General features: G+C 52.3%; 95 protein-coding genes, 3 tRNA genes and 1 riboswitch (2 of these 99 cut by a window edge). Of the genes, 47 read left to right on the top strand and 51 right to left on the bottom strand.

Features of this window, described 5'->3' with window-relative positions:
* On the top strand, positions 1-1,853 hold the 3' portion of the coding sequence (locus J2I46_RS02795) for an SGNH/GDSL hydrolase family protein (RefSeq protein WP_207327399.1). Its footprint begins 100 nt before the window's first position; only the last 1,853 of its 1,953 coding nucleotides appear in the window; its start codon lies off the left edge, out of view; its stop codon occupies positions 1,851-1,853.
* A gap of 4 nt (positions 1,854-1,857) precedes the next feature.
* Here J2I46_RS02795 and J2I46_RS02790 read toward each other — a convergent pair whose 3' ends face one another.
* Positions 1,858-2,745 carry an SGNH/GDSL hydrolase family protein gene (locus tag J2I46_RS02790; RefSeq protein ID WP_207327398.1) on the bottom strand — a complete coding sequence of 296 codons (888 nt, stop codon included), beginning with the start codon at positions 2,743-2,745 and terminating at the stop codon, positions 1,858-1,860.
* Between the two features lie 80 nt (positions 2,746-2,825).
* Between J2I46_RS02790 and J2I46_RS02785 the strand changes: the two genes are divergently transcribed.
* The 12 genes from J2I46_RS02785 to J2I46_RS02730 all read left to right on the top strand — a co-directional run bounded on the left by J2I46_RS02785 (position 2,826) and on the right by J2I46_RS02730 (position 16,367).
* A complete protein-coding gene (locus tag J2I46_RS02785) occupies positions 2,826-3,185 on the top strand; it encodes a hypothetical protein (protein WP_207327397.1) in 360 nt (119 codons plus the stop codon).
* Between the two features lie 439 nt (positions 3,186-3,624).
* Positions 3,625-6,000: a hypothetical protein gene (locus J2I46_RS02780; RefSeq protein WP_207327396.1), complete on the top strand. Its 2,376-nt coding sequence runs from the start codon at positions 3,625-3,627 to the stop codon at positions 5,998-6,000.
* Positions 6,000-8,738, top strand: coding sequence for a putative Ig domain-containing protein (locus J2I46_RS02775; RefSeq protein ID WP_207327395.1), 2,739 nt, complete (start codon positions 6,000-6,002; stop codon positions 8,736-8,738). The genes J2I46_RS02780 and J2I46_RS02775 overlap by 1 nt, the downstream gene beginning before the upstream one ends.
* A gap of 2 nt (positions 8,739-8,740) precedes the next feature.
* Positions 8,741-10,966 (top strand): hypothetical protein, encoded by a 2,226-nt coding sequence (locus J2I46_RS02770; RefSeq protein ID WP_207327394.1) that lies wholly within the window; start codon positions 8,741-8,743, stop codon positions 10,964-10,966.
* Positions 10,966-11,286 (top strand): hypothetical protein, encoded by a 321-nt coding sequence (locus J2I46_RS02765; protein ID WP_207327393.1) that lies wholly within the window; start codon positions 10,966-10,968, stop codon positions 11,284-11,286. Before J2I46_RS02770 ends, J2I46_RS02765 begins: the two co-directional genes overlap by 1 nt.
* A 10-nt stretch (positions 11,287-11,296) precedes the next feature.
* Complete coding sequence (locus J2I46_RS02760; RefSeq protein ID WP_207327392.1) at positions 11,297-13,189, top strand: hypothetical protein; 1,893 nt, start codon at positions 11,297-11,299, stop codon at positions 13,187-13,189.
* 4 nt (positions 13,190-13,193) lie between these two features.
* Entirely contained in the window at positions 13,194-13,781 is a 588-nt protein-coding gene (locus J2I46_RS02755; protein WP_207327391.1) for a hypothetical protein, read from the top strand.
* Between the two features lie 2 nt (positions 13,782-13,783).
* A complete protein-coding gene (locus tag J2I46_RS02750) occupies positions 13,784-14,029 on the top strand; it encodes a hypothetical protein (RefSeq protein WP_207327390.1) in 246 nt (81 codons plus the stop codon).
* A gap of 42 nt (positions 14,030-14,071) precedes the next feature.
* Positions 14,072-14,419 carry a hypothetical protein gene (locus J2I46_RS02745; RefSeq protein ID WP_207327389.1) on the top strand — a complete coding sequence of 116 codons (348 nt, stop codon included), beginning with the start codon at positions 14,072-14,074 and terminating at the stop codon, positions 14,417-14,419.
* Positions 14,416-15,135 (top strand): hypothetical protein, encoded by a 720-nt coding sequence (locus tag J2I46_RS02740; RefSeq protein WP_207327388.1) that lies wholly within the window; start codon positions 14,416-14,418, stop codon positions 15,133-15,135. The genes J2I46_RS02745 and J2I46_RS02740 overlap by 4 nt, the downstream gene beginning before the upstream one ends.
* Before the next feature lie 2 nt (positions 15,136-15,137).
* Entirely contained in the window at positions 15,138-15,443 is a 306-nt protein-coding gene (locus tag J2I46_RS02735) for a hypothetical protein (RefSeq protein WP_207327387.1), read from the top strand.
* Positions 15,444-15,695: 252 nt separating this feature from the next.
* Entirely contained in the window at positions 15,696-16,367 is a 672-nt protein-coding gene (locus tag J2I46_RS02730; protein WP_207327386.1) for a glycoside hydrolase family 19 protein, read from the top strand.
* Between the two features lie 496 nt (positions 16,368-16,863).
* Here J2I46_RS02730 and J2I46_RS02725 read toward each other — a convergent pair.
* The 12 genes from J2I46_RS02725 to J2I46_RS02670 all read right to left on the bottom strand — a co-directional run bounded on the left by J2I46_RS02725 (position 16,864) and on the right by J2I46_RS02670 (position 23,725).
* Positions 16,864-16,936: transfer RNA gene (locus J2I46_RS02725), tRNA-Asn, on the bottom strand.
* 199 nt (positions 16,937-17,135) lie between these two features.
* Positions 17,136-17,202 (bottom strand) — tRNA-Val (locus tag J2I46_RS02720).
* Positions 17,203-17,215: 13 nt separating this feature from the next.
* Positions 17,216-17,289 (bottom strand) — tRNA-Met (locus tag J2I46_RS02715).
* A 136-nt stretch (positions 17,290-17,425) separates the two neighbouring features.
* Positions 17,426-19,615: a DNA cytosine methyltransferase gene (locus J2I46_RS02710; RefSeq protein ID WP_207327385.1), complete on the bottom strand. Its 2,190-nt coding sequence runs from the start codon at positions 19,613-19,615 to the stop codon at positions 17,426-17,428.
* 5 nt (positions 19,616-19,620) lie between these two features.
* Positions 19,621-20,361 (bottom strand): PD-(D/E)XK nuclease-like domain-containing protein, encoded by a 741-nt coding sequence (locus J2I46_RS02705; protein WP_207327384.1) that lies wholly within the window; start codon positions 20,359-20,361, stop codon positions 19,621-19,623.
* On the bottom strand, positions 20,354-21,076 hold the full coding sequence (locus J2I46_RS02700; RefSeq protein ID WP_207327383.1) for a hypothetical protein: 723 nt from the start codon (positions 21,074-21,076) through the stop codon (positions 20,354-20,356). Before J2I46_RS02700 ends, J2I46_RS02705 begins: the two co-directional genes overlap by 8 nt.
* Positions 21,073-21,273, bottom strand: a complete 201-nt coding sequence (locus J2I46_RS02695; protein WP_207327382.1) for a hypothetical protein — start codon at positions 21,271-21,273, stop codon at positions 21,073-21,075. Before J2I46_RS02695 ends, J2I46_RS02700 begins: the two co-directional genes overlap by 4 nt.
* A 7-nt stretch (positions 21,274-21,280) precedes the next feature.
* Positions 21,281-21,589: a hypothetical protein gene (locus J2I46_RS02690; protein ID WP_207327381.1), complete on the bottom strand. Its 309-nt coding sequence runs from the start codon at positions 21,587-21,589 to the stop codon at positions 21,281-21,283.
* Between the two features lie 144 nt (positions 21,590-21,733).
* Positions 21,734-22,306, bottom strand: a complete 573-nt coding sequence (locus tag J2I46_RS02685; RefSeq protein ID WP_207327380.1) for a hypothetical protein — start codon at positions 22,304-22,306, stop codon at positions 21,734-21,736.
* 38 nt (positions 22,307-22,344) lie between these two features.
* Entirely contained in the window at positions 22,345-22,602 is a 258-nt protein-coding gene (locus J2I46_RS02680; RefSeq protein WP_207327379.1) for a hypothetical protein, read from the bottom strand.
* 69 nt (positions 22,603-22,671) lie between these two features.
* Positions 22,672-23,289, bottom strand: coding sequence for a hypothetical protein (locus tag J2I46_RS02675; protein ID WP_229379591.1), 618 nt, complete (start codon positions 23,287-23,289; stop codon positions 22,672-22,674).
* 115 nt (positions 23,290-23,404) lie between these two features.
* Complete coding sequence (locus tag J2I46_RS02670) at positions 23,405-23,725, bottom strand: SH3 beta-barrel fold-containing protein (RefSeq protein ID WP_207327378.1); 321 nt, start codon at positions 23,723-23,725, stop codon at positions 23,405-23,407.
* Positions 23,726-24,026: 301 nt separating this feature from the next.
* Here J2I46_RS02670 and J2I46_RS02665 point away from each other — a divergent pair, with 301 nt between their 5' ends.
* The 3 genes from J2I46_RS02665 to J2I46_RS02655 all read left to right on the top strand — a co-directional run bounded on the left by J2I46_RS02665 (position 24,027) and on the right by J2I46_RS02655 (position 27,536).
* A complete protein-coding gene (locus tag J2I46_RS02665) occupies positions 24,027-25,136 on the top strand; it encodes an ATP-grasp domain-containing protein (protein WP_207327377.1) in 1,110 nt (369 codons plus the stop codon).
* 159 nt (positions 25,137-25,295) lie between these two features.
* The gene (locus J2I46_RS02660; RefSeq protein ID WP_207327376.1) at positions 25,296-26,324 is read left to right on the top strand and encodes an LLM class flavin-dependent oxidoreductase; all 1,029 of its coding nucleotides are present in this window, start codon (positions 25,296-25,298) and stop codon (positions 26,322-26,324) included.
* Between the two features lie 93 nt (positions 26,325-26,417).
* Entirely contained in the window at positions 26,418-27,536 is a 1,119-nt protein-coding gene (locus tag J2I46_RS02655) for an alpha/beta hydrolase (RefSeq protein ID WP_207327375.1), read from the top strand.
* Between the two features lie 75 nt (positions 27,537-27,611).
* Here J2I46_RS02655 and J2I46_RS02650 read toward each other — a convergent pair whose 3' ends face one another.
* Positions 27,612-28,037 carry a hypothetical protein gene (locus J2I46_RS02650; protein WP_207327374.1) on the bottom strand — a complete coding sequence of 142 codons (426 nt, stop codon included), beginning with the start codon at positions 28,035-28,037 and terminating at the stop codon, positions 27,612-27,614.
* Between the two features lie 165 nt (positions 28,038-28,202).
* Between J2I46_RS02650 and J2I46_RS02645 the strand changes: the two genes are divergently transcribed.
* A complete protein-coding gene (locus tag J2I46_RS02645; RefSeq protein WP_207327373.1) occupies positions 28,203-29,120 on the top strand; it encodes a histone deacetylase family protein in 918 nt (305 codons plus the stop codon).
* 88 nt (positions 29,121-29,208) lie between these two features.
* On the opposite strand, the gene J2I46_RS02640 is transcribed toward J2I46_RS02645, so the two are convergent.
* Positions 29,209-32,190, bottom strand: a complete 2,982-nt coding sequence (locus tag J2I46_RS02640; RefSeq protein WP_207327372.1) for a PD-(D/E)XK nuclease family protein — start codon at positions 32,188-32,190, stop codon at positions 29,209-29,211.
* 528 nt (positions 32,191-32,718) lie between these two features.
* On the opposite strand from J2I46_RS02640, the gene J2I46_RS02635 reads away from it, so the two are divergent.
* The 3 genes from J2I46_RS02635 to J2I46_RS02625 are packed head-to-tail and all read left to right on the top strand — an operon-like array spanning position 32,719 to position 34,832.
* A complete protein-coding gene (locus tag J2I46_RS02635; RefSeq protein WP_207327371.1) occupies positions 32,719-33,114 on the top strand; it encodes a sugar 3,4-ketoisomerase in 396 nt (131 codons plus the stop codon).
* Between the two features lie 19 nt (positions 33,115-33,133).
* A complete protein-coding gene (locus J2I46_RS02630) occupies positions 33,134-34,072 on the top strand; it encodes a glycosyltransferase family 2 protein (protein WP_207327370.1) in 939 nt (312 codons plus the stop codon).
* Entirely contained in the window at positions 34,065-34,832 is a 768-nt protein-coding gene (locus J2I46_RS02625) for a class I SAM-dependent DNA methyltransferase (RefSeq protein WP_207327369.1), read from the top strand. The genes J2I46_RS02630 and J2I46_RS02625 overlap by 8 nt, the downstream gene beginning before the upstream one ends.
* Before the next feature lie 2 nt (positions 34,833-34,834).
* Here J2I46_RS02625 and J2I46_RS02620 read toward each other — a convergent pair whose 3' ends face one another.
* Positions 34,835-36,634, bottom strand: a complete 1,800-nt coding sequence (locus J2I46_RS02620; protein WP_229379458.1) for a hypothetical protein — start codon at positions 36,632-36,634, stop codon at positions 34,835-34,837.
* Between the two features lie 109 nt (positions 36,635-36,743).
* Between J2I46_RS02620 and leuS the strand changes: the two genes are divergently transcribed.
* Positions 36,744-39,590 carry a leucine--tRNA ligase gene (leuS, locus tag J2I46_RS02615; RefSeq protein WP_207327368.1) on the top strand — a complete coding sequence of 949 codons (2,847 nt, stop codon included), beginning with the start codon at positions 36,744-36,746 and terminating at the stop codon, positions 39,588-39,590.
* Between the two features lie 79 nt (positions 39,591-39,669).
* Here the strand turns inward: leuS and J2I46_RS02610 are convergent, their stop codons facing one another.
* The gene (locus tag J2I46_RS02610; protein WP_207327367.1) at positions 39,670-40,428 is read right to left on the bottom strand and encodes a 5'-methylthioadenosine/adenosylhomocysteine nucleosidase; all 759 of its coding nucleotides are present in this window, start codon (positions 40,426-40,428) and stop codon (positions 39,670-39,672) included.
* Positions 40,429-40,958: 530 nt separating this feature from the next.
* Between J2I46_RS02610 and J2I46_RS02605 the strand changes: the two genes are divergently transcribed.
* Positions 40,959-42,974, top strand: coding sequence for a DEAD/DEAH box helicase (locus tag J2I46_RS02605; protein ID WP_207327366.1), 2,016 nt, complete (start codon positions 40,959-40,961; stop codon positions 42,972-42,974).
* Positions 42,975-43,093: 119 nt separating this feature from the next.
* On the opposite strand, the gene J2I46_RS02600 is transcribed toward J2I46_RS02605, so the two are convergent.
* The 4 genes from J2I46_RS02600 to apaG form a co-directional block, all read right to left on the bottom strand.
* Positions 43,094-44,629: a serine hydrolase domain-containing protein gene (locus J2I46_RS02600; RefSeq protein ID WP_207327365.1), complete on the bottom strand. Its 1,536-nt coding sequence runs from the start codon at positions 44,627-44,629 to the stop codon at positions 43,094-43,096.
* 82 nt (positions 44,630-44,711) lie between these two features.
* Positions 44,712-46,073 carry a monooxygenase gene (locus J2I46_RS02595; protein WP_207327364.1) on the bottom strand — a complete coding sequence of 454 codons (1,362 nt, stop codon included), beginning with the start codon at positions 46,071-46,073 and terminating at the stop codon, positions 44,712-44,714.
* Between the two features lie 10 nt (positions 46,074-46,083).
* Positions 46,084-46,863 carry an O-methyltransferase gene (locus tag J2I46_RS02590; RefSeq protein WP_207327363.1) on the bottom strand — a complete coding sequence of 260 codons (780 nt, stop codon included), beginning with the start codon at positions 46,861-46,863 and terminating at the stop codon, positions 46,084-46,086.
* A 19-nt stretch (positions 46,864-46,882) separates the two neighbouring features.
* Positions 46,883-47,269, bottom strand: a complete 387-nt coding sequence (gene apaG / locus J2I46_RS02585) for a Co2+/Mg2+ efflux facilitator ApaG/CorD (protein WP_207327362.1) — start codon at positions 47,267-47,269, stop codon at positions 46,883-46,885.
* Positions 47,270-47,439: 170 nt separating this feature from the next.
* Between apaG and ung the strand changes: the two genes are divergently transcribed.
* Entirely contained in the window at positions 47,440-48,105 is a 666-nt protein-coding gene (gene ung, locus J2I46_RS02580; protein WP_207327361.1) for a uracil-DNA glycosylase, read from the top strand.
* Positions 48,106-48,183: 78 nt separating this feature from the next.
* On the opposite strand, the gene J2I46_RS02575 is transcribed toward ung, so the two are convergent.
* From J2I46_RS02575 to J2I46_RS02535, 9 genes are all read right to left on the bottom strand, one after another.
* Entirely contained in the window at positions 48,184-49,788 is a 1,605-nt protein-coding gene (locus J2I46_RS02575; RefSeq protein ID WP_207327360.1) for a RagB/SusD family nutrient uptake outer membrane protein, read from the bottom strand.
* A gap of 106 nt (positions 49,789-49,894) precedes the next feature.
* Complete coding sequence (locus J2I46_RS02570) at positions 49,895-53,026, bottom strand: SusC/RagA family TonB-linked outer membrane protein (protein WP_207327359.1); 3,132 nt, start codon at positions 53,024-53,026, stop codon at positions 49,895-49,897.
* Between the two features lie 581 nt (positions 53,027-53,607).
* Positions 53,608-55,089: a RagB/SusD family nutrient uptake outer membrane protein gene (locus tag J2I46_RS02565; protein WP_207327358.1), complete on the bottom strand. Its 1,482-nt coding sequence runs from the start codon at positions 55,087-55,089 to the stop codon at positions 53,608-53,610.
* A gap of 21 nt (positions 55,090-55,110) precedes the next feature.
* Positions 55,111-58,269, bottom strand: coding sequence for a SusC/RagA family TonB-linked outer membrane protein (locus J2I46_RS02560; RefSeq protein WP_207327357.1), 3,159 nt, complete (start codon positions 58,267-58,269; stop codon positions 55,111-55,113).
* Positions 58,270-58,857: 588 nt separating this feature from the next.
* Positions 58,858-60,336, bottom strand: a complete 1,479-nt coding sequence (locus J2I46_RS02555; protein WP_207327356.1) for a RagB/SusD family nutrient uptake outer membrane protein — start codon at positions 60,334-60,336, stop codon at positions 58,858-58,860.
* Between the two features lie 122 nt (positions 60,337-60,458).
* Complete coding sequence (locus J2I46_RS02550) at positions 60,459-63,605, bottom strand: SusC/RagA family TonB-linked outer membrane protein (RefSeq protein WP_207327355.1); 3,147 nt, start codon at positions 63,603-63,605, stop codon at positions 60,459-60,461.
* 371 nt (positions 63,606-63,976) lie between these two features.
* Positions 63,977-64,468, bottom strand: a complete 492-nt coding sequence (locus J2I46_RS02545) for a hypothetical protein (protein WP_207327354.1) — start codon at positions 64,466-64,468, stop codon at positions 63,977-63,979.
* A 63-nt stretch (positions 64,469-64,531) separates the two neighbouring features.
* The gene (locus J2I46_RS02540; protein WP_207327353.1) at positions 64,532-66,040 is read right to left on the bottom strand and encodes a RagB/SusD family nutrient uptake outer membrane protein; all 1,509 of its coding nucleotides are present in this window, start codon (positions 66,038-66,040) and stop codon (positions 64,532-64,534) included.
* Positions 66,041-66,064: 24 nt separating this feature from the next.
* Positions 66,065-69,166, bottom strand: coding sequence for a SusC/RagA family TonB-linked outer membrane protein (locus J2I46_RS02535; RefSeq protein WP_207327352.1), 3,102 nt, complete (start codon positions 69,164-69,166; stop codon positions 66,065-66,067).
* Positions 69,167-69,377: 211 nt separating this feature from the next.
* On the opposite strand from J2I46_RS02535, the gene J2I46_RS02530 reads away from it, so the two are divergent.
* Positions 69,378-70,637 (top strand): amidohydrolase, encoded by a 1,260-nt coding sequence (locus J2I46_RS02530; protein ID WP_374758072.1) that lies wholly within the window; start codon positions 69,378-69,380, stop codon positions 70,635-70,637.
* Positions 70,638-70,702: 65 nt separating this feature from the next.
* Here J2I46_RS02530 and J2I46_RS02525 read toward each other — a convergent pair whose 3' ends face one another.
* Positions 70,703-71,500: an SDR family oxidoreductase gene (locus tag J2I46_RS02525; RefSeq protein ID WP_207327350.1), complete on the bottom strand. Its 798-nt coding sequence runs from the start codon at positions 71,498-71,500 to the stop codon at positions 70,703-70,705.
* A 115-nt stretch (positions 71,501-71,615) separates the two neighbouring features.
* Positions 71,616-72,248, bottom strand: coding sequence for an orotate phosphoribosyltransferase (pyrE, locus tag J2I46_RS02520; protein WP_229379456.1), 633 nt, complete (start codon positions 72,246-72,248; stop codon positions 71,616-71,618).
* 135 nt (positions 72,249-72,383) lie between these two features.
* Between pyrE and J2I46_RS02515 the strand changes: the two genes are divergently transcribed.
* From J2I46_RS02515 to rodA, 3 genes are all read left to right on the top strand, one after another.
* On the top strand, positions 72,384-73,442 hold the full coding sequence (locus J2I46_RS02515; RefSeq protein ID WP_207327349.1) for an SMP-30/gluconolactonase/LRE family protein: 1,059 nt from the start codon (positions 72,384-72,386) through the stop codon (positions 73,440-73,442).
* A gap of 220 nt (positions 73,443-73,662) precedes the next feature.
* A complete protein-coding gene (locus tag J2I46_RS02510; protein ID WP_207327348.1) occupies positions 73,663-75,630 on the top strand; it encodes a peptidoglycan D,D-transpeptidase FtsI family protein in 1,968 nt (655 codons plus the stop codon).
* A gap of 103 nt (positions 75,631-75,733) precedes the next feature.
* Complete coding sequence (gene rodA / locus J2I46_RS02505; RefSeq protein ID WP_207327347.1) at positions 75,734-77,011, top strand: rod shape-determining protein RodA; 1,278 nt, start codon at positions 75,734-75,736, stop codon at positions 77,009-77,011.
* Here the strand turns inward: rodA and J2I46_RS02500 are convergent.
* The 11 genes from J2I46_RS02500 to lysA form a co-directional block, all read right to left on the bottom strand.
* On the bottom strand, positions 77,004-77,231 hold the full coding sequence (locus tag J2I46_RS02500; RefSeq protein ID WP_207327346.1) for a cysteine-rich CWC family protein: 228 nt from the start codon (positions 77,229-77,231) through the stop codon (positions 77,004-77,006). The two genes, rodA and J2I46_RS02500, sit on opposite strands and share 8 nt — an antisense overlap.
* Positions 77,228-77,929, bottom strand: coding sequence for a Dph6-related ATP pyrophosphatase (locus J2I46_RS02495; protein ID WP_207327345.1), 702 nt, complete (start codon positions 77,927-77,929; stop codon positions 77,228-77,230). Before J2I46_RS02495 ends, J2I46_RS02500 begins: the two co-directional genes overlap by 4 nt.
* Before the next feature lie 65 nt (positions 77,930-77,994).
* Entirely contained in the window at positions 77,995-79,101 is a 1,107-nt protein-coding gene (locus tag J2I46_RS02490; RefSeq protein WP_229379453.1) for a DUF5074 domain-containing protein, read from the bottom strand.
* Positions 79,102-79,103: 2 nt separating this feature from the next.
* Positions 79,104-81,068 carry a TonB-dependent receptor plug domain-containing protein gene (locus tag J2I46_RS02485; RefSeq protein WP_207327344.1) on the bottom strand — a complete coding sequence of 655 codons (1,965 nt, stop codon included), beginning with the start codon at positions 81,066-81,068 and terminating at the stop codon, positions 79,104-79,106.
* A gap of 80 nt (positions 81,069-81,148) precedes the next feature.
* Positions 81,149-81,372, bottom strand: a riboswitch (cobalamin riboswitch).
* Positions 81,373-81,429: 57 nt separating this feature from the next.
* Positions 81,430-81,834: a hypothetical protein gene (locus tag J2I46_RS02480; RefSeq protein ID WP_207327343.1), complete on the bottom strand. Its 405-nt coding sequence runs from the start codon at positions 81,832-81,834 to the stop codon at positions 81,430-81,432.
* Positions 81,835-81,838: 4 nt separating this feature from the next.
* Positions 81,839-83,050 (bottom strand): alanine dehydrogenase, encoded by a 1,212-nt coding sequence (locus J2I46_RS02475; RefSeq protein ID WP_207327342.1) that lies wholly within the window; start codon positions 83,048-83,050, stop codon positions 81,839-81,841.
* Between the two features lie 86 nt (positions 83,051-83,136).
* Positions 83,137-83,556 (bottom strand): tRNA (adenosine(37)-N6)-threonylcarbamoyltransferase complex ATPase subunit type 1 TsaE, encoded by a 420-nt coding sequence (gene tsaE / locus J2I46_RS02470; RefSeq protein WP_310588975.1) that lies wholly within the window; start codon positions 83,554-83,556, stop codon positions 83,137-83,139.
* 149 nt (positions 83,557-83,705) lie between these two features.
* Positions 83,706-84,104, bottom strand: a complete 399-nt coding sequence (locus J2I46_RS02465; RefSeq protein ID WP_229379452.1) for a DUF3291 domain-containing protein — start codon at positions 84,102-84,104, stop codon at positions 83,706-83,708.
* Between the two features lie 19 nt (positions 84,105-84,123).
* Entirely contained in the window at positions 84,124-84,816 is a 693-nt protein-coding gene (locus tag J2I46_RS02460; RefSeq protein WP_207327340.1) for a hypothetical protein, read from the bottom strand.
* 224 nt (positions 84,817-85,040) lie between these two features.
* Positions 85,041-85,754 (bottom strand): YebC/PmpR family DNA-binding transcriptional regulator, encoded by a 714-nt coding sequence (locus J2I46_RS02455; protein ID WP_207327339.1) that lies wholly within the window; start codon positions 85,752-85,754, stop codon positions 85,041-85,043.
* 127 nt (positions 85,755-85,881) lie between these two features.
* Complete coding sequence (gene lysA / locus J2I46_RS02450; protein ID WP_207327338.1) at positions 85,882-87,147, bottom strand: diaminopimelate decarboxylase; 1,266 nt, start codon at positions 87,145-87,147, stop codon at positions 85,882-85,884.
* A gap of 192 nt (positions 87,148-87,339) precedes the next feature.
* Here lysA and J2I46_RS02445 point away from each other — a divergent pair, with 192 nt between their 5' ends.
* The 5 genes from J2I46_RS02445 to J2I46_RS02425 all read left to right on the top strand — a co-directional run bounded on the left by J2I46_RS02445 (position 87,340) and on the right by J2I46_RS02425 (position 92,003).
* Positions 87,340-88,734, top strand: a complete 1,395-nt coding sequence (locus tag J2I46_RS02445; protein ID WP_207327337.1) for an alkaline phosphatase D family protein — start codon at positions 87,340-87,342, stop codon at positions 88,732-88,734.
* A 54-nt stretch (positions 88,735-88,788) separates the two neighbouring features.
* A complete protein-coding gene (locus J2I46_RS02440) occupies positions 88,789-89,274 on the top strand; it encodes an RNA polymerase sigma factor (RefSeq protein WP_207327336.1) in 486 nt (161 codons plus the stop codon).
* Positions 89,271-90,095, top strand: coding sequence for an anti-sigma factor (locus J2I46_RS02435; protein ID WP_207327335.1), 825 nt, complete (start codon positions 89,271-89,273; stop codon positions 90,093-90,095). Before J2I46_RS02440 ends, J2I46_RS02435 begins: the two co-directional genes overlap by 4 nt.
* Positions 90,096-90,216: 121 nt before the next feature.
* Positions 90,217-90,789, top strand: a complete 573-nt coding sequence (locus J2I46_RS02430) for a PD-(D/E)XK nuclease family protein (RefSeq protein WP_207327334.1) — start codon at positions 90,217-90,219, stop codon at positions 90,787-90,789.
* Complete coding sequence (locus tag J2I46_RS02425) at positions 90,786-92,003, top strand: MFS transporter (RefSeq protein ID WP_229379450.1); 1,218 nt, start codon at positions 90,786-90,788, stop codon at positions 92,001-92,003. Before J2I46_RS02430 ends, J2I46_RS02425 begins: the two co-directional genes overlap by 4 nt.
* On the opposite strand, the gene J2I46_RS02420 is transcribed toward J2I46_RS02425, so the two are convergent.
* On the bottom strand, positions 92,000-93,109 hold the full coding sequence (locus J2I46_RS02420) for a hypothetical protein (RefSeq protein ID WP_207327333.1): 1,110 nt from the start codon (positions 93,107-93,109) through the stop codon (positions 92,000-92,002). The two genes, J2I46_RS02425 and J2I46_RS02420, sit on opposite strands and share 4 nt — an antisense overlap.
* Before the next feature lie 93 nt (positions 93,110-93,202).
* Between J2I46_RS02420 and J2I46_RS02415 the strand changes: the two genes are divergently transcribed.
* On the top strand, positions 93,203-93,964 hold the full coding sequence (locus J2I46_RS02415) for a hypothetical protein (RefSeq protein ID WP_207327332.1): 762 nt from the start codon (positions 93,203-93,205) through the stop codon (positions 93,962-93,964).
* Positions 93,965-94,083: 119 nt separating this feature from the next.
* Here the strand turns inward: J2I46_RS02415 and J2I46_RS02410 are convergent, their stop codons facing one another.
* Positions 94,084-95,226: a spore photoproduct lyase family protein gene (locus J2I46_RS02410; RefSeq protein WP_229379448.1), complete on the bottom strand. Its 1,143-nt coding sequence runs from the start codon at positions 95,224-95,226 to the stop codon at positions 94,084-94,086.
* 354 nt (positions 95,227-95,580) lie between these two features.
* Between J2I46_RS02410 and J2I46_RS02405 the strand changes: the two genes are divergently transcribed.
* The 4 genes from J2I46_RS02405 (at position 95,581) to J2I46_RS02390 (ending at position 101,164) form a co-directional block, all read left to right on the top strand.
* Positions 95,581-97,692, top strand: a complete 2,112-nt coding sequence (locus J2I46_RS02405) for a TonB-dependent receptor (RefSeq protein ID WP_207327331.1) — start codon at positions 95,581-95,583, stop codon at positions 97,690-97,692.
* Between the two features lie 48 nt (positions 97,693-97,740).
* Entirely contained in the window at positions 97,741-98,745 is a 1,005-nt protein-coding gene (locus J2I46_RS02400) for a DUF8465 domain-containing protein (protein WP_207327330.1), read from the top strand.
* A 214-nt stretch (positions 98,746-98,959) separates the two neighbouring features.
* Positions 98,960-100,264: a DUF4403 family protein gene (locus J2I46_RS02395; protein WP_229379447.1), complete on the top strand. Its 1,305-nt coding sequence runs from the start codon at positions 98,960-98,962 to the stop codon at positions 100,262-100,264.
* A 96-nt stretch (positions 100,265-100,360) separates the two neighbouring features.
* Positions 100,361-101,164, top strand: a complete 804-nt coding sequence (locus J2I46_RS02390; RefSeq protein WP_207327328.1) for an alpha/beta fold hydrolase — start codon at positions 100,361-100,363, stop codon at positions 101,162-101,164.
* Between the two features lie 179 nt (positions 101,165-101,343).
* On the opposite strand, the gene J2I46_RS02385 is transcribed toward J2I46_RS02390, so the two are convergent.
* Positions 101,344-101,796 carry a GNAT family N-acetyltransferase gene (locus J2I46_RS02385; RefSeq protein ID WP_207327327.1) on the bottom strand — a complete coding sequence of 151 codons (453 nt, stop codon included), beginning with the start codon at positions 101,794-101,796 and terminating at the stop codon, positions 101,344-101,346.
* A complete protein-coding gene (locus J2I46_RS02380) occupies positions 101,793-102,818 on the bottom strand; it encodes an RluA family pseudouridine synthase (RefSeq protein WP_207327326.1) in 1,026 nt (341 codons plus the stop codon). Before J2I46_RS02380 ends, J2I46_RS02385 begins: the two co-directional genes overlap by 4 nt.
* A gap of 71 nt (positions 102,819-102,889) precedes the next feature.
* On the opposite strand from J2I46_RS02380, the gene J2I46_RS02375 reads away from it, so the two are divergent.
* Positions 102,890-103,804 carry a 1-aminocyclopropane-1-carboxylate deaminase/D-cysteine desulfhydrase gene (locus tag J2I46_RS02375; protein ID WP_207327325.1) on the top strand — a complete coding sequence of 305 codons (915 nt, stop codon included), beginning with the start codon at positions 102,890-102,892 and terminating at the stop codon, positions 103,802-103,804.
* Between the two features lie 10 nt (positions 103,805-103,814).
* Here J2I46_RS02375 and J2I46_RS02370 read toward each other — a convergent pair whose 3' ends face one another.
* Positions 103,815-104,309: a DUF421 domain-containing protein gene (locus J2I46_RS02370; RefSeq protein WP_207327324.1), complete on the bottom strand. Its 495-nt coding sequence runs from the start codon at positions 104,307-104,309 to the stop codon at positions 103,815-103,817.
* Between the two features lie 66 nt (positions 104,310-104,375).
* On the opposite strand from J2I46_RS02370, the gene cobT reads away from it, so the two are divergent.
* From cobT to J2I46_RS02340, 6 genes are all read left to right on the top strand, one after another.
* On the top strand, positions 104,376-105,422 hold the full coding sequence (gene cobT / locus J2I46_RS02365) for a nicotinate-nucleotide--dimethylbenzimidazole phosphoribosyltransferase (protein WP_207328094.1): 1,047 nt from the start codon (positions 104,376-104,378) through the stop codon (positions 105,420-105,422).
* Between the two features lie 85 nt (positions 105,423-105,507).
* Complete coding sequence (locus tag J2I46_RS02360) at positions 105,508-106,293, top strand: adenosylcobinamide-GDP ribazoletransferase (RefSeq protein WP_207327323.1); 786 nt, start codon at positions 105,508-105,510, stop codon at positions 106,291-106,293.
* Positions 106,294-106,416: 123 nt separating this feature from the next.
* Positions 106,417-107,202, top strand: coding sequence for a HipA family kinase (locus J2I46_RS02355; RefSeq protein ID WP_207327322.1), 786 nt, complete (start codon positions 106,417-106,419; stop codon positions 107,200-107,202).
* The gene (locus J2I46_RS02350) at positions 107,180-107,563 is read left to right on the top strand and encodes a DUF3037 domain-containing protein (RefSeq protein WP_207328093.1); all 384 of its coding nucleotides are present in this window, start codon (positions 107,180-107,182) and stop codon (positions 107,561-107,563) included. The genes J2I46_RS02355 and J2I46_RS02350 overlap by 23 nt, the downstream gene beginning before the upstream one ends.
* A gap of 2 nt (positions 107,564-107,565) precedes the next feature.
* Entirely contained in the window at positions 107,566-108,156 is a 591-nt protein-coding gene (gene cobC, locus J2I46_RS02345; RefSeq protein WP_207327321.1) for an alpha-ribazole phosphatase, read from the top strand.
* Between the two features lie 53 nt (positions 108,157-108,209).
* Entirely contained in the window at positions 108,210-108,752 is a 543-nt protein-coding gene (locus tag J2I46_RS02340; protein WP_207327320.1) for a DUF6580 family putative transport protein, read from the top strand.
* Positions 108,753-108,874: 122 nt separating this feature from the next.
* On the opposite strand, the gene J2I46_RS02335 is transcribed toward J2I46_RS02340, so the two are convergent.
* Both J2I46_RS02335 and J2I46_RS02330 read right to left on the bottom strand, forming a co-directional pair.
* Positions 108,875-109,429, bottom strand: coding sequence for a fasciclin domain-containing protein (locus J2I46_RS02335; protein ID WP_207327319.1), 555 nt, complete (start codon positions 109,427-109,429; stop codon positions 108,875-108,877).
* A gap of 323 nt (positions 109,430-109,752) precedes the next feature.
* Positions 109,753-111,963, bottom strand: a complete 2,211-nt coding sequence (locus tag J2I46_RS02330) for a S9 family peptidase (protein WP_207327318.1) — start codon at positions 111,961-111,963, stop codon at positions 109,753-109,755.
* A gap of 96 nt (positions 111,964-112,059) precedes the next feature.
* Between J2I46_RS02330 and J2I46_RS02325 the strand changes: the two genes are divergently transcribed.
* The 3 genes from J2I46_RS02325 (at position 112,060) to J2I46_RS02315 (ending at position 114,420) form a co-directional block, all read left to right on the top strand.
* Positions 112,060-112,764 carry an RsmE family RNA methyltransferase gene (locus J2I46_RS02325; protein ID WP_207327317.1) on the top strand — a complete coding sequence of 235 codons (705 nt, stop codon included), beginning with the start codon at positions 112,060-112,062 and terminating at the stop codon, positions 112,762-112,764.
* Positions 112,765-112,855: 91 nt separating this feature from the next.
* Positions 112,856-113,533 (top strand): DUF4159 domain-containing protein, encoded by a 678-nt coding sequence (locus J2I46_RS02320; RefSeq protein ID WP_207327316.1) that lies wholly within the window; start codon positions 112,856-112,858, stop codon positions 113,531-113,533.
* A gap of 92 nt (positions 113,534-113,625) precedes the next feature.
* The gene (locus J2I46_RS02315) at positions 113,626-114,420 is read left to right on the top strand and encodes an acyl-CoA desaturase (RefSeq protein ID WP_207327315.1); all 795 of its coding nucleotides are present in this window, start codon (positions 113,626-113,628) and stop codon (positions 114,418-114,420) included.
* 88 nt (positions 114,421-114,508) lie between these two features.
* On the opposite strand, the gene J2I46_RS02310 is transcribed toward J2I46_RS02315, so the two are convergent.
* A protein-coding gene (locus J2I46_RS02310) for an FG-GAP repeat domain-containing protein (protein WP_207327314.1) crosses the window boundary here: on the bottom strand, positions 114,509-115,343 show its 3' portion. 293 nt of this gene lie beyond the right edge of the window; only the last 835 of its 1,128 coding nucleotides appear in the window; the start codon falls outside the window, past its right edge; its stop codon occupies positions 114,509-114,511.

Genomic DNA, 115,343 nt, shown 5'->3' with positions numbered 1-115,343 from the left:
AGGGGTTATCCAAGAACGATTACACCAATGCTGATAAGCGCCTGGGTGGCTGGTCCATCATTGCGACCAATCCCAACACCCTGCACGGAACACCTAACAATCCGGTGACGGGTCGCACATATCGCTCCGAGCATATTGCGCTGACCGACGCCACCCAGGTCCGCGTTATCTATGCCAATTATAGAACTGTCAACTACGGGGAGTATCCCAACACCAACCCCATCACTATTGGTGCGGCTCTACAGAAAAAGGGCAGTTCCGCTTCAGACCAGAGCCAATCGACCGTTCCGCTGGGTTTTGGCGGTAAACGCTACGGCATCTGCGAAGGGTCAGCCCTGCTAATCTCTGACCCTGTATCGTTTAACGTAGCTGCCAATGAACGGTTCTATGTGCGCAGCTACGCTCAGGCAATGCTGGCCACGGCTCCAACCTCACCGGCCCTGAGCACAACGACCACGGGTGGTACACTGCCGGCCAGTTCCAGTTTCTTTGTGAGTATTACCTACGCGTTTCTGGATGGGTCCAATAGCGCTCCCAGCACAGGTACGTCCATTACGACGGGCAGTGGATCAACGAACTCTATTACAGTGTCAGCACCCGCCTCGATTGCGCCTGCGATAGGCTACCGGGTTTGGATGACTTCGGCCGGTTCAGCCGCAACAGCTATCTATTACAGCGTCAGCACAGTGTTGCCTTTCTCCTCGAATGCCACCATCACGACCGTGGTCAACACCTACGCTCCCTCCATTGCAACCACCCCGGTGGTGCCCGGTGGGGGGAGCTTCATCGGCTCGACCAACAACGACGGACGTGATACCGGAGAAGGCTACTCGGATGGTGAGCTGACCTATGATAACCAAAATATAACGATACGCACTGGGGCCAATATGTATTACCCGGTCGCTATTCTGGGGAAGACTAAAACACCCAAGAAAACGGTGGGTCTGATTGGCGACAGTATCATGTCAGGTACCGGTGATGCTGGCTATCCAAGCAACCGGGGCGGCTTTGGCGTGCGTGCCCTATGTAATCAGTACGAGATGGGGTACAACGCCAGCACTGATCCGCTGTATGCTTATACGTACGTCCCTCAGGGCAGTGAACAGGCCGTGCAGTTTGCCGATCGCCGCATGAACCGCCTCCGGCTGGGCCTGACCGAGCTATGCGGCAACGTGATCTGCAACTATGGTACCAACGACCTGTCGCTGGGAGTTTCCTCCATAAAAGGCAGCCTGCTTACCATCGCCAAACTATACACCGATCGGGGTATCAAGTTCTTTACCTGCACGATCCTGCCCCGCACCAACAGCACCGATGGTTGGGCAACCATCTCGAATCAGGCGACCCAGGGTACCACCGAAACCACGCGCTTGGCGGTGAATGCCTGGCTTCGCGATACAGGCGCAACGGGCTTTGTAGCGCAGGCGGCAGCTACCGGACTGGTGGACGTGATTGATGTCTGTAAGTATGTCGAAGTGAATAGCGCCAACGTGCTGACTCAGGACGGTGGCTTCTGGCGGATTCCTGCCGATGGCACCCTTGTGTCAGGCTCGGTCACTGGTGGTAATTCAAGCATCGGTATATCAGACAACACCAAGTCATTTACGCGGCTGCAATACGCGGGGTATAGCATCAAGTTCACATCTGGCGGGGCAAACAATCTGGTACGCTGCCTGAATAACTCAATCACGAACCAACTGCTCTGGAACGATTCGGTTAGTCCTACGCCCGCCGTGGGGGATAGCTATATCATTACCAACGTCGCTACTCAGGACGGGACGCACCCAACGAGCCAGGGGCATATCTGGATGGCGCAGGCGGTGCAGGAAAAACTACCGCAGTTACAATACTAACGACCTATTTATGCAACGCAGCAAACAGACGGTCGCTAAGCATTTTTTGGCCCCTGTCATTGAGGTGAATATAATCCTGATACAGATCAGGCGTTTCCTTGCCCATGATTATTGGAATCTGATGCCGTTGGCAATAAGCCTGTATTTCTGTGCCGCCTTGCTCAATCTGGCCCCGCTTCAACTCGGGCGTTGTCTGGTGCAGGTAGATCAGAAAGGGGATATGCAGGCTGTCGGTCAGTTGTCTGAGTGCCTCGAAGCCAGAATTGAAGGGCCCCGATTGGGTCAGACCAGATACATCAATCGTGGAAACGTTGCGACCCAGTTTGCTACTAATCATTGGCTCAACCTTCTCAATGATTTTGGACCAGGCGAGCAGACTGTTTTTGGCCGGGTGACTATCCTTAATGCCCACTATGGGTACGTGGGTCATGTTATCGTGGGCATCGTGACTCGACACAACCAATATGATACGGTCAGCCGAAAAAGTGCCGTGCTTGCGCAGGTAGGCAACAGCATTATCCGACCCCCACGACTTAGCGGAAATATTGAGTACCCGAACGGGGTTGCCCGTCTTGGACCGAAGCTGTTTTTCAAGGCGGGTGCTGGCTAGGCTATCATGGTCAATAGTTACGCCGCCCCAGACGACCGAATCGCCAATGAGCAGATACACTAACGTATCCGACGCGGTTACCGGGCTACTTCGCTGGGAAAACTGGTTGGTGACAAAATGTTTACCCAACACGCGGGTATCCTGATTGGGCGCTGAGATGTATTCGTAATCAGGGTCAGCAACAAAGAGGGGATAGTTAGTTAAGCCAAGCCAGCGTCCGGCCACTTCGACAACAAGGAATAACGCTACTGACGCTATCAGGAGATAGTATACTTTTTTCATGAATGGTGTGGATTTAACGCTCTAAATGTAACTGCTTGACTACTTACATCAGATGACTATTTATTAAACGTATTGAACAGATGAAACTCACTTTGCTGTGTATTATTCTTTTAGGCTTTGCCCTGCCTAATCTCGACGTCCGTATACGTGCAAGAGATGTAATCGGATCGGGCATTTCCACGGCGGGGCATACTGGCATTTACACCGACCTGACCCAGCTGCCGACGCTCTTTATTCCCCTGCCCGGCTCAACGGTCGATATCTACTCGACCGTAGGCCAGATCGACCGGAGCGGCTGGGTCAAGGCGGACGGACGGGCGCTGACCTCGCTGACCAGCACCCAGCGTACCGTGGCCAGTAGCCTTGGCTGGACCACGAACATGCCCAACGTGAATCTATTGGCCCTGGGCAAAACCACCTTTATCTACCTGGGGCCCTAACATGATCGACATCCGCAACCAGGCCGGGGATCGGCTCCTGCTCGATGAGGACGAACACCTGACACAGGAACAGGCAGGCCGATCTAGTAGTTAGTCTCGATGAACTGGGCGTTTGACGCTCTAAGTTCATCTTGATAGTAGTAAAGAAACCCTGTCGGCTACTGCTGGTGGGGTTTTTCTATGGTCTATGATTGAGTTCTGACCTGTTTCATAAGTGCGCTAACCGGGACATTCGGGGCATGAATCTTAAACAACCCCGCCCTAAGCGTCCCGATGCAAACGCCCTTCTCGATATAATCTGCAAATGTCTGACCGCGGTAGCTACGCTGCTGAGAATAGCCCATGAGTTAGGGCTGCTGAATTAGGCTAAAACTTAACGGCGTTTAGCCTCAGGCGGAATGGGGTAGCCCACTTTTGCGCGCAATTCCCCTGCGCGCTGATGCTGTTTCCGTTTCTCGAACTCACCTTCTGGTCGATACCGCCCCGTGGCTACATTAATTTGTTGCCAACGTCGGTTGAGCCGCCTGCGCGGCAGTATCGACTCCGGTTTCTACGTGAGGCGACCTCGGCTCCGGCTGTTGTATCGGTCGTTGGCACCGAATCGCCGGTATTGATCGAGGGGAAAGACACGCGCGATATCCGCTTCGGGGAAGTGCTGCCGCAAAGGCTATCGGTGACGCTGGTCACTCAGCCGCACTGGTCACCCGCGGCGGTCTACCCCAACAATGATCGCGAGGTACAGGTCTGGCTTGATGAGATTGTCTCCATTAGCCAGGTAGAGCCGCTTTTCCGGGGCTTGCTGGTGGCAGCCGCCGGAACGGAAGAGTACGATTCGATTTCGCACGAGGTGACCTTCACGGCCTCGTGTGGCCTATCGACGCTCAAGAACAGGCCCGTTGTGACGCTGGCCGGTACGTACCCCGTCGGCCCAATCTCGCGGCTTCGTTTAATAGAAGGCCTGCTGGCGCAAACCGGCCTCTCGTTACCGCTGTCGAGTATCTGCAACCTGACGCCCATCAACGACCGGATCAACCCCGACGGCAAAGACCCACTGGCTAGGCTCTTCAACAACGGCGAAGCGTTCCGGCCCGCAGGGGAAGATCCGCCCAGCGCGTTCGCTGTACTGGATGAGTTTTGCAAGGAAATGGATGCGGTCCTGCTCCAATGGGGCGGCCGCTGGTGGTTCGTGCGCGTCAACGAACTGGCGGGTGGCTGGATGCCGCCGGGTCAATTGCCCCTGCCAGGCGCTGAGGATGTTTACGTACGCGACTATCCACTGCCAGCCGACAATCCCGATGGTACGAACGGGCCAACGCGGCGTATTCTCTCGTTTACCGTACCAGCTGGTCCGGGCTACACGCTCCGCGTAGCGGGCGGTTCGAAGACCGAGCCTCAGCCACTTACGCCGGTTGTGAGCGTCGAGCAGACGTGGGGGAAACCCAAGTCGCTGCTCGATAACGGGGATTTTTCGGCGCTGGACGGCAATCTGCCAGCGGGCTGGGAGAAGTACGACCCGGCGCATACGCTGTTTTCTCGCCTGGGTGATGGCAAGCCCGACAATCCGTTCCGGCTGCACATCGACGGGGCCGGTACCAACGAACTGGGCCTGACCTACCAGCCCATCGGCCTGAAGAAACGGGTCGTTTTCCCGGCTGGCACGCGGTCGGTAGGTGCGCTGCGGCTACGGGGTAAGTTTCGGCTAAAAAATACACGGGCGGCCAAAATCGTCGTGTGGGCAGTGGTGGATAAGAAACTGTTTTCGGGCACCGGTCCCGATAAGTTTCTGCTTAACGAGGACGGTACCTGGCTCTACAATCCTCCCCGGTATGAGTTGTACGGTATCGAGATCGAAAACGTCAACCGGGTGGGTAACGTAGTGACGACCCGCACCGAGTGGGCCGACTTCGATGTGGCCCTGAACGCATTCTCGGTCGTGGGCATGCAGGCCTCGCAGATTCTGTACTACGAAATTGGTTTCTCTCAGGCTAACGCCCTGCCCGGCGCGCAGGCATCGGAACGCTGGATTGAATACGCCGAAACGGTGCTGATCGCGCAGGTTGAAAATGCTTACACCGGCCGACGCTACACGGTCACCAACCAAATTATTCCGGCCTCGAATCTGAAACGGGACGATGGCGACCCCATCACCCTTAAGTACGCCGATGCGACGTTCGCCCCCATCGGCGATACCGATACGGGGCTGTTGATGCGCGATCAGGCCGGAACCGGCTACACCGGCGCCTTCGGATTCGATAAGCCCGATCAGGCAAACGGGTTGGGTGGGCCGCTGGCCCTGTGGTGTGCCACCGAACGGGCCGCTCAGACCGCTGTTACCTGTCAGCGTTTCGATGGCGCGCTGGTTGGCGAACTACCGTTTGGGCCGCTCACGCTCGTTCGGTTCACCGACTGGGCGGGGTCGGCAAGGGTGCAACTCGTGCGCTGGAGCTATGCGGTAGCGGAGGGTCTCTGGGACACGTCGGCGCTGGAAATCCGGCGTACGGCGCTGGGCTTGCTGGCCGGCGCCTACCTGGTTGAGGGTGGCGAGATACCCTTTACGCCCGAAACGGTGGGCGGGGTCGATTACACGGATACCACGCCAAGCCCGCCCAAGACGAAGCCCCCGACTGACAACGGCGGCGGCTTTCTGCCTTTCAAACCCCTGCCCAAGTACACCGGCCCGATTCTGTGGCTCAACAGCGTCATACCCGTTGATACGCCCGCCGAAACCGTGCAGGCTCCGCGCCTGAGCGTAAAGCGCGGCACGGCCACCATTCTTGAACTCTCTCCACTTGTCCGTAAAGCCAACGAAGTCTGATGCGACACCTACTCACCGTTGAGGTTACTCAGCCCAAAGCGAACGACCGCTACCGGTACGACGGCCAGTCGACGTACCTGAGCGGCCCGGTTGCTACGGCTCCCGATGGGCAGGTCGGTTTTCCGGCGGCCACGTACCGGATTTTCTACGATGCCGAATCGGCGGGGGAGGAGTATGGCTTTGAGTTCGTGGTTAGTGATTCAGGTAATCTTCAGATTGGCGAGCCCTTCAAGCGTGACCCGACCGACGAAAATTACACACCAACACCTGATTTGCGCGCGGTAACGGCGCAGGGCAACGATACCAGCCTGCCTGTGCTGACGGGCGGGTATATGGCGTATGCTTTCCCGGATACCATCGATGCGTCACACGTACTGGTCAAAACGCGGGTCGAGTACAAGGGGCAGATGGTGGACGGGGTTTCCAGCCTGTCAATCGAGCGACTGAGCGAACTGCTGAGCGGTAACGCCGTGGCCGATTACGAGATCATTGCCCATTACGAGCCGGTTCCGGTCGATACGACGGCCGACTACGAGATTATTGCCCACTACGAACCTGACCCAACCCAAGCGGGCAATCTGGCACCGGGCAAACCAACGTCGGTATCCATTGCCAAAGTGGGCACCGGCACCGATGCGGTGATGATCTGGCGGCTGGCGGATGGGCGCGAAACGAGGGTGGAAGTGCAGGTAAAAAACGCCGACGGTACCTGGGGTGCGGAGGCCAGTTTGGCGGCACGCAGCCAATCAACCAATATTAGCCAGATTGGGTACGCGGTAACGAAAACCTACCGTGTACGGGCCACCAATAGTTACGGGGTTAGTCCGTGGTCGGATGAAGTATCCGTGCGTTTCAATACGTTCATCTACGACGTCTTTTTGGGCGGTGAAGGGCAACCGCCGGTTCGGCTGGGTGGGTTAACGAACAACTCACAGGCGCAGTTGCCCGCCACTAACGCCAATATCGGGGTGTTGATCCGCGACCATACTGTTAACGTACCGACGCGGGAAGACTACGACCGGATTGCGTTGTATGTTGAACTGGCCGACGGTTCATGGCACGGCTGGAAAATTCCCGACATCAACGCCGGGCCAAGCGTGTTACCCGCCTGGATTTTCCCGCGTCCCGGTGGGACCGACGTATTGACGGGCAAAATTACCGTCAAGGTTGAACTGTACCTGGGTACCGTTTTGGTCGATCAGCAGTCGGTCACCGTTACGCTGGTCGATGTGCCCACCAAACCACTGGCACCGTCGGCGCTACGCGCTTCCCGGACAAACGCTGTTGTCTCACTCAACTGGGTGGTCAACGCCACCAACGCCGACTATCAGCGCGTTGAGTTTAAGCCGCAGGGGGGCGAGTGGCAGAAACTCGTGGACCTGCTCGGTGGCGATACGGGCTTCTCAACGCCCGATCTAAAGGTCAATGGCGCGGGTGTAACGTACCTGTTCCGGGTGCTGGCGGGCAACAAACAGGGCGAATCGGACTACTCCAACGAGGCCACCTTAACGCCGGAAACCCCAGCTAACCGCCCGCCGGTTATGCCTGCGCTGGCTGATCAGTCGGCAACGGTAGGCCTTGCGTTTGCTTATTCCTTACCGGCCATTGGCGATCCGGACGGCGATGCGGTAACGATCGCGCTGACCGGCCTGGGGCAGGGGCTTGCCTACGATGCAGGTGCCAAAAAAATCAGTGGTACGCCGAGTGCCTCGGGCATATTGACCGTTACCGTGACCGCTACGGATTCGCACGGCGCTTCCTCGGTGGGGTCGCTGCGGATTACCATCGGTGTTCCCGCCAACCGTGCGCCGGTAGCCCCTGCGGTGATTGACCGGCTCAGCTACCGGGGTACGGCGATCACTATTGTCTTACCGGCTTTCACCGATCCCGACGGCGACGGGTTGACCTATGCCATGCCATCGGGTTTGCCTCCCGGCCTGGCGTTTACGGCGAGTACCCGCACGGTGTCGGGTACGCCAACCGGTTCGGGGTCGGCCGATGTGGCGTATACGATGCAGTACGCGGCCACCGATACGAAAGGGGCCACGACGATGGCTAGTTTCTACTGGACCATTCGCGCGCCGCAGGTGTTGCCGCCGGTGGCCCCGGCCTTGCCTACGCTCAATCTGGGGGCCGATGCCCCGTATTTCGAGACGGTCTTACCGGCCTTCACCGACCCGCAGAATCAGACCCTGACGTATTCTTTGACGGATATGCCCGAAGGTCTGAGTTTCGAGGCCGCCACGCGTAAAGTGTCGGGTTACGCCGAAACGTCGGGCCAGATCGGCGCTACCTATTCGGCGACTAATACGTCGGGGCTGACCACCAGCGCCACCCAGCTGTTCATGATCAGCTTGCCAACCATCACCCAGGTGCGCGGCCGGCTTCGCTCCCTGGGTGGCACCGACTGGGTGCTGGAGGCCGAAGTAACTATCTCGCAGCGGGGGCTGATCCGTCACCACACCGACCGCCTGCGTAACCGGAGTCCGTATTACGCCGATGCGCTGGCGCTGCTCAACAGCACGACGACAATCATTGAGATTTATTCCAATAAGAGTACTAATCCGGGAACGGGTACCTACGCCCAACCGCCGGGGGGAGTGAGCAACTACTACCTGCATCTGCAGGTAGCCCGCAACCCGGCCACTTACGCCGTCTACGGCTTCTGGCTGGAGAATTATTACGACTGGACCGTGGCCAGCAAAACCGAACCGCTTCCCCCCCTTGCCGAAAGCTAAGTATGAACCACATTCTAGTCCGAAACAAAAAAGTTGGCAACACCTACGCGCCGCAGGGAGTGGATCGCTTCTACCCCTACGCTGACAATCTGAGCGTCGAGGAAGGTAACGCCCTGTTTGCCGGTGATGCCGAGCGCGACCGCAAGCTGAAGGAGGCCATGCCGGGCGTCAACCGACTTCGTGGCTCGCAGCCTGCGCCCGGTGTCGTTCGGTTCTACATCGGCCGGAACGGTAATGGAAACGGCGGCGGCAGTCTCTCCACCTTCACCGACGGGCCGGGTAATGGGGCGGCGGACCAGACGCTCTACAGCCGGGTGGTGGCAACTGGTAATACGGCCGCCGTTGATGCGACGGCTAAAAAAATGGTGTATGCCGCCGACGGGTACGGCCGCGACGGGCTGATTCCCGTTACGGCCAAGCCGCACTATGCCGCCCTGCATGACCCCATTCCAGGCGGTACATACGCCGTCCAGATTCTGGACGCCAGCTTGGCGGTTCTTTATTCGGAAAGCATTGAGGTGACGGCCAACGGGCCTGAACTGGCCGTTGGTGATTCAGGGAATCAGATTCAGGTTTTCGCAGGCCCGTTCACGTTTACGGTGACGACGCCGGACGAACAGTCTACCTCACGTGCTCAGCGTATTGGTAGTGGCCCGCTGCTCTTTGATTGGGGCGGGAGCGCGCATACGGGATTTGCCTTATTCAATGCTCCTGATGGAACGCCGGAGCCAGCCCTAACGGCTAGTAACGTCTACTTTGTAGACCGGGTAGACAATGAGGCAATTGGGGCCGCTGTTGACCGAGTGCGGGCTGGCGGCGTTACGACCTATACCCGATTGGCCGTCAGTAACGTACGCCCCCTGGTGCCTACAATAAGCGGCTGGACCCAGTTTAGTCTCATTTACAACCTGATGAACGAGGATGGCCCAGGTCAGGCCGTCGGCGGTGTATACCCCAACGATCAATACGGAACGGTTGCCTACAGTAGAGGCAGTGAGTACAAAAACGCCTATATCCCCGAATGGCCGGGCAATAAATTCCTGATACTAATCCCGTGGAGCCACTATCAGGAAAACCGGACGACATGGCGGCGACACGTCATGTATCGCAATCAGCAGGCCGGTATTCGCGCAGCGGGTAAACGCTACGGCGTACGCTTCCATTTTGCGCGGGAAAACGTGGGCAATGGCGATACGATCGTTACGCCCGACAACGTGGTTCGCTTCAATACGGGGGCGATTGGTGGTTCCGGCTCGGCTTCGCCCCGACTGGATCTTCTGCGGCAGTACGTGGCCGGTGGCTCTACGGATACCAACAACCCTTGGTATTACGCTGAAATGTATGTCAAAAAGATTGCCAATGACTTCAAACAGGACATTGAGGATGGGGTGTGTTTTGGCATCAATTACACCTATACGGGCAGACAGGAGGATGGCTGGCCTGCTGAAATTGGCGATAATGGAGCTCTGCATCTGGGCGATTACAGCGATGGCGTGGTTGCGGATTTCAAAACCAGAATGGGTACGACCAGCAATCCACCGGCACCGGGGCATTACCTGGGCATGGATTCGTTTCAGGGAGCACTCGGCGTCAAATGGTACGTCTACCGGCAGGAAACCTATATGTTTTTCAAGCAATGGGTTTCGGACCTGATTCATGCCATTGTACCAAGCTGCCCCATTGGCGACGACTATGGTCTCATCACCGGCGCGGGGGCGGTGAATCCGGGCGTTGGTAACTGGAAACGGATGTCAGCAAAATCCCAGATCGTTAAGGTCAACCCAGACTATTACGCGTTTGCGGGGCTACAAGCTGATTTGATCCGTTCCAATAAGCCGGCAACCGCCAAAATGCTCATTGAGTCAGATACCAACTGGGTAGTCGATGGCGCTTACACTAGCAATGCAAGCGCTAAAAACGCCTCAGAGGTAGCTGACAAAATCAATGAATACCGGTTACGGGGAGCGGCTGGGCTGTGTTTTGGGCAGGCAAACAATGAGATGTCCTTTGGCTCGGCAAAAGCTATTGCCCAGCTGTGTATCCAGCGGGGTATGCAGACCGATATCGTCAACGTACCTACGCCTGACGAGGCCCATACGACCAACTACACCACGACCGAAATGCTGACCTCATCCGACAACCTGGCACAGGGGCGCTGGTTTGATTGTGGGGGTATTCAAAATCCGGTTCAGATCAACATCGTTGACACCCTTCCCTATTCCAGCTAATGGCCATTCTAAATCTGCGCGGATACGCCTGTTTTTTGGGTAAAGATACTGACCCCCGCCCCGCGCTGACGGCGGCCAACGTCCGCTTTGTTCCCTCGGACCTGCCTACGCAGGCAGCCTGTCAGGCATGGTTTCGGCTCAATCCAACGGCCGTTTCCTACCCGGTTAGTCAGGTATCCAATATTCAGGTGGAAACCACCGCGCCGGGCACCACGGCCAGTACGGCCGAAGGGCGCGCGCCGGGTACGCTGGCGACGCCTGAAACCGGCACTGGCTTCGACGGAAATCCATTCGTTACCGATTCTGCTCCACTACTATAAACTGACTATCATGAAACGGCTATTTCTTTTTCTTCTTCTACTGACCGCCGGGCTAGCCAGCGCGCAAAAACAGACCGCGCCCTTGCCACAGGGCAATTTTTTCGCTTTCACCCCGCAACTGGCCAAGAACACGCTGCTGGTTAGCCGGTTTCCGTCGGGCTGGACGATTCCAACCTCACGCCCGTTCATTATGGGCTTCGGTGTACCGTTTACCAGTTCGGCCGCCGAAAATGCCCGGCGACTAACTAACGCCGGGTTTACGCATCTGGAGCGCGACATCATTGTTGATCGCCTCAATTTGCCCATCAGCAAACGCTACCGGATGCTGCACGATGCGGATGCCAAGGGCGCGGCGCAGGCCTGGGCGGCGTCGATGCCTGATTCTGACCCGCGGAAGGTGCACGTAGCGGCCTACGGAAACAACCGGGCGGTGACCAGCGATGACGGTAGTATCTATTTCGAGATTGGTCGTCGAACGTACCTGGCCGGACGGGGAAACGGACTCGGCATGGTGGGCTTCGATATTGAAACGTTCGCCGATCCAACGTCGCCCGAGCGGATGGAGTTGTTCACCCGGCAGGCGAATCTAGGCCTGTTTCAGGGTATTGTCGACGCGGGCGATAACGCCAAAATCTTCCAGTACGGGGGAAGCCTGGCCAACATCGTCTCCTACATCAAGAACCGGCAGGATGGCGATATATACATGCGCTACAGCGGGTCGGAGTGGTTCGGCTCTTCGGGCAACTTCGAGATTAACGCAAACCCGGTTGTTACGTACTATCGAACGCATGGGGCCTTCGTGGGGCGCGATCAGTACGCCCGCCGCACCTTCGACGACCGGAGCCTGTGGCAGAAAAACAGCGACGGCAGTATCAAGCTGGATGAATCGGGTAAGCCTAAGCTCGTGGTCATGAACTACCCCACCGACCGGGTGACCAACTTTGGCGTGCAGAGCATCGTGTATTCCTACGAACCCCTGTACTGGCTTCAGATGTGGTACGAAGAAATGGAGAAGATCCTGTGCGACTGGCGCTGGCTGTGCAATACGCCCATTGCCTACGACGGTAACCAGACGCCCGGCACTATGCCTTACCCCAAAGGTACCGTTGATATCCGGCCGGGCCTGGAAGGTATACGCCTGTGTGGCTGGTACCGCGATGAGACCGAGGCCGAATCGATGGGAAATCCCGATAAAGGGGGAGAGGGTGAATACGATCCGGCAACGGGCAACAACCGGCCGCTCAATCCGCGCAGCACGCGCTTTCAGGTCTTTATGCGGAGCCTGCTCTACCATGGCAATATCATCTGGAGTGATAAAGCGTACTACAACATGACCCAGGGGGCGGCCTATAGCCAGATCGAGGGCGGCTCGCTGGTGGCTAAACGGGCCTTGGCGCTGGGGCAGTTCGAGATGATGATTGCGGGGAATTACCAGGCCAAGAATTTCCCGGTGCTCTTCGAGTTGATGGATCAGAACAAGATCGAGTTCATCATTCCCAAGCGCTTCATCTGGAAGGGAAATGTTGACGTAGGCGACCGTGAAATCGACAAGCCCATCGTCTGGCTGATGAAGGAGCAGAACGGACGGCGCGTGTTCGGTACCTGGGTCTATCCCTGTCAGGATGTGAATAACCCGGCCCATGATCGCGACATCACCGCCTGGATTGAACTGGATAACGGGACCAAATCAGGTAGCTGGACGCTGCGGTGTAAAAACCGGGATACGGCCTACGACGCCTGGACCATTCCGGCCGGATTCGAGCAGGCTAAGCCCGAAAACTGGCGGTTCCAGTTCACCAACCTGCTCGGCCAGAAATTTACCTGGACGGGCTCCTACAACGTGCCGTTCTACGGGCTGAATCCGACGCCGCCCGCGCCAATTACCCGCACCGTTATCAACTAGCCTCATGAATTCTCAACCCAATATTCCGTTTGCCAGCTTTCAGCGATTGCTGATTGACGATAGTGCACCCGCCGACTTTCGGTTTTATGCCGGCAATGTGGCGCTCGATCTGACAGGAAAGATTTTCCGGATTGTCCTCTATCCGGCCGGGCAATCGACGGTCGCCCTGACGCTGGAAGATGGTGATATCGACCGGCCAGAGGGACTAACGGCAGGCCTGCTACGCTGGAACGCCGACGCCAACCGGAATACGCTAACCAGCATGGGGGTGTATTTCGGCTACCTGTTTGAACTGATCGGCGGCAAGCGCGAGCCGAGAGCGTGGTTCAAGTTTCAGTGGCTGGCCGAGCCGCCCGCGTACGTGGAGGGGCTGCCTGTTGAGCCGCCTGAATTTATCATGAGCTACGGTACCCTGCCGCCGGTCGGGGCCAGCGTATCGGTGTACGGTTCGGGTCAACCTGCCTTTGCTGATGCCGACGAGGCGCGTGATGCCGTGCTGCCAACGGGCCTGCCCTTGTTCATTACCATTGGCGGTAAACCCGGCTTCAAGGATGCCGATGAGGTGTATTACCTGATTCTCAGCCCCGCTTAGCCATGACAAACGAAACGACGCCTTACCGGTATCAATTTACCTCGCGCACGATCGGCAACATGGAAGTGGCCAAGATCGTGGCCGACGGTTTGGTTGGCTCTAACGGAGCCGGAGCAGCCGCCTCGGGCTACTTCGGAAGCGGCAATGGCCTGATTCTGTTTGGGGTGCTGGTCATTCTGTTCGGGGCGCTGCGGATGGGCCTTTCGGCTGTTATTCAGCGCTCAAAAGCCATTGACCCAATCGAGTGACATTGGAACAAGTGACAACCCTTGCACTATAACTATGAGACCATGCAAGTATTTCTTGACCCCGAAATCTGGACAATTATTGTCGGTGGATTTATGGGAAGTACCATCTATGCACTTAACAAAGCCGCTGATTTATCATGGAAAAAAAAGGGAGTACTAATCTTTACCGGTACGGTCACCAGCTACTACTGCGCGCCGCTAGTCGGCTTGTGGCTATCGCTGGTCGTCTCTGGCTTTCTATCAGTTATCGCAAAAACAACAGTCACCGTAACGGTTCCTTCTGGACTAGCGGCTTTTCTGTGCGGCTACCTCGCCCAACGGATACTCGCCTTTGCGCTGGGATGGGCCGACAAAAAGAAGGACGAAACACTTAACCCACCGACCCCATGACTTCCCTACTAGTCAACCCCTATTTCTGGCTAGGCCAGATCGGGTTACTTGCCATTGTTATCACCTGCCAGGCCCTGATTGAGATCCGGCAAAAAACGGCTAAGCGGGCTTATATCTATTCACTGTGGCTGGGCTCCGGTCTGGCGCTCTGGTGTATGGGTACGCCGCTGACGGGTGGGCACCCCCTGCCCGCGCCGATTTACCTGCTTCAATTTGCGACTGGGCTCATTTTTACGCTGGGCTACTTTCAAGTACGGGCAAGCCCTGGTCTGGTCGTCTCGGTAGCCAATACGGTCATGCTCCGCAAAATCCTGATTGGCGTAGGTGGTGGCGGCTTGCTGATAATCTGCGCCATCTCGCTGGTCATTGCCTATAAGGAACACAAAGCGCAGACGGGGCAGGATACCAAGCAAACGGCGGCTATCCTGGACACGAAAATGAAAGCCCGCAATGATAGCCTGACGAAAGAGGTGCTACGAAACCGGGCCGAAACCGCAGAACTAAAGCAGACCATCAACCAACAGGCAACGCAATTGTCTGCGCAGTCCCGCCTGCTCGACACGCTGACCGACATCATCATATCGCTGAAGCAGGCTATTGTCCGGTTAAATGTCACTGTTGAACGTACGCGAAAATCCACGTTCACTCCACCCCGTATAACGCTGCCCGAGCAATCGACAGTCGTCTCACCGGGCCGGGTACCTAAAGCAAACTAGCCATGAAAATCAACTTTCAATCTATCATCCTGCTCACGCTTCTGGCCGTGTCGCTGGTATTCGGCATCAAGCAATGCCGGCGCGCCGATAGTGAGCAGACCGACAAAGAAAAAGCCAACGCTGCCGTCGCCACCCTAAAAACCAGAGAGGCGGCAGCGTACGCTTACGCCGATAGTATTACCAAAAAAAGCCATGAAAAAACCAAACAGTTTGCCGCTGCGGTGGCTGCTATGCCTCCTGCTATGCGTACTGCGCTTAACCGCCAGCTACTCGCAGAGTTTGACAGCGCCGACTCGCTCCGCAGGTGATTCGGCGTGTTATAGTGCCGCTGAAAATGCGGCCATAACCCGCCGCCTGCTGGAGCTAAAAGATCTGCGCGAAGAGCGTCCTGGTCTGGTACTGGCAGCCGGGTATCATAGGGGCTATAAAGCCCAGGTCGATAGTATAGCGCGGGCTTATGCTGCCAAACGGGCCTTTTTTGGCATCGGTAGTCGAAGGCAGCGGCGACAGCTGGTAGTTGATCTAAACCGTATTCCATAAACTGCATTAACTCCATTGTCATGCAACTAACCCTGTCCCAACTAACCCAGCTATGCGGATCAGCCAAGCTGGCGGCAACGTACCTGACGCCGCTTAACGACTCACTGACATGGGGAAAGATTGTCGAGCCGGTCGCGGTCGCGCACTACCTAGCCCAGATCCTGCACGAGAGCCAGAACCTGACCCGGCAATCGGAAAACCTCAACTACACTCCTAAAGCAGCGCTGGCAACCTTCAACCAAACGAGGGTGCGGATCACGCCCGCGCAGGCCGAACTGTACTGCCGGACGGCCGCCCACAAGGCAAACCCGGAAATGATCGCCAACATCGTGTATGCGGGGATGTCGGGGAACGGGAACGCGGCCAGCGGTGACGGCTGGCGGTACCGGGGGCGGAGCTGGATTCAGTTGACGCTAAAGGATAACTACGAGGCCTGCGGTAAATCAATCGGTGTTGACCTGGTGGGAAATCCTGACCTGGCCACCCGGCCCGACGTAGCGCCAAAAGTTGGCATCTGGTACTGGAACAGCCGGGGGCTAACCAGAATTGCGCTGACCGACAAGGTGGGCGTGATTGAAGATGACGACGATGTGTGCGCGCTGATCACCCGCCGGATTAACGGGGGGATGAATGGCTTTACCGAACGACTGGCGAACCTGAAGCACTGCAAGAAGGTGTTAGGTATCGCCTAACGATCTTTCATAACGTTGAGTAATTAAAAAGCCGCACCTGATTGGGTTGCGGTTTTTTTGTGAAGCATCTAGTTTTCCACAAAAAAGCCCCGAATCGTAATTGGTTCGGGGCTAACTACTTTCAGTCGGTCACAGGTTCTATTTCCTGTCGTCAGATCAACCTCGCCGTTTAGTGTACTGATTCCCTGCAACCCTCTTAGGTGAAGCTCCTAAGCGCAAGTTTCCTGTCTTTCCCGGTTGTCATCGAATTTAGCCCATTCGATAGGCGACACGTAAGCTACTATTGACCGATCGGGGTCTGTTTGTTGGGTTGTGGCGTAAGCTGGAATCGAACCAGCAACCTCACGGACATCAGACCTGCCGATGCGTCGCTAACCAATATCGACGTTTACGCTGTGTCGCTGCTTAGCTTTTTAGGTGTGCTAAAGCAGCCATTAACACCGCAAGTTTCATTTTAGGGCCTTGATTCCAGATGCCTACTTGCAAACCTATGTCGCGGATAATCGTGGACTCGAACCACGGACATCTTCATTAACAGTGAAGCGCTCTACCAACTGAGCTAATCATCCCTCTTACTCTCAGAACTTAGTCAGCAACTTGCTGTGCAGTAACCGCTACGGGCAAGCGTTCTGAATGGCTACTATGATGCCCGTTTAGATTCGATAAACGTGGCTTGAAATCGTATACGATAAGCGTAAAAATGCCGGGCAACAGGCGAAGAGGGAGATTTACGTGCTCTACCAACTGAGCTACCGAATTGGGAGACCCCAATACGGGCTGGACTCGAACCAGCGGCAACGTCGTCCACAACGAAGTACCCCTCTTCTACGGCACCGGCATTCTTTTAGGAGCGAGTGCGGGACTTGAACCCGCGATCTTCAGCTTATGAGGCTGACGAATTAACCATCTTTTCCAACTCGCCGAGGCAAATATAGATGTTATCTATAAGATTCAAAATTCAATCAATAAAAAGGCACAACGGGTGAGGTCGCGGCTTTTTTGTGCTGGGTGACGGGTTCGGGGATAACCGACCGGCCAAAGAAGGGGCGTGGTCTGTGTCATAAAGCAAATTCGACGTCAAACGCTTGGCAGATCGCTTCTATCCATGCTTTTACATACGGGGGCGGTACCGAGTTTCCGATAAATTTCTTCTGATCAGTCTGAGACCCTTTCAGTACATAGTTTGCCGGAAAGCCCTGTATCAGTTTCAGTTCCAGAACAAACAGCATCCGCATCAGAATATCAGCGATGCCATATTCAGCCATAAACGCCTTTATTCGACGTACCCAGATGCTATCGCTTTCAAACACCAGAATGACAGGTTGCAAACCTTTCTCGGCCGTCATTAAGTATGACCAGTGCCGGTCGGCCGTAATCGTTTTTGATGCCTCATCCAGATTGGAACCTACATTGGTGTAATTGGTATTCATTACGTACTGCGGGCTGACGAGTTCCATGTTCCCGCCGGTTGTCGTAATGGTTCGCGCTGGCTGATCAAGTGGATAATTCCGCAACTCATCGCCATTCCGCTGCGTAATGAACTCAGCTTGCACGAGCGAGATAGGCGCTTTATCCTGACGGGCAATGATCGTGTTGCCCGGAGCATCCAAACTGTGGGAATGCCCGCCCCATTGCGGATCAGCGACAAAGGCTTCAATCAACGCACAATGTGGGTTCACGGTTAGGCAGGGCGACGGCGCATCGATGCCGACCGGTTTTGACTTCCCGTACTGCTGATCGATGAATAAGGCCGAAACAAGCTGATGCTTGGGGACGGTGGTAATAGCTGCTGATGCCTCCTCAATCGATTGTTCACGCTTACCCTGCGTATAAGACAGGTTAATGAACTGTTCCGTTTGAACAATACCTACGCTATCGTTTGTCGGCAGCGTGCTGCATGGCTGATCGGCGGGAAACGTGTTATGGCCAGTGCTGTGATACTTGATACAAAAAGGCTCCGATGATACTAACGCAATGGTATTTTCAGTCAGTAACGTTTGCGCCGGTTCGTCCAGGCTCTTTACCCGGTTCTCGGGCGACCCGCTGTTGTAGGTCATGGCGAAAGGCTGCGGGCTAACAATTGCCTGCCCATCGACCGTTGTTATACAGTGGCCAGGTTCATCGATACCGTAGTTCTTGCTTTGAGGCCTGCCCGAGAAGTATTTCGATATAAATGGCTCAGGGGTTACCATGGCGTGTCCGTCGGCCGTTGTAATAGTCGTCGCTGGCTGAGAAGCTGGGTACGTCCCATGATTGTTTGACGCCGTAGCGAACAGGCGAGCCATGAATGGTTCGACTGACACTAACGCGTTATGGTCAACGGCTGTAATTGTTGAGGCGGGCTGATCAACTCCGTAGTTCATACCCGTTCCGGTGAAATACTTTGTGAGGAAAGCCCGGTTGCCATTACCAACATGCCGAATAAGCCCCTCGAAAATGCGCTCGTACGTTTTGTCGGACAGTGGTTTAGCGCGAAAAATCGATTGCCCTTTTTGGTCCAATTGCAGGCAGTCTCGAATTGGTTTCCACCGTTTCAGCGGGTGGGCGAACATATCCGCTTTGGCGGGGTTCTTAGCGTGCGTGGGCTGGGGCCACGCCAGCGGCATGTCAGGCTTGACGAACTGAGCAAAGTACCGGGTGCGTGAGGTGTTGGCTCCAAAATCGGCCGTATTATGTAGCCGGTGGTCGTACCGATAGCCAGTAGCTTCAATACCCTGATACCATTTTACAAAGTCTTTCCCCCTTTTACGGTCTTCGGGCTTACCGTTTTTGTCAAGTGGCCCCCAGGACATAAACTCCCGAACGTTCTCGACGGTGAAGATATCGGGCTTTAATACGCTCAGGTACGCTGGCATGAACTCGGCCAGTGACCGACTATCGGCATCGCGGGGCTTTCCTCCTTTGGCGTTGCTGAAGTTGGTGCATTCAAGCGAGGCGTGAAACAGCAGCTTTGCATTTGGATACACTTTTCGGGCCTGACGCACGACAGCCAGTACTTTGCGGGGAAGCTTTTTATCCCGAACATCCTCTACAAAGTGAGTGGTTTCGGGATGGTTTTCTATATGAGAAGCGATAGCTAACGCATCGTGGTTGATGCCAGCAACAACGACGGCATAGCGGTTGCCGTTACGGTCGCAGGCTTGTTCTACGCCTTCAGTATAGCCGCCAGCCCCGCAGAAGCTATCTACGACAATCAGCCTGACGAGCTCAGGCACAATAACTGGTTTTTTGATAGTTCGATTACTCATGGCGATCAGATAGGATGTTGTTGAACTGTTTGCTGAATTCGGCTCCAGCTGCTCGGCCGCCAGCCGTCGGCTTTGAGCGATTCGTCATAGGCATCGCGCAGGAGACGCCGATTCTTCATCCGGCCGTATTCGATCATACATCGCCGTTCTTCGCTCTGTGACATATCGACGTAGTAGACGTTGAAGGGCTTGTTTTTCTGAACGCCGATAAAGAGGAAGTTCACCTCTTCGCCCTCGTTGCAGGCCGCGTAACCGTCGAGGTAATAGGCCGCCTGACAGTCGTATCGGTACTGCATGATTGTCTCGAAAAACTGCTGTGCCGTCCAGCATGACGTACTTTTCAGGTCAATTAGGTACGTCCCCTTAAAGCAGTAATGCGGCGCATCGATCCGGCATTTGAGGGCTAGGCCTGTGTTGGGGCATTCCCAGAATAGCGACTTTTCGACCGACGTAAACCCGCTACTCAGATCGTAAGTATCACTGTCGGCTACGGATTTCAGGAACGCAGCCTGCATCTGATTGAGTTTATCGCGTTCGGTAACGTGATGCTGGCTCCAATCGATGGGCAGGTGTGGTTCCAGAATCATCGTGTGGAACGTGGTACCAAAGGCGGCGGCCTTCGGGTTGATCGCGTTCGACTTTTCGGGTTTGTGGGCCGGACCCAGCGTCGGCATCCGGAGGCGGGCCAACTCGCCCAGGTCAGAGTTGGCGTAGGCCATAACGGCCCGGTAGGCTTCGTTAGTCATTATTGGCTGGCTCTTCGATGCGTTTAAATTCTACGACCCACACGTACGGGTTCGCTGCCCACGAATCGCGGCCGTTTAGTTTGGCCCATAGCGTCTGGTAGGAGTGGCGGGCGGTGTGGGTCCAACGGTGCAACGGGTGGTTGATGTCATGACGTTGCAGGTAATTCTGGTAGCGATATTCGACACTGGAGCCTGAACAGGCTATCGTTACCGGCGTCGAGGCAATCCCTTCGGCTATGGCATCAGCTTCGCTAATTTCCTGTAGCCGTTCGATACGGACCGAGACAACTTCGAGCCAGATCCGGCAGGCCACGTAGGGCATGTGGAGCGAGGGACTCCAGCCGTGTGGCCAGTCATGGTTACCCTCGTCTGCCCGATAGATATAATCGTCAGGATAAGTAACGGGAGCCTGTCTTTCTATACACTGCGCAAACGTTTCCCGTACCCAAAGCACATCGCCCGGTTCACCGTACGGGCAAAACATGGCTATAGTATTGATGCCTGTCGCGTTGAAATGGTATACCGTACGCCAGCGTTCCTGCTTAGTTTTGGCGTCTCTCAGAATGACGCGTTCCGTTGAGAGCTTCCAGTCGTAGGAAAGATTCTCGTTAATAAGCTTCAGCTTCCCGGTTATACGGCGCGTCTGCGTTTTGAGGTCTGCCAGCAGCGCCAGAACCATTGGCGCACTGTAGAGGATTCCTATTAGTTTCTTCACTGTTTGATGAGTTTAACGTTGTTAGCTGATACGGATTTGGTCTTTTTGCCATTGGCCTGCGGCTCATCTGGCTCTATTTCCAGTAGACCGCTTGCCTTCCACTTGACGGCCGTAGCGGTGTAGATCTTCGTCTCGTCGTATTTGTTGGTTGTTCGTACCGATACGCGAGAGCCGGGTTTGATAACCGTGCTGTTCATAAACTGATTAGTAGAAGGTGGCTTGAACGCCACGGTCGCCAAAAAACTTCGTACTCTCGTCTTTAAAGTCTTGATCTGAGACGTCCTTGCAACCCTGTAATCTGGCGGCCATCAATGAGCCAGGGGAAATTGGATCAAGGTGCGAAATGGCGACGCCACCCGTAATGCCTTTAACCTTACATACCTGTTCGCCCGAACCCAGTGCCCAAACCTCGGAGGTGATCTCCGTTTTAGTCGGATGAGACCGGCGACTATCTTGATCAATAACCGCCCAATAAATGACGGGCGTGCCAACTACGATTTGACTAGCGTTCATGTATAAAGCTTGATTTAAGAATTCGTGCATGGCAGGACTTGGTAGAAAGGGCCGGAGCAACGCCCCGACCCTTACTGCTTCTATCCACACCAAAAATTTAATCGGGTAAGATTGGCTGCCAGGTACGTTCCCGGCGGGTGATGATTAGTAGTTTGGAGTAAGCCGGTTGACGGCAGCGGTAAGCCGGGTAGTAGCCATCAGTTGGACTACCATGAAGAAAAAAAGCGAGGTCTCGTCATCGGAAAGGGTTGAGCCACATTCCGCTTGGGTAAGCTGGCGGGCGCTTTGCAGAATATACTTTGCTTCGGTGTAGTCCGTACCGATTGAATAATCCGGCTCCCGTTTGGCTTGATTTTCGGGTGAAAGAGTGATTTGCCCCTCATCGGCGTAGACGTGATACCCGTTTACGCGAATGGATATTACCGGGGAATCTTCGTCATAATCGCCAACGAGCAGGGCATACAGCCCGGTAGGCGTAGCTAATTGACCCTTCTGCCATGCTTCCAGTTCGGCCTGTTCCCGGTCGAAAGTGGCGTATTCTTGTTCAAACGAGGCCTGCGCCTGTTCGTAGGCCTCAACGTCGGCCGTGGAGGTAAACTCAGTACTAGGGCGGCGCAGTTGGCGTTTAGCGTCGCTGATCACTTTTAGCCGTAAGTCTGTGGCCACGTAGCGGCCTGCCAGTTCTTGGGCGGCGTTGAATCGTTCTGTTAAGTTCATCTTGATATATAGTTGTGGCCGGTTGGCCGGGTTATGAATTAATCGACTTGCGAAAACTTGGTAATGATGTCCGCCCGAAAGCTGGAATCGAAGAGGATCATTGCGTAGAAACGATCGGCGTTCAGGGCTACCTCGTCGTACGCGGTGGTAATGGCGGCGGCCGGATCGGCGGCGTAAGCGGCCATATCGAGGCGGGAGACAATCTGGCGGGCGGTGTCTTCAATGCGTTCGGCCAGATCATTCTCGTGGGTTTCGGGGTCCGGAATAAATTCGGGTGTGTTGGTGCGAAAAGGCATCACGTTGGATAGTTGGCCCGGCCCCGAGGTAGGAGCCGGGCGGGTAAACGATGAAAAACGGAGGGAGAATTAGGCCGGGGTTTGATCGGCGTCTGTTTCTACGGGCGGTAGCGGTGGCATTTGGCCGGGTTCCAGTTCGTACGCCCCTGCGTGAGAAAACGGGTTGTAGAAATTGTACGCCGTTTTGATGTTGGCAATGTCAGTGAGCGTTTCCTGCCGGAAAATCTTGTAGTCCGTGGCGAAAAGCTTCAGCTCCGTTGACTTCTCCGGATTAGCCATTTTATAGGAGAAATTGGCGATGTAATAGACCCCTTTAGGCTGAATTTTATTATTCTCCTTCTTCTCGGCAATGGCCGTAATTACCACGTCGGCCAGCGTCAAATCATCGTAGTACAGTGGCTCAATAAGCCGGAAAATATTGTCTACCGAATAGCCGTGAAAAAGAACGGCCGAGACGCAGTTTTTTTCGTCGATGAAGAAGAGTTCGGCCCAGTTCTTCGTACCCATATTCAGGATATTATCCGTGAAAATGCGCCAGGCGATGGGCTGAAACGTCAGCGTCCGGCCGAGTTTTTCGGCTCCGTTGATGTTAAAAACGCCTTCCTTGGCGTCGAAACGGTACTGGCGCGGGTGGCCCTCCAAATACTTGTACCGGCTTACTACTTCGCCCGTACCCTCGTGTATCATTTGATACGGTTTTACTACCTGCGCGCTCTGGAATGCTTCCAGCGTTTTGGCGTCTACTTCTTTTTCCTGCTTTGCCATGATTGGGCTACTGGTTATTGGGTGAAAAAATGAACGATTAGAGAATTGCGAGAATGTGGTCGGCCCGGCAGGAGCGCCAGCCTGTTGCGTCCAGATCGAAATACCGTACGGTTAGATCAGTGACGGGGGCCGTGGAGGTGGCCGTGTAGTCAATCATGCGGGTGCCGCGGGCCTGACGAATGGAGCCGTCTGTTTTGCGGTAGGTGAAATCAACGGCGGCAGTGGTGGCCAGCTTAATTTTTAAGCGGATGGCTTTCCAGGCGGCGCGCTGGGCGTCAGCAAAGCTGAGGGCGCTTTTCCTGACCAATTGCCAGGCGAGGCGTAGGGCGGCGTTGCGAGTACCAGATTGATTTAACATCGTATTGATCTATTATTGACTTGTCAAAGTTCGTAATAGTTCGTATTAATGTCAAGTAATGGGTCATAAATATTTGTAAATTAGTGTTTATTCGTATTTTATGCAGGTTATGGACTGCGTGTACGTATTTATGTCAATTCTATTTCGTGAGCAGTGTGTCCCGTTCGCAAAGCTTGTTTGTCTTTTCAGTCATCGCTGACCAATTTGCGACGCACACCAGAACAGCAAAAAACAATAATGTTGTAGTATTGTTGTAGCTGATGTTTGTTATACAGATCACAACTAACTGATAATCAATATCATGAAAAAAATAGGTATCCTTTTCGGCATGGAACGCTCGTTTCCGCACGCCTTTGTTGATCGTGTGAACGAAAAACAGTCTGATTTTCAAGCCGAATTCGTATCGATCGATCGTGTAGAGCAGGGCGTAGCTACCGATTACGCCGTGATCATCGACCGTATTTCGCAGGATGTTCCGTTCTACAAAGCGTTTCTCAAAAACGCAGCACTTACCGGCACTGCCGTGGTGAATAACCCCTTCTGGTGGAGTGCCGATGAGAAATTCTTCAACAACGCGCTGGCCGTACACCTTGGCGTTCCGGTGCCCAAAACGATACTGCTGCCCTCGAAAGAGCGCCCCGATGACACTCGCCATGAATCGTTCTCGAACCTGCAGCACATGAACTGGGATTCCATTTTTAACCGTATCGGCTTCCCGGCGTTCATGAAACCACACTCGGGTGGCGGCTGGAAAAGCGTCTACAAAGTCGATAATCCCGACGAAATGTTCAAGGCGTATGACGAAACCGGTCAACTGGTGATGCTCTATCAGGAGGCGATCGACTTCACCGACTATTTCCGTTGCTACTGTATCGGCGGAAAAGACGTGCTGATCATGCCCTACGAACCGCGCAACCCGCATCACCTGCGGTATGCAACTGAAATGAAAACCACTGGCGACGCGGGTAAGAAGCTGATGGCCACCATGAAAGACTACGTCTTGAAGCTGAACCATGGCCTTGGTTATGATTTCAACACGGTTGAGTTTGCCGTCCGCGACGGTGTGCCCATCGCGATTGACTTCTGCAACCCTGCGCCTGATGCTGATGTAAACTCGGTTGGTCAGTCGAACTTTGAGTGGGTAGTTGAAGCCGCCGCTAACATGGCCATTGAGCGCGCCAAACAGGTGCAAAAAGGAAAAGATAACCTGACCTGGGGTACGTTCGTGCGTGGTTCTATTGCCGGTTCAGGCCTGATTCAGCCGCAGGCGGAAAAGAAATCGCCGCCAGCTCCCGTTGCTATGGGCGAACCCGTGAAAGAACTGAAGCCAAAGAAAGCCGAGAAGAACTCGAAAGTGGAGGCGAAGTCTGACAAAGTGGCCAAAGAAGATAAGCCGAAGAAGAAAAAATAAGCCGATTTTCTGGTCGACATGACTCCCGGTTCCTGTTTGGCGTAACGCGCTGGGCAGGAACCGTTTTTTTGTGGTCAGATAGATAGGGGAGCTGCGGTGATAATGAACTGAACAAGGCCTAAATGCCTTATCGGTCAACAACCAACAGGAGTTAGTAACGTGGAAATTGGAATCGATAGCTTTGCCTCGGCCATGCTAAGTAATGATGGTGGCAACGTAATTAGTGCGGTTGATGCCATGAGTCAGCTGCTCGAACGGATCGAGTTTGCAGATCAGGTTGGCCTCGATGTGTTTGGTATTGGTGAACATCATCGCAAAGAATTTCTGGATTCGGCCCCGGCCGTTATTCTGGCGGCTGCCGCCGCCCGAACCAAAACTATTCGGCTGACCAGTGCGGTGGCTGTCTTAAGTGCTGCCGATCCGGTCAGGGTATTTCAAAACTTTGCCACGCTCGATCTGATCTCGAAGGGCCGTGCCGAATTGGTGGTTGGTCGTGGTTCGTCTGTCGAAGCGTTTCCTCTGTTCGGGTTTAACCTTCAGGAATATGATGAGCTGTTTATCGAGAAGCTGGAGTTGTTACTGACCATCCGGGAAAACGAGTTTGTCACTTGGTCGGGTCGGTACCGCGCTCCTTTGCGAAACCAGCCCATTTATCCCCGGCCCTTGCAGGCAGAGTTGCCAGTCTGGCTGGGCGTTGGCGGAACACCCGAATCATTTGCGCGGGCAGGTACGTTGGGGTTGCCCTTAATGGTGGCTATCATTGGGGGCGAAACCCACCGCTTTCGCCCCCTGGTCGACCTGTACCGGGCTGCTGGCAAAAAAGCGGGTTTTTCGCCCGATCAGCTGAAGGTAGGTTTGCACTCACTCGGCTACGTAGCCAACTCAACGGCTGAAGCAATCGATGATTACTACGCCGGTTATGCCGAAACCATGACCAGGATTGGTCGGGAACGGGGCTGGCCACCCGTAACCCGTTCCCAGTTCGATGCGCAGATCGGCCCGAAAGGGGCCTTACTGGTTGGTGGACCAGACGAGGTAGCCAAGAAGATTCGCGCGCACAGTGAGTCGCTTGGCGGCATCTCCAGGGTAACGTTTCAGATGGATAACGCCGGGTTGGCCCACGATAAGCTCCTTCGGTCAATAGAACTGATCGGTACACACGTTGCGCCCCTGCTTCGAGCTAATTAACCGGGCATGATAACGTACCTGGATCGATCTACCCGTAGGTACATTATTTGCTATGACAAGAGACAATTGGTTGGCGTAATGGGTTATCATAATATGACAACGCATACACTTCATCTTGACTTATATACGCCTGCCCACGACGATCGTCCCGTTTTTGTTACGGGCAATTTTTGCGGGTGGGCTACTGATACTGATACCCTGCAACTCCATCCGGCCGGTGATGGCCGCTACAATATCGGCCTGCCCGTTGATGAAGGCTGGCCAGAGACCATCGAATACAAATACTATCGGGCCGGAGAGGGTGGTCTTGAATTAAATGAACAGGGTGAGCTAACAGACAATCGGCGTATTGCCCGGTCAACAACGGCTGTTCAGGATGAAGTGCCTTACTGGCAATGGGATGGGTCATCCATCAATTCAGCTTTCCTGCCGATTGAGCAAACATTATATGTTGAGTATCCGGGTTGCGATAGGCCCCGTCGGGTGCAGATTGCCTTACCGTATGATTACGAAACCAGCGGTGAAGCCTACCCGGTACTTTACATAAACGATGGCCAGAACCTGCTGGGTGAAGGCGAAGGATATGGCTCGTGGCTAACTGAATGTCGACTGGCCCAGTTGGCCACCCGTAAGCACCACGGTGTTATCGTTGTTGCTATTGACCACGCGGGTGAAGGCCGGTTACGTGAGTATACGGTTGAGAAAGTGAAGCCAACGCTGGGCGAGGGAAGAACGTACCTGGACTTTGTGGTGAATACGCTGAAACCGGCTATCGATGCTAACTTCCGCACGTTGTCTGATGCGGCCCACACCGGTATGGGTGGCTCGTCATTAGGTGGCCTCATTACCATCTGGGCCGGACTACTCTATCCGGATGTATTCGGTCGTTGGCTGGTGTTCTCGCCAGCTCTCTGGATTTCGCCGGGCGTCTACAGGGCTGCCGCCCAACGAAAACTGGAACGCTACACCAAAGTGTACCTCTACGGCGGTGAATCGGAATCCACGTATATGGTGCCCAGCCTGACGCGCTTTCAACGCAATTTGCGGTGTGTGGCAGAAGCCTGTTCGTATCTCCAGACATCGATCGATCCCGATGGCCTGCACGAAGAGAAGCGGTGGAGCATTGAACTGCCCAAAGCCATAAGCTGGCTGTTCTTCACCAATTCGCCTGTGCATCAGATACATGAAGAACTAGCCACGGCCACGTACTAAAAAAGGTGGTCATCGTATCTGCTGACATCAGTCTCCGATACGACGACCACCTTTTTTCAGGGGATTCCGGCTGTATTATCCCCGGCAAAAAGCCTCCCAAAGCCTGGTATACAATACTTTAGCGTAATCACGCAGGCCTGTTGCCGTGCCATTGATCTCTACGGGAGCAAACCGGCGTTGTGATGATGGCAGAGATTCAACCCGAATAGACCCACGGTTTCTTCCACCAACTGTCAGCCGAAGCCCCGAGTCAGGTAAATCCATATGGCTGTTTTCCGGCCGGGTGCCATGTGCCAGCTGATAAGTAAACTGTTGGAGTCGATTCGCATCAAACCACGTCAGCAACGGCATCTTCAGCCGGTCGGTTTGACGGCCTCGCTTGCCAACAAAATGCAACGAGAGCAGCGACCGGTTCGCATCACCGTCGCGACGGTTCTGTACCAGGACGTCTAGCAGCTCAAAGGGTACCAATTCGGACGATGTAGAGAGTTCGATGTTCATAGGTTGATGAATTCTGGCTTATGCATAATAAACTATGACGGATAGATTTGGTTTTCCTGATGCTGGCAACAACAGGTATCTAAACTACTAACGTTTCTGCCTATACGTTCACTGTCAGTTCGTAAGCGGGTTACAGTATTTATCGAATGGCCCGTTTTCTCCTTTATGCTCCAGATTGCCTACGCCCCGCTGTACAAACACGAACTGCCCGTTAGCGCCACGGGAGAGCCGCACCGCTTCCCAATGCTGAAATACGAATTGATCCATGAACAATTGTTGTACGAGGGTACCTGTACTGACGAAAATTTCTTCGCGCCGTCACCAATCGATGATCGTTGGGTGCTTGGCGTTCACACGCCCGACTATGTTCAGGCGTTGAAAACCCAGACGGTAGACGCCCGGATGATTCGTCGAATTGGTTTCCCGATGTCGCCGCGCCTCATTGAACGGGAGTGGGTTATTACCCAGGGAACACTCGACTGCACGTACCTGGCCCGGCGCGATGGCGTGGCCATGAATGTTGCCGGAGGTACCCATCACGCCTATCCTGATCATGGCGAGGGTTTTTGCCTGCTAAACGATGTTGGCGTGGCGGCCCATCACCTGCTCGAAACCGGCCAGTCCCGTAAAATCCTGGTCATTGATCTCGATGTTCATCAGGGCAATGGAACGGCGGTCATGTTTCAGCACGAACCACGGGTGTTCACGTTCAGCATGCACGGTAAGGATAACTACCCGCTCAAAAAAGAGCAGTCTGATCTGGATATTGCGCTGGCCACCGGCACAGCTGACGAAACGTACCTGAACCTATTATCCGACACACTACCGCGGTTGCTGGCTACCCAACAGCCCGACTTTCTGTTTTATGTGGCGGGAGTTGATATTCTTGAAACCGACCGGTTGGGAAAACTGAAGGTCTCGATGAATGGCGTTCGGCAGCGCGATCAGTTCGTTTTTGGCCAGGCGCAGAAACACGGTCTACCAATCGTAGTTTCGATGGGCGGCGGCTACTCGCCCCGCGTAGCCGACATTGTTGAAGCCCACTGTAACACCTTCCGCGTTGCGGCGAACATGTATTTTTAGTCCGCTGTCTTTCGTTGCTCCACCATAGGTACGTTGCTGTTACACGGCGGAGCAACGGAAGACAGCGGACTGAAAACAGCAAACGGATTTATCGCCCGCAGATCTTGGTATAGTTGCAGTATTTACACGTCTCAATATTGTCGGTCATGGCAAACGGGGCCGTCGTATCGAACATGCGTTGCACCATCTGGGTAAGTAGGGCTTCTGTTTCGGTAATGTATGTGTCGCGGTTGTTATCGTCAGAAAAGGCAACGCGGTTGGTCAGGAAAGCAGGTTCTTTCTGGAAGGTACGTAGCGAGTAGAAACCCGCTTCAACCGGTTTGTCGGGATACTGGTTTTCCTTAAGGATGAGGTATTTGTAGAGCCATAACTGCCTGATCTTCTCCCATTTGTTGTCTTTGTCGGCCAGCGAGGTTAGCGACTCTGCCAGATTTTCGATCTTGGTGGGGAGCTTCACCACCCCCGATTTATAATCGACAATCCGGATCGTGCCGTCGGCCAATTGTTCTAGCCTGTCAATCTTACCGCCAATTTTTACCTGCACCACGTCACCTCCGATATCAACCGGCAGGTACGTTTGCAAGGTACGTTCCGTGGCCAGTACGCGAATTCCCTTCTCGATCGTTTCCTGATTCTGATAGGTCTGGAAGGCCTGCATCAGGTCTTTGGCCAACTGGTAGAAAAGCAGGTTATAACCCGTATCGGCAACCCGGCCTTTCATCAGGTTCCGGTACTCGTCTTCCAGCACACGCTGGACCAGATCGGGCGTCACGGGCAGGTCGAGCATCCGGTAGTTCTTGTCGAGGCTCTCCATCGTATTGTGGAGCCAGGTGCCAAACTCCGCACTATCGATTCGCTCGTCCACTTCCTCTTCTTCCCGGATTTTAACAACCCGCTCAAAATAAAACCGCATGGAACACGCCACGAAGTGGTTCAGCGCCGTAGGGTAGAGCCCGTTTTCGGTTAGGTACGTCTTCAGCGCCTCGCGGATCGTATCCGTTTTGGGCACTGATAAAATCACCGTGTCAGTACGGCCGGCACCGTCTGCTACGCGAACCAGCGGCTTGCTGAAGCGTATGTTTCCGTTGGCTGCCTGAACCAGTTCGTGTTCGATCTGACGGAGGAACCGGCTGGGTTCACCCTTGCTGTTTCCATAGGCATCGGCCGTAGTAGTATACAGAAACGTAACGTCGGAAGCCCGTTGCAGTAACCGGTATAGATGGTAAGCCGTTATGGCTTCCTGCTCGCGATACGTTGGCAAACCAACTTCGATGGCAATATCAAACGGAATCAGCGAATTCATACGGCGCGATTGAGGCAACACTCCTTCATTGGCCGACAAGATAATGACCCGTTCAAAATCGAGCGTTCGTGTTTCCAGCAGGCCCATCAGTTGAATGCGGCTATCGCCTTCACTGGTGAACGGAATCGTGGTTTGGCGAATCAGTTCGTACAAAAATTGCTGAAAGCTTCGAACTGTTACCGCTGGCGCATTCTTTGCCAGTTTGGCCGCTTCAGTTTGTCGGTTCAGGGTGGTTTCGAGTTGTTTCAGCAGGCTGAAGAAAAGATAGAGATACTCGATCTCGATCGTATCCTGACTGTGCCGATACACATCGCGCAGAAGGTCAATCAACTTAAATAAGGCGTTGATCGCGTCAGAAGGGTGATTGGGTCGCCATCGTTTAAACAGCACACCGAACAGCGGGTCGCCCTGGCCCAGGTCAAGCATTTCGTGTTCACCCAAATAGGCCCGTTTGCCCGTTACTACTTCACTCAGTATCCAGTCGAGTAGCGGCCGGGGTAGTTCGTTTACCTGATCGGGAGCCAGCAGACCGTGTAGCTTTTCATACTGCCGAACGAAAGGGTGGTTCAGCAGTTTAACGACTTGCCGGTGGTGAAATTTAGGTATTTTGGATGCCCCACCCTCGGTCGTCCTGAACTCCATCATGGTTCGCTGCATCTCAAAGACCGTATCAATCAAGGTGAAAAGCAGCGAACTACGCAGCGAGAGACCCATCGTTACATTCAGGTCACTCACCGATTCATTGAGCGAATAAAGCACCGGAACCAGCAGCGTTTCATCGGCCAGAACAATCACGGTTCGGATCGAAGGCGCGTCATCTTCCGCATCAAACTGATCGACCAACTGGCCGGCTACTTTTGCCTGAAGCGAAGCCGTTGGAACACCCACCATCCGCATCTGCTTGGGGGTGGTGGTTAATGTGTTGCCAATTCCTACACTCTCAGCGCCGCCCTGACCCACATGGCCGGTGCGATTCTTGAAGCCGGAGAAGCCTTTCTGATTTTTGTATTGCCGCAAAAAATAGCCCGCTTCCTGTTCCGGATCGTCGAGATAATAGCTGTCAACATCCCAGATCAGTTCTGCTTTCGGCGTATTGGTCAAGACCCGAATAATGTGCTCTTCAGAGGCTGTCAAGGCATTGAAACCAACGAAATAAATCTTTTCGTACGCAGGATTATCGAGCACACGCAGCCGCACATCATCGGCAAGCAAGCGGTAAGCCATACCCCGATAGGCCAATCCAGCAGCCAGCAAGCGTTTGCGGAGCGAGTAGTAGGCTGCTTTCAGGTTGCTGAAGAGGCCGAAGTAATTCGAGACGGCGGGTGTATGGGGAAGGGCGGGTGTATGCTGGTGGTTTTCTGGTGTCCAGCGTTCAATCGCCTTGGCTTCTGTCAAGTATTCAAACAGGTAGTTTGGGTCGATCCGGTACTGATCGATCCGGTCAAGATCATTCAGCAAGACCGATGCCCAGCCGACAAACTGTTCAAATTCGATGTTTTTATCTAGTTCCCGAAATACGTCATAGAGCTCAAATAAGAGGCTGACGTTATCGATCAACTGAACGCCTGCTGCTTCGGTAATGAAGTCATCTACAGCCACCATATGCGGTGCAAGCATAGGCCGATCGGCCAGAGAGGCCAATTCCTGCTGGAACACCGTTACGGCCCGGCGTGTGGGCAAAATAACCCAAACATGATCGAGCGGCTGCTGAGCAGTAGCGCTGTGTTTAGCGTAAATGTAGTTGGCTGTTTGCTGAAGAAATGTCACGGAAAAACGAGCGGATTATCTGTAAAGATAACCCCGTACCGCCCGACTATCATTCCACGTCTGGAATCAATCATCACGAAGTTGATTGGCAGACCTGCTGGCGACGAATTGCTGCAGGTTCGCTAGTCCCGTTTTATCATCAGGAGAGAAAAGACACTGATGGTGCAACCGGAAGTACATCATACCGCCCCAATTTCCAGGCATATTCCTTGCCGGGCTGGAGCGTTAATTTGGTATATTTAATAATGATCATTAATTTTTTGAACTAGATTTATAGATTGTTCTTCACTCGCAGCAGCTGTCTATCGGGTAAATACCTAGTTATAGAACCTGCTCGGTTCTGATAGTATGTGGAAATGATTGTATATACAGATGTAATTTAATTAAGGGTATCAGTCACCGTTTCATAATCACCTGTATTAGATCTTTTAACCTTAATTTAACCTTTCGTCTATTTTTTAACCCTATTAACAGAGAAGTGCGTATTTTTCTAGCCTGAAATGAAAATGGAGGCATAATTGAGGGGTAATGGCAAAAATATTTACTTTAGACACATTTAACTCTACATCAGGTAATCTAACAGTATACAACAATACGTTGCCGGGTGATATAAAGCGCGTGTTCTATATTCATAGTGCAGGAAATGCTCAGCGTGGTGGCCACCGTCATCATAAGGCATGGAACGCATTAATTTGCCTGGTTGGTCAGTGTCACGTGTATGTACAGGACGGTCAGAAAGAGGAGGATTATACCTTAGTGAGCCCGGATACCTGCCTGGTACTTGAACCCAAGGACTGGCACGTGATGGATCAGTTCAGTGATGATGCTGTATTACTGGTGCTTTCCAATGAGCCCTACGACCAGGCAGATTACATTGATGAGCCATATCCCTCTAGCCGGTATGCACATGTAAATAATTCATAAACCCATTTCAGCTACCGTTGTGGAACTAAGCATAGTCATACCTGTCTACAACAGTGAGCGCACATTAACACCGTTGCTCGAGCGGCTGGAAGCCTGTTTAATAGGCCGTGAGTTCGAGGTGATTCTGGTAAACGATGGGAGTAAGGACCGTTCAGAGTGGGTGTGCTCGCGCCTGGCCGATCGGTACAGCAATGTAAAAGCCGTCAGCCTTCGGCGAAATTTTGGTGAATTCAACGCTGTACTCTGCGGTCTTAATTTTGCTACCGGCCATTTCACCGCCATCATCGACGATGATTTTCAGAACCCGCCAGAGGCTATCCTATCGCTTCTACGAGAGGCGCAGACCAATGAGTATGATGTCGTGTACAGCCAGTACGGGCAAAAACAGCATCACTGGTTTCGAAATCTGGGGAGTAACCTCACTAATGTGCTGGCAACGTACCTGTTGCGCAAACCAGATGATTTATACCTCTCTAGTTTTAAGCTGATCCGGCGCGATGTTGTAGACGAAATCATCCGCTACAAAGGGCCATACCCCTATATCGACGGATTGATATTTCGGGTGACCAGCAATGTGGGCAGCGTATTGGTAGACCATCATTCGCGGCAGGAAGGCCGGTCGAATTATACCATTCGTAAGCTCGTCTCGCTGTTCCTGACAGTTTTGGTCGGCTATTCGGTATTGCCACTTCGTGTTTTGACGGGAATCGGTGCATCGTTGCTGGGGTTTAGCGTGTGGTTTGGCATCGTGCTCTTCGCCGGGAAAATATCAGGCTGGCTCGTTGTTCGCGAGTGGGAATTGGCGTTCTGGGTCGTATCAATGCTGGGGGGATTGCAACTCCTGTTTGTTGGTGTTCTGGGCGAATATGTTGGCCGACTGTCTATGACTCAAAGTGGCATGCCTCCGTATGTAGTGAAACGTACCTGGGGGGTATTGGAAGGAAAAACGCATGATTGATAAGCCAGATGAACACCGACGCATGTTTGCCGTTGAAGAGCAGCTCTGGTGGTATCGTCAGTTACATAAGCAGGTTATTCGCCGTATTCAGGCACGATTTGGCCAGCAACAGGACCTGGCTATCTTTGATGCTGGCTGCGGTACCGGTGGACTATTGCATCGGCTTCGCCAACATGGATTCACTAATCTGGCCGGGGTTGATGGCTCTGCTGAAGGGGTGGCCTGCTGTCGGGAACGTGGGTTAATTGTAAACCAACTTGATCTAAACGACCTGGCATCGTATATGCCAGAGTCGACATTCGACGTCATTATCTGCAATGACGTACTCTGTTATTTCAACGACCCGGAACTGAGAACTCTCCTCACCGCGCTGCGCGTCAGGCTGAAGCCTGGCGGCATTCTGATCAGCAATAACAACGCGTTTTCGGTATTTTGGGGGCAGCACGATCTGGCTGTCGGTAGTCTTCGGCGATTTGTACGGTCAGATTTTGAGCGTCTTTCTCAGGAGGTGAGCTTGCAAATCAATTTCTCGACATACTGGAGCCTGGCGTTATCTCCTTTGATTTTATTTGTTCGGCAGTGGCAGGCATTGCAACTCCGAATGGGCTGGCGATCGGCCGGGGAACCGGGCTCAGATGTGTATCTGCCTCATCCGCTGGTAAACCGGATGCTGTACGGAATTGTCAGCGCTGAACAGTCCTTACTGCCATCCGCGCCGTTTGGCAGTTCACTATTCCTTGAACTGGAGCAAAAGCGCTAACACTACTTTCTGAGTCGTAAAAATGCCAGGTGTCCGGCCGTGGGGTGTTTGCACGTGGCGATTACCGGACCGTAATGCAAAATGAACGCCTGCGCTTGTTCGGGCGTGAGCAGGTCGGTATACAGGTTAATACCCGCAAACTCATTATCCCGCAAAAAATGGTCAACAAACGCCCAGTCAGCTTCCGTAAAAACATAATCAGGTGCTAAAAGTCGTGGCCATTGATCACGGATAAATGGTCTGACAAGATCGGGATGCAGGCGACCAACATACTGGCCAACCACAGCCTTGTGGTAAAAACGGCGAAGGGTGTTGACACTATTCTGTGCTTCATAGAAAGAGCAAAGGCCATCGCTGTTTGCTACTGCATCGGCCCCCTGAATGCAGAACGGCCAGTCGAAGACTGCTTTTCCGGGTGTATCACGTACGGTCTGTAGGTACGTGAATAAACCTGGAGAAGCACTCGTGGTGGCATAGGACCGCCGGAATGTGTAGCCGTGGAACCATTCGGCAAGCATTAAGGCAAAGATGCTCAGAAGAGCCAGCTGACTAAGGCGTTTTTTAGGCGTTTGGATAGGCAACGCCAGCATGCAGAGCAATACTGGATAGACCATGCTCGATCGTCCACCGTGGCGATTGAAGGAAAACCAGGGAAAGATTTTCATCGTTGGAAACGAAACAGGATGGTATAACAGGCAGAGCACCAGCAGGAGAGCAACCGGCCCCCAAAGCCCCACTTTGTTCCGTTGTTGCCACAAACCTGCCAGCCCAAGAATGGTGAGGTAAAGGCCCGGACTTGTTTGGCCATAACTCTCAGCAGGCGGATCATGGAAGATGGTTTCGTACCTGATGGCAAAATCATCCAGGCCGGAGAGGCTGGGAATAAACAACCGCAACGGATGCGACCAGGCTCGCATCTCGCCCACGTCTGGAAAATCATAGCTGAGTGCATCAAGGCTAATCTGCGCAGACAGCGGAACGTAGAGCCAGATCGTGATAAAACAAAGCAGAATCAACAAAATGACTGTGACTTTGTGTTTTCGATAATTGGTTGTTATCCAATAGGTTAACAGTGTTAAGTTGGGTGTGTTGTCAAGCCTGTTTTTGTGCCACAGCTGATACAGGATAAATGGCGCACAAAGTGTAGAAAAAGCCAGCGCATATCCCGCAACATAGCCTAATTCGAGCCCCAGGATAGCGAGGTGTAACCAGGCCCACACTAGCCAGCGTGTCAGACTTATCGGGTAAGAATGATATGCATCATATACCAGCAGGAAGGTCGCCAGCATGCACAAGACCGTCCAGTGCACCACGGCCATATTGTAGTGAACCGGGTATTTGTAGAGGTTGTAGAAGGTGAATAATGAGACGATCAGCCCGGTGATACAGGCCCGCGTACTACCGAAGCGTTTGTGAAGTAGCAGGAACGTACCTATGGCCCCTACGAGTAAACTGAACAGATAATAGAGTTGTAGAAACGGTTTGTACTCAGCATTCGGCCAACGGTCGAGCAGGGCGTAAAAATAGTCGCGCTCGAATCCCCAGGGCAGAAATACGTGGTGAGTGCCGTATGGATAAAAGGTTTGATTATTATGAAGGTCGAGCAGCGGAATTGGCCAGAGCGTCAGGTTGCGGGCAAAGTAGTAACTTGTATAAGCATACTGGTCGGTATCGCCGCCGTCGAGCAATGGGCCGTGGAAGTCCTGTATGATACCAACGCCCAGAACGGTTACAACAATCCCCAGCAGGAAAGCTGTCAGCGTTGTTCGCAAGCGAGGATTGGCAACGAGTGTGGTGGTCATACCGCGTAAAAGTCCATACGAAGGGCTACTTTTGCAACTTAATTTCGGGTGAGCATCCCGGAACAGACATGGACATCGTCCAGCTACGCGTTACACTATACATTCCCCAATGGCCGATTATAATCACCGCGAGACCGAACAGAAATGGCAGCGGTTCTGGGAAGAAAACCAGACCTACAAAACCGATTCACAAAGTCAAAAACCGAAATATTACGTGCTCGATATGTTTCCCTACCCATCAGGGGCAGGGCTACATGTGGGCCACCCGCTGGGGTATATTGCGTCTGACATCGTGGCGCGGTATAAACGTCTGAAGGGTTTCAACGTGCTTCACCCAATGGGGTTTGATTCATTTGGTCTCCCGGCAGAACAGTACGCCATTCAAACTGGTCAGCACCCTGCACTGACAACCGATCAGAACCTGGCGCGGTATACGGAGCAGCTTAAAAATATTGGTTTCAGCTACGACTGGAGCCGCGAGGTACGTACCTCCGACCCGGCCTACTATAAATGGACGCAGTGGATCTTCATGGAATTGTTTCGTTCATGGTACAACCGCGAAACTGACAAAGCTGAACCAATCGAAACACTGCTCATAAAATTCAGCCAGAACGGAACAGCCGGTGTGCAGGCGGTTTGCGACGAAAACGTGCTGTCATTTACGGCCGAAGAGTGGAACGCCAAATCAGAAGAGGAACAATATGCCATTACCCTGACGTATCGCCTGACGTACCTGGCCGATGCCATGGTAAACTGGTGCCCTGGCCTGGGGACAGTACTGGCCAACGATGAAGTAAAAGATAGTCCTAACGGTCGGGTTTCTGAGCGTGGCGGCTACCCTGTTGAGCAGAAGCTGATGCGGCAGTGGATGATGCGCATCACCGCCTACGCTGACCGGTTGCTTTACGGCCTCGATACCATCGACTGGTCTGAATCGATCAAAGAGCAACAGCGTAACTGGATTGGGCGGAGCGTTGGAGCAAGCGTGAAATTCTCGCTGGACGTTGAGGGCTTCATCGAAGTGTTCACCACCCGGGTCGATACGATCTACGGCGTTACGTTTATGGTACTGGCTCCTGAGCACGAACTCGTGGCCGATCTGACCACACCCGATCAGAAAGAGGCAGTGGACGCGTACATCGCCGCTGTAAAACTCCGTTCAGAACGTGACCGGATGATGGATGCTAAAACGGTGTCGGGGGTGTTCACCGGCAGCTACTGCCTAAACCCTGTCAGTGGTGCTCAGGTGCCCATCTGGCTGGCCGACTATGTGCTGGCTGGATACGGAACAGGCGCGGTTATGGCCGTGCCATCCGGTGATCAGCGCGATTATCTGTTCGCGAAGCAGTACAACCTGCCGATCATCCCGATTTTGGATGGACAAAAAGGTATGGACGAGCAGGCTGATAACACTAAAGAAGGCCGCTACATTAACTCGGACTTAGTGAATGGGCTGACGTACCCGGAAGCCACGGCGAAGTTGATTGCTTTGCTTGAAGAAAAAGGAGCTGGAAAAGGAAAGGTCAACTACCGGATGCGCGATGCCGTCTTTAGCCGTCAGCGCTACTGGGGCGAACCCGTACCGGTTTACTTCAAGCAAAACAGCCACGGCGAACCCATACCGTACCTGATCGACGAGGCTGACCTGCCACTCGAATTGCCCGCCATCGATAAATACCTGCCAACTGAAACGGGTGAGCCACCCCTCGGCCGCGCCGAAGGCTGGAAATATAAAGGGAAGTACGACTACGAACTGAGTACCATGCCGGGTTGGGCGGGATCGTCGTGGTATTGGTACCGCTACATGGACCCGCAGAATACCGATGAATTTGCCAACCGCGAAGCCATCGACTACTGGCAGGATGTTGACCTGTACATGGGCGGTTCCGAACACGCCACGGGCCATCTGCTATACAGTCGCTTCTGGAATAAATTCCTGAAAGACCGTGGGTACGTTCCCCAGGAAGAGCCGTTCAAAAAGCTCATCAACCAGGGCATGATCCAGGGGCGCTCGATGCTGGTGTATCGGCTAGAGGGTACTGGTCAGCAGGGTAAAGCGCCTGTATTCGTATCCTATGGTCTGAAAGATCAGTATGAAACTACTGAACTGTATGCCGACGTCAATATCGTGGAAAACGATGTGCTGGATATTGAGGCGTTCAAAAAATGGCTTCCTGATTATGCTACTGCTGAGTTTATTCTGGAAGCTGACGGCACCTATGTCTGCGGGTCAGCCGTGGAGAAAATGTCGAAGTCAAAATATAACGTCGTTAACCCGGATGTGGTAGCCGAACGGTATGGCGCCGATGTGCTTCGCCTGTACGAAATGTTTCTTGGGCCGCTCGAACAGGCGAAACCCTGGAATACCAACGGTATCGATGGCACGTACCGGTTTATCCGTAAGTTCTGGCGGTTATTCTACAAGGACGTACCGGGCGGTGAAACGGCCGACGCACCTACGCAATGGATCGTTACCGACGAAACGCCAACGCCCGAGGAATTGAAAGTGCTGCACAAGACCATTAAGAAGGCGCAGGAGGATATTGAGAACTTCTCGTTCAACACATCGGTATCTGCCTTCATGGTGTGCGTCAACGAGTTGTCAACGCTGAAATGTCACAAACGGGCTATTCTTCAGGACCTTGTGTTGCTGGTATCGCCCTATGCGCCTCATTTTGCCGAAGAGCTCTGGGCAGCACTGGGTAATGAACCGGGCACCGTGTCGAAAGCAACGTACCCCGTATTCAATCCGCAATATCTGGTCGAAAACACGTTTGAATACCCAATCCAGATCAACGGCAAAGTCCGGACAACCATCAACTTCGCACTCGACCGGCCAAATGCTGAAATCGAGCAAGACGTACTGGCTAATGAGGTCGTTCAGAAGTGGATGGAAGGCAAACCCGCGAAGAAAATTGTAGTCGTTCCGAAACGGATTGTAAACGTGGTGATGTAAAAGGGTTCCGGGTTTCAGGTGGCGCTGCTGCATTAAGGCTATTCGGTAGCGCCACTTGAAACCCGGAACCTGAACCTGCTCATCCGCCCATCATCGCCGTCACCAGCCGCGCCGAATTTCGGGCGGCGGTGCTTAGAAAGGCAAGAAGGTCAATTACAGCGTGGCTATCGGCGCGGTCGCTGAGGCTACGGATTACGATGCAGGGAATAGCTTGCTGGTAGCAGACCTGCGCCACAGCGGCTCCTTCCATTTCAATTGCATCGGCCCCGTATTCGTTACGGAGATCAGCGGCGCGCTGGGCCGAATGTATAAATTCATCGCCTGTCAGAATACGACCAACTGTTACCAGCGGTGGGCGATCGGTGCCGGGAATCGAGTCAAATTCGAGTGTATTCGCCGTTTGTTCAGCCAGCGCCAGCAGCGACAAATCGGCCGTAAAGTATAGCGGATTAAGCTCGTAGCTTACCGGGTGCATACTCTGCCGGGTTGGTTCCATCGTCAGGGTAACCGAGCGCACATCATGGAAACCAACTTCGCCACCAATGACCAGATCGCCGGGTTGCAGATCAGAACGTACCCCACCGGCAATACCCGTGAAGATGATCCGCTGCGGCCGGAAATGGGCAATGACGAAGGCCGTTGTCATCGCGGCATTTACTTTGCCAATCCCCGTCAGGGTCACTACAACCCGCTGCTGCCCAAGTGTTCCTGTCACAAAGCGGTGACCATTCAGGTCAACAATGTCGGCGTCCTGAAGCGTTGCTTCTATTAACTTCACTTCTTCACCAAATGCCCCCAGCAGGGCCGTAATTGAGCTGGAATTTATCGTCGACTGCATGCCGCGAAACTACTGGGCTAATCAGTAGGAAACGCTGCTTTTTCTAAAAATAACGTATAGAATTTGGTCGCTCCAGGCTTTCACAGGGATGGCAACGTACCCAGAACCGCAATTGCCTACTGATTCGATTTGTTAGAATAGTACAAAAATAATTTAGCCTCACTTGCTTTTTTCGATAATTAGTCTTACTTTTGCACCAGAATTTCAAGCGACATCCGTCGGCTTCTCTCTGTTCTAAGCGATCTTTTATGGGTCGCACTCGTTTGTAAGATGTGGTCTACAGAGCCGGCACGGATGTACAAAAGACAGTACAGGCTGTGGGGCGGTGGCTTTAAGTTAACGAGGGTCAACTACGCTAGTCTAAGCGATTTCAAAATTCACCTGGGTTACTCGTTGGGGTAGGGGTTGTTTCCACGTCGGATTGCGACGAACATCCTGGGTTGGTGCTTAGTGGGTATCCTGCACACGTCACTGTCAGCTTGACGAACTTCCGCCGTATGCGGAACGAATTTTTTTCTTACCAATATTCTATGACACTGGACAACATCCAGCCCGAGACCGACGAGATTGTCGGTCAAACACCTGTGCAGGAAGAGGCCGCACAGACCAACGTTCAACAAGAAGGTGCTTCAGCAGAAGCAGAGATTGAGCAGCCCATCATTAAAGAAACTATTACTGTACAGCCTGTGGCAACCGGCATCACGTTTGCCGACCTGAACATTTCAGCTGATATCCTGGCTGCCGTGACAGAAATGGGCTTTACAACACCGTCACCCATTCAGGCCGAGGCCATTCCGCCTATCCTGGCTGGTCGCGACGTAATCGGACAGGCACAGACCGGTACTGGTAAAACAGCCGCGTTCGGTATTCCTGCCCTTGAACTGATCGACCCAAGCGATCGGAGCGTACAGGTGCTTATCCTGTGCCCAACCCGCGAACTGGCCGTTCAGGTAACTGAAGAAATGCGTAAGCTCTGCAAGTTCAAGCGGGGTATCTACATTGAAACGATCTACGGTGGCGACTCCATTGAGCGTCAGATCCGGTCGTTGAAAAAAGGCGTTCATATCGTGGTTGGTACGCCCGGCCGTGTGATGGACCACATGCAGCGGAATACGCTGAAACTCGACGACGCCAAGATGATCATTCTTGATGAAGCCGACGAAATGCTGGACATGGGCTTCCGGGAAGACATCGAAAGTATTCTGGAAGACTTCCCACAAGAGCGGCAGACGGTTCTTTTCTCGGCTACTATGTCGAAGCCAATCCTGGCCATGACCCAGCGGTTCCAACAGAACCCGGTGATGGTGAAGGTGGTGAAGAAAGAGCTGACCAACGTAAACATCGAGCAGGTTTATTTCGAGGTGAAGCCTAAAGCTAAAACCGAAGTGATGTGCCGCCTGATCGATCTGTATGATCTGAAACTGATGCTGGTGTTCTGTAACACGAAGCGTAAAGTAGAGGAGATCGTTGAGGATATGATGCTGCGCGGTTACCAGGCCGAAGGCTTGCACGGTGATCTGCGTCAGGCTCAGCGTAGCAACGTGATGAGCAAATTCCGCGCTGGTGCAACAACGATCCTGGTTGCTACCGATGTGGCAGCCCGTGGTATCGACGTCGACAACGTGGATGCGGTTATCAACTACGATATCCCCCTCGACGAAGAATATTACGTACACCGTATTGGCCGGACAGGCCGTGCCGGTAAGTCAGGTCGTGCGTTCTCACTGGTGAGCCGCGATGAGAAATTCCGGTTCCGCGATATCCAGACCTACACGAAAGTTCGGGTCGACAAAGGTGTTATCCCTTCGTTTGAAGACATCGTTGGCATCCGTAAAGCTCGTTTCATCGAGCAACTGGAAGTCGACATTACGGAGAGCAAAGACTTGCACCTGTACGACGATATGCTGACTCAGTTGCAGCATACCGGCTTCACAACGGAGCAGATCGTAGCCGCCCTGATGAAGCGGAGCATGGGTATCGAGAAAAACGAATTCTCGGATAAAGACCTCAACGAAGAGGATCGTCGTAACGGTCGTTTCGAGGATCGTGGTCCTCGTGAGGGTGGCCGTGGTCGTTTCGATGATCGTCGCAATGATTCACGCGGCGGTGGTCGTTTTGACGATCGTCGTGGTGGCGGTGATCGGGGCGGTCGCTTCGAAAGCCGTGGTGCTGACTCGCGTGGTGGTGGTCGTTTCGAGGATCGTCGTGGCGGTGGTCGTTTTGACGATCGTGGCCCACGTCCTGAGCGTGAAGGCGGTAAAGAAGGTTATTTTGCCCGCAGCAACGAACGCCCTGTTCGTGAGCGCGAGCCAAACATGACCCGCCTGAGCGTAAGCATCGGCCGTCGTGATTACGTCCGTCCGGGTGATCTGGTGGGCGCTATCGCCGGCGAGTCGGGCATCCCGGGCAGCAGCATCGGTAGCATCGATATTTTTGACAAGCACACGTTCGTTGACGTACCGAATGATGTAGCCAACCGGGTTGTGCAAGCAATGGATGGTAACAACATCAAAGGCCGTCAGGTAAACGTAGAGATCGCTAAATAAGTAGCGTTCCAATAAGTAAAAAGCCGCTCCGGATATCCGGAGCGGCTTTTTTTGTGTTTGAATCAGCGTGGAGGCCGGTTGGACAAAATTTTGCGTTTCTACAAGCATCTGCCACGTACCTACAGTTTCACCTCCGTTATATCCAATTGCTGAATCAGCGGGTTCGCTTCGGGTGTCAGTGTGAAAAAGACGTTGAGGCTTCCCCGTTCACCATCCATACGGAACGTACCCCGCAGGCTGTTTTCCGGTGCTAACTCGCCAACCCGAACTACTTTGCCAATTTTATCAAATAGCGCCTGTGTATACTTCCTTCTGAGTGCAATGGGCGTATCGGGAAAGAAGTTTTCGGCGAAAATGCCGCTGGCTTCTCCGTTTTTCCAGTCTGGCAGGAGCGAAACCAATTCCGCTTTCCGTTTGGCCAGAATGGGAGAAACTGCCAGTGGTCTGGGTTTCAGCCCAGCTAGTGAGATCAAGGTATCCAGTGCAATCGTGTTGATGCCTCGAAGGCCTGAATACGTCAGATTTGCACAGCCAATCACGCCAATGCCGTAGTCGGGTAAAACCTGCCATTCGCTGCCGAAACCAGGAAGGCCACCGCTATGCCCCACACTGACACGCCCCTCACAATCACGTACCCAGACAAGACCATATGCGTAGCTAATGGTTTGTGGGCACAATCGTCTCGAAGCATACTTGAATTGTGGATTCAGACCCCGGAAATTCCAGGGCTGCTGCATTTCACGGATAGAGCTTCGCTTTACCGGACCCGTTTCGGCACCATCGCGGGCGGGCCAGGCACTCAGGTGTAGCGCCATGTAGTTAGCAAAATCATCGACCGTGGTAATCAGTCCGCCCATGGCTCCCCACGATCCATCGGCAAGCGGAACCTCCGGAAGATACTTGCCTTCCTGCCAGCGATAGCCATTGACGTATCGGGCTGGATCTGCCTTGCGATAATCCCAGATCGTGCTGGTCATGCCCAGCGGTTTCAGAATGGCGTTGGTAATGTATTGCTGGTACGGCTGTTTCGTTACGTTGGTTATGATCCGCCCGAGCAGGGCGAACCCCAGATTCGCGTATTCATAGGCTACGCCTGGTGCGTTTGATAGCGAAACGCCACCTTTCAGGAATTGGGTAAACTCAGCCTCTGAATCAGCCAACTGGCGGTCGCCCCAGGGGTTATCTTCGGGGAAACCCGCAGCGTGTGTCAGCAGGTGACGGATAGTGATGGCTGGCGCATCGGTTGTCAGTGGTTTTAACTGTTTCAGTTCAGGTACGTAGTTGGCCGCCGGGTCGTCGAGGCGAAGCTTACCTTCATCGCGCAGCTTCAGAATTGCCATGGCCGTCAGGCTTTTGGTCATCGATGCAATACGGAATTGGGACTGTGCCGTTGCGGGCCGCTTTGTTTCCAGATCGGCGAATCCTATTCCTTTGCCATAAATGAGCTTACCATCAACCACGACGCCGAAGCCGAGCCCAGGTACGTTACGCTGGGCGGCGTAGTCGCTGTAGAGTTTCTCAATTACAGGCAGGGCCGCAGTGATTTTTGCCATCCGATCAGCGGGGGCTGTAGACGGGGATGTGGGCTGTGAAAAAACAAGTTGAAAACTGCCCGCGAAGAGGCTTAAGGCGACAATCAGGTAACGGTGCATCATACTGCAAAGTAGCAGTCAGCCCACAAAAAAAGTGGCCCAACGTTCTGTTAAGCCACTTTTTTTGTGAGAAACTCAGTATCGCCTAGTTGATCTCGTAATAGTAGCCGAAAATGATGCCCATTTCGTCGTCGCTGGTAAGGCCAAACTGAACAGCTTTGGTTGTTGTGTTATTGTACGTAATCTCCGATGTAAGTCCTTCGCCTTTAGCTAGTTGGATAGGTGTAGCAAAATTGATGACGTCCGGGTGTTCCCAATCGGTAGTTGTATAAACGATCTCGCCGTCGCGTGCACCACCCTTTATACGAATCACAAATTTCTCACCCAGTTTGTGCATGTGTGACGTGAGCGTCAGGATCAACGACGGTTTGGCCACTGTAAACGACTTTGAAAACGTCTTCCGGGCGCCTGCGGGTATCGCCAGACTGGTGTTACTCATGTTCAGGGTCTTCACCACCTTCGTTACGCTCGCCTGGGGTGTGGTGTACAAATTGATATACGATTCCCCTTTAATGACCGATGAACCCTTGTTTACATAATGTACATTCAGATCAAACGATGAGTTAGCAGGAATCAGCAGCGCCGCTCCTTCAGGGAATTTGTATTCAAAGGCCGCATTTGGACTGCCCATCAGGTAGGTGTGGTTAGACATCTGAATGGCCGTTAGCAGGTTCAGTGTACCATCGGGATTACGCAGATCACGTACCTGGTTCAGTGGCGGCGCAATGGTTTTGTTTTCGAAATCATAGGCGATGAAATGATGGCTACCTGAGCGCATATTGACGGTGAACCGATTCACATAGATATCGGTAGGGTTACCCACCGCCCGGCGAACAAAAATCTCCCGCTCAAAATTGGTCGCCACATCAAAGGCATCAACCTTCATCTGAAAGCCAAGTCCGCTGGCAGGTGCGGCTGGAGCGGTGAATGAGCTGTTGGAGGCGCCGCTGGGCGTTTTATCGTCGAGTAAAGTCGGGTCAATGATATTGCCAGTGGCCAAAGCTCCCCCGTCGATCCAGCGGCGAACAAACTCAATCTGACCCACCGAGAGCGGATCGCTGCCCAACGGCATTGGGTTACCGTAGCTTTTTCCGCTATGGTGCGACGCACCCACATTGAGCTTATGATAAAGCAGACTCTCCAGGGCAACGAATGGCTTCACCCGTTTCTGCCCGTCGGCCATCGACTCGGCGTTTTTGGGATCAATGCCAACCAGGTTTTTGAACGCGACCCCGGCCGCCAGTACCAATCCGTGTTGCCGAAAAGAAGCATCTGCCTCAGACGCGTGGCAGCCAGCCGTAGCGCAACTGGGCGTCAGAATTCGATCCTGAATCAACTCAAACGACGTTTTCGCTGAATCAGGTGTCGCTACGTCGGTGTTTTTTTTGCATGACGCTATCAGGAGCGCTGCGCCGAGGGTGGCGGTCAGTAGAACGCGGGTTGTCATATCAGTTTAATTAGAAGCGTAGCACAAAATGCTGTTTGGGCTGCTCCCGACGAAAAAAGACCAGACCAACACCGAACAAATCAATGGTTACCTGAACAGCCGGATGGGCCTTAATTGCTTCCCACGCCTGTTCCATTCCGGCAGACCAATGAATGTCATCAAAGATAAAGAGCGTATCGTTATGAATGAACGGGAGGCACGTCATAAAATACTGAACTGTAGGCTCGTAGCGGTGATTGGCGTCGAAAAAAACGAGGTCTATCCGGGGTAATGTAGCCACTGTTTCGGCTAATGTGTCATCCAGGTTTCCCACAACGATATTCACGTCTGAATAGCCAAGTTGGTTGAGGTGGGAACGGGCCAGTGTTGCCGTGTTTGGGCAACCCTCAAATGAATATAATTGCCCTGATGTCTGCGCGGCGGCGTTGGCCAGATAGGCAGTGGTTAACCCAAGCGACGTACCCAGCTCGAGCACGTAGCCGGCGTTGAAATGAAGAGCCAGACGATGAAGAAGCCAGGCATAGCGAGCTGGTTTTTGGGCATTTCGGGCCATTGTTGAAACGGCCCGCACGTTGCCCGTAGACCGACGCGAACCAGCTCCCAGATCGGTAACGGTCAGGCTTTGCTTACTACGCAACAATGATTGGCGCAGTGTTTCGATGGGGGACGTACCTGGCGGGGCCGGGTGTCGGTGGCGAATAATATCGCGGTAGAGGGCATAAACGAAAGGCGAGTGCAGACCGTGCAGGTTGCCAGCCCGCCACAGATAACGGAAGTACGCAGCAATCACAGATCCCTGGCTGGCAGTATTAGTTCAACTGAAAAGGGACCACCATCGTGAATTCGGGTACCTGGATACGAAATTGTTTGCCGTCGATCAGGCGTTCAACGAGGTAAGTGCCCACCATTTTGCCCATGCTGGCATGCAGGTTACACCCCGACACATATTCGTGCCGCTCGCCGGGTTCGAGCACGGGTTGCAGGCCAATCACGCCTTCGCCTTCTACCTCCCGTACCTGCCCATGGGCGTCGTAGATGAGCCAATGCCTGCGGAGAAGTTGAATGGTGTGTTCGCTATGGTTTTCAATGGCGATACGATACGTGAATACAAAGTGCGCCTGTAGTGGGCTTGAATACCCATGCTGGTATTCCGTTTTCACACTGACCTTAATGCCTTCCGTTACTGCCGTAATCATAAAAAAAACCCGTTTTTGACAACTTTAGAACGTAAAATAAGTTCTTTAGTTTGCTTCCTCAACCAGTGGGGCCTAAAATAAATTTCAAATTCAATGAATAGTTCGCCCACAATCACCCCGATCAGCTAACCTTTGTCTGGTTAATCTGTCACCAACGTATTCTTCACTTTATGAACGTCACCATTGCTGATTCCTGGAAGCCACACCTGCAACCCGAATTCAACAAACCGTACTTTACTAAGCTAGCCGAGTTTCTGCGCGACGAATACTCAACACAGCGAATTTACCCACCAGGGCGGCTAATGTTCAATGCGTTCGACAAATGCCCGTTTGAAGCAACACGCGTTGTTATTCTGGGACAGGATCCCTACCACGGCGAAGGCCAGGCAAACGGTCTTGCTTTTTCAGTGGCAGACGGCATCACAAAGCCACCCTCATTGATCAATATTTTCAAAGAAATTCAGGACGACCTGGGTAAGCCGATTCCGAAGTCGGGTAATCTTGAGCGTTGGGCATCGCAGGGTGTTATGCTGCTCAATTCGACATTGACCGTCCGGGCGGGTCAGGCGGGTTCGCATCAGGGAAAGGGCTGGGAAACGTTTACCGATGCTGTGATTAAATTGATCTCGGCAGAGAAAGAGAATGTCGTGTTTCTTCTTTGGGGCGCTTATGCCCAGAAAAAGGGTGCCGTCATCGACGAAAACAAACACCTTGTCCTTAAATCGAAACATCCGTCTCCAATGGCCGCTCAATGGGGTGGTTGGTTCGGTAATAAACATTTTAGTCAGGCCAATGAGTACCTGATCAGTAAAGGGCTGGCCCCGATTGAGTGGTAACTGAGTGGGTTTACAGCAAAAGCAAAAAAAGCGCTTCCTGTTTAACGGGAAGCGCTTTTTTGTTACTGGATACGGCGATTAATAACCGGGATTCTGCTGAGCCAGCAACGTTGGGTTGAGTGACGCTTCCGAGGTTGGAATTGGCCACAGGAACCGATAATCATTGTATGGAATGGCGGCAACGATACCTGTTAGCACCGGACGGGTAGTCAGGTTATAGCTTGTGCTTCTGATCTGCGACACGTCGATTTTTGCCGGAATGCCAGCTGTTGAGTATTTCGGGTCCAGGGCTAACCGGTGAATATCCGGCCAGCGACGGCCTTCGCCCGTGAACTCGATCCGGCGTTCGTTCAGGATAGCCTGAGTCAGATCTGCTGGTGCCGTAGTGAAACGTTCAGCAACAGGCACGGCACGGTTCCGTACGGCGTTGAGTAGGGCAAGCGCCTGTGTGGTATTTCCCTGACGAGAGTACGCCTCAGATACGTTCAGCAGAACTTCAGCGTACCGGAGAATCGGAGCCCAGTCAGCGCGGGTCGTATACTGGCGGTATTTGTAATTGAAGTAGAACGGATAGCTACCGGTCGTTTGCACTACCTGAAGCAGCGTACGACGGGTATCACCAGTAACCCAGAACGGCGCGTTGTACAGGTTTGGGCTCGTAGCAATCAGGTCGCGGCTGCCGAGCGAGGTTGGGCCAAACATGCTTGCGAGGGCACCGTTTACGCCTGGATTTGAGTTCAGGCTGTTCGCAATCGAGAAGATCGATTCAGCGTTGGCTGAGTAATTTACGAATGGTGCATCAACCGTTGCTTCCAGTTTGTAGTTGCCAATTGGGCTGGTAAACGTTCCGGTTGTTCCTGCCGTTCCGAGTTTTGTGCCTTCGGTAATAACGCCGGCCCAATCCTGCATGTGTTGCTTCACCCGTGTTTTCAGGGCAATGGCTGCACCTGAGGTAGCCCGTGAGATTGATACACCTACGGCCGACCGTGTGGCAGGCAGGTTTGTTTCGGCAAAGTCCAGATCGGCCAGAATTTTGGCATAGGTCTGAGCAACCGTTCCCCGGCCCTGAGCTAGGCCTTCCTGCACCGATGTGGTTGAGTTAATCGGGTTCTCGCGGTAAGGCACACCCGGATTAGCACCATTGTTGTCTGCATAAGGCCGTGAGAAATGGATCAGTAACTCGTGGTGAGCCAACGCCCGCAGAAAACGACCTTCTCCTTCATATTGTGTAGCCGATGCCGCCGAAATGACGCCATTCGTACCCGCCTGCCGAACGCCGTTGATCAGAATGTTGGCCTGGTTGATCAAGGCGTACAACTGCTCCCAGTGGTTTACGTTGTTGGCCGTTGCGGTTGAATACAGCGCCCGGTATGTAAAGTCATAGAAAGCCTGAAGGTTCACCATGTCTTCTCCACGCATTTCTCCTTGCTCGATTGAAGCCGAGCCAAATGGATAACCACGACCTGCACCACCCGAATACGTCCCGATGGCCGCAGACTGATACACCCCGTTGGCAACCAGTTCAATACTGTTGGCCGATGTGAAAGCTGTGTTTTCCGATAGCGAGGCTAACGGATTGAGCTCCGTAAACTTTTGGCAGGAAGACGCCACCAGCAACGTACCCAGCAGGGTTGCCTTGGCTATCCGTCCCGGACTCAGAAAACTGTTTATTACTTTTTTCATTTGTGTCTGTCAATTAAGTCATTCTACGTCTTGTGGTTACGATTTGGCGGGGCCTGTTCAGAGCCATGACCCACCAAATCGTACGCACAGAGCGAATTAATGGTACTTAGAAAGTCATGTTCAGGCCAGCCGTGAACGTGCGAGGCACCGGGTTTGTCCGGTTATCAACGCCAGGAGCTGCGTTTGTGGTTACGCTGCTACCCAGTTCAGGATCAAGTCCTTTATACTTGGTGAACACGAAGGCATTCTGAACCTGTGCATACACCCGGAAGCTGCTCGACCGGATTGACCGGCGCAATCCAGCTGGCAGGGTATAACCCAGGCTCAGGTTCTGAACCCGCAGGAACGAGCCATCTTCCAGGAACCGGCTATTCAGGTTGCCGTTTTGCAGCACCGTAGCGTCGGAGTTGAAATACAGCTTGGGTACGTCCGTGATCTGGCCATCCGCCGTCCAGCGGTTCAGCAATTCGCGACCGGCGTTGGCAAACACCTGGTTGTTCAACTGCTCCTGGCGGGTAACATTATAGATTTTGTTACCACCTGCAAAGGTCAGGAACACCGTAGCGTCGAAGTTCTTGTAGGAGAATGAGTTGTTGAAACCACCGTACCAGGTTGGGTTACCAACACCCAGTACCCGCTTGTCGCTATTGGTAAGCGCCAGTGCCGATACGGATGTAACGCTCGTTGCAGCCGGGTCATATCGGGCCCACACAAACGGGCTTGCCGCGGTCGTTACTTTACCAATCAGGTATTGAACCTGCGAACCATCCGCTTTTTCGAAGATCGGGTTACCGTTCGATGGGTTTACGCCCCGGCTCACATAGCCATAGAACGCACCGATCGACTCACCCTCGCGAAGGATGTTGTAGGTCGATGGAATATCGCTGCCATTTACCAATTGCTGAATCTTGTTCTGTACAAACGTCAGGTTGAAGTTGGTGCGCCACGAGAAGCTGTTCGTCTGGAAGTTAACCGTGTTCAACGATAGCTCGACACCCTGGTTATACATCCGGCCGATGTTCTGGGCAATCTGGTTGGCAGGAACGCCAAGCGAAGGTGGCGTTGGTGCCTGCAGAATCAGGTTGTCGATGTTGTTGCGGAAGTACTCAGCCGTGAAGCTGATGCGGTTCGCGAAAAACGAAGCGTCAACCCCGAAGTTGAGTTTTTTGCTGGTTTCAAACTTCAGGTTGCTGTTACCCACCTGGCTGTACCGGATACCCGTTACATCGCCGTATTGTGTCGCTGAGAAAATACCAGCGTAGGGATAGTTGCCAATTTCAACGTTACCTACAACCGCATAGCCACCACGAAGTTTCAACTCATTGAGGAAACCAACCGATTTCATGAATTTCTCTTCCGATATCCGCCAGCCTACAGAGATACCGGGTAGCACAGCGCTCTGGTTACCGATAGGGAGCGATGAGATTTTGTCTTCGCGTACCGTTGCGCTCAACAGATACCGGTCGCCATACGAGTAGTTTGCCCGGCCAAACACAGATTCGAATGCCCGTTGGTTAGCGGTACCAAAAATTTGCTGGTTCGTCAACGAACCGCTGATGATGTTGCCATTCACACCGAAATATTTATCAGATAAACCAGTACCATATGCCTCGAAGTAGCGGTAGTTCGTTTTCTGTTGCTCGTACCCAACTACTGCACCGATTTTATGCTGACCGAGCGTCCGGTTGTAGCTCAACGTATTCTGCCAGTTGTAGCGGAACTGATTCTGGTAGAGTTGATCCAGCGAGCCTCTCACCGACACACCATCGCCATGATCTGGGTTCTGGTACGTAAAATCTTCGTTGTTCAGGTAGTTGATACCAATCTGCGTCCGGGCGTTCAGGCCTTTCAGAATTTCAACATCGACATACGTATTCCCCGTTAGGTTGAGGTTTTGGTTCTTGTAGATGTTGTTGTCGAGAATGAACTGCTGGTTGGTATAGTTACCGTAAATCGCCCGTGTGTTGGCTCCCCGGCCTAAGCTTTGCCCTTCAATGTTGTACGTCCCGTCCGGAAATTTCACGGCTACGTTTGGAAATGCGTAGATCGCCCCGGCAATATTTCCTGAGAGGGCGTTTGTCCCCTGGTTCAAACCGGTATTGGCGGTCTGCGTAGCAAATACATTGATGCCAAATGTTAGCTTGTCGTTAAACGCTTTCTGGTCAAGCTTGGCACGTACGCTGTATTTCGTCTGGTTATTGGCGTTGATGTTGCCTTGCAGGTTCGCGTAACCCAGCGAGAAATAGTAGTTGGTCTGGTCGGTGGCACCGCTGAATGACAGTGCGTGGTTTTGTTGAAAACCAGTCCGCAGAATAACGTCCTGCCAGTTTGAATCGTAGTTACCCCCCGTCGCTGTATTCGAGGTTGGGAAGGCCGCCGCGGCGATACCGGCGTTGGTCAGCTTCTCATTGGCAATCGTGATGAACTCGTCAGCGTTTAGCAGGTCGAACCGTTTTGATGGTTGAGCCAGGGCAAACCAACCATCGTACGACAGGCGTGGTGCACCTTTTTTACCCCGTTTGGTCGTAATCAGAATGACACCATTAGCCGCCCGTGATCCGTAAATAGCCGTTGCTGACCCATCTTTCAGGACTTCAACGCTTTCAATATCGTTCGGGCTGATATCGCCCAGGGGGTTGTAGGGGTTGTTGCCACTAGCTCCCTGGTTACCCGTTATGTACGGAACACCATCAACTACGTATAGCGGATCTGAGCTGTTCGAGATCGAGTTTGTTCCCCGAATTCGAACGCGCGCAGCCTGACCCAATACACCACCTGGAACAGAAGCCTGTACACCGGCAACCTGGCCTTGCAGGTACTTGTCGAAGCTAGGTACCGCAATGTTCTTGATGCCGTCGCCTTTGATGGTACCAACGGACCCGGTCACATCACGACGCTGCTGAGTGCCGTAACCTGTTACGACCACTTCGCTCAGCTGTTGCGAATCGCTAACCAGCGATACGCTGATTGCCGTCCGATTGCCAACAGCCTGTTCCTGCAATGCATAGCCGATATAGCTATAGACAAGGGTACTGGTACCGGATGCGTTGATGCGGTAGTTACCCTGTACATCTGTGGTGGTACCTCGTGTGGTTCCTTTTACCTGTACGGTCACGCCCGGAAGGGGAGTGCCATCATCTGATGAAGTTACTCGGCCCTGGATGGTGATATCCTGTGCCAGTGTTGGCAACGAGAACAGCAGCAAAAGCAGCCAACTTCCCATAAACAGTCTGCTCATAGAAGTTTCTGATGAATTGAAATGATTAAAAAGATGAAAACTATACTGACGTTTCTCAATTGCCGATTGAGAATCTACTACTGGGCCAGATGGATCGACTGGAGAAAGTAACTCGTTGCGTAATCGCACTAAATAGAAGCAATGCACTCAGCATACTTTTTATACAGCACTCGTATTCCTGCTATATAATTTCTGGCCATTAGAATTATTTCGATAATCTAAGAAACGTGCCGCAAATGTAATGAGAAAGGGAGTTATCTCGGATTGATATTCTGAGAAAAGTATAATTATAGTAAATGTATAGATTGCCCCTCTTGACTGGAGAAACCGTCTCTAAATGGCAATGGAGCCACTATTTTCGACCTAAAAATAAGAATAATACTTAATTATATACTACGTAAATTATTGAATAAATTATAATTTCCAGATTTCTCTTATAATGTTATGTAACAGGCTATTAATTGCATTTTTTTAATAAAATACATAAGTATAAAATACTATCAAAATAAAAACTCTCCGCCATGCCTGAGCCGACGGAGAGTTTTTACGTAGGTACGTTGCCGTTATCTTACCATCTGTTCCTAATTATCCGTAGCTGCTGAGTTCAGTGTGAGTTCAGTTGCTGATATTGGCCAGATGTAGCCCGACTCGGTTGGGGCTTTGGCTGCTACCGTTCCTTTAGCCGGAATGGTTTGCAGTAATCGGAGCAAATCATTGTTCCGCAGGCCTTCGCCCAGGAATTCAATGCGTCTTTCCAGGAGAATGGCATTGGTCAGATCGGCTGGTGTAGCAAAACTGGCCGTGGTGTAGGTTATGGCTGCATCTGATCGGTTTCGCACAGCATTTAGCAACGCCACAGCCTGGGCATCGACCGTATTGGTGCTACGGACTTTTGCTTCGGCCAGATTCAGCAGTACTTCGGCATACCGCATCACGGGTACCCAATCTGTGTAAGGGCTGACAGTTTTGTATTTAATTAGCCAGTTCTTCTGCGAAGCGCCTGTACCTGTTGTCCGAACAAAGGCACGTCGCTTATCCGTAGCCGTCCAGTTGGTGTTGGCGATGATTCCCTGCGGATTGAGGGAGTATTCACCGTTACCAACGCCCCCATTGGCTGAGGTTGGCGAGAAGTAATAGGCCAACTGATTTTGCCCACCCGGGTTATCGTTTGTGGTGGTGGTCATTGGGAGAGAAAAAATCGACTCCGTAGTGGTATAAGTCGTAAACACAGTGGCAATGTCGGCCTGCAATCGATGTGCCACACCCGTGGGAGCAGAGAACGGAGCCGTTGCACTGACGATTTTATTAGCTTCGGTGATGACCCCTGCGTAGTTCTGCATACTGAGATACACCCGCGTTTTCAGTGCGCTTGCTGTGTTCTTGTGGACACGGGTCACATTGTCTGAAGCCGCCGAATACGAAGCCGGTAAGCTGGCTTCTGCCTCATTGAGATCTTTCAATACCTGCGTGTATACGTCGGCAACTGTACTCCGGGCCAGTGTTGACTGGCCGGTTTGGATGATACCGGTCAGGCGTAAGGGCACACCGGGTTTGTTGCCGTTCCCGTCGGCGTAAGGTCGGGCGTAATACTGAAGCAGCGAATAATAAGTCAGGCCTCGAATCAATTTAGCTTCGGCCACGTAGCGGGCCCCCAAGTCGGCACCTACTACAGTATTTCCCCCAGCGGCCATACCATCCAGAAAAATGTTACAGCGATTAATAGTCAGGTAAGCCTGCGCCCACAGTGTCTGCACTGCGGTGGCTCCATTGGTTACGTTTAGGTTCCAGACGTCGGAACCCGTCACCAGGTTGGTGGTTTCGTTGAGGAAATCTTCACCCCGGATGTCGCCGTATACTACGTAGCGACCGCCGTAGAAACTCCCATTTTTCAACGACCCATATAAAGACAGTAACTGCGTCTGAATGCGGTTAGTAGTACTGAAGGCCGATACATCCGATACAGATGTCTGCGGAATGGGCGTTAACAAATCCCGATTGCACGAAACGAGACTGATAGCCAGCACGCCAGCCAGCGCTACAGAAAGTAGGTTGTTTGTTTTCATTATGTGATGAGGCGATAGGAGTTAAAAACCTGCTTTGATGCCGAAAGTAATCGTGCGGGAATTGCCAACCGTGTTGCGGTCAACGCCCTGCGCGCTGTTAGACGTACCGTTAGACGATACTTCTGGGTCTGGGCCTGGGTACTTGGTGAGTACTGCCAGGTTCTGACCCGATACGTAGAGACGCAGGTTGCTGATTTTGGCTTTTGACAATAGCGTAGCGGGCAGCGTGTAGCCGAACGTAACGTTCCGCACTTTCAGGAAATCGCCTTTAAACACGTTGATGTCTAGTGGGAAAGCTGATCCGTTCGAGGTGTTGTCATTCCAGACAGGTCTGGCGTATTTCTTACCCGTATCGCCTTCTTTCTGCCACGCATCTGTCAGCACATCTCGGTCATTGTTCCAGAAGCGCTGATCGTGCAGACCCGCGTTGGTACCATAATACACGCTGAAGCCTAGTTGGTAGGTGAGCAGCACACCCAGATCGAAGTTTTTGTACTTAAAGTTATTATCAAAACCACCGTATACTTTCGGAGTCGAGTTGGCATACATCACCTGGTCTGATGGGCCAATGGCCGTGGCTCCCGTTGGGCTAACATACCGGGTGAGGCCATCTGGCGTGGTCGAGTAGTTAAACTGACCTGTTGGGGCATAAAACTGATAGTACACGTTCTGGCCCGCCGAGTTAACGAAAATGCGTTTACCCGTTGTTGGGTCAATACCATTGGTGCGTACCACGTAGAGATACCCCAACGAATAACCTGGCATGGTCTGATTAACTGTTTCCAGACCCGATGTACCGGTCTGGAGTGCCGTTAGGCCGGGAGCCAATGAGGTTACTTCGTTCTTATTAAACGTGATGTTGAAGTTCGACGACCACTGGAAATCCCGGGTGTTAATCACGCGGGCGTTGAGCGATACTTCAAGCCCTTTGTTATACATAGACCCAATATTTTGGAGTGGGTTATTGGGCAGACCGGCAGAGGGAGCCTGTGCCACGTTCAAAATCAGGTTGTCGATGTCGTTGTGGTAATAGGCCAGTTCGCCAGTAATGCGATCATTCAACAAACCAAACGTGATACCGACATCCGTTTTGGTGCTGGTTTCCCAACGCAGATTCGGGTTACCCACCGATGAAAACGACAGGGTGGCTGCTCCACCATAAATGCCGGAACCGAATGTGGAATAAGGCGAATAATCGCCAATACCGCCAATGTTCCCCACTTTGCCATAACTACCCCGGATTTTGAAACTACTGAACAGGCGATCCAGCCCGGCAGATGTCCAGAAATTTTCCTTGGTAATTTCCCAACCGGCCGAAGCACCGTAGAACAGGCCTCGTTTCTGACCCAGGGCTGAGTACTCATCCTGACGCAGATTGCCACTGAGCAGGTATTTCTCTTTGTAATTATAGGTCAACCGACCAAAACCCGACAGCAGATAATTTTCTCCATATCCCAGCCCAGAGGTGTTGTTGTTGGTAAAACCTGCCTGAATGACGGTGTAGGCAGGGTCCGACAAGTTTGTCCGGTTTAACCCATACGATCTTGAGGTACGTCGTTGCTGTTCCTGCCCAAGCAGCAGGTTAAAGTTATGCCCACCAAACGAGCGCTCGAACTGGACCGTGTTCGTCCACAGCGTGGTTTTGTTGTTACCAAAAATGCTGGTTGCGCTGCCCAGCGATGCGTTACCTTCGCTGGTGACAGGGGAACTGAACAGGTCGTTATCAATCAGAAAGTAGTCGAGACCGAAGGTACTTTTCAGGGTAATCCAGTCCACAGGCTTGACTTGCAGGTATGCGTTTGCCTGTATGTGGTTATTCTCTGAGTTCGATCGGTTGAGGTCTAGCGAGGGTAATGGGTTTGGGTACGTGACGGAGGTACCGGTAAAACTGGTCGCCGATCCGATGGCGGCTGCATTGAGGTTATAGGACCCATCGTTGTTGTAAGGCGACAGCAGCGGAGGTAACACCAGGGCAATCCGGCCAAGACCGCTCGTAGCGAAGGCTTCGCCGTTCAGCGAGCCAGACGACACTGACGCCAGGTTTTTCTCATTAGAGTAGGACACTTTACCCCCCACGCTGAAGTGTTTGCTTACTTTACTGTCGACGTTGATGAGGGAGTTGATCCGTTCAAAATCATTTTTGCGAATGATCCCCTGTTGCTTTGTGTAGCCGACTGATAGATAGTACGTAGTGTTATCGGTCCCTCCCGATACGTTCAGGTTATGACTATTTGAGAGCCCCTGCCGATACACATTGTCGTACCAACGCGTATCGATCGGGTTACCGTTGGCATCGTTCGACTGCGCCAGTTTGATGACACTGGCGGTCGTTGGATTGTTGGCAATGGCCTGCGATTTGAACTGAAGATACTCCTGGGCGTTCAGCATATTGGGAAGCCGGTAGGTGTCCGAAACACCAACCCACCCGTCGTAGCTAACCCGCGCCCGGCCTGATTTACCGCGCTTGGTCGTTACAAAAACAACGCCATTGGCAGCCCGGCTACCATAAATAGCGGTGGCGGCGGCGTCTTTGGCAATGTCGATACTTTCAATGTCGCTGGGGTTAATACTGGCCAGTGGGTTAGCCGGGGCACTGGTAGAGCTCTGGTCACCAGTGTAGGTGGGTACTCCATCAACGATGATCAGGGGTTGCGAACTCAGCGAGATGGAGTTTGTACCCCGAATTCGAAAAACGGGCGGATTATTCAACACCCCATTGGGCACCGTAATCTGCACACCCGCCGCCTGGCCTGCCAACCCTGATTCAAAACTCTGAATGGGCCTTTGTGCAATAGCTGCTCCTTTCACCGACGAAATACTTCCGGTTGCATCCCGTCGTTGCTGTGTTCCATAACCTGTTACAACGACTTCGCTCAACTGTTGGGCATCGCCCGTCAAGGCAACATTGATGGTCGACTGGTTATTAACTGGTACTTCTTTAGCCTGATAACCGATAAAACTGAAAACCAATCGTCCACCTGCCGGGGCAGTAAGCTGGTACCTACCCTGCCCGTCTGTCGATATTCCACGGGTTGATCCCTTGAGTTGAACGCTCACGCCCGGAAGGGGCGTATTGTCATCTGATGAAGTGACCTGGCCCCGGATCGTGATGTCCTGTGCCAGTATCGGCAACGAGAACAGCATCAAGAGCAGCCAGCTGCCTGTAAACAGTTTTCTCATGATTTGTAGATAATAGATTTGTTAGGTGAAGCAAGTTGCAATCTGTAATTCCCGGCATTTTTAATGTCTCTATATGCTATTAAATAGTGATATACGAAACAGCATATAAATTTGCAAAAGAGACAGATCGCAGGGTAAAAGTAATGTGTTTAACCATAGTATCGAATTTATATTCTGTAAAATGATAAAATTTAGTGTCGAGTTGATAGGGCAAATCATAGAGTATAAATACTTAAATAGTATAATTTATTTTAATCTGCTATTGAACAATACGTAGTGTGTTTAGGCCTATATCTTGAAAATGCCGGAATAGTGCTATTTAAGATGGTCATGTCAATAGGTGAAAAATAAGCTCTTGTCGCTCATATATTGAGTAGTTGCGTTGACCTTAAAGCTGACCTTTTTCCACTTCAATTGGACAGCCAATTGGTAGATTAAGCCAGTGCATGCGGACTTGATCTCCCTGAATCAGACAGTCGGGAAACGCTACTAATTGCCGCCGATGCGTAAAAAAAGCTGCCCCGAAGATTCAGGGCAGCTTTCCGATGATTCAACTAAATAATTCTAAAGTGAAGCGACAAAATGGACTTAGAGTGGGTTTTGAACAATGGCTTTGTTTGAATTGATCTCCCGGATTGGAAGCAGGAATTCCCAGCGGTTATCGTTAGCAGGTACGTCGAACAGCACGGCAACCGCAGGGTTATGATTGGCACCGTTGCGGTTTAGCGGAAGGTTCATGCGTTTGAGGTCGGTGAACCGGAACCCTTCGCCCCATAGCTCAACCCGCCGGTAAAGCAGGATTTCATCGACAAGTTTGGCGCCGGTACTGGTTGAGAGCTTGTAGGAGGGATCACGCTTACTGTTTAAATCGAAAAGTACAGTAGCAGCTTCGGTCGATTTGCCAAGACGTGCCTGGGCTTCTGCTTCGATCAGGTACATCTCGGCTGCGCGCATGTATGGAATATCACCCATGGTGCTGGTTGATGGCGTGCCCGGCAACCGGAATTTCTGATTCATGTACGGAACACGTACCCCACCGGTTGGAACAACAGAGTTAGTGGCGGTTGGGGCTTTCACCCACATCTTCGCACGCACATCCGTTTGAGGGATCTGCTCATACAACAGGCTATTGATCGCCTTGGGGGTTTGCCGGATTACCGATGAGTTGAAGTTGCTTGAGATGTACGAATGGTATGCACCGAAAAACTCAGACTGGTCTTCCACATGGTCAAAACCCCACATCCATTCAGGGAGGCCAATGTCTGCCAGACCATCCAGATATTGGGCAGTGGTCATCAGTGTATAACTTTTCCGTGCTTCTGCGGCAAACTTTGCGGCATCGGCCCAGTTTTGCTGGGTCAGTGCAACACGCGCCTGCAGGCCTTTTACCACGTCGATGTTGATGTGAGACTTGTAGGTCCGGGCGGTGGTCAATAACGCCGCAGCATCGGCCAGGTCTTTGTTGATCTGCGTGTAAACATCTTCAACTGAGGCCCGGGGTAGTCCGTCTGTTGTTGGAACCAGTACCAGTGGTACGGCAGGTTGCGTGTTTGGTTTTACGGCCGCATCATACCGTTTTCCGTAGAGCTGAACTAAATTGTAGTAAGAGAAGGCACGCAGAGCGAGTGCTTCTCCTTTCAACTGGTTACGCTCTGTCTGAGCACCAGCCGCCTTGTCGATATTCGCAATGGCGATGTTGGCATTGCCAATGAGCCGGTAATACAACTGGTATGGGAACTGCGACATCGTGCCCACATCTGACCGGTGGCTCGTCCAGCGCTGCTCGCCAAAATGCCAGCTGTTGGTTGCATTGCCGAATACCAGGTCTTCGCCCATTACATCCAGGATGATCATCATGGCCGGGTGTCCGAAGTGACCCTGTGAGTCAAGGTATCGAACAACCATTGCCCGGTATATACCGTTGATGGCAGCGGTGGCGTTCTTGGTGGTGGCGTAGGCGGCGGCAGCATCAACGCTGCCGGTCGGTGCCGTTTGCAGGTAGTCTTCTTTGCAGGATGTGGTTAGCAGGCCCACCGCAAGAAAGACAGTTAATAGGTTCGTTTTCATTGACTGGCTGAATGTTTGTGAAGTGAGCAGGAAGACGACAAAGGCCTCCCGACGACACGATTGAGTATGGTTGGACAGGTGCCTGAAACTTCCCGCTTTCGGGAGAATGGCACCTGCCTGGTTTATAAGGTGAGTGAAACGCCAACAACGACGCTCTTGGCTGCACTGAACACGTTGCTGGTCGTACCTGCAAAGTTCTGCTGGATGTTTGCTCCTTTCCGCTTCGAGAGAATCAGGAAGTTTTCGCCGCTCACGAACACTTGCGCATTGGCAAATGAGAGTTTGCGGGTGATCGAACTGGGTAGGTCATACGAGAGCGTTACCGTCCGTACGTTCATATAGCTTGCGTCGATAAGCCAGCGATCAGATGCCGCATCAAAGTCAGCCGTACGGCCAGCATCGAGTCTGGGTACGTTGGTGATGTCACCTGGCTTCTGCCAGCGATTCAGAATATCGATACTTTTAGCGCTGCCGTAGCCGCCTGAGCCCATCAGGGCTGCATAGGCACCATCGTAGGTTTTGCCTCCTAACTGGTAAACCAGCAGAGCCGACAGCGATAACCCTTTGTACCGAAATGTGTTGGTGATACCGCCGGTGACCTCCGGGATCGAACTGCCGTTGTACCGGAATCGGGCATTGTTGATGCTGGTAGTCAGCGTATCGCCAGATTCAGTGATGCGTGAGTTGCTGGCAACAAAGTTGGCGGCCCGGTACTGGGCTTCACCTGTTGCCGGGTTTACACCCTGGTATTCCCGCAGCCAGAAATCATAGATCGAACTGCCTACTTTCAACTTTTTGGTGCCGTCGATAATCTCCGGGTTTTCGTCCGGCATTTTCGTGATTTTGTTTTTCAGCCGAGTAGCATTCAGGTCGATGCGCCAGGTGAAATCCTTCGTGCGGATTGGCTCGATGCCCAGTTCAAGTTCAACGCCCCGGTTATACATCGTACCAATGTTGCGGGTAACCGTCGTGATACCTGTTGATAATGGGAGCGGTACGGCAAAGATCAGATTCGACGACTGGCGGTCGAAGTATTCTACCGAACCTGATACCCGGCCTCTGAACAGGCTAAACTCCAGGCCAACATCAAACGCATTGCTTGATTCCCATTCGAGTTGTGAGTTGCCTAAGCTCGATTGCAGGATACCGGCCTCAGATGCATTGTTCCAGCCCAGATTGTAGAGAGGCTGCCAGGCATAGTTGCTGATGCCTGCATCATTGCCCGTTTGCCCGTAAGATGCCCGGAGCTTGAGTGAGTTGATGCTGGGAACGCTGCGAAGAAAATCTTCCTGATCGATACGCCAGGCACCGCTTGCCGAGTAGAACGTACCCCAGCGAACGCCATTGGCAAACTTGCTGGACCCGTCGCGCCGGGCCGAGGCTGAGAGGAAATATTTTTCGTTGTAGTTGTAGTTGATCCGGGAGAGGTAACCTTCTATCCGACGGGTATCATACACCGAACTCAGGTTGGTCGTGGTGGTGAAGTTGATCAACTCGTAGTTGCCATCCAGTATCTGCTGCGACCGCGAGCCATCCAGTTCGTTGGCATCCGAAATGAAGTTTTCGTGTCCAACCAACACATCGAAGTTGTGCTTGCCAATGGATTTGGTATAATTCAGTAACTGGTTCAGGTTATACCCGGAGATATTCTGGAAGTACACATTCGACCGGCCGGCCGGAGCACCATCACCGACTTCCGGATTACCAAAAATAACGCTGTTATAGTTGGTAATGTCGGCTCCGAAGTTTGTGGTGAATTTGAAATCCTTCAGGAACGAAACCTCACCGAAAACCCGGGCACCAATGACATTACGGCGGAAATAGTTCTGGTTGTAGAGCGTCTCTGCTACCGAATGCCGACCACCAAACTGAGGCCGTCCTGGCAGACCCAACGCCGTTAGGTTGCCGTAGTCGAAGCGCCGATCACCGTTCGGAAGGGTCAGGAACTGGCCCGGATTAGCTGGGTCGTACGCGTAAACCGGGTAGATCGGCCCAATATTTCTGGAAAAGAAAAATGGATTGACAAAAGCGGTAGAGGAGCCGGCATCGGCCTGATTGGATTTGGTAACGGCCAACGACAGATTCGCGCCCGTTCTAAACCAGGGTTTGATTTGTGAGTTGATGTTAAGCCTGCCATTAAAGCGCTCATAATCAGATCGGATCAGAAACCCTTTATCATTCAGGTAGCCGAGCGATAAAAAGTAATCTGTTTTGTCATGCCCACCCGAGAAACTGGCGGTTGCTTCTTCCCGATTTCCCTGCCGGGTAATGGGTTTTTCCCAATTGAGATCATCTTCAGAATATAGCAGCTTGGCATTCGGGTTAAACTGACCGTTGACATCAACAAGCTGGTTTCCAGGTACGTCGTATACATTGTAGCCAACCAGACTGAGCAATCGGCTTGTAGCATCGGCATTGGCTGCTGATAGCGATAGCGGGCTCGTTGCACGGTATGCCACGCTGTTCCGGTATGTTTCCCACATCAGCGGGTAGTACTCAGACACGCCAACACGCTCATACTCCTGAAGGCCGCGGCTGTTTGCGCCTTTTGTGTAACGGACCGAAATCTGGTTGCGGTCTTTTTTGCCCTTCTTCGTAGTGACAACAATTACTCCGTTGGCAGCCCGGGCACCGTAAAGCGCAGTAGATGCGGCATCTTTCAAGACCGTAATTGATTCAATATCGTTCGGGCTAATATTGGCAATACTGGCTGTGTAGGGAACACCATCTACAACGTACAATGGGTCATTGGAACTGGAAATAGAGCCAAAGCCACGGATGCGAATCTCAGGTGATGCACCAGGCTGACCGCTTCCTGCCGTTGTTTGAACCCCCGGTGCAGCGCCTGACAATGCACTTGCTAAATTGGTGATAGGACGAGCCGGATTAGGCAGTACCGTTGCTGCCGAGCCAGTAAACGCTTCTCGCTTAGCCGAACCGAATGACGTAATAACAACCTCGTTCAGGTTGGATACGTCTGGCGACAGTTTGATGCTGATTGACGTCTTTGTTCCAACGATCACTTCCTGACTGGCGTAACCAATGAAACTGAAAATCAATCGGGAACTGGCCGATGCGTTAATCTGGTAATTACCACCAGCGTCTGTTACGGCACCGCGTGTTGTTCCTTTTACCTGCACGCTGACCCCCGGCAGGGGCGCGTTGTCATCTGATGAAGTGATTTGGCCCCGAATGGTGATGTCCTGTGCCAGCAGGGGCAACGAGAACAGCATCAATACTAACCAGCTTCCTGTAAAGATTTTTCTCATGAACTTGTTGTGATGAATTGATTTGTTAGGTGAAGCAAAAGACCATGGCCAATTGAAATATTGCCAGATCGACTGAGCAAAAATTCGACTTCTTGGATCTGACCGAATACTAGTATTATTTGGCTTTTCTAATATTGACAGATCAAAAATAATGTTAACTGCATTATAATCAAATTTTAATTCTGTAAATGTCTCATATGTCAAAATAAATAATATATTGTATTATTTTCATTTATATGTTAATTTTAGGAGATTGCTTAATATGATATTAATATAATGTATACACATTAGGTAGTTCGGTCTAACTTCATCGGGGCACAAAAAAAACGCTCTGGTCACCCAGAGCGTTTTCAGATTAAAACAATCAGTAGTTACTGGCGGAATGAGTAGCCAATCCGTTTATAGTTCGGACTTGGCTTATAGTCAGCGCTGGTGCTGTCGATAACCAGAATAATGTTGGCTACTGCAGCGGTTGTGCTGGTAGCTCTACCAACAGAGATAGATACGGCAGCCGTACTTGAATTGGGTGCGAATACTACCGTTCCTCCGTTAGATAAGGTATAACTAGATGGTAGGGCCGTGGTACCGTTGGTTCCCATTTCTGGTGCTACACGCACGGTCAATTCACTGCTACGTTGCCGTCCAAGCAGATTAAGCTGAGCGGTAACCGTGGCTGCCGCTGTTACGCTATTGCCGGTTGAAATCAGCGGATAAGTCCGGCCAACACTGGCAGCATTGACTACGGCTGGTTGAAACTCAACCAGTGGAATTTCAGGATCGAATACCTTATTCAGGTCATTATTGCAGGCGTACAAGCTAATAAGAGCCAGCGCGAATAGCGCAATGGTTGCTATTTTTTTCATTGAATGAGATGATTAAGCAGCTTCGTCAACCTGTGATTAAACAGGTTGACGAAGACAGCGTGGTTAGTAGCCGAAATTCTGCCTGATGCTTACGTTTGTTGACAGTTCGTTCAGTGGAATCGGAGCCAGGATACGGAAGTCCGTATAGGCCAGGCCACCACCTTGTGCTGTTGCTTTTACAACGTCTTTGCCAGTCCGCTTAAGATCAAACCAGCGGTGACCTTCAAAACCAAATTCCAGACGAGCCTGACGGTAGATCTCGTTCAGCAACGCAATACCCGACAATTCAGTGGCTGTGCGGGCAGGAAGACCAGACCGCGTACGGATCACGTTCAGATCAGCCAGTGCATCGGCTGTGTTGCCCAGGAAGTAGTTCGCTTCGGCCCGGTTCAGATACAGTTCTGACACACGAATCACAGGTACGTTATCGAGATTGATCGTGCCATTTTTACCCAGAAACTTAGTTGTTTCAATAAAGGCGGTACCCCGGCCAGCCGTTCCAAGTTCATACAACTGGCGACGGATATCAAGTACTGCTCCGGTCGCGCTTTTCTCTGCTTCTAAATCAGCAATGAAGGCGGTTGTTGGTACCAGATCACCAAAGCCGCCAGTAGTGCCACGATCACCTGGACGAACTAATGTCGTATAGGTTGTCTGCAGCGATGTGTTTACACCGATGTTTTCTGAAGCAACTGCAAACTGAACTTCAAACAGCGACTCGGGCTGTTTAGGTGCACGCCACCCGCCTACATACGATGCATTGTCTGATAATTTGATTGAACCGGCAATGGCAGCTGTAGCATATCTTACAACAGTAGAATAATCCTTGTTGTACAACGCAACCCGAGAGAACAGCGCGTTTGCTGCCTGAACGTTTGCATAGTTTGGAGCCACCGCATACGCATTTGACCGACCCAGGGCCGTGATCGCCGACTGTAAATCGCTGTAGATCTGCTTATACACATCAGCAATAGGTGCCCGGGCTGGAAACGTAATCTTGCTTTGGTCCGACACGCCGGTCAGCAGGATCGGTACACCGCCCTTGTTCTGAGACGCAACTTCGACACCTGGGTCGTACGCATAGATACGCATCAGGTCATGATACATCAGTGCGCGCAGAAAATAAGCCTGTCCCTGGTAGCTATTGCGGCGTGCCGTATCGGCAGCAGCAACGGTTACAGTGCCAGCATTGTCCAGAATAAGGTTTGCCTGGTTAATGGCCAGGTAAGCCGTTAGCCAGGAACCGCCAGACGAGGTAGCCGTGCCAAACGTGTTGTTGGCAACGTTTCTGTTTTCGTTGGCTAGACGGCCCGATTTGTTGGTAAACTGGGCGTTATCACCCAGGGCTTCTGAAACGGCCAACATGTCGCGACCATACAATACGACAGACTGTAATCGGTCGTAAATACCATTGATACCGGCATCAAGCCCTTCGATGGTTTTGAGGGCGGTTTCGGAATCTACTGCTGTCCGGGGCTTCACTTCGAGCAGGCTACTGTCTTTACAGGCAGTAACTCCCAGCAGAATAGTTGTCAGCAGGCTTGCCGACAGAATTAGTTTATGAGTACGCATAGCGTCTAAGATCGGAGTTCTGAATTAAAACGTTATGTTGATACCTGCCTGATACGTTTTCGAGTTTGGCACAAGCCCGCTGTTGCCCGAGCCGAAGTTCAGGAATTCAGGGTCGTAGCTTGTCCAGTTCGTAACGGTGATCAGGTTTGCGCCTTGTACGTAGATACGGGCCTTAGATGCCTTGATCTTCCGGGCAATTGTTGCCGGAATATCGTACGCTAAAGTCACCTGCTTTAACCGCAAATACGAGGCATCTTCCAGGGTGCGAGTTCCACCAATGTTACTTACGCTTTGTGGCTCAACGTTGGCATTGTATGCGCGGGGAACATCCGTGATGTCACCGGGCTTCTGCCACCGACGGTCATAGAACGACTGTAGGGCGTTGAAGTTACGACCCGCGTTTTCTGCCAGGAACGAGGTTTGCGAGTTAAACGACCGCCGACCGTAATCAAACTGGAACAGGAAATCGAGCGACAGACCACCGTAGATAAACGTGTTGTTGAAACCACCGTAGAATTTAGGTAATTCTGTACCAAAGTATTTCTGGTCACGCGGGGTCAGCGGGCGGTAGGTGATGTTGCCTGCGTAATCGTAGAACATGGCCCGGCCCGTAGCAGGGTTTACACCAGCGTAATCAGTCGTGTAAGCAGGCTGCAGTGGGCGACCAAGAATCGCGTTACGGCCAACACCATAGAAATCCGTGTAGCTCAGCAGAACCGTACTATCAGGGTTGTTCAGTTTCACGATGCCTGGATACAGCTTCGTTACTTTGTTCTGGATGCTCGTAATGTTGAACGACGACTTCCACTGGAACTGACCTGCCCGAACGTTTACGGTATTGATTTCAAATTCGATACCCCGGTTCTGCACCTCGCCGGCGTTCCGGGCAATGGTGGTATAACCGCTGGTGAATGGCAGGTTGAACGGCAGGAGCAGGTCTTTACTGGTCCGCTGGAATACGTCAACCGAACCCGTGATGCGGTTTCCTAACAAGCCAAAGTCAAGGCCAAGGTTGATCGTTTCGTTGGTTTCCCACTTCAGATCAGGGTTGGCCAGTTGACTCGGTGCGAAACCGGCAGCTCCGTTATAGTCAAAACCAGGGCTAACCAGACCCAAACCAGGGAAGTTGGCTGCACCGAATGCTGACCCCAGTTGGTCATTACCCGTTGTACCGAATGACGCCCGTAATTTCAGATCGCTAACCGTGCTGTTGCCTTTGAGGAAGCTTTCTTCCGAAATCAACCAGGCACCCGATACCGATGGGAAGAAACCAAACCGGTTGTTGGCACCAAAACGACTTGACCCATCCAGACGACCAATAAAGCTCAGGTCATATTTCCGGTTAAAGTTGTATTTGACATTACCGAATACCGATCCTTTACGATAACCTGTCCAGCTACCACCAATGCTAACGGGCAATGCCGCGGCGTTGGCATACTGAAAATCAGACGTAGGTACGTTCGTGATGTTGGTCGAGAGGTTTTCGTTGATGTCTGACCGATACTCGGCACCCAGCAACACGCTTACATCATGCTTGCCAGCGAAGATCTTGTTGTAGTTCGCCGTAATGTTCGTCAGGAAGTTTTTGTTCTCGTTCAACTGATCCTGAATCCGTCCGCGTACGTTCACTCCATCAGCAGTACGTGGATCAGAGAAGCTATGGCCACGAATTGAGCGGTAATCCATGCTGACAAACGGACGAATCGTCAAATTGTCGTTCACTTTGTAGTTCAGCGCAAGGCTACCCACAAAGCTGTTCTGATTAGCACGAATCGTGTTCAGTTCACTAACCTGAACGATGTTCTGGTTCAGGATACCCGGAATACCACCCAGGGCTGGCGTACCGTAGTATGATCCGTCTGAATTATAGATGGGCACACTGGGTAAAATCAGCGGTGACGAGAAGGCAGCAGCACCCAGGAACGAACCACCATTGGGTGAGCCAAACTGACCACGCGACGTAATCGTGCTCAACTTGAGCGTTTGCTCGATGCTGAGTTTGTTATTGATCTGGTGAGTCAGCGTGGTGTTAATGGTACCGCGCACAAAGTCAATATTGATGATGTTGGCGCTTTGCGTGTAGTACGAACCAGACACGAAGAAACGAGTTTTCTCATTGCCACCGTTCAGGTTCAGCTCGTAGTTGTTGGTCTGGCCTTGCTTGTAAACGGCATCCTGCCAATCATACGTAGGAAGGGCAGCTAGATCAGCGTCACTCAGATTAATTGGTAACCGTAACGTGCTTAATACGTTCGTTAAGGAGTTTACTGGTGTAGTACCGGCGTTTACCAGGTTTTCTGTACGGAGTTTAATCCAGTCCTGCGCATTCAGTACGTTTAGCTTTTTGATCGGGTCAGAAATACCCTTATAGTAGTTGAACGAAATGGCAGTTTTACCAGCCTTACCCCGTTTTGTAGTAACCAGTACAACACCATTTGCCGCCTGTGAACCGTAAATAGACGCCGCTGCGGCATCTTTCAGGATCTCGATGTTTTCGATATCACTAGGGTTCAGGAAGGCAAGCGGGTTGCTGCTCGTAAACGTTGAGTTGTTGGTCGTGTTGATCTGTACACCATCAATAACGTAGAGTGGATCACTACCTGCTGAAATTGAACCGACACCCCGGATACGAATCTGAATGGCACCACCCGGTACCCCGTTGGCCGATGTTACCTGCACACCGGCGGCACGACCGGCCAGCGCTTTATCGAAGCTACCAACGGGCAGGTTGCTGATCTGAGCACCCGTTACCTTGGAAATAGCTCCGGTGAATTCCCGGCGATTTACCGTGCCACCATAGCCTGTCACAACAACCTCATCAAGGCTTTGGGCACCGGCAACCAGTTTCACGTTCACTTCTGTCTGCGTACCAACCGTAATTTCCTGATTAGCATAGCCAATAAAACTATAGACAAGCTTGGCTCCTTTCGGCGCGCTGATCCGGTAACTACCGGTTGCATCTGTTACTGTACCGCGTGTTGTACCTCTTACCTGCACGCTCACACCCGGCAAAACCGAGTCGTCATCGGATGAAGTTACTCGGCCGTTAATTGCTACGTCCTGTGCCAGCGCGGGCAGAGCGAGAAGCAATAGAAGCAGCCAGCTCCCCAATAAAGATTTTCTCATAGAAGTTTGACGATAGAATTAGTTTGTTGAATATGATTAAACGGTAGCAAAATTATTTAATACAACCATAATACAGCGATATTGTTCCAAAAATATTTAACTTTTAGGCCGAATTCTCAAGCAATATCAATTGAACTATACCATGAATCACCAAAGAAAATTTGCAGTATTGGCGTGTTTACTTGTATTTATTACTGTTTCGATAAATTGTGTGTATGCACAGGTAATCCCGATAAAGTCACAAATCGATAAACTGGCTACATCTGTCGAGGGAAAGGTGGTTAAATGGCGGCGCGATTTTCATCAGAATCCGGAGTTAGGGAACCGTGAAACCCGTACGGCTGGCATCATTGCGGCTCATCTGCACGCACTGGGCATCGAAGTACAAACGGGTGTTGGTAAGACGGGGGTCGTGGGCATTCTGAAGGGTGGTAAACCAGGACCCGTGGTGGCCCTTCGTGCCGACATGGACGGGTTGCCGGTTACTGAACGGGTTGACCTGCCTTTCAAATCGATGGTGACCACGGAATACAACAATCAGCAGACGGGCGTTATGCATGCCTGCGGACACGACACCCACGTGGCCATGCTGATGGGTGCGGCCGAAGTGCTGGCGTCGATGAAAAGTGAATTGAAAGGTACCGTGAAGTTTATCTTTCAACCTGCTGAAGAAGGCGCTCCTGTTGGTGAAGAGGGCGGTGCTCAGCTGATGGTGAAAGAGGGGGTGCTGGAAAACCCTAAAGTAGACGCCATTTTCGGGTTGCATATTAACTCTCAAACTGAAGTAGGCACTATCAAATACCGCCCGGGGGCGACCATGGCTGCCGTGGATCAGTACGCGATTAAAATTCGGGGTAAACAAACCCACGGAGCTGCTCCCTGGTCGGGCGTTGACCCGATTGTAACGGGCGCGCAGGTCATCATGGGGCTGCAAACCATTGTTAGCCGAAATGTGGTATTGACGGATAATGCGGCGGTTGTAACGGTAGGTGCTTTCCATAGTGGCATTCGCCAGAACATTATCCCTGAAGAGTCGAATATGATTGGTACGATTCGTACGTTTAGCCCCGAAGCACAGCAACTGGTGCATCGCCGGATCAACGAGATTGCGTCGGGTATTGCAACAAGCGCTGGTGCCAAAGCCGATGTTAAGATCGACATCATGTATCCGGTTACCTATAACGATCCTGCCCTGACCGATAAGATGGTACCCACGCTGGAAGCAATGGCCGGGAAAGACAATATTAAGTTGACCCCTGCCCAGACAGGTGCTGAAGATTTCTCGTTCTACCAGCAAAAAGTGCCGGGCTTCTTCTATTTCCTGGGAGGAATGACCAAAGGCAAAAAGGTGGCCGATGCCGCCCCGCATCATACCCCCGATTTCCAGATTGACGAAAGCTGCTTTACCCTCGGTGTGCGGTCGCTGTGCCACCTGACGGTTGATTACATGGAGCAGAAAAACAAAAAATAGGTGACAGTAAGCAGTGGCTGTTGGCAGGCAGGCGTAGGTACGTTACACCAGCGTATGTCTGCCAGCTACTGCTCGACAATTCGGTTTCTGAGGATTCTTGAAAGCAGACCGGGGAAAAATCGTTTCAGGTAGATGCCAGTCAGCTCGCGACCACCGATGTAGACTTCCTCCCGCTCTTTGGCAACGGCTTTCAGCATTCGACTGACAAAGCGATCGACTGGCATCCCCTCGGCCTGATGCTTGTCTGAACGACCGTAGGCATAACCCGAAGCATCCAGGGCTGATTGGGAAATGGGTGTCTGAATATACCCCGGACAAACGATGGTAACATTCAGACCATCGTTGGCAACCTCGGCGCGCAGCGAGTCGAAAAAGCCGTGAAGGGCATGTTTAGAAGCGCAATACCCTGATCGTTGTCTGACCCCGATCTTTCCCGAAACACTGCTGGTGACAACGAAATGGCCTTTCTTCTGAGCCAGCATAACTGGTAAGGCGGCTTGTGTTAAGGCCACGGCCCCGAAAAAATTCACCTCCATCAACCGGCGGTATACAGCAAAATTCGTTTCCTGAACGAAGCTGCGCTGTGAAATTCCTGCGTTCAGAAAAACATAATCAATCTTCCCGAAGCGAATTAGTACGTCATTCACGCGTTCCGGTATCGATGCTTCATCAGTTACATCGAGCGGCAGAATCAGCAGCTGATCGGCTTCTAGGCCGGTTGCGGTGGCCACACGCTGTAGCTCGTCAATTCGCCGGGCCGAAAGCACCAACCGTGCTCCCTGCCGGGCCAGTTCGATGGCCAGTGCTTCGCCAATCCCCGACGAAGCGCCGGTGATCCAGGCTACTTTATGGTGGAAGGTCATGGAGTAAGTGGTGTCAACTGTCAGGTAACAAGTGTCAGGTGGTATGGCTATTTCACATAAATAGTGGTTTGCAACGTTACTTGAACCGCACTACCTGACAGTGGGCACTTCACGTTTAGTTACCCCACTCAGACGGATTTTTCCGCCAGGCTGATAGGGAGTCAAGCGCATCGGCGGGAATGTAGTTCAGGGTTTGAGCCTCCAGAACCAGCGTGTCGTATTCGCTCAGGCAAACCAGTTTCACACCGGCCTTCTTGAAATTTTCGTCGGCCACACTGAAGCCGTAAGTAAAAATGGCGATCATGCCAATTACGTCTGCACCAGCCTGCCGCAGCGCCTCAACGACTTTCAGCGAGCTTCCTCCGGTCGATATTAAATCCTCAACCACCACGACTTTCTGGGCTGCCGCCAACCTGCCTTCAATCTGATTGCCCATGCCATGCTTTTTAGGCTCGGGGCGAACGTAGCAGTAGGGGAGCCCCAACTCATCGGCTACCAGTGCACCCTGCGGAATGCCGGCAGTGGCTACACCGGCAATTACCTGGGCCTCCGGAAATTGCTCACGAACAGCGTCGGCCAGTTCCTGTTTGATGAAGGTACGTACCTGAGGGTAGGCAAGCGTGACACGGTTGTCACAGTAGATAGGAGATTTCCAGCCTGAACTCCAGGTGAATGGATCGGCAGGACGAAGGCGAACGGCCTGCACATCGAGCAGATGGCGGGCAACGGTTTGGGCTACAGACGACAAAATAGACGGCTTGACTTGATTGAACTGCAAACTTTGCCAAACTTCCCGGCTTTGACAAAAGTAGGTTATCGCAGATGGCGATTTTTTAGCTTGTTGTCACCCTCTTGCGTCACCTCATCCTAGACCTAACCCATCATGTTTAAAGCTCTGTTGCTCCTTACCATATTACCCGTAGCGTCACTGGTTGCCCAGACTTACCCAACCATCGGTGAGGTAGTGCGGCTCGATCCAAGATTTGATCAACTGGTAGCGAAGAATGCAAAAATCGAAGTGCTGGCCTCGGGATTTGTCTGGGCGGAAGGGCCAGTTTGGGTCAAAGGAAGTTCAGTGCCATCTGCGCCCGCCTCAGGTACGTCGGCAACTGGTTATTTACTGTTCTCTGACGTACCTAAAAACACAATTTACCGCTGGACCCCCGCTGATGGTTGTCAGCCATTCCTAACGCCATCGGGCTATACAGGTTTAGGTGTATACAGCGATGAACCTGGTTCAAACGGACTGACGATTGATGCTCAGGGCCGGCTCATCGCCTGCGAGCATGGCGACCGGCGTGTATCGGCCATGCCACTCACGGGGCCGGGGGGCAAAATTACACTGGCCGATCGCTTTCAGGGAAAACGGTTCAACAGCCCAAACGATGTGGTGACACATCCGAATGGCAGTTATTATTTCACCGATCCGCCCTATGGTATGATGGGAAAAGAAAAAGATCCAACGCGCGAAACGCCATTGTTCGGCGTGTACCGAGTTACGGCCACTGGCGAGGTCTCGCTGTTGATTAGTGACTTAGTCCGCCCGAACGGATTGGCCTTTTCTCCAGATTATAAAACGTTGTACGTGGCGCAGTCTGATGATGTACAGCCTATTATCAGGGCGTATCCTGTACTTGAGAATGGGACGGTGGGGGCCGGACGGACTATATTCGATGGCTCTTCTCTGAAAAAGCAAGGGTTAAAAGGAGCACCAGATGGCCTGAAAGTGGATAAACAGGGGAACCTCTGGGCAACAGGCCCTGGTGGTGTTCTGGTCATTGCGCCCGATGCCAAAGGCGGTCTGGGTACGTTGCTTGGCAGAATTGATATTGGCGAAGCAACTGCCAACTGCGGCTGGGGCGATGATGGACATACGCTATTCATTACCGCCGATATGTATCTGTGCCGAATTAAGGTGCTGGCTACCGGACCTGGTTTTTGATGAGATCGTTGCGCCCTGTAACGAAAAAATTGACAGTATTGCCTGATTTAACTGGACTTATTTCAGTGAAACAATTGCTTAAGTCCTGTCCGAAAAATAAACTACAAAAACTTGCATCCTGCCCTGCGGCCTGATCGCTACTAACTTCGTAGATTTGTAGTAACGTTCGAAAACCGTAATTCGAACCCGTTTATGAGCGTCTCTCAGGAGTTGAGAACCAATGATTGAAAACCGGAAGTTTATTATTATCGGCGTCTTCTGCTTAGTGGGCCTGATTTACGCCGCCCGCCTGTTCTACCTGCAAATTCTGGACGACAGCTACTCCCTTGAATCGTCCAGCAATTCCATTAAGCGTGTTATTGAGATTCCCTATCGCGGTCAGATATATGACCGGAACGAGAAGTTAATGGTCTATAACACACCTGTTTACGATCTGTACGTTACGCCTAAACGGGTGAAAATTCCCGATACACTGGCGTTTTGCCGGATGATGGATGTCACTCGCCAGGAATTTGATAGTATCATGGATCTGGCGAAAACGTATTCACCCGTCAAGCCGTCGGTATTTTTGCGTCAGCTTTCGAAAGAAGACTACGCGCGCATTCAGGACGCACTGGTCGATTATCGTGGCTTCGAGCCGGTGATGAGTTCGATGCGAACCTACCCGGCTCATACCATGGCCAATGCACTTGGGTACGTATCGGAGATTAGTAAAAAGAAACTGGAAAACCAGGAGACTCCCTACTATCGGCAGGGCGACTACGTAGGCCATAACGGCCTTGAAGAGCAATATGAAGTGGAATTGCGTGGCCGTCGCGGCATTAAGTATGTGATGCAGAATGTTCGCGGTGTTGCCAAAGGCTCGTTTAAAGGTGGCGAATTTGATACGGCTGCTGTGGCTGGAAAAAACCTCTATACGGGTATTGATGTAGAGGTGCAGCAATATGCCGACAGCCTGATGCAGAATAAGGTTGGTTCTATTCTGGCGATCGACCCCAGCACGGGCGAAATCCTGGTGTCGGTGTCGGCCCCCACGTATGATCCCAACCAGCTCTCGTCGCGCTTTTTTTCCAAGAATTACCGAAAGCTGATCAAGAATCCCTATAAACCTTTGATCAACAGGCCCATTATGGCCAGTTACCGTCCCGGGTCGACCTTCAAGTTGATTCAGGCATTGATTGCCCAACAGCAGGGATCATTGTTTACCAATACCGTTTACGGCCATGGTGGTTCGCCAATGCGTTGCCACTGTCATGGGGGGAACAACCTGCGCGGTGCGGTGCGGTTTTCGTGCAACCCGTACTTCTATCAGGTGTTCAGAAAATACATTTACCATAATGGCAACCCCAATACCTTTAAAGCGTCGGCAGTGGGCTTGCAGGAATGGCACGATCACGCCATGAAGTTTGGCATTGGCCAAAAGCTGGGAGTTGATCTGCCCAGTGAACTACGCGGGAATTTGCCATCAGTTGAGACCTATAACCGTCTGTATAAAAGCGAGTTGAGCTGGAAATTTTCAAACATTTACTCGCTAAGTATTGGGGAAGGTGAATTGCTTATCAGCCCGTTAAAACTGGCCAATCTGGCCGCTACGTTAGCTAATAGAGGCTGGTATATCCCTCCGCATTATGTGAAGGGAATTGGCAAAATCGGCGAGGGAATTCCGGCTGCTTTCAAAGAGAAGCACTACACCGACATCGACCCCAAGTACTTTGTGCCTGTTATCGAAGGTATGCGGATGGCAGTAATGGCTGGCACGGTGAAGCGGGATGCTGATATTCCCGGAATCGAGTTGTGCGGAAAGACAGGTACGTCGCAAAATGCCAAATTTGGCCATGCTCATGACCACTCTATTTTCATTGGCTTCGCACCGATGAACAATCCGAAAATTGCGATCGCGGTTTTCGTAGAGAATGCGGGTTGGGGAGGCGTAGCGGCTGCATCGGCGGCGGCGCTGGTGGCTGAGCGTTATCTGAAACGCAAGAATGAAGCGCAGGGCCTGAAATTGCAGGAATGGTTAATGAAGCAGAATTATATGCCACCACTGTCAATGCTTCCCAAACCACGCACACCCAAAAAGCCAGATTCAACGGCTAAACAGCCAGTTGTGAAAGACACCATCCGCAAACCGCGACCGATGATGACGCACAATGATGGTGCCTCCAGGAGTACTGTAGGCGGAAACTAAGGATACAGGTAGCGGTAGCAGCAGGTTAGGGTTGCCACTGTCAGAGACTACAGGCCAGCAACGTGCTGCCTGCTGCTACCGCTATCTGCTCATTATACGAATTATGGCACGTAACGCCGAATTGACCCGAAATATTGATACCATTACGCTACTGCTGTATATCAGTTGTGTGCTGATGGGCTGGCTGAACGTTTATGCCGCGGTGTATAGCCCGGAAGACCAAACAAGTTTGTTCGATTTCTCGACAAACGCTGGTAAGCAGCTGATCTGGATCGGTACATCTGTATTGCTCATTATCTGTGTGCTGGTTATCGATCACAAATTCTACGACACGTTCGCTTTTGTCTTTTACCTGTTCATGATTGCCATGCTGCTGCTGGTCATGGTAGCCGGTACAAACATCAATGGGTCACGGTCGTGGTTTAAAATCGGGTCATTCACACTGCAACCGGCCGAGTTTGCCAAGCTGGCCACCAGTCTGGCGCTGGCCAAATACCTCGATCAGCCGGGCATTAACCTGACAAAACAGAAGGATTTACTCTGGATTGGTGGTATCATTGGCCTACCCGCGTTATTGATCATTTTATCTAACGAAACAGGCTCGATGCTCGTCTTCGCGTCGTTTGTTATCATGTTATACAGGGAAGGGCTCCCCGGCTGGATCCCGCTGACAGGCATAACGCTGGCGGCATTGCTGATCCTGGCACTGGTTGTTCCCCCGCTCTATCTTTTCGCCGGAATTGCGGTCTTGTGCGGCATCGTGATTTTGTTGCTGCCCCGCTACAACCGGACCGCCCGCAGTATGATCGGAATCGGGCTGGTTGGTGTGGCCATGATGATAACTGCAACCGGGGTTGATTTCTTCGTGAATAAGGTATTACAACCGCACCAGCGAAATCGTATCAAAGTATTGATCGACCCAAACGTTGATCCATTAGGAGTGGGCTGGAACGTGACGCAGGCTAAGATTGCGATCGGGTCGGGTCGGCTCGACGGTAAGGGCTTTCTGGAAGGTACACAGACCAAATTTGACTTTGTACCCGAACAGAGTACCGATTTTATCTTTTGTACGATTGGCGAGGAACACGGCTTTTTCGGATCCCTGATCGTCATTGTCCTGTTTATTGCGCTGGTAAGCCGAATTGTGATTCTGGCCGAAAAACAGCGTAGCAAATTCGCCAGGGTGTACGGCTATTGCGTGGCGGGGATCATTTTCTTCCACGTACTCGTAAACATTGGCATGACTATCGGACTAATGCCGGTTATTGGTATCCCGCTGCCGTATTTCAGCTATGGAGGGTCCTCGCTCTGGTCATTTACGCTCCTGCTCTTTGTTTTCCTGAAGCTGGATTCACGGCGGACAAACTCGCTGTTTAACTGACCGATTGGATCCGCTCGGCCTGCAGGTCGCGCAGACAGCTGACGCAGAGGCAGGTGTATTCGCCAAAAGTTAGTTCTGTGTATTCCCGAATGTAGGCCAGGTCGGCAGGGGACAGATCCAGCCACATGCAATCGCATTTCAGCACCGAGTTGACGCCGCAGGTGAACAGATTGCCGCAACGCGGACAACTATCAGTGGCATGTTTGCTGGTGTCAATCATTTGTTGGGCAACAGATCAGCGAAGAAGTAGGTCGAGGTACGTTCCTGACCCTCGGCATCAGTGAAGGTGTAGGTACGTTCAACAACCTCCCCAACCGTAATGTCGATCTGACTACTAAAGTACGGCGCATCGAAAACGAAGGTGTGAAACTCCCCATTCTCGCCGCACGGGTCAACCCCGGCGGGAAGGTCGGCAACAAACTGACGGTCAAGCACCCGACCACAAAACGACCGATCGAGGTGTTGGCCGTTTACCGCCACTACGATCGTCTGAAAACCCGCCGCCCAGAATTCATCAAGCAAGGCCAGCGATGGTACCTTCCAGAGTGGGAAAACGCCTGTGAGGCCGGTAATGGCCAGTTGTTCTTCACGCCAGCGTCGTAAGTCTTCCAGAAAAATATCGCCGAAGACACTGTGTGTCACACCAGCAGCCACCAACGGGCGAAGGGTGTTATCCATCGTGGCCTGATACAACTCCATGCTGGCTGTTTCAGGTAGGCGAACTGTCGTTAACGGCAGGCCCAGTCGCTCGGCCTGCGCTTCGATCAATTCTTCGCGTACGCCGTGCATCGACACCCGGCCGAAGGCTCCGTTGATGGTTGTGAGCAGGTGTTGAACAGCAAACTGGCCCTGCTGCCGAATACGGTGCAGGGCCAGTGCCGAATCTTTCCCACCCGACCAGTTGACGAGTGTTTGCATGAGAGGAATTGGAGTGACTGGGTAGGTTAATTATTGAGTAGTAACTATAGAGTTAATCAACCATCCTACTTAAAATAAAAATCACTTGGAGCAATTTCTACACGAACTGAGTCAATCAACTGACCTGTTGGCTGGTAACGAAATACGTATCCTGCTTGCTTGTAGCTGGGAGAGAAACCAGCGTACAATACGTTAGCAGATGGATCGAGACCAAGACCTGAGAATAGACGATTCACAGTGGGTGTTGCAGTTGAGATTGTTGCATCGGTGATATTGAAACGATACATTTCACCTTTTTGATTGAAATTATCGGCCTGATCGTAGAATGTATACATAAAATAGAACGACCTTTTGTCTGCTGAGGCAGTGAGGTTGCTAGGACTCTTACGAGTATCGGTACCTACGAGAATCGTCGCTTCTATTGTCTTGCTGGTAGGATCGATACGAACAACGTTTTTGCCTGAAAAGCCCCACAGCTTGTTGTTTGCATCTGGCAACAGCTTGCTAATACTTGAAGCCACTGATAAACTAGTTTTTATGGCGTCAGTCTGTGTGTCCATGATTTGAACCAGTTTGTCACCTCCTACACCGCCAATATAGGCTTCGTTGCCAACAATTGTGATTCCTTCTGCACCTCTCTGAACTGGTATCTTTTTAGTCACTGTGTTTGTTGTCAAGTCAATAACAGCTACGTACCCGGCAGCACCGTAGAAGTTAGTGCCGCCTGTCGTCCCCCAACAGGTTACATATACTTTCGTATCATTAATGCGAGCGGCATAACGGGGATTTTCGATGTCGGGAGATGCCAGTGTTTTCACTGATTTCAGAGAGTCGGTGGTAACAATCTCCACCTTGTCTAAACCCGTTGACGAATTATCGACTAAGATGAGTCCACGATTCCCAGCTTCAACATATCCCCGTACTCCCCCCGTCAATGGCCTACGGTTACGTGTCTGAAACAAATCTGTTTCGGCCGTTTTGCCATTCCGTGTCATCCAAGAAAGCGACCCATTATTGTCTAAAAAATTGCCAGCGTTCAATACAAATATACCGTTGGTATAGGGGCCAGTTGGTGTTGGATCGGTGTTGCTGTTACAGGCTGTGAGAAGGGTAGCTACTGTGAAGGCGGCTGCGCTTGCGCTTAACAGGCGGGAGCTAATTGATTGTTTCATTTCTACTGTTGATCAGGTTTTGTATTCGCCGTGAAAACAAGGGTTAACGCCACGCTTCGGCCCGGCATGACGTTATTTTTTACATTCAGGTAAAACTCATTGAATAGATTATCGACCTGTACCACGGCTTTCCCTTGCCAGCCACGTACACGAATAGCGGTTTCGAAAAGAAGGTTAACCAATTGATATTCAGGTAGATATTTGCTATTGTCGAAAGTAGAGGCGCGGCGATCACTGCCCTGCCAGGTAAGAGCCAGCCGGTGTAGACCCTGTTGTACGAAGACATTTGCTGAAGCGGTGTGGAGCGGCAGATAGATCAGTTGCTTGCCCACTACGTCAATGGCCGACGGATCATACACGCGCAGTTGCGTAGACCGGGTGTAGGCGTACTGTCCAAACGCACCAACGCGCCACGTACCCAGTTGCCAGGCTGTTTGCCCCTGTACTTCCACGCCACGCGCCAGCACTTCCTGTAAATTTTCGACCCGGTACCCTTTGGCGGGGTTCCAGTACGTCCAGTCATCTACATGGTTGCGGAAGGCACTCACGCTGAGCGATGTTGACCGCCCAGGTACGTTATCGGAAAGATTCAGGCCCAGATCCTGCGAAAAACCGCGTTCGGGCCGGATATCGGGGTTGCCCAGCGTTTTCCAGTAGCGTTCGTTTAGCGTGGGCACCCGGTAGGAGCGTGCTACATTCCCCCGTCCATCGAGCCGCCAGGTGCCCAGATTAAGCAGCCGGTATTCGATGCCGAATGAGGGTGTAAAGGGTGGGTCGTAGCGGGTTACAAACGCTTGCCGAAGGTTGAGTGCCGTAACCAGGCGAGCGGTAAGCTGGTAGCGAATCAGCGCGTATAAATCGGCCCGCTGCTCGGTTAGCGCCCCATTGACATAGCCATCTACCCGAGCTGTATAATGAACCCATTCGGCCCCGGCTCTGATGCTTATTGATTGCCCCGACGTACCCAGCGATTGTTCCAGTTCATGTTCAGCCCGAACGAGTAACCGGTCGGTCGCTGAATGGCTGGGAGCTGTGTCGAAATCATCGCCTTTACCATAATCGAGGATATCGCGGATGAAGCCCGCCCGCAGTAATGTCCGGCCCGACAGCCACCTGCCCGGCTTGCTTTCACCAAATTCGTAGTTTGTCAGGAAGCGATAAGCCTGGGTACGTGTAATTTCACGACTGACCGGATTCGCTGGGGCGATGACAAGCTTATTGTCTGTTAGCCAGATGTTTAGTGAAAGTTGATGCTGTTGTTTTGTACGATAAAACAGATCCTGGATTACGCCCCGTTGCGCTGTCTCTGATGGCTCTACCAAATAGCCTTTTCGTTCGCTATAGGTTGGGAGGTAGCGGTTAGTACCCCCATAGACCAGCGTTTTCCCGGCCAACTGCCCTCCACCCGGAAGGGGAGTAGCAAACCGGACACCGACTTGCGTTTGCCCTGAATTCCAGCTGCCAAATCGGTGTCCCAGGGTGGCTGTTATACCCTGCCGTTTCCAGCCGGGTGTGCTATTGAGCAAAATACTACCGCCTATGGCGTCGCTCCCGACACACGAAGCAGCCGAGCCGTATTGAATGCTGAGTTGATCGAAACCGTTGACAGGGATGGTAGAAAAATCGGTTTGACCAAGTGTTGGCGGGTTGATGTTTACGCCATTCCAAAGTACAGCCGTGTGGTTGGCCGACGTGCCACGCAGGCCAACAGTAGTGAGTTGACCCGGTCCGTAGCTCTTAAACTGCATGGGTGCCTGTAGTGCCAGAAAATCGGCCAGGGTCTGGTAGCGATAGGCTTCGGTCAGCGCCGAATCAGCGCGCTGTATTTTTAGACCCGCCATGAACCGCTCGGGCGCAAAGCCACGAACCGTCACCGTCTGTAACTGACGTACCGACGAGGAGTCCTGCGCATGGGATATGCCTAACGCGCTGAACCACAGCAATACAGCTGTGAAACGAAAAGTCATTACTAGTACATCAACAACGACCCTCCAGCGAATGGGTCTGGGTATTCGGGCGGTAGGTGGCACATCCTCCGTGTGGCCCCTGCAGCAGCGAATTACGGGTAGGTCTCCTGGCTTCGCTCACCGATTGGCACCTTCCCGGACTGAGATAGTCTAGTGGTGATGAAGATCAATCGGCCTGATACTGAGCGTTACAGTTGCGGGGACAGCCCCGGATTAGTCAACAAATGACGTCACCGATGTTCCCTATTAAGCCGTCGGGCCAGCGCAGAGACTGGCATTGGGCACCCGTAATCTGGTGCAAAAGTAGCTCTTTTATTTTATCAGTCAGACTGAATCCGGCCGTTTTGGGAGAAAAACCTACTTAGTCCTCCGGGTAGGGGATATAAATGAAGCCCGTGAATTCGCCGATGACGACGAACAGACAACAGAACTCGTCGGGGTTCTTGTAGTGCTCCTGCCACAGTTCATACGAGTCTTCGCCGATAAGTTCGCGTTGAACAAACTCATCAAAAAAGGAAGCCTTATAGGTGAACGAGTTGCCCAGATCTCCTTCTGCGTAAAGGAGTTGGCCTACAGGAATATCTTTTTTAGAGGCGACAAAAACCGGATAGTCGGAGAAGCCGCGCTTGCGAATCTGATACGACGCTTCTTTTAATTGATCGGCAACCTTCACAAAGTCGGCCGATACAATGCCCATCAATTTCTTATTCAGATCGGGCGAGTTCGCATCGTCCATCAGGACATTCTCGTTACTATTATTGATCATATTCTTAAAACCGGCTGGCGCCTAGCAACAGTTCCAGATCTTTAAAGCGCATCCCGAATTTGCGGGCCATATAGAGGTTTGTAAGCGACCCTTTATGGCAATAAACGCCTTTCATAAACCAGCGGTTGGCGTAAATCATGGCTTCAATACCGCCGTTAGTGCCGGTTTGAAGTAGAAATGGCAGGAAAATATTGCTCAGGGCAATGCTGGCCGTATGCGAAACGCGGGCGGCAATGTTAGGCACGCAGAAGTGAATGACGTCGTGTACCCGGTAGGTCGGGTTCTTGTGCGACGTCATACGGGAGGTCTCGAAATTACCGCCCTGGTCGATGGCTACATCAATAATAACCGAGTTTGGCTTCATGCGACTGACCATCGTGTCGGTTACGATAACCGGGCTGTGACCATCTTCGCCCCGTAAGGCACCAATGACCACGTCGGCCCGCTCAATGGCTTCTGTGAGCGTGTCTGAGTCAAGAATAGACGTATAAACCGATGTACCTACGGCGTATTTGAACCGCTGAAGCTTATACAGATCTTTGTCAAATACCTTCACATCAGCTCCCATACCCAGCGCAGTTCGGGTGGCGTATTCGGTAACGGTACCCGCGCCCAGGAAAACCACTTTGGTCGGCGGAACGCCCGTGATGCCGCCAAGAATAATACCCCGTCCGTTGGCGCTGCTGCTCAGGTATTCGCCCGCGATCAGCATGACCGTGCTACCGGCCATCTCGCTCATAGACCGAATGACAGGCATGCCACCCGCTTGATCCTCAATGTATTCGTAGCCGATTCCCGTCACGTTCCGGGCGTTCAGCTTTTCGAAGTAAGCGCGTTCCCGAGCAGGAAGATTAAGTGCAGAAATGACCGTTGTGCCATTTTTGAGGTGCTCAAATTCATCATCGACCAGCGGTTCGATCTTTAGAATCAGGTTCGCCTCAAATACTTCTTTAGGCGAACTGGCAATCTGAGCCCCCGCTTCGCTGTAGTCTGAATCAGTGAACTTAGCCCCCACACCTGCGTTGGTTTCCACAATGACGTGATGGCCGTTCCGAACCAAAATGGCCACTGCTTCCGGAGTCAGCGCAATACGATTCTCCTGGAGCGATACTTCTTTCGGCAACCCAATGAGCAAGTTGGTTTGCGAACTTTTCATCGCTGCTGGAGCCTCTTTAGTATATATCGCCGTTTTGGCTAGTTCTTGAAATCCGGTCATAGTGTAGTTGACAATTGGCAGTGGCAGCAAGGCTGCCCAATTTGAGTTGGTAGTGGCCGTTGGTATGCTGTTGCCACTATCAACTCCTACTTAAGTTGGGTTGTTACCATTCGAATGCCGGCCTGATCGGCAGATAGACTTACGTGGTAATAATGGGTAGGCCACAGTGATTCAATTCGTTCGGGCCATTCAACAAAACAGTAGGCGCCCGAGTCGAGGTATTCTTCCAGGCCAATGTCCATTGCTTCGGCTTCGTTCCTGAGGCGGTAGCAATCGAAATGATAAACTGATTCTCCGGTCTTCGTTGAATACTCGTTAACGAGCCCGTAGGTAGGGCTTTGAACAACGCTCACAACGCCCACAGCTCTGCACAGGGCTTTTATAAGCGTTGTTTTGCCAACGCCCATATCGCCTTCGAACAGCCATACGTGCTGATTGGCGGCCTCGTTGATAAGCGCTTGAGCTACCGCATCCAGTTCGTTGAGTTGGGCAAAGGTCGTTGTCACAGGCAGAAAAGTTAGCCCGTAAAGATACGAAAATCGGTGCGCAGCTGAACGGGCGTGTTCCGTATTTGTCGACCTGCTGATGAGCGAACCCAACTTATGACCTGCCGGGCGGATCGAAAACCGATTTGAAGGTAAACGCATAGGCGGTATCACCCCTGCTTATCCAGTAAACGCAAACGTGCCCTGGCTTCGTCGATGGTAGGTACGTGCCCGGCTTCAATCCACCAGAGGGCCAGATAGGCAGTGTGGAACTTCCCGAACCATTCCGTACGCCTTCTTGTAACGGCCGAGTGCGCCGATTTGAAGGCAAAGTTCTTTAGCGTGTCAACCAATTCCCAGACAGACATAGTAACGATGATGAGTTCGTCTGAAAAAGGATGCAGGCTGGTTGCATCGTTGCCTTCACCTTTAAGCCGCCATTTAAATCCGGGATTGCGTTCGGCCAGTGCATTAATCTCGTCGAGCTGTGCTGCACATTCAGCAATCAGTGGGGCGTCTATCGGGGCCAGCAGGCGTCCAATGTTTAATTGGGCAAGTTGGTAAGGCATTCGTGTTGTGGTGAACTAATCAGGCGGTCAGTGAGCGAATTAACTGCCTGACAGACGAATGGCCTAAGAGCAACAAATAGTTTCCGGTGATGATCCTGCTTTCGCCGTCGGCTTTAATCAGGCCTGCCTCGTAAACAAGCTGATTATAGTAGTCGTCGGAGGCTCTGAACAGGGTTGACCACTGATCGGTGATGTCGGCGCACAGGGGCCTGGTACGGACAATAAGTCGATCATCGATTGGATCCTGAAAGCGCCTGACGTGACGTACGAACTGCTGGGCGAACTGGTAGACCTCGGGCGTAACCATCCCGTTCTTGAAATGAACCAGCTTATGCTGCACAGCCAGAATCTGTATCAGCCGGGGTGTAGGGGTACGTATGGCAAAGGCATACTTCTTTAGAAAGAAAAACTTCCCCAGCGTGTGCTGCATGTAATATCGACTAATTCGGTAGCCAATTCCCCGCCCCGCCACGGCATCGTCCTGAAATGCCAGTCCACCATAAATGAATGGCACCCGATTTCGGAAAAAAGGTGTTTTGATCCGGTAGGTATTATACGACTGAAACCCTACCAGTTCGGTGCCCAGATGAGCCATTACCAGTGTTGGCCGATGCTCAAAATGAGCCTTCTCCAGATACCCGCGCTCGAGTGGAAAACCTGTACGGTGGGCCAGATCATACAGTTGACGTACGTCATCTGCTGATAAATCCAACGCCGATCTTAGGGTTATGATGATCACGGTCTTTCTGCCTGTTAGGGTGACCGACAAGATACGGATGTAGATAAGTTACCTGTCTTACCGTTCAATCAATAGCCGACTAGACAAAAAGGTCAGTTTTGTAACAAAAACAAAAAAAAGGCTGGCCGCTGAACGTACCTGCACCCGGAGATGCCATGTACCTACAACAACCAGCCCTCATTTGCTGTGCTCAGAAGTTACTTCATATTATGATAAACCATTTGCACATCGTCATCTTCTTCGATGCGTTCGATGAGTTTTTCAACATCGGCAACCTGCTCATCGGTCAGTTCTTTGTAGTCGTTGGGGATTCGTTCAAATTCAGCCCCTTTCAACTCGTAACCTTTCTCTTCCAGGTATTTCTGAAGCGCACCGAAGGCCGTAAAATCACCGTAGATCACGATCTGGTCAGCTTCTTCATCCATTTCCAGTTCATCGGCGCCATAATCGATCAGTTCAAGCTCCAGTTCGTCAATGTCTACCCCCTCGGCAGCAATACGGAAGACCGATTTGCGGGTGAACATAAAATCGAGCATACCCTGTGTGCCCAGGCTTCCGCCCAGTTTATTCAGGTAGCTTCGAATATTGGCCACTGTCCGGTTCAGGTTATCCGTTGCCGTTTCAATGACCAGACCAACACCATGCGGTGCGTAGCCTTCGTACACAATTTCTTTGTAATCTTCCTGCTCTTTCGATGATGCCTTTTTAATGGCCCGCTCCACATTTTCTTTGGGCATGTTGGCGGCCTTGGCATTCTGGATGATGGCCCGTAACCGTCCGTTGGTATCCGGGTCGGGGCCACCTGCCTTAACTGCAATGACAATGTCTTTTCCGATGCGGGTGAAGGTCTTGGCCATCTGCCCCCAGCGTTTCATTTTTCGGGCTTTTCGGTATTCAAATGCGCGTCCCATTGTTTAAGAATTAGGAATTAAGAATTAAAAATCGAGAGCGGTCTGCCACGGCGTTTCGTTGCTGCGGTTGCGCTACAATAGTCACATACGGCGTAGTGTCAACAAGGCAAGTTCTGATTCTTACGTCTTAACTCAGTACGTCTATTTCTTCTGTCTTACGGTTAAATTCGTCACTAAAAACGTCTACCATCCCCCGGGTGAGGTCGGCAAATGTATCGCGTTGGCGGATGAGGTGGGCCTGCCCTGCGTAGATGAGCACTTCGGCTGGCCGTTCGCGCAGGTTGTAGGTTGATGCCATGCTGAACCCGTAGGCACCGGCATTTTCGAACGATACCACATCTCCTGTACGTACCTCCGGTAGCATCCGGTCCGTCGCGAAGGTGTCTGTTTCACAGATGTAGCCCACAACGTCGTATAGCGTGGGCTCACCTTCAGGATTCGAGATGTTCACAATGTCGTGCCAGGCATCATACATCATGGGCCGGATCAGGTGGTTCAGGCCCGTATCGACCTGTACGAAACGGCGGGTGGGGTGTTGCTTTACCACGTTGACCTGCGCCAGCAGATGACCCGATTCGCTCACCAGGTATTTACCCGGTTCAAACCAGAGTTCCAGATCACGGCCGTAACGTTGGCAAAACGCCTGAAATGCAGCGGATACCCGCGCCCCCAGATCGGTAAGATCCGTCACGATATCGCCTTCCCGATAGGCGACTTTAAACCCACTGCCAAAATCGATAAACTGTAGATTGGGGTAATCGGCGGCCATGTCGAATAGCACAGAGGCTCCTTTCAGGAACGTACCTGCATCTTTAAAATCAGAGCCAGTGTGAATATGCAGACCAATTACGCTCAGGTCATACCGGGCCACAATGGCGGCAACCTGATCCCTGTAATCGTTTGGAATACCAAATTTTGAATTGGCATGGCCCGTCTGAATCTTGAAATTTCCGCCGTCGGCTACGCTGGGATTGATGCGCAGACAAACGGGTACGGCTGCCCCATAAGTCTGCCCAATCTGTTCGAGTAATGGCAGACTGTCTACGTTCAGGCGCAGGCCGAGAGAAATAGCTTCCTGAATTTCAGGCCATGCGTTACCGCTTGGTGTGTACATGATCTGCTGCGGCGAATATCCTGCCATCAGGGCCAGTCGGGCTTCGTTGACAGACACAACGTCGACATCGACGCCCTGCATCCGCATCAGCTTCAGAATCGACAGGTTGGTCAGCGATTTGGCCGCGTATTTTATCTTCAGATTTACCCCAGTAAACGATGACCGGAACGTGTCGATCTGCCGGATAATCCGGTCGGCGTCATATACATATAAGGGTAGGCCGAATTGTTGGGCTATAGCCAACGTGGAGAGGCCCTGAATCTGATAGGGAGCGTGCATAGTCAGGCAAAACAGGGCGCAAATATACGATTTGATCAACGGAGGGGCAAGATGCGTCTTTGTTGATATTGTCGAATCGGACTATCGATAAATCAACCTTCTGCTAAAAAAACGGATAGGTGATCCCCTCCTGGTACCGCCCCGGATGTCAGATTCCACTACTTTTAGCCTACCAACAAAGGGTTGCCCCACATGCTCCACGTCAATACACGATTCGTTTGTTTAGTCATGCTGCTGGTAGGTGCCGTACAGGCATGGGCACAGTTGCCGCCTGTTGCAAAACACAGCCAGAGTAGGCTCCGGCCAGCCGGTTCGCCCATTCAGTCGGGGCCCATGCTGGGCTATTCCGACATGCGCGAGGTCATGTTGTGGGTTCAGACAAAGAAAGCCAGTCGCGTGCAGATCAGGTACGTTGAGCAGGGAACAAAAGAGCCTGTACGATTGACGCCGGAGGTTGCCACATCGCCCGCTTCGGCCAACGTTGCCCATCTGGTTGCCAGCGATGTGGTGCCCGGGAAACGATATACGTATGAGGTGCTGATAAACGGGAAACAGGTGAATGTACCCTACGCCACTACGTTTCAGACACAGTCGCTCTGGCAATTTCGCACTGACCCGCCAAACTTCACTTTTGCGGTGGGTAGTTGTACATATGTAAATGAGCAACCCTATGACCGGCCCGGTACACCCTATGGCGACAGCTACGGAATCTTCACCAGTATTCACGCTAAAAAGCCGGACTTCATGCTCTGGACCGGCGATAATACCTACACGCGGGAGGTAGACTGGAACTCACGCACGGGCGTGCTAAAACGGTATACGCATACCCGATCATTGCCGGAGATGCAGCCTTTACTGGCCAGTACGCATAATTATGCCATCTGGGATGATCATGACTACGGCCCCGACGATTCAGACCGAAGTTACTGGATGAAGCCCGTCACCCTTGAAGCGTTCAAACTGTTTTGGGCTAACCCGAATTATATCTTCAATGAAGGCTGTGCCGGTACATTCACCTGGAGCGACTGCCAATTTTTTCTGCTCGACGATCGAACATTCCGTGCGCCCGATAAACAGCCCGACGGAGGGGTGGCCGGTCCTGAAAAAGCGTATTTCGGAACCAGGCAGATTGACTGGCTTATCGATGCGCTACGGTTCAGCAAAGCGACCTTCAAGTTTATCGTTACGGGCGGGCAGATCATCAATCCAACTGCCGCGTTTGAGAACTACGCCATTTACGGCACCGAACGTACCCAACTGCTGAACCGCATTGCTGACGCAAAAATCCCAGGTATTCTGTTTATTACCGGCGATCGGCATCATAGTATTATTCATAAACTGGACCGGCCAGGTACGTACCCGCTCTACGATGTTACCATATCGCCCCTAACCTCCGGACCCGCCAAACCAACCGCCGACGAACTGACCCAGCCAACGGTTGTGAAAGGCACGTTGCTGACCGAACGGAATTTTGCCACCATGAATGTGAGCGGTCCGTCAACAGACCGTTTGCTCACCATTCGGGCCTATGACTCAACCGGGAAAGAGAAATGGGTACAATCACTTAAGGCCAATGATCTGCGGTAACCTGCGACGAGAATTCGCTCTTTTGGCTATATTTGACCAGCATACACCTGTCCTGTGAAGTCTCAATCATTTCTGGTCTCCGAAGAAATACTGCTCCGTAAGCTGAACAGGCGCGATGAACTGGCGTTTCAATGGCTATACGATCAGTATGCGCACGTTTTATACGGTGTCATTCTGACCAGTGTACGGCATCCGGCAACGGCCAGTAGGGTAGTAGAAGATGTGTTTGTGAAAGCCTGGGCTGATTTTGATCAGTACAACCCGCGTAAAACCCGATTACTCACCTGGTTACTTTCTCGCGTTCGAACGGAAGTGGCCGCCACTTTAGCAAAAACAGTACCGCCTTTTGCTAATTCCACTATTGATTACGAGGTAATTGACAATCCAATTACTGAAGAACAACGTACTTTATTAGACGCTGTCTATTTTCGGGGTCAGACTATCAGTCAACTGGCAGATGTCAGTCAGCAACCCGAACATACATTACAACATCGTCTACGTACTGTTCTTCAGGAACTTAAATCATTATTTAGCCAATGAATATTCCCGACTACATAACCTCCGGTATCCTGGAATCCTACGCGTTAGGTGCAGTCAGCGATCAGGAACGGCGTGAGGTGGAGTGTCTGTCGGCGATCTATCCCGAGGTTCGTCAGGAGCTGGATCGGCTTACACTGGCTCTGGAAAACTACGCGCTCATGCACAGCGTGGCGCCACCTGTAGATTTGCAGGAAAAAATTCGCCAGCGTTTGTCGTTTGCGGATCCGGTTGCAGCACCCCTTGAAACCGACGAGACGAAAGTGGTCCCCCTCATACGCGAGCGGCCTGTTTTCCAGGTAGCCTGGCTGGCTGCCGCTGCGGTGGCGTTGCTCCTTATTGCTTTCGCGTATTTTTTAATGAATCAGTTGCAACATAAACGTGCTTTCGCCGATCAGCTGGCGCAGGATAATTCGCAGCTGCAAAACGAAGTGGGTCAGCTACGTCAGCAGCAAACCCGCGATACCCAGCTATTGACGCTACTTCGCCAGCCGGGAATAGAGACTGTTCGGCTGGCGGCTGCCAAACCCGGGGGCGACCCCGCCGATGTACTCGTATACTGGGATCGCCAGAAAAAACAGGTCACACTCGAGGTGGAACGTCTGCCCGAGCTACCTGCCGACAAACAATACCAGTTGTGGGCATTGGTTGATGGAAAACCCATTGATGCAGGCGTTTTCACTAATCGCGCTGAACGGTATTCACTTCAGCAAACGAATCGGCCTATTCAATCGGCAGATACCTTCGCCATTACGGTTGAAAAGGCAGGCGGCAGCCCGGTACCAACCCTAACTGCGTTGGTGGCATTGGGGAAGGTAGGGTAAGACAGGTAATCAAACTTGACCAGATAAACGGTCAACGTATGATGTGATTAGTCAAGCGGGGCAAAACCAGCTGGTCACATTGTATGTTGACCGTTTATAGTTTTATCGCATCTGCCTGGCAATGACACCAACCTATAAATTTTACCCCACATTACTGAATACGTTCTCGCGCTATTTACAGGGGGGGAACCTGACCGAACAGCAGCTTCTGGATGCGATCAATCGTGTACCTTCACCAACTACAAAGGCCCAACAGCGGGGTATATCATTTGAGGAAACGCTCATCAAGGGCACCGGCGAAGATCAATTTGACGCGGCTATTCTTCAAAAAATGCGTAAGCTGCTTCCCCGGCCAATCGTAGAGACGCAGGTGTATTGCCAATGGCAAATCGATGACGTGCTGTTCTACGGGTACGTTGATCTGATCGGAAAATTTAAAGCCGTTGATATTAAAACGACGGGCTCTTACCAGCCGGGCCGGTATCTGTTCAACCACCAGAACCTGTACCTGCACGCGCTGAAACGGCAGGGAATTAAACTGATGGAATACCTCGTCACGGATTTTACCGACGTGTACGTTGAAAGCTACGCGCTGACGCACCCTATTGACCGACAACTTGAAGAAATTCGGCTGTTCAAGGCCTTCATTGACGAGCACCGCGACCAGATCACGGATAAGAAGATCGTGCAATGATGCTACAGCTTTACCGGAATGCCTACACTGGTTTGTCGCGGTCGGTATGGTTGCTGGCGGGGGTAATGCTCATCAACCGGTCGGGTACGATGGTATTACCGTTTTTATCGCTTTACCTGACGCAACACCTGCATTTTTCGGTAGAGCAGGCCGGCGTTGTACTGGCACTTTTCGGTATCGGCTCACTACTGGGTACGTTTCTGGGCGGAAAGCTCACCGACCGAATTGGGTTTTATCCCATTCAGGTGTTCAGTCTGCTGTTTGGTGGGTTCATGCTCATCATCATGCAGTTCATAACCCGGTTTGAGTGGCTGTGCGTCACCGTATTTGTCTTCACTACACTCGGAGATGCCTTCCGGCCTGCCAATTCAGCCGCCTTCGCCTACTACAGCACGACTGACAACCGAACGCGCGCATTCTCGTTGAACCGGTTAGCGATTAACCTGGGATGGTCGGTGGGTGGCGGGCTGGGTGGTCTGCTGGCTGGTGTCGACTATCGACTGCTGTTTTGGGTCGACGGTCTGACCTGCATTAGTGCGGCAGTGTACCTGTTGTACGCGCTACCACGCCCCGACCATGCGTCATTGGTCAACAATGCCGCTGCCAAATATGGAACGGCTGCCCGTTCACCCTACCGCGATGGGCTGTTTCTTCTTTTCACGGTCTGTATGTTTTTGTACCTGACATCGTTTATGCAGTTCTTCAGCATGCTGCCACTTTACTTCAAAAGATACCTCGGCGCGCAGGAGAGTCAGATTGGCCTGTTCATGGCAACGAACGGCTTATTGATTGTGGTGGTAGAGATGGCGTTGGTTTACTCGCTCGAGCGGCTGGTGCAACGGCGACTGGTCATATCGGCAATTGGGGTACTGGTAACAGGTCTCTCGCTGTTTGTACTGGTCCTTACCCGTTGGCCGGGCATTGCCTGGGTGACGATCGTGTTCATTACGCTTGGCGAAATGCTGGCGATGCCATTCCTATTGACTTTCGCGGCCAACCGGTCAGACGAGCGAAACCGGGGGCAGTATTTGGGGCTCTACTCGATGGGCTGGGCCCTATCGCAGGTAAGTAGTCCGCTTATTGGCTCGCAGGTGGCCGAACGGTTTGGCTTTCCAACGCTCTGGACCGTGATGCTCGGCTTCTCGATTGTTTCAGCCATAGGACTACTCTGGATAAGCCGACAAGTCTCGTCTGCGATGCCCGTTGATCGCTAGTGGAAGGAAGCAGTTGTCATTTGGCTTTCCTGTGCGCGCTGCAAGACCAGATATTCCAGCAGGAGCACCCGGCAATGGTCGCTGCACTGCCACCTGATGTGCCAGAACGGTCTGTGTGCCCACCGGTATAGCCATGGCTGTGTGTACGCTGATAATAGGCCGGCAATAAAAAAAGAAAAGGAGGCGAACTCCTGTTCAATACCGTCCACAGGTACGTTGCCGGAAGGCGTTTCTCCCAATCGCATGAGCGAAATGGCGAGCAGGAGCTTATCCATCGGGCTGGTTGATTGCTTAAAGTCGGCGTGCAGATCGGCTATTAAGATTGGACGTACAGCCCGTAGCGGAATTGGGTTAAAGGCACCGATGAGCCGGGCCAGGTGGTATTGAATCAACGGTGTGCGCGCATAATTATGTGCACACCGAAACGGATCCGTTCGGTAACGCTTCGTCCAGACAATATCGGCCAGAAATGTAAGGCTATCCTGAGTGTGACTATCAATCGGCAGGTCATACTCAAACACAACGTACAGCATATTGGCCATGGCACAGGCGTCAAACTCAATAGGCATGTTCAAACCAAACCAGGTTGAGTAAGCGCGCAAGTCACGGTACTCCGGAAACGTGTTCTGCACGGTTAGCCGGGTCCGATTGGCATGCATTGCCAGTTTCCCGCTCAAAAAAATGAGGTCTTCGGCCGATGGCTGCGTGGTCAGGTAAACCATTGCCGTGTCGTCGATATCATCGGGAAGCTGAAAATGCCTGAATCGGTGCATGAACCGACCATGCGGGAAATGTGCAGTCGGATTAGTAGCGTAAAAGTTATACGTAGCCAGGTGGTCCTTGTTCCGAAACCGAGCATACGCTGGCAGGCCACGAGCGATAATATGATCAGAAGTTACCTGCTCACCAGGCGTTAAAAACGGTCGTAAACGCTGAAGCGTGAAGAGGCTGATGGCCGTAAAAAACAGGTTTGAATCGGGCCGTTGGTAGCCCCAGATCGTATTATATCGGTATGCCTGAAATAGCCCCGAAGAAAAAAAAGAGTTGTCAGATGCCTGATTATCAGCTATTCTGATAAGTATGTTACCAATATTTTGTAGTGGCATATATCCAAAACCGGACCGGTTTTATAATTCTGGCATCGCATTTGTTAGAGGGCCTAGTAACCAACTATTGTCTTGATAACGACTGCTCTCCCTATGAAACGGACTTTACTACTTTTCCTGCTGACGCTTACTGCCTCGGTCGGGATGGCGCAAAAGGCCTTTATTTACAATACGCTCCAAAAGAACGGATTTATTTCTATTTCGGCGGGCATCAGCCAGCCCATGGGTACGTTTGCGCAACGCACCAGCGAAGCGAGTAGCGGTATGGCCATTCGAGGCCAGTCGATGAGTTTTTCAGGCGGTTATAGGATGGCCGGGCCACTTGGTCTGATGGCTCGCTATGAGCAAACTTACAATGGAATTGACCCAAATGCGCTGGTGAGTCAGTTTGTACAGTCTCCGGGCGACAAACTAACAGCTACGGCAGCGGTTGGTCGGGCGGGGCAGTGGCAGACCCGGAGTATCATGCTGGGGCCGTACGTAACCATACCAGTTGGCCGTGTCTCGCTTGACATACGGGCAATGGCCGGCCAAATCTGGGCTACTTGCCCCGAAACCTGCGTTCAGGGACAGGTAAACCAGGTAAGCACCATGATTCGCACCGATAATCAGGAGTCGAAAGCAATTTCAGCAGGTATTGGCCTAACTGCCCGCTACCGTATAACACCGGCTATCGCGCTTCACATAAATGGCGACTATAGCTCGGCTGCATTTGCCTTTAACGACGTACCTGTAGAATCGCAACTGGGGAATATCTCGAAACAGACCACCATGAACAGCCAGAAAAAACTGAGTATGGCCATCATCTCTGCAGGAGTTACCATCCAGTTCCGCTCACGGAATTACGTGTTCTGAGGTTGGTTCATTGGTTAACTGGTGGACTAGTTGATTGGTTAACTGGATAAGAGGTTATACACTTCGTAAAGCCAGCCAACCAATCAACTAGTCCACCAGTTAACCACTACAGCCCCAATTTACGTCCAGTAAAGAATAGGCGCCGCGGGGAAACGCTTCGCCCATTCGTCGTAGAAGAACCGTTTCAATTCCTGCATGTCGGTGGGTTGATATACGTACTTAGTACCCCCAAACTTGTTTCGTTTCTGCGAGCGGCCAGCTTCGTCCATATCGAGCGACGTGTTCGGATACCATTGCATGAGCACATCTTTCGAACCGGGTGTAAATCGATGGCTAATGAACTCGACGTTCAAATCGAGTACGTTCGCATTTATACCATAATCGAGCGCAGCATAAATTCGGTCAAGCAGCGACGTGTACTCTTCCCGCCAGTTCGGAATAGGCATGATCGGGGCCAGCACTACACCAACCGGATATCCTCCTCCGCCTTTTTCACGCGGTAACGCCAGTTTGCGCAACGCCTGCAAACGCGCTTCGATCGATGCGGTGCCACCTTCCAGTTTTCGGGCAACAGGCTCGGCATTGAGGCTGAACCGGGCCCGCGTTTGCCCATTATGGGGCAAGTCAATCAGGCTATCAACCTGATCGTATTTGGTCACAAACCGTAGCTGACCTTTTTCCCGTGAACCATAATACCGGATGCACTCTGCAAGGCTGCCAGTCAGGTGTTCAATGCCCAATACGTCGGTATAACAGCTTACCTCAAAGGTAGTTGGGCGGCTGCTGTCAGATTCCTGCCAGCTTTTATTGGGTGGATAGGTTCCTTCGTACGTAGCCGTATGAGCCAGCATGGAAGGCAGGTTAGCATAAACCCGCACCACAGGCGGACCCTGTAAACTACCGGCCAGATAGCAATAGTGGCAATGGGCAGGGCAGCCTTCGGCCAGGTTCATCTGCCAGTCGGCCGAGGGGGGAATGGGTTGCAGGCGCATGGCCGACGGGGGCGCATTAACCACTGCCAGCGTATTCTTGGCTATCCGGTATGTTTCGCGTTCGTCAGTTCCGCGCAGGCCCGTAAGCCGGTTATTTTTCATTACCTCGATCGGGAGGTTCAGTGACGAAACACGGTCATAAATCTGTTGCCCAAAGGGCTCATTCAACGCATCGGGCGTAAACAAAACCCGCTTGGGCATCCATACCCGCGCCGACCGCAGATCGGTTTTTGGCGCACTTTCCACACGATTCTCGATCACATCTTCCATCACATAAAAAACACTTAAAAGGCGTTAAACGCTCCATTTTGGATGATTTATGCCTGAAAATTGTGCTTTTATCAACGTTAAATCTGGATGAAGTAAATGGGCGTAGTCCGCCAGACAACAGATCGGCTAGTGACCAGTTAATCGGCCAACAAGTATCACAAATGATAATATTAGTAACAATTGTGCTTCTTTTTACCTGGATATAGTTATAGCAGTAGCTAGCTGTTTCGCTCAACTCATAAATGCAAACGTGAACGAGTCAAACACCCTGCCGGGAGTAACTGCAAACATTTCTGTACTAATTAGGAATGAGCGAAGGCTGCTTAGGTAGGGGAGTCATACATTTGTCAATCTATGAGACCAGAGTTTATTTTCTGCCCGCTTTTGCTGTTAACGACTATCTCCATGCTGGCACAGTCGCCCGACAGTTTGATTTCGGCTACTACCGATACCTTAACGGCGCGCTCACTCAACGAGGTGGTGGTGCGGGCTTACGAAAGTAACCGCTCGGTGCTTACTACGGCCGCCTCGGTTGGTCTGCTGTCTCGTCGTGATCTGGTGCAACGGTTTGCCACACCAACATTAGTGTCGGCCATGAATACGCTGCCGGGCGTGCGGATGGACGAGCGTTCGCCTGGTAGCTATCGCCTTTCGATCCGGGGAAGTCTGATTCGGTCGCCGTTTGGGGTGCGCAACGTAAAGGTGTACTACCAGGATATGCCCCTGACCGACGCCGCCGGAAACACGCCGCTGAATGCGCTCGATGTTCGGATGTTGGGGCGGGTAGAAGTGATCAAAGGGCCGTCAGGCAGCCTGTACGGGGCCAATACGGGCGGGACAGTTCTGCTAAGTGGACCCGCCGTACTACCCGGTACGAACCGCGTTGATGTAAACGCACTTGGCGGTAGCTACGGTCAGATCGGGTATGGAGTGCTGGCTCAGACCGCCACCGATCGGTCGGCTATTGCATTGAGCATAAACCATTTACAGTCGAATGGTTATCGTGATCAGAGCGGCATGTCGCGCGATAATGTTGCGTTTACAGGTACGTTCAGGCCGGATGAAAAGCAGACGCTGACGGCCCTGTTTATCTATTCTGACCTGGCCTATCAAACACCCGGAGGACTGACGCAGGCGCAGTACCGGGCGAACCCGCAAGCGTCGCGTCCGGCTACGGCTACGTTACCAGGCAGCGCCGCGCAGGGTGCAGGCATCTACCAGAAATTGGGTTATTCGGGGCTATCGCATACGATGGCCTGGAATAGCCGCTGGCAGACAACCAATGTAGTATATGGCTCATCGACGGAGTTCAACAACCCGTTCATAACCAACTACGAACGCCGTGCCGATCAGGGTATCGGGGTACGGTCGGTAACGCGATTCACGCAAACGACTACCCAGAGCGCTGTGCCGATGGCGCTGGTTTTTGGTGGTGAGTGGCAAACAAACTGGACGGGGTCGCGCAATTTCGGTAATAAACGCGGGCAACCTGATACGTTACAAACGGATGATGAGCTTCGTTCGAAACAGTGGAACCTGTTCGTTCAGGAGGAACTGAACGTGGTGCCCCTGGGGGTTCTGTTGACCGTTGGAGTCAGTCGGAATACGTCGGGCTACAATTTTACCCGCTATTCTATTGCCGGTAAACCCGGCCCTGGCCCACAACAACGCACCTTCGATCCGGCGTGGCTGTTTCGGGCATCCGCTCTGAAAACGTTGGGTCAGAATGCGTCGGTTTTCGTTAATTTCAGTAATGGCTATTCAACGCCCACGGGTCAGGAAATTCTGTCATCGGCGGGGTTCTTCAATGCCGCTTTGAATCCGGAGCGTGGCGTCCAGACCGAATTGGGCGTTCGGGGAAGGCTGGGTGACCGGTTTCAGTTTGATGTAGTTGGTTATTCACTTCAGTTACACGAAACGATTGTGCGTCGCTCGCAGGAGAACGGGGCGGAGTACTTTGTCAATGCGGGTAATACACAGCAAACGGGGCTGGAAACGTCGCTCCGCTACGACGTTCTTCGTCCATCCAATGCCGGAAAGGGGGCCAGTCTGAATATCTGGCAAAGCCTGACCCTGGCCAATTACAAGTACCTGAACTACCAGCAGCTTGCCGTAGACCTGTCTGGAAACAAAGTGCCGGGTGTGGCACCTTTCACAGGCGTCTGGGGAATTGACTACACCCATTCCAATGGAGTGTATGCGCACCTGACGTTTCAGTTCCTGCCGCCTTTTGCGCTAAACGATGCCAACACGGTCATGGCCGATCCGACGCGTCTGTTACAGGCAACGGTAGGCTACCGGCGAAGCATCGGTAAGCATTTGGCCGCTGATCTGTATGTAGGTGGCGATAACCTGCTCGATCAGACATACAGCCTCGGTTATGACCTTAATGCGGTTGGAAACCGTTATTACAACGCCGCCCCCCGCCGAAACGTCACGGTGGGGCTGAGGTTGGCCATTAAATGAGTTGAAGATTCCGGCTGGGAGCATCGTCGGAAAACAAGATAATAAACTATGAACATTGGTGATAAGGTTCGGATGATCCGGGCAAAAGAGCAGGGTGTAATTGTCCGTTTTTTATCGGGTAACCGCGTTGAAATTGAGATTGAAGATGGGTTCAGAATTCCGGTGATGCAGTCAGAACTGGTGGTTGTGTCGCCGATGGAAGCGGAACGGTTCAAACCATCGGGGCAGGCTGCTGACGTACGCGACTCGCTTGCTCCGCAACGGACGGCCACTCCGCTGGGTACGTCGGCCGGGCAGATTTTATCGAATGTAGGGTTGTATCTGGCGTATGTGCCTCAGAACGACCGGGACGTGGCGCTCCATATCGTTAACAACACCGATTGGGATATTCTGCTGACAGTAACCGAAGAACGGGATAATAAGACGCGGGGTCTGCAAAGTGCCACGCTAAAGGCCAAAACGCACAGTAAGCTTAATGAGATGTACGTGATGGAGCGGTTCGAGCAATGGCCTACCCTGTTGTTTCAGGCGCTGTATTTCCGCCCCGGAGTGGGCCAGCCAGCCCGCGTTCCGCTGGTGAAACGTCTGAAACCACGGGCGCAGTCGTTCTTTAAGAGTAAGCAGAACGTACCTGTCGTCAATCAGCCGGGCCACCTGTTTCAACTTGACGACGAGGGCAGCAATGCCTCGATGAGCCCGCAGGCCGACTCAATTAAATCGGCCCTGTTGGAGTCGAAATCAGACGAAGGAACGGTGACCGTTGCTAAACCGGAGGCGGTGGTTGACCTGCACATTGAAAAATTGATGCCGGGTGGCCAAACCGGAAAATCACCGGGCGATCTGGTTGACGTGCAATTGCGGGCGTTCGAGAAAAATTTAGAGAATGCGATTGCCAGCGGGATGCCTGAAATTACGTTTATTCACGGTGTGGGAACGGGTAAACTCCGGCAGGAACTTCACCGTCACCTGAGTCGCCATCCCAACGTTCGTTTTTTTGAAGATGCCCAAAAGCAAAAATTTGGCTACGGTGCCACGAAAGTTACATTTAAGTAGTTGGCAAATTGCCGTCACAGTTGGCAGCACCTATAAAAAGCTTAATTGCCCCAATCGCAGGCAGACCTGTACATTACTAGGTACTGTTTCTGCCAGCTGCCAACTGCTTTTAGTGAGTGCAGTATACAGCGTGTTAGTGTTAACTGCCTGTCAATCCGGCCAGACCAATCGCCTGAATCCCACCGCTCCTAAGGCGGCTTACCAGAATTCGAGTATGGATGTACGCACCGATGCCCTGATTTCAACTGTCAATATACCGGTTGCCATTGCGCTGGCCGATGTAGAGCGCCAGATCAACGCGCAGGTTAGCGGGCTCATTTACGAAGACAACTCATTCGACGACGATGGGGGAGGAACGCCATTCATGACCAAGGTCTGGAAGCGCGCTCCGATTGGTGTAAAGGCCGGTGTGGTGCAGGGCGACAGCCTGTTTTACTTCAGCGTGCCCCTGAAAATATGGGCGAAAGCGGGCAAGAAAGTGCTTGGTTTTATGCAATCGGGCGAAACAACCTTCGAGATCGACCTGCGGTTCGCCACCCGGTTTTCAATTGATAGAGACTGGACTGTCAGCACCAAAACAACTGCCGAAGGGTTTGAGTATGTGACCAAACCCACTATTCGGCTGGTCGGTTTCGATATACCTATCACCGGGCTGGTCAGCAAGGCGATCAACAGCAACCTGGGCACGGTAACACAAACCCTTGACAAGCAGGTACGTGAAAAGATCGACCTGCGCACCCCGGTGCTGCGCGCCTGGAATCTGATCCGTGAGCCATACAACGTATCCGACGAGTTTCGGACCTGGTTGACGGTGGTGCCGCGTCGGGTTCTGATCACACCGCTGCGCTTCGAGCAAGGCGAATTAAGGGCCACTATTGGCCTGGAGGGGCATACGCTAACGACCGTGGGGGCAAAACCTACCGTTCGGGCTGCCACCGATCTGCCCGATCTGACTGTGGTGCCAACCGTCAATGATGACTTTCGGGTGGGAATCATCAGCGAGGCAACGTACCCGGAAGTGGCAGACCTGGCCAAAAAGCAGCTGATTGGTAAATCGTTCAATTTCAGCACATATTCCATTACCATTACTGATCTGGATCTGTACGGACAAAATGAGAACCTGATCATCAAGGCGGGCATTTCCGGCAGTGTTTCCGGCGATATTTACCTGCGCGGTCAACCCTATTACGATGCGCAGACCCGGTCGGTGACGCTGAGAAATCTGACGTACGACCTGGAAACCAGAAACCTGCTTCAAAAGGCAGCAAGCTGGCTGCTGAAGAGCACGTTGGCCAAGACCCTCGAAAAAAACCTGACTTTCCCCGTCGGCGATCAGATCGATGCCATTCGACAGTCTATTCAGGAACGAATGGCGAATTACCCGCTGGCGAAAGGCGTCATGCTATCGGGCAAGATCGATCAGGTAAGCCCGGATCAGGTGTATCTGACGCCAACAGCCATGGTGGCCGTGGTTCATGCCAATGGTAAAGTAAATGTGCGCGTTCAGGGCCTTGAGTAAACAAGAACCAGCACCGAAGCTTCCGCTTTGGTAGTGGTCTGATCCGCAACGTTTTTAACTTCCGAAGCTGGAGCTTCGGTGCTACATCAAACGCCCATGAAATCTGTATATCTGGTACTCATATGCTGTTTAACTGCCTCAGTGTCGTTAGCACAGGCAGATCGTGAACCGCTCTTCACAACGGCTGACGGGGTGAAGATCCATTACGACAAAATCGGGAACGGGCCTGCGGTGGTACTCATTCACGGGTTTATTGGTAACGGTGAATCCTGGAAACGTACAGCCCTCCGCATGATGCTGGCCGACTCTGGCCATACCGTTGTTACGCTCGATCTGCGGGGAAACGGCCGATCTGACAAGCCACACAAAGCGTCGGCTTATGAGAACGATATCGAAGCGTATGATGTGATAGCCCTCATGAAGCACCTTGGCTTGTCGCAGTATGACGTGATTGGTTATTCGCGCGGGTCAATCGTTGCGGCGAAGCTGCTGGCCATTGCGCCCGCCAAACAGGTACGTCGTGCGGTGCTGGGCGGCATGGGGCTGGATTTCTCTGACCCGAACTGGATTCGTCGCCGTCATTTTTATGAAGCGTTGGCCCGCCCCGGTAGCCATCCCGATCTGCAACCGGCTGTTGATTACGCGGTTAAATCCGGAGCCGATACGACGGCGTTGAAATACATGCAGCAGTTTCAGCCGGTGACGTTGCCGAGTGAGTTGAAGCGGATTAAACAGCCGGTTCTGGTTATTTCGGGCGATCAGGATGAAGACAATGGCAAAGCCGCTGATCTGGCTAAGGTCCTTCCGAATGCTACACTCGCCACCGTTCCGGGAACGCACAACTCAACGATGGGAACTGCCGACTTCGCCAGGAAAGTCGTGGCGTTTTTGAGAAAGTAGGTTGCTGATACATTGCAAAAAGCTTCGCGCTTGTGGCCTTTCGACAGGCTCAGGGAGACAATACATACCTAGATGTTCATGATGCACCTGAGTGGGGTTGTCACCCTGAGCCTGTCGAGGGGCCACAAGCGCGAAGCCTTTTTTTGCAATCTACACTGTAAAATAGTCCACTATCCCCTTTAAAAATCGAGGTGGCAGTTTGTCCAGCCGTCGTCGAAGCGGGTGCCGAACTGTTTGTAGAAACCGATGGCGGGTTCGTTCCAGTCGAGCACCTGCCACATCATGCCGGTGCAGTTTAATTCGTGGGCTTTGGCAATCGTGGCGTCGAGCAATTCTTTGCCGAGTCCTTGTCCACGATGGCTTTCGGTAATGATGATGTCTTCCAGATAAAGGCGTTTCCCTTTCCAGGTCGAGTAGCGGAAATAATAAAGCGAGATGCCAACAAGTTTCTTCGTAACCTCATCTTCAGCCACCATAAAATGGAACAGCGGATTGGGCCCGAAGCCGTCTTCCCGAAGCTGCTCGACCGTGTTGGTCATCTGGTCGGCGGCCTCTTCATACACAGCCAGTTCTACAATCAGGTCATGAACCTGGGGAATGTCGGCTTCTACGCCGGTGCGGATCGTAATCATACTTTGTTGCGCCACTTGTCTAGTGCGGCCTGAAAATCAGTGGGTAGGGGTGAGTCAAATTGATACCATTCCTGGGTACGTGGGTGCTCGAACCCAAGTGAACGGGCATGGAGTGCCTGGCGGGGCAGCAGGGCAAAGGTATTGTCGACGAACGCTTTAAAGCTTCCGTTTGGGTTACCGCGCAGAATCTTATCGCCGCCGTAGGTTGCGTCGTTGAATAAAGGGTGGCCAATATGCCGAAAATGCGCGCGAATCTGATGGGTACGTCCTGTTTCAAGATTGCACTGCACCAGCGACACGTAGTTCAGGGCTTCCAGTGTTTTGTAGTGCGATACCGACCATTTGCCTTTGGTCTCATCGTCATACACTGTCATCACTTTCCGGTCACTGGCCGACCGGCCAATGTAGCCCGTAATCATACCGTCGGCGGGGTCGGGAGCACCCCATACCAGAGCGTTGTAGGTACGTTCGATGGTGTGCTCGAAAAACTGCCGGGCCAGATGGCTCATGGCAAATTCCGTTTTGGCAATCACCATCAACCCCGATGTGTCTTTGTCGATGCGATGAACCAACCCGGGCCGTCCCTCGCCGTTGCGGGTGGTTGGCAGGTTCTGAAGATAATATACCAGTGCGTTCACCAGCGTGCCGTCCCAATTGCCGTGGGCGGGGTGAACCACCATGCCAGCCGGTTTATTCACCACCATCAGTTCGTCGTCTTCGAACACAATGTCGATCGGGATATTCTGCGGAATAATGGTGGTGTCGCGGATCGGGTGGGGGAGCGAGACCGTTATCAGATCAACGGGCTTTACTTTATAACTGGCCTTGACAGCCTGGCCATTTACTTTTACGCTGCCCGCATCAATGGCGGCCTGTAGCTTTGTGCGGGAAGTATTGGCTAATTTCGTATCTAAAAACCGGTCGATCCGAAGCATGGCCTGACCCGCATCGACGACGATTCTGTGATGTTCAAACAGGTCATCTTCCTCCAGTTCGTCGGGTTGGGTATCTTGATCGATCATAGTGCTAAGTGGTCAATGACAAAGGCGAACTGCCCCGGCCCTTAACCATAATTTATCCAAAATTACACACCATGGCCGATTTAGTGGCTCATCTTGACCAGATTGTCGGCCAGTCGCCCCTACAGTTCCTGCCAGACCCTTTTTCTGAGCCAGTGCCCATTCACCTTTATTTGAAACGGGATGATCTGCTGCACCCGCTGGTGTCGGGCAATAAATGGCGGAAACTAAAGTATAATCTGATCGAGGCCGAGAGGTTAGGGTACACTACGTTACTAACTTTTGGAGGAGCTTACTCCAATCATTTATACGCTACGGCGGCAGCAGGAAGGGTTTTTGGCTTCAAAACGATTGGCATTGTGCGCGGTGACGAGCTGGCGAAAAAGCCGCTCAACCCCACACTGACATTCTGCCGGGAACAGGGAATGGTGCTTCATTTCGTTGATAGGGCAACGTACCTGCGCGCTGAAGAGGCTGATTTCCAGCAGGAGCTTCAGGTACGTTATGGCCCCTGTTATAGATTGCCTGAAGGCGGTACAAATGACCTGGCCATTCGCGGCGCAGCCGAAATCATGCCTGAACTTCGCAACCAGCTGGATCGGTGGCCCGACACGGTGGCCTGCGCCGTGGGTACAGGCGGCACGTTGGCAGGCTTGCTGCTGTCGGCTCCCGAATCGGTACATGTGCTTGGTATGTCGGCGTTGAAAGTACCGGACGGCCGAAACGCTTATTTTGCCGGCTTACCTGAGCAATTGCCGCCAAACGTTTCGATCAGAACCGATTTTCATCAGGGGGGCTATGCCCGAACTACGCCCGCCCTTCGCCAGTTCATGCTCGATTTTGAGCGTAAAACAGGTGTGCTGCTCGACCATGTCTATACGGGAAAACTGCTGTTTGCGCTCTATACACTAGCTTGTCAGGGGTATTTCTCTGAGGGAGCAACCGTAGTAGCGATCCATACTGGTGGATTGCAGGGCCGTAACGGGTAAGTAGTAAGGGCTATTTTTTCTGAATGACACTCAGTGAGCCGCTGCCTTCCAGATAGCATTGCTTCACGTCGGCAACGTCTTCGATGCCTTGCTGGCGGAGTAGGCTGATTAATTCATCCTCGGTGATCAATTCCCGTTTGAGGTTTTGCTTCTGAATAACACCATTTTTTACCAAAAGCGTGGGCTCCGGGTTGCCAAGGCGGCCGAAAAAGGCCGAGCGGAAACCCAGCCAGTTGATCAGGTAATCCCAGCCAACTAACGTACCTACCAGTGCGGCTCCTTCAGTGACTGACTCATACGTGCCGGCCATGGCATTCTGTGACGCATCGGATATGAGCGTAATCAGGAGGATGTCGGTGATGTTTAGCTGCCCGCTACTCCGCCGCACGAAGCGCATGTATAGGAAAACAACCCAGTAGGTCAACGAACCCCGAATCAATATCTCCAGGATGGAACTGGACGGGATGAACATCTTGTCCCAATCAACATCGATTAGCTTTTCCATGGTAATGTGTCATAAACAATGAAAACGGATTCGCACCTTTGCGGTTTCGATTTCTTATCCATCAACATGCCTGCTTTACTACTCGACCGTTCGCTGGAACCCCGCCTACAACAGCTCATCGACCAGAAAACAAAACCACTGGGTGCACTTGGGCAGCTTGAAACTCTGGCCCTGCAAATTGGCCTGATTCAGCAAAGCACAAACCCGAGGCTGACGAATCCGCACATCCTGGTGTTTGCCGGTGATCATGGCATTGCCGCCGACGGTGTCAGTGCCTACCCGGCCGAAGTTACCTATCAGATGGTGATCAACTTCATTGCGGGTGGGGCGGCAATTAACGCGTTTACCCGTCAGAGTGGTCTTCGGCTTGTTGTCTGCGATGTGGGCGTTCGGGGTACGTTTGAGGCCAACACACCGGAATTTGTAAAGTTCAAGGTGCAGCCCGGTACGCACAACATGCGGTATCAGCCCGCCATGAGTGCCGATGATACCGAAGCCGCCATGGATGCCGGCCGGTTGCTGGTTGACGGCGTACGTCATCGCGATTGCAACATCGTTGGCTTTGGCGAGATGGGCATCGGTAACAGTTCGTCGGCGGCCTTACTCATGCATCGCCTGCTCAAAGTGCCTCTGAATCAGTGCGTTGGTCGCGGAACTGGATTGACTGACGACCAATTGATACACAAACTCGCGGTGTTGACCGAAGTGGCCGATACCTACGCGCACCTGACCGATCCGATGGCGATTTTATCGGCGATGGGTGGTTTTGAGATTGCAGCAGTCGTGGGTGGAATCCTGTGCGCCGCTGAAAACGGCATGGTTATTCTTATCGACGGCTTCATCGTTACCGCTGCCTTGCTCGTTGCCCGTGCACTCGACCCCGCCGTGTCTGATTATTGTGTGTTCACCCACCAGTCGGAGGAAGCTGGTCACCGGCTCATGCTGGATCAACTCGATGCGCAACCGTTACTGAGTTTGGGCTTGCGGCTGGGCGAAGGAACCGGCTGCGCGTTGGCCTATCCACTCGTTCAGGCGGCCGTGACAATGCTGACAGACATGGCGTCGTTCGAAAGCGCAGGCGTGAGTACACAATTAGTTACCAGTTATCAATGAATAAGCATCAGCGCTGTAGGAAAACGTACCTGGCAGTGCTAATGCATGTTCATTGATAACTGGTACCTGAAACTGTTTACAACCTATGCGCACCCTGTTCTTCACCGCTTTGATGTTTTATACCCGGCTGCCGGTGCCGAAAGACATTGACCACTCAGCTGATTTGCTGAACCGATCAACGCTCTTCTTCCCGCTGATCGGCTGGATCATCGGTGGCATCGGGGTTGGTACATACTGGGTTGGCAGCATCTTGTTTCCGCCTGAGCTGGCCGTGCTGCTGAGTATGGTTTCTACGATCTGGGCAACCGGAGCTTTCCACGAAGATGGTTTCGGTGATGTCTGCGATGGATTCGGCGGTGGCTGGACGAAAACGCAGATTCTGACTATCATGAAAGATAGTCGGCTGGGTACGTATGGGGTTGTTGGGCTGGGGCTGTTGCTTGCCATTAAGTTTTTCGCGCTGATGAAACTGCTACCCGGCGAACCCTTCGGCTGGAAACTGGCGTTGAAATACATCTCGGCACATAGCCTCAGTCGATGGGTTGCCACCACGCTTATTGCCAGCATGCCTTACGCCCGAGCGGACGAAGAATCGAAGGCAAAGCCAATTGCCAAGGGCGGAATAAAGGGTTTGCCATTGGGGATAGCTACATTCTTTGGCCTGGCCCCACTGCTGGGGCTGGTCGCGCTGAGTGGATTATGGGTCTATCTGACGTTCCTGATACCCCTCTGGCTGGTGCGTTGGCGATTAATGCGCTTCTTTACCAAATGGCTCGGCGGCTACACCGGCGATTGCCTCGGTGCCACCCAACAACTAACCGAGGTCGTCGTTTACCTGTCATATGTATCCCTGGTTTGGGTCAGCCTTTGATAAGAAACGGCATTAAGTGGCCATTTGCTGCGGCGGCATTTGTTGGAGGAAACAGTCCAGGAGAATTACTGGCTACCCAATGCCACTCAATAACTACCGAATACCTCTGAATGACATGTCACTATGCTGGAACTTAGAACAGTCAATGTAACCAGGTACGTTACGCCACTGCGTGAGGGTGGGTCGCTGCCTGCTTTGGCTGAAGCCGACGACGATTTTTTGTACGTGCTGAAATTTCGGGGAGCGGGGCAGGGTACCAAAGCACTGATCGCCGAATTGATTGCCGGTGAACTGGCCAGAACGCTCGGCCTGCGGATCCCCGAACTGGTATTCGCGAATCTGGATCCTGCCTTCGGCCGAACAGAGCCCGATGAAGAAATCCAGGATCTGCTGAAAGCCAGCGCTGGGCTAAATCTGGCCCTGCATTACCTCTCGGGCGCTATTACGTTCGATCCCCTGGTTACGACCGTTGAGCCTCGGCTTGCGTCGCAGATCGTGTGGCTGGATTGTTTCGTAACAAACGTGGACCGTACGGCCCGGAATACAAATATGTTGATGTGGCACAAGGAGTTATGGCTGATTGATCATGGGGCGGCACTGTATTTCCACCACAGTGGACAACCCTGGGAAGAGCAGGCTCGCCGCCCGTTTGCCTCAGTGAAAGATCATGTACTCTTGCCACAGGCGTCGGAACTGACAACCGTTGATGCCGAATACAGGGCTTTACTGACCGCCGATCGTATCCGCGAAATTATTTCGCTTATTCCCGACGACTGGCTGATGACGGAAGGCGCAGAAACCACCGCTGAAGAGCAGCGCAATATCTATTTCCAGTTTTTAACGACCCGGCTTGCTGAGTCTGAACGATTCGTTACCGCCGCCAATGATGTCAGAAATGCACTTGTTTGAGTATGCTGTCATCCGCGTAGTGCCGCGGGTCGAGCGCGAAGAGTTCATCAATGTGGGCGTGGTGTTGTACTGTGCGTCGCAGGGCTTTCTGAAAGCACGGTGTACGCTGCCCGTTGAGCGGTTAGCGGCGTTCTCTAACGTACCTGACCCTGACGAAATCGCGGCTAGACTCGGCGCTTTCGAGCAAATATGTACCGGTCGGAAAACGGGCGGCCCAATCGGGCAGTTGCCAGTTGCTTCCCGGTTTCGCTGGCTCACAGCAACGCGCAGCACCATTGTCCAGACCTCACCCGTGCATCCCGGCCTTTGCGCTGATCCACAACAAACCCTCGACCGGCTGTATGACCAGTTGGTTCATTAACGATGACTATCTACTTAATACGACATACAGAAGTTGCCGTTGGCAAATCAGTCTGCTATGGTGGCACTGACGTGAAATTGGCTGATAACTATGCTGAGCAGGCAGCTAAGCTGTTACTTAATCTGCCTGCTACGGCCCCTGATGTGGTATTTTCCAGCCCACTGACACGATGCCGACACCTGGCAGAGGACCTAACGACTCCGACGCGAAAAGAATACATACGGTTCGACGATCGGTTGCGTGAATATCACTTTGGTGATTGGGAGATGCTGCCCTGGAGCGATATTCCCCGGGATGCACTCGATGCCTGGATGGTTGATTTCGTGAATCAGGCTCCGCACAATGGCGATTCATTTCGTGCTGTTTTTGATCGCGTCAGTGAGTTCTGGCGTGAGAAAGTCCTGCCACTAGCCAATGCCGAATCACCTAAAACAGTATATATTGTCAGCCATGGTGGGGTAATCCGTGCTTTGCTGTGTTTATTCCTGGAGTTACCTTTGCAAAACGCCTACCGCCTCCATCTCGACTACGGAGCCGTTTCGAAACTGGCTGTTCAGAACGGAACGTACACAGTAGCATACATCAATCGTTAAACAAAACAGCCTTTTCAGGGCCTGAACGTAGATCTATAAACGTTACACTTTTTATGAAACCACTTCATATTCGCCTGACTACCACCGCTTCGCTTATTCTGCTTGTTGCCGTTTCGCGGTTTTTACCCCATCCGCCCAACGCAACACCAGTAATGGCCATGGCGTTGTTTGGCGGCGCCCTGTTCGAGAAGAAATGGCTGGGGCTGATCGTTCCCGTCCTGGCCATGCTGCTCAGCGACTGGCTAATCGGGTTTCATGGCACAATGGGTGCTGTGTATGGCTCGCTGGCGCTCGCCTGGCTTATTGGTGTGGTTGCCCTGACTAAACCAACCGTTGGCCGGGTAGTAGGAGGATCGGTTGCAGCCTCGATCCTGTTCTTCCTGATCACCAACTTTGCGGTCTGGTATGGTAGTTCGTATTACCCGCAAACGGCTGGCGGTCTGCTTGGCTGCTATACGGCTGGTCTGGCTTTCTATAATAACCAGTCGTTTTTCCTGAACGGGCTGCTTGGCGATCTGTTCTTCAGCGGTTTGCTTTTCGGGGGCTACGCACTGTTACAACGTCGTTTCGCCGTGTTGCGTCCAGCAATGGTGTAGTTCTGAATCTTTTTTGTTGTGAAGCCCCGCCATACATGGCGGGGCTTTTTTTGGTTAACCGGCCACAAAAAAGCCCGGACCATTGGGCCCGGGCACATCTACATAGGTGGTAAGCCGTGTGCCTAGTTAGGCATCAACACGGTATCGATTACGTGAATCACGCCATTAGACTGATTAACATCGGCGATTGTCACGGTTGCCATGCCACCTTTTTCGTCGGTCAGCATGATTTTCTTGCCTTTCTGTGTGGCAGTCAGTGTTCCACCGGCCACTGTCTTCAGCGTAGCTTTTCCGCCACCCTGTTTGATCTGGTTCATGAGGTCCATGGCGCTCACTTTACCCGACACCACGTGGTAGGTCAGGATGCTTGTGAGTGTGGCTTTGTTCTCTGGCTTCACCAGCGTTTCAACCGTACCGGCTGGCAGTTTATCAAACGCTTTGTTGGTTGGGGCAAACACAGTGAACGGGCCAGGGCTCGAGAGGGTCTCTACCAATCCTGCCGCTTTAACAGCAGCCACCAGCGTCGTATGATCTTTTGAGTTTACTGCGTTCTCAACTATGTTTTTCGATGGGTACATTGGGGCACCACCTACTGTTACTGTTTTCTCCTGGGCAAAAGCTCCCGTGCTGATAGCGGCTACGGCAAGCATCGAAAAAAGAAGTTTAATCGTCTTCATGTTGGTAATTTGATTTACTTGATTTGTGTGTGAAACTCTGTGTGATCGATCGACGGAAAGACCTACGGCAGAACTTGATAGCTTGGATTTTTTGTCAGTAAAAATATTTTTCAATAGTCTGATAATGAGTTCACTATCTTAATAGATAAGATCCTTGTTTAACGAATTATGGCTGATGTTAAACGCGCTTCTACTCATATGTGTCTTGGAAAACACTTAAAAAAAAACGGGCTACTAAAAGGTGCCTGACCCCGTAGTAACCCGTCGGTACAATGTGAACTGGTATTGGTTTAAGCCGCTACGATTTACCCATCACCCGTTGCCTACCGGCCACCGGCCGGACAGTTTTTCTTTAAGAACTCAGTATACAGTGTGCTTAAATGCTGGCGTGTACCAGCCCCTTCAAAAATACCGTGCGACCGGTTCGGATACGCCATGAACTGGAACATCTTGTTGTACTTCACCAGTTCGTTGACCAGCATTTCGGCATTGGCGTAGTGCACATTATCGTCGCCCGTTCCGTGGATGTACAATAGGTTTCCTTTCAGGCCCTTAACGTGCGAGATGGGTGAGCCAGCCACAAAATCCTCGCGGTTTTCCTGAGGGAGGCCCATGTAACGCTCCTGATAAATATTATCGTAGGTCAGTTGGTTGGCTACAGCGGCCACGGCAATGCCGGTTTGGTAGATGTCCGGATACTGGAACAGCAGATTCAACGTAGTAGAGCCGCCGCCGCTCCAGCCCCAGACGGCAACACGGCTGGTGTCGATAAACGAGTGGCGGGCGAACAGCGCCCGGGCGCCCATCGCCTGATCACGAATATTCATGCGGCCAATCTGCCGGTAAATGCTTTTGCGCCAGGCGGCACCTTTCAGAGCGGGTGTTCCCCGGTTGTCGAGTGCAGCGTAGATGTACCCTTCTTTGAGCATATCGCCCACAAACAGGTCATTGTTGCCGGCCGAAAACACATCGTTTGTGGTTACGGCAGCCGGTTCGCCATACACCTGGAAAACAATCGGATAACGCTTGGTACTGTCGAAAGCAGGCGGCAGGGCCATCCAGCCATCGAGCGTCACGTTATCGGTCGTGGTGACGGTGAAAAAGCGAATGTTTTTCCCGCGTGCCTGTGTTGGTCTGCCCGGCGACGTACCTGACCGCAAGGGTGAGTGATCGGGCAGTCTTACCCACGAACGGCCTGGTGGTGTGGTCGAGTTCGTGAAGGTGTGCAAGGCAACCTGTCCGTTCGGCGATACATCGTACCCGTGCGTACCCGCCTGGTTAGCCGGCGAAAGTCGTTCAAGTTTCCCTGACCCGTTCAGCGGCACGCGGTACAGATAACGCTGCGTGGCGTTATCGGGCGAGGCAGTGAAGTAGACATATCCCCCGGCTTCGTCGATGCGTTCCAGTTCGGCCATATCGTAGTTGCCCGGAGTCAGCAGTGTCTGTGTTTTTCCATCGCGGCTGAACAGGTATATATGACGCCAGCCATCTTTCTCCGACACCCACAGGAATGATTTGCCCCCGTTGGTCCATTCCCAGCCGGTCGGATCATCGCGGTCCCAGCGGGCTTTGATGTCGATCCAGGCTTTGTCCGTTTCCGTGAAAATAGGCGTAACCAGGTTCTTCGCGGGTTGGCAAATGTAGATGATGCTCTCGTTTTGTTTACGATTTAACTGCTGAACAATCAGCTCGTTACCCGCTGGATTGGCCGTCGGGAACCACTCGGCCCGGACCAGATAGTGCTGGGCTGCATCGCCGGGTATGGTCAGCCACTTCGTAGTGCCACCCGTTGCCGAGACAACGCCAAGACGGGTAGGCGAGGGCGATTCACCAACTTTCGGATACTCGACCGGAATGGTGTAGGAGTAGATCGAATCGGTATTATCGATCATCAGAAAATCCCGGATTTTGCTGGCGTCGACCTGCCAGTAAAGGAGTTGTTTGCTGTCGGGGCTCCAGCGGAAACCATCGCGGCAACCGAATTCCTCTTCATATGCCCAGTCAAACGTACCGTTGATACGCTGGCGGGTACCGTCGCTAGTAAGTTGCGTGGTTTTGCCGGTGGCTATTTCTTCCGAGAACAGATTGCTTTTGCTGACATACGCCACCCGTTTCCCGTCGGGCGAAAGTTTGGCGTACAGCATCGACTGGCTGGGTTGTTTGGCCCCAACCTGCCGCAACGTACCTGAAGTCCCTGGTTTCGGGCGAGTCAGCACGTAATAATCGCCGCGGGTATTGTAGCGCCACACGCGGGCTGTGTTTGTGAAAATCAGAACGGTACTCGAGTCGCGGCTAAAGGCAAAATCAGCCACGGTGATAGGAGCTTTTCCCCCGGTAGGCGTAAGTTCGGCTGCCGACACAAGCTCGGTTTCGGTACCGGTGCGAACATCGGTGCGGATGATCGCATTTTTGGCACTGGAAAGTGTAGCATTACCATCGGCAGTCCATCTGACGGCTCGGGAACGGAATTGAGCTGGCGAAAAATGAGCTATCAGCAGCCCGGTAAGTAGGAGCAGGGATCGTATTATGCGCATAGATGAAGAATTGAAGGAGTGAAGTTACAGGCTTTTTAAACAGGTGACCCGCGCTTGCCTGCGTTTCACTATTTTTACGGGTACTATTTGCCAAACATGCACCTTTTTTACCAGCCTGCACTGACCCCCGCCGATGCGGCCGGACTGCTTACCGACGAAGACTCCCGCCACGCCACCCGTACGCTTCGGCTGGGTGTTGGCGACACAATATCCGTTACGGATGGGCGCGGAAACCGGTTTGATTGCGTTATTACCAGAGCCGACAAACAGTGCGCATTTCGGGTGGTCGCGATCCTGTCTACACCACCTCGTCTGTTCTCTGTTCGTATTTGTGTGGCCCCCACCAAAAACCTGGATCGTATGGAGTGGTTTGTGGAGAAGGCCGTTGAACTGGGCATTGAACGGATCAGCTTTTTTATCGGTCAGCATTCTGAGCGCCGTGTACTGAAACTGGAGCGCATCGAGAAAATTGCCGTAGCAGCCATGAAACAGTCACTTCAATCCTGGATGCCCAGACTTGATGAAGCCGTACCCTTGGCGCAGTTGATACCATCGGTGAGTGAGAATCAGCGGTTCATTGCCCACCTGCCGGAGAACGTACCTGCCGAACCCCTGATCCGATCGGCTGAGCCATCGGGCCGATACGCGGTATTAATTGGGCCAGAAGGCGATTTTTCGGCATCTGAATTGCAGCAGGCCACACAGGCCGGCTTTACAATGGTAACCTTAGGGTCGAATCGATTACGAACCGAAACTGCCGCCTTATCGGCCTGCCAGGCCCTGAATTTTTTGAATCAATAAATTCTTTGTCATTTCAACCGCCCGCCGCCACGATTCCTCCTGACCGCACCGGCAGATCGGTCGGAATGACAGAAAAGCCGAAAAACGATATATGAAGAAGCTTCTCGCACTCGCCTTATTATGCATTTTGCATTGTGCATTATTCATAAATACCCTGCAGGCCCAACCCTACGCCTACCGCATTGCCAAGCTAAAATACAATGGCGGTGGTGACTGGTACGCCAACAAAACGGCCTTGCCCAACCTGATTAAATTCGCCAATCAGCAACTCCGGATGAACATCTTTCCGGAAGAGGATATCGTCGACGTGGGCAGTCCCGATCTGTTTTCGTACCCGTTCGTACATATGACTGGCCACGGCAATGTGTCGTTTTCGGATGCTGAAGTGCAGAATATGCGGCGCTACCTGATGTCGGGCGGATTTTTTCATATCGATGATAATTACGGCCTTGACAAATTTATTCGTCGGGAGATGAAGCGCGTTTTTCCGGAACTTTCGTTTGTTGAGCTGCCGTTCTCCCACCCGATCTATAACCAGAAATTCAAGTTTCCGAACGGGCTGCCTAAGGTGCACGAACATGATGGAAAGGCGGCCCAGGGATTTGGGTTAATTTATCAGGGTCGGCTGGTGTGTTTCTACAGCTATGAATGTGACCTGGGCAACGGCTGGGAAGATCAGGCGGTGTACAATGATCCTGAGTCGGTTCGGCAATCGGCCTTGCGGATGGGAGCAAATTTATTACAGTACGCCACGACAATAGCCAACTAAATGTCCCCAATTTTCGTATATAAGGCATAGCAACCCGGAAAAATTGTATTTTTGTTCTGTTCGTTGTCTAACACCTCTAAACACATTAGTCTGTGATAGTTGTAGCCGCCTTTGCCGCGCACTGGTATCTCTCTCTGTTCTGCCAAACGTTCTTTCTGCATCGTTACTCAGCGCATAAAATGTTCTCGATGAGTAAGTTTTGGGAGCGTTTTTTCTATGCCCTGACGTACGTATCGCAGGGATCATCGTACCTAAGTCCGCGCGCCTACGCTGTGCTGCACCGCATGCACCACGCGTTTAGCGACACGCCCAAAGACCCCCACTCGCCGCATCACACCAAAAATGTGTTTACGATGATGTGGCAGACCAAAAACATTTACAACGCCGTTTTGCACCGTAAACAGGCCATCGAGCGCCAATTCGACCGGAATTATCCGGAGTGGAATCTGATCGAGAAACTGGGAGATTCGTGGGTGTCACGGGCGGGCTGGGGCGTTGCCTATAGCCTGTTCTACATCTTCGCATTTATCTATCTGGATATGCACTGGGCGTTCTTTTTCCTGCTGCCTGTTCACTTCGTGATGGGACCTGTTCACGGCGCGATCATTAACTGGAGCGGTCATAAATACGGTTATTCGAACTTCGATAACCACGACAAATCAAAGAATTCGCTGATTCTGGATGTGGTAATGATGGGCGAACTGTTCCAGAACAATCACCACAAACGGCCTAACGCCGCCAACTTCGGGGCAAAATGGTTTGAGTTTGACCCAACGTACCCAATGATCAAGGTCCTGTCGGGCCTGAAGATCATCAAAATGCGTCCGACGAAAGCTACGGCTGAGTTTGAAACCGGCCACGAGCGCCGCGTTGAAGAAGTCGTATAAACCTGATTCGATAAGCATAAACGTAAAAGTCGCTGAGAGCCTTCTCTCAGCGACTTTTACGTTTATGCTTGTTTTGGCTTTTAAACTGCTATTTTTCATTAAAAAAGACGTACAGGCCATCTTTCCCGGCCACCACAATGTCCGTCCGTCCGGTGCCACGTAAGTCGGCGGTGGCGAACTGAATGCCGGTTCCTTTACCTTCGCCAGCCGTGCCGTAGCTGATCACATTCTTCTTAAAAATGCCTTTTTCAACCGTGAAATAGTACAGGCCAACGGGGTCGTTTGAGCCCGGATCATTGTCGTTGTGTGCGCGATACCGTTTTCCTGTCAGGAGTTCCGGCTTTCCATCGCCGGTGATATCAACCCACTCCATCACGTGGTACTGCGAGTTTTTCTCGTCGATACTGTGCCTGGTCCAGGTACGTCCGGTGGCAGATTTTCCCTGGCTATACCAGTGCAGACCGTAGCCGTGGCCCTGTCCAACAATGAGGTCGTTGCTTTTATCGCCATCAACATCTACCACAAGCACCGGAACACTGGCCGTTCCCAGCTTGAATTCGGGGTGGTAGGTCCAGGTAGGTGCAGTTCGTTCACCCCCTTGTTGCAACCAGCCGTCGCTAATGATGAAATCGCCGCGCCCGTCGCCGTTCACGTCGCCAAAGCCCAGGCCGTGCCCTTGCGTTGAATGAACCGGTATTGATTTAAACGTATGGTCGGTCTGGTATTTTAGGTACACAAGCGGCTTTCCGGGGTTGTTGGGGCATATTTCCGGTTTGCCGTCACCATCAATGTCCCAGGCACGCGTGGTCTCCACGTTGCCAACATTGGCGATCTCATGAATGGGCCAGTCATCTTTAGAAACGTTTTCCAGCCAGCGTAATTTACCGCTCCACCAGCCACCCGTGATGATGTCTGCCCGACCG

The sequence above is a fragment of the Fibrella forsythiae genome (assembly GCF_017353175.1).
Lineage (GTDB): Bacteria > Bacteroidota > Bacteroidia > Cytophagales > Spirosomataceae > Fibrella > Fibrella forsythiae.
This window is presented reverse-complemented; position numbering and strand designations above follow the sequence as displayed.

Bases quoted from the DNA above. Each gene is read 5' to 3' on its own strand.
- J2I46_RS02790 (WP_207327398.1), bottom strand. From the start codon at position 2,745: ATGAAAAAAGTATACTATCTCCTGATAGCGTCAGTAGCGTTATTCCTT.
- J2I46_RS02785 (WP_207327397.1), top strand. From the start codon at position 2,826: ATGAAACTCACTTTGCTGTGTATTATTCTTTTAGGCTTTGCCCTGCCT.
- J2I46_RS02780 (WP_207327396.1), top strand. From the start codon at position 3,625: ATGCTGTTTCCGTTTCTCGAACTCACCTTCTGGTCGATACCGCCCCGT.
- J2I46_RS02775 (WP_207327395.1), top strand. From the start codon at position 6,000: ATGCGACACCTACTCACCGTTGAGGTTACTCAGCCCAAAGCGAACGAC.
- J2I46_RS02770 (WP_207327394.1), top strand. From the start codon at position 8,741: ATGAACCACATTCTAGTCCGAAACAAAAAAGTTGGCAACACCTACGCG.
- J2I46_RS02765 (WP_207327393.1), top strand. From the start codon at position 10,966: ATGGCCATTCTAAATCTGCGCGGATACGCCTGTTTTTTGGGTAAAGAT.
- J2I46_RS02760 (WP_207327392.1), top strand. From the start codon at position 11,297: ATGAAACGGCTATTTCTTTTTCTTCTTCTACTGACCGCCGGGCTAGCC.
- J2I46_RS02755 (WP_207327391.1), top strand. From the start codon at position 13,194: ATGAATTCTCAACCCAATATTCCGTTTGCCAGCTTTCAGCGATTGCTG.
- J2I46_RS02750 (WP_207327390.1), top strand. From the start codon at position 13,784: ATGACAAACGAAACGACGCCTTACCGGTATCAATTTACCTCGCGCACG.
- J2I46_RS02745 (WP_207327389.1), top strand. From the start codon at position 14,072: ATGCAAGTATTTCTTGACCCCGAAATCTGGACAATTATTGTCGGTGGA.
- J2I46_RS02740 (WP_207327388.1), top strand. From the start codon at position 14,416: ATGACTTCCCTACTAGTCAACCCCTATTTCTGGCTAGGCCAGATCGGG.
- J2I46_RS02735 (WP_207327387.1), top strand. From the start codon at position 15,138: ATGAAAATCAACTTTCAATCTATCATCCTGCTCACGCTTCTGGCCGTG.
- J2I46_RS02730 (WP_207327386.1), top strand. From the start codon at position 15,696: ATGCAACTAACCCTGTCCCAACTAACCCAGCTATGCGGATCAGCCAAG.
- J2I46_RS02710 (WP_207327385.1), bottom strand. From the start codon at position 19,615: ATGAGTAATCGAACTATCAAAAAACCAGTTATTGTGCCTGAGCTCGTC.
- J2I46_RS02705 (WP_207327384.1), bottom strand. From the start codon at position 20,361: ATGACTAACGAAGCCTACCGGGCCGTTATGGCCTACGCCAACTCTGAC.
- J2I46_RS02695 (WP_207327382.1), bottom strand. From the start codon at position 21,273: ATGAACAGCACGGTTATCAAACCCGGCTCTCGCGTATCGGTACGAACA.
- J2I46_RS02690 (WP_207327381.1), bottom strand. From the start codon at position 21,589: ATGAACGCTAGTCAAATCGTAGTTGGCACGCCCGTCATTTATTGGGCG.
- J2I46_RS02685 (WP_207327380.1), bottom strand. From the start codon at position 22,306: ATGAACTTAACAGAACGATTCAACGCCGCCCAAGAACTGGCAGGCCGC.
- J2I46_RS02680 (WP_207327379.1), bottom strand. From the start codon at position 22,602: ATGCCTTTTCGCACCAACACACCCGAATTTATTCCGGACCCCGAAACC.
- J2I46_RS02675 (WP_229379591.1), bottom strand. From the start codon at position 23,289: ATGATACACGAGGGTACGGGCGAAGTAGTAAGCCGGTACAAGTATTTG.
- J2I46_RS02670 (WP_207327378.1), bottom strand. From the start codon at position 23,725: ATGTTAAATCAATCTGGTACTCGCAACGCCGCCCTACGCCTCGCCTGG.
- J2I46_RS02665 (WP_207327377.1), top strand. From the start codon at position 24,027: ATGAAAAAAATAGGTATCCTTTTCGGCATGGAACGCTCGTTTCCGCAC.
- J2I46_RS02655 (WP_207327375.1), top strand. From the start codon at position 26,418: ATGACAACGCATACACTTCATCTTGACTTATATACGCCTGCCCACGAC.
- J2I46_RS02650 (WP_207327374.1), bottom strand. From the start codon at position 28,037: ATGAACATCGAACTCTCTACATCGTCCGAATTGGTACCCTTTGAGCTG.
- J2I46_RS02645 (WP_207327373.1), top strand. From the start codon at position 28,203: ATGCTCCAGATTGCCTACGCCCCGCTGTACAAACACGAACTGCCCGTT.
- J2I46_RS02635 (WP_207327371.1), top strand. From the start codon at position 32,719: ATGGCAAAAATATTTACTTTAGACACATTTAACTCTACATCAGGTAAT.
- J2I46_RS02625 (WP_207327369.1), top strand. From the start codon at position 34,065: ATGATTGATAAGCCAGATGAACACCGACGCATGTTTGCCGTTGAAGAG.
- J2I46_RS02620 (WP_229379458.1), bottom strand. From the start codon at position 36,634: ATGACCACCACACTCGTTGCCAATCCTCGCTTGCGAACAACGCTGACA.
- leuS (WP_207327368.1), top strand. From the start codon at position 36,744: ATGGCCGATTATAATCACCGCGAGACCGAACAGAAATGGCAGCGGTTC.
- J2I46_RS02610 (WP_207327367.1), bottom strand. From the start codon at position 40,428: ATGCAGTCGACGATAAATTCCAGCTCAATTACGGCCCTGCTGGGGGCA.
- J2I46_RS02605 (WP_207327366.1), top strand. From the start codon at position 40,959: ATGACACTGGACAACATCCAGCCCGAGACCGACGAGATTGTCGGTCAA.
- J2I46_RS02600 (WP_207327365.1), bottom strand. From the start codon at position 44,629: ATGATGCACCGTTACCTGATTGTCGCCTTAAGCCTCTTCGCGGGCAGT.
- J2I46_RS02595 (WP_207327364.1), bottom strand. From the start codon at position 46,073: ATGACAACCCGCGTTCTACTGACCGCCACCCTCGGCGCAGCGCTCCTG.
- apaG (WP_207327362.1), bottom strand. From the start codon at position 47,269: ATGATTACGGCAGTAACGGAAGGCATTAAGGTCAGTGTGAAAACGGAA.
- ung (WP_207327361.1), top strand. From the start codon at position 47,440: ATGAACGTCACCATTGCTGATTCCTGGAAGCCACACCTGCAACCCGAA.
- J2I46_RS02575 (WP_207327360.1), bottom strand. From the start codon at position 49,788: ATGAAAAAAGTAATAAACAGTTTTCTGAGTCCGGGACGGATAGCCAAG.
- J2I46_RS02570 (WP_207327359.1), bottom strand. From the start codon at position 53,026: ATGAGCAGACTGTTTATGGGAAGTTGGCTGCTTTTGCTGCTGTTCTCG.
- J2I46_RS02565 (WP_207327358.1), bottom strand. From the start codon at position 55,089: ATGAAAACAAACAACCTACTTTCTGTAGCGCTGGCTGGCGTGCTGGCT.
- J2I46_RS02560 (WP_207327357.1), bottom strand. From the start codon at position 58,269: ATGAGAAAACTGTTTACAGGCAGCTGGCTGCTCTTGATGCTGTTCTCG.
- J2I46_RS02555 (WP_207327356.1), bottom strand. From the start codon at position 60,336: ATGAAAACGAACCTATTAACTGTCTTTCTTGCGGTGGGCCTGCTAACC.
- J2I46_RS02550 (WP_207327355.1), bottom strand. From the start codon at position 63,605: ATGAGAAAAATCTTTACAGGAAGCTGGTTAGTATTGATGCTGTTCTCG.
- J2I46_RS02545 (WP_207327354.1), bottom strand. From the start codon at position 64,468: ATGAAAAAAATAGCAACCATTGCGCTATTCGCGCTGGCTCTTATTAGC.
- J2I46_RS02540 (WP_207327353.1), bottom strand. From the start codon at position 66,040: ATGCGTACTCATAAACTAATTCTGTCGGCAAGCCTGCTGACAACTATT.
- J2I46_RS02535 (WP_207327352.1), bottom strand. From the start codon at position 69,166: ATGAGAAAATCTTTATTGGGGAGCTGGCTGCTTCTATTGCTTCTCGCT.
- J2I46_RS02525 (WP_207327350.1), bottom strand. From the start codon at position 71,500: ATGACCTTCCACCATAAAGTAGCCTGGATCACCGGCGCTTCGTCGGGG.
- J2I46_RS02515 (WP_207327349.1), top strand. From the start codon at position 72,384: ATGTTTAAAGCTCTGTTGCTCCTTACCATATTACCCGTAGCGTCACTG.
- J2I46_RS02510 (WP_207327348.1), top strand. From the start codon at position 73,663: ATGATTGAAAACCGGAAGTTTATTATTATCGGCGTCTTCTGCTTAGTG.
- rodA (WP_207327347.1), top strand. From the start codon at position 75,734: ATGGCACGTAACGCCGAATTGACCCGAAATATTGATACCATTACGCTA.
- J2I46_RS02500 (WP_207327346.1), bottom strand. From the start codon at position 77,231: ATGATTGACACCAGCAAACATGCCACTGATAGTTGTCCGCGTTGCGGC.
- J2I46_RS02495 (WP_207327345.1), bottom strand. From the start codon at position 77,929: ATGCAAACACTCGTCAACTGGTCGGGTGGGAAAGATTCGGCACTGGCC.
- J2I46_RS02490 (WP_229379453.1), bottom strand. From the start codon at position 79,101: ATGAAACAATCAATTAGCTCCCGCCTGTTAAGCGCAAGCGCAGCCGCC.
- J2I46_RS02485 (WP_207327344.1), bottom strand. From the start codon at position 81,068: ATGACTTTTCGTTTCACAGCTGTATTGCTGTGGTTCAGCGCGTTAGGC.
- J2I46_RS02480 (WP_207327343.1), bottom strand. From the start codon at position 81,834: ATGATCAATAATAGTAACGAGAATGTCCTGATGGACGATGCGAACTCG.
- J2I46_RS02475 (WP_207327342.1), bottom strand. From the start codon at position 83,050: ATGACCGGATTTCAAGAACTAGCCAAAACGGCGATATATACTAAAGAG.
- J2I46_RS02465 (WP_229379452.1), bottom strand. From the start codon at position 84,104: ATGCCTTACCAACTTGCCCAATTAAACATTGGACGCCTGCTGGCCCCG.
- J2I46_RS02455 (WP_207327339.1), bottom strand. From the start codon at position 85,754: ATGGGACGCGCATTTGAATACCGAAAAGCCCGAAAAATGAAACGCTGG.
- lysA (WP_207327338.1), bottom strand. From the start codon at position 87,147: ATGCACGCTCCCTATCAGATTCAGGGCCTCTCCACGTTGGCTATAGCC.
- J2I46_RS02445 (WP_207327337.1), top strand. From the start codon at position 87,340: ATGCTCCACGTCAATACACGATTCGTTTGTTTAGTCATGCTGCTGGTA.
- J2I46_RS02435 (WP_207327335.1), top strand. From the start codon at position 89,271: ATGAATATTCCCGACTACATAACCTCCGGTATCCTGGAATCCTACGCG.
- J2I46_RS02430 (WP_207327334.1), top strand. From the start codon at position 90,217: ATGACACCAACCTATAAATTTTACCCCACATTACTGAATACGTTCTCG.
- J2I46_RS02425 (WP_229379450.1), top strand. From the start codon at position 90,786: ATGATGCTACAGCTTTACCGGAATGCCTACACTGGTTTGTCGCGGTCG.
- J2I46_RS02420 (WP_207327333.1), bottom strand. From the start codon at position 93,109: ATGCCACTACAAAATATTGGTAACATACTTATCAGAATAGCTGATAAT.
- J2I46_RS02415 (WP_207327332.1), top strand. From the start codon at position 93,203: ATGAAACGGACTTTACTACTTTTCCTGCTGACGCTTACTGCCTCGGTC.
- J2I46_RS02410 (WP_229379448.1), bottom strand. From the start codon at position 95,226: ATGGAAGATGTGATCGAGAATCGTGTGGAAAGTGCGCCAAAAACCGAT.
- J2I46_RS02405 (WP_207327331.1), top strand. From the start codon at position 95,581: ATGAGACCAGAGTTTATTTTCTGCCCGCTTTTGCTGTTAACGACTATC.
- J2I46_RS02400 (WP_207327330.1), top strand. From the start codon at position 97,741: ATGAACATTGGTGATAAGGTTCGGATGATCCGGGCAAAAGAGCAGGGT.
- J2I46_RS02395 (WP_229379447.1), top strand. From the start codon at position 98,960: ATGGATGTACGCACCGATGCCCTGATTTCAACTGTCAATATACCGGTT.
- J2I46_RS02390 (WP_207327328.1), top strand. From the start codon at position 100,361: ATGAAATCTGTATATCTGGTACTCATATGCTGTTTAACTGCCTCAGTG.
- J2I46_RS02385 (WP_207327327.1), bottom strand. From the start codon at position 101,796: ATGATTACGATCCGCACCGGCGTAGAAGCCGACATTCCCCAGGTTCAT.
- J2I46_RS02380 (WP_207327326.1), bottom strand. From the start codon at position 102,818: ATGATCGATCAAGATACCCAACCCGACGAACTGGAGGAAGATGACCTG.
- J2I46_RS02375 (WP_207327325.1), top strand. From the start codon at position 102,890: ATGGCCGATTTAGTGGCTCATCTTGACCAGATTGTCGGCCAGTCGCCC.
- J2I46_RS02370 (WP_207327324.1), bottom strand. From the start codon at position 104,309: ATGGAAAAGCTAATCGATGTTGATTGGGACAAGATGTTCATCCCGTCC.
- cobT (WP_207328094.1), top strand. From the start codon at position 104,376: ATGCCTGCTTTACTACTCGACCGTTCGCTGGAACCCCGCCTACAACAG.
- J2I46_RS02360 (WP_207327323.1), top strand. From the start codon at position 105,508: ATGCGCACCCTGTTCTTCACCGCTTTGATGTTTTATACCCGGCTGCCG.
- J2I46_RS02355 (WP_207327322.1), top strand. From the start codon at position 106,417: ATGCTGGAACTTAGAACAGTCAATGTAACCAGGTACGTTACGCCACTG.
- J2I46_RS02350 (WP_207328093.1), top strand. From the start codon at position 107,180: ATGTCAGAAATGCACTTGTTTGAGTATGCTGTCATCCGCGTAGTGCCG.
- cobC (WP_207327321.1), top strand. From the start codon at position 107,566: ATGACTATCTACTTAATACGACATACAGAAGTTGCCGTTGGCAAATCA.
- J2I46_RS02340 (WP_207327320.1), top strand. From the start codon at position 108,210: ATGAAACCACTTCATATTCGCCTGACTACCACCGCTTCGCTTATTCTG.
- J2I46_RS02335 (WP_207327319.1), bottom strand. From the start codon at position 109,429: ATGAAGACGATTAAACTTCTTTTTTCGATGCTTGCCGTAGCCGCTATC.
- J2I46_RS02330 (WP_207327318.1), bottom strand. From the start codon at position 111,963: ATGCGCATAATACGATCCCTGCTCCTACTTACCGGGCTGCTGATAGCT.
- J2I46_RS02325 (WP_207327317.1), top strand. From the start codon at position 112,060: ATGCACCTTTTTTACCAGCCTGCACTGACCCCCGCCGATGCGGCCGGA.
- J2I46_RS02320 (WP_207327316.1), top strand. From the start codon at position 112,856: ATGAAGAAGCTTCTCGCACTCGCCTTATTATGCATTTTGCATTGTGCA.